The sequence below is a fragment of the Spirosoma luteolum genome, from assembly GCF_054778875.1.
The window spans coordinates 55,834-171,176 of the sequence record NZ_BAAGZE010000005.1; the positions used below are offsets into that span (position 1 = coordinate 55,834).

102 protein-coding genes, 3 tRNA genes and 1 pseudogene (2 of these 106 only partly in view) are annotated in these 115,343 nt (G+C 58.3%); 55 read left to right on the forward strand and 51 right to left on the reverse strand.

The features are described from left to right. The 4 genes from ACYVAC_RS07890 to ACYVAC_RS07905 all read right to left on the reverse strand — a co-directional run. A protein-coding gene (locus ACYVAC_RS07890; RefSeq protein WP_461097067.1) for a response regulator crosses the window boundary here: on the reverse strand, positions 1-83 show its 5' portion. The gene continues 367 nt to the left of window position 1, outside the view; the window shows 83 of its 450 coding nt (coding positions 1-83); it begins with the start codon at positions 81-83; its stop codon lies beyond the left edge, outside the window. A 69-nt stretch (positions 84-152) separates the two neighbouring features. After that, positions 153-578, reverse strand: a complete 426-nt coding sequence (locus ACYVAC_RS07895; RefSeq protein ID WP_461097068.1) for a response regulator — start codon at positions 576-578, stop codon at positions 153-155. A 247-nt stretch (positions 579-825) separates the two neighbouring features. Then, positions 826-1,299 carry a hypothetical protein gene (locus ACYVAC_RS07900; protein ID WP_461097069.1) on the reverse strand — a complete coding sequence of 158 codons (474 nt, stop codon included), beginning with the start codon at positions 1,297-1,299 and terminating at the stop codon, positions 826-828. 339 nt (positions 1,300-1,638) lie between these two features. After that, positions 1,639-2,202, reverse strand: a complete 564-nt coding sequence (locus ACYVAC_RS07905; RefSeq protein ID WP_461097070.1) for a GNAT family N-acetyltransferase — start codon at positions 2,200-2,202, stop codon at positions 1,639-1,641. Positions 2,203-2,481: 279 nt separating this feature from the next. Between ACYVAC_RS07905 and ACYVAC_RS07910 the strand changes: the two genes are divergently transcribed. From ACYVAC_RS07910 to ACYVAC_RS07920, 3 genes are all read left to right on the forward strand, one after another. Then, positions 2,482-3,303 carry a hypothetical protein gene (locus tag ACYVAC_RS07910; protein ID WP_461097071.1) on the forward strand — a complete coding sequence of 274 codons (822 nt, stop codon included), beginning with the start codon at positions 2,482-2,484 and terminating at the stop codon, positions 3,301-3,303. Between the two features lie 364 nt (positions 3,304-3,667). Next, on the forward strand, positions 3,668-4,081 hold the full coding sequence (locus ACYVAC_RS07915; RefSeq protein WP_461097072.1) for a response regulator: 414 nt from the start codon (positions 3,668-3,670) through the stop codon (positions 4,079-4,081). Positions 4,082-4,251: 170 nt separating this feature from the next. Beyond that, positions 4,252-4,491, forward strand: coding sequence for a hypothetical protein (locus ACYVAC_RS07920; RefSeq protein WP_461097073.1), 240 nt, complete (start codon positions 4,252-4,254; stop codon positions 4,489-4,491). A 968-nt stretch (positions 4,492-5,459) separates the two neighbouring features. Here ACYVAC_RS07920 and ACYVAC_RS07925 read toward each other — a convergent pair. Together ACYVAC_RS07925 and ACYVAC_RS07930 are read right to left on the reverse strand one after the other, a co-directional pair. Next, positions 5,460-5,533 (reverse strand) — tRNA-Pro (locus tag ACYVAC_RS07925). Between the two features lie 19 nt (positions 5,534-5,552). Beyond that, a tRNA-Ser gene (locus tag ACYVAC_RS07930) sits at positions 5,553-5,639 on the reverse strand. A 167-nt stretch (positions 5,640-5,806) separates the two neighbouring features. Between ACYVAC_RS07930 and ACYVAC_RS07935 the strand changes: the two genes are divergently transcribed. From ACYVAC_RS07935 to cdaA, 11 genes are all read left to right on the forward strand, one after another. Then, a complete protein-coding gene (locus tag ACYVAC_RS07935; protein WP_461097074.1) occupies positions 5,807-6,769 on the forward strand; it encodes a vWA domain-containing protein in 963 nt (320 codons plus the stop codon). Positions 6,770-6,820: 51 nt separating this feature from the next. Continuing rightward, entirely contained in the window at positions 6,821-7,501 is a 681-nt protein-coding gene (locus ACYVAC_RS07940) for a tetratricopeptide repeat protein (protein ID WP_461097075.1), read from the forward strand. Positions 7,502-7,512: 11 nt separating this feature from the next. Then, positions 7,513-8,688: an acetyl-CoA C-acyltransferase gene (locus ACYVAC_RS07945; RefSeq protein ID WP_461097076.1), complete on the forward strand. Its 1,176-nt coding sequence runs from the start codon at positions 7,513-7,515 to the stop codon at positions 8,686-8,688. A 12-nt stretch (positions 8,689-8,700) separates the two neighbouring features. Then, positions 8,701-9,636, forward strand: coding sequence for a phosphoribosylaminoimidazolesuccinocarboxamide synthase (locus ACYVAC_RS07950; protein ID WP_461097077.1), 936 nt, complete (start codon positions 8,701-8,703; stop codon positions 9,634-9,636). 62 nt (positions 9,637-9,698) lie between these two features. Continuing rightward, entirely contained in the window at positions 9,699-10,115 is a 417-nt protein-coding gene (locus ACYVAC_RS07955) for an STAS domain-containing protein (RefSeq protein WP_461097078.1), read from the forward strand. Next, a complete protein-coding gene (locus ACYVAC_RS07960) occupies positions 10,072-11,070 on the forward strand; it encodes a ribonuclease Z (protein WP_461097079.1) in 999 nt (332 codons plus the stop codon). Before ACYVAC_RS07955 ends, ACYVAC_RS07960 begins: the two co-directional genes overlap by 44 nt. Positions 11,071-11,364: 294 nt before the next feature. Beyond that, positions 11,365-11,970 (forward strand): RNA polymerase sigma factor, encoded by a 606-nt coding sequence (locus ACYVAC_RS07965; protein WP_461097080.1) that lies wholly within the window; start codon positions 11,365-11,367, stop codon positions 11,968-11,970. Positions 11,971-11,983: 13 nt separating this feature from the next. Beyond that, entirely contained in the window at positions 11,984-12,715 is a 732-nt protein-coding gene (locus tag ACYVAC_RS07970) for a tetratricopeptide repeat protein (protein ID WP_461097081.1), read from the forward strand. A gap of 13 nt (positions 12,716-12,728) precedes the next feature. Continuing rightward, positions 12,729-14,810 carry a caspase family protein gene (locus ACYVAC_RS07975; protein WP_461097082.1) on the forward strand — a complete coding sequence of 694 codons (2,082 nt, stop codon included), beginning with the start codon at positions 12,729-12,731 and terminating at the stop codon, positions 14,808-14,810. 3 nt (positions 14,811-14,813) lie between these two features. Continuing rightward, positions 14,814-18,335 carry a CHAT domain-containing tetratricopeptide repeat protein gene (locus tag ACYVAC_RS07980; protein ID WP_461097083.1) on the forward strand — a complete coding sequence of 1,174 codons (3,522 nt, stop codon included), beginning with the start codon at positions 14,814-14,816 and terminating at the stop codon, positions 18,333-18,335. A gap of 50 nt (positions 18,336-18,385) precedes the next feature. Beyond that, positions 18,386-19,204, forward strand: coding sequence for a diadenylate cyclase CdaA (gene cdaA / locus ACYVAC_RS07985; RefSeq protein ID WP_461097084.1), 819 nt, complete (start codon positions 18,386-18,388; stop codon positions 19,202-19,204). 78 nt (positions 19,205-19,282) lie between these two features. Here the strand turns inward: cdaA and ACYVAC_RS07990 are convergent, their stop codons facing one another. Both ACYVAC_RS07990 and ACYVAC_RS07995 read right to left on the reverse strand, forming a co-directional pair. Then, positions 19,283-19,690, reverse strand: a complete 408-nt coding sequence (locus ACYVAC_RS07990) for a DUF4332 domain-containing protein (RefSeq protein ID WP_461097085.1) — start codon at positions 19,688-19,690, stop codon at positions 19,283-19,285. A 50-nt stretch (positions 19,691-19,740) separates the two neighbouring features. Then, positions 19,741-19,926 (reverse strand): hypothetical protein, encoded by a 186-nt coding sequence (locus ACYVAC_RS07995; RefSeq protein WP_461097086.1) that lies wholly within the window; start codon positions 19,924-19,926, stop codon positions 19,741-19,743. A gap of 150 nt (positions 19,927-20,076) precedes the next feature. Between ACYVAC_RS07995 and ACYVAC_RS08000 the strand changes: the two genes are divergently transcribed. After that, entirely contained in the window at positions 20,077-20,673 is a 597-nt protein-coding gene (locus ACYVAC_RS08000; protein WP_461097087.1) for an outer membrane beta-barrel protein, read from the forward strand. Between the two features lie 81 nt (positions 20,674-20,754). Here ACYVAC_RS08000 and ACYVAC_RS08005 read toward each other — a convergent pair whose 3' ends face one another. From ACYVAC_RS08005 to ACYVAC_RS08015, 3 genes are read right to left on the reverse strand one after another with little or no spacing between them, the layout of a single operon-like run. Continuing rightward, a complete protein-coding gene (locus tag ACYVAC_RS08005; protein ID WP_461097088.1) occupies positions 20,755-23,493 on the reverse strand; it encodes a PQQ-dependent sugar dehydrogenase in 2,739 nt (912 codons plus the stop codon). 49 nt (positions 23,494-23,542) lie between these two features. Further along, positions 23,543-24,520 (reverse strand): DUF2279 domain-containing protein, encoded by a 978-nt coding sequence (locus ACYVAC_RS08010; protein WP_461097089.1) that lies wholly within the window; start codon positions 24,518-24,520, stop codon positions 23,543-23,545. Positions 24,521-24,561: 41 nt separating this feature from the next. Next, the gene (locus tag ACYVAC_RS08015; RefSeq protein ID WP_461097090.1) at positions 24,562-25,572 is read right to left on the reverse strand and encodes a DUF1028 domain-containing protein; all 1,011 of its coding nucleotides are present in this window, start codon (positions 25,570-25,572) and stop codon (positions 24,562-24,564) included. Between the two features lie 132 nt (positions 25,573-25,704). On the opposite strand from ACYVAC_RS08015, the gene ACYVAC_RS08020 reads away from it, so the two are divergent. Together ACYVAC_RS08020 and ACYVAC_RS08025 are read left to right on the forward strand one after the other, a co-directional pair. Next, positions 25,705-27,237 carry a malate:quinone oxidoreductase gene (locus ACYVAC_RS08020; RefSeq protein ID WP_461097091.1) on the forward strand — a complete coding sequence of 511 codons (1,533 nt, stop codon included), beginning with the start codon at positions 25,705-25,707 and terminating at the stop codon, positions 27,235-27,237. 363 nt (positions 27,238-27,600) lie between these two features. Continuing rightward, entirely contained in the window at positions 27,601-28,194 is a 594-nt protein-coding gene (locus tag ACYVAC_RS08025; RefSeq protein ID WP_461097092.1) for a hypothetical protein, read from the forward strand. Between the two features lie 266 nt (positions 28,195-28,460). Here ACYVAC_RS08025 and ACYVAC_RS08030 read toward each other — a convergent pair whose 3' ends face one another. Continuing rightward, a complete protein-coding gene (locus ACYVAC_RS08030) occupies positions 28,461-31,145 on the reverse strand; it encodes a M14 family zinc carboxypeptidase (protein WP_461097093.1) in 2,685 nt (894 codons plus the stop codon). A gap of 344 nt (positions 31,146-31,489) precedes the next feature. Here ACYVAC_RS08030 and ACYVAC_RS08035 point away from each other — a divergent pair, with 344 nt between their 5' ends. The 4 genes from ACYVAC_RS08035 (at position 31,490) to ACYVAC_RS08050 (ending at position 35,884) form a co-directional block, all read left to right on the forward strand. Next, the gene (locus tag ACYVAC_RS08035; protein WP_461097094.1) at positions 31,490-32,824 is read left to right on the forward strand and encodes a type IV secretory system conjugative DNA transfer family protein; all 1,335 of its coding nucleotides are present in this window, start codon (positions 31,490-31,492) and stop codon (positions 32,822-32,824) included. Positions 32,825-33,038: 214 nt separating this feature from the next. After that, positions 33,039-33,470, forward strand: a complete 432-nt coding sequence (locus ACYVAC_RS08040) for a response regulator (RefSeq protein WP_461097095.1) — start codon at positions 33,039-33,041, stop codon at positions 33,468-33,470. 247 nt (positions 33,471-33,717) lie between these two features. Further along, a complete protein-coding gene (locus ACYVAC_RS08045) occupies positions 33,718-35,265 on the forward strand; it encodes a DUF2271 domain-containing protein (RefSeq protein WP_461097096.1) in 1,548 nt (515 codons plus the stop codon). After that, a complete protein-coding gene (locus ACYVAC_RS08050) occupies positions 35,210-35,884 on the forward strand; it encodes a PepSY-associated TM helix domain-containing protein (RefSeq protein ID WP_461097097.1) in 675 nt (224 codons plus the stop codon). Before ACYVAC_RS08045 ends, ACYVAC_RS08050 begins: the two co-directional genes overlap by 56 nt. 42 nt (positions 35,885-35,926) lie before the next feature. Here ACYVAC_RS08050 and ACYVAC_RS08055 read toward each other — a convergent pair whose 3' ends face one another. Continuing rightward, the gene (locus tag ACYVAC_RS08055; RefSeq protein WP_461097098.1) at positions 35,927-36,553 is read right to left on the reverse strand and encodes a deoxynucleoside kinase; all 627 of its coding nucleotides are present in this window, start codon (positions 36,551-36,553) and stop codon (positions 35,927-35,929) included. Positions 36,554-36,657: 104 nt separating this feature from the next. Between ACYVAC_RS08055 and trhO the strand changes: the two genes are divergently transcribed. Continuing rightward, a complete protein-coding gene (gene trhO / locus ACYVAC_RS08060) occupies positions 36,658-37,626 on the forward strand; it encodes an oxygen-dependent tRNA uridine(34) hydroxylase TrhO (protein ID WP_461097099.1) in 969 nt (322 codons plus the stop codon). On the opposite strand, the gene ACYVAC_RS08065 is transcribed toward trhO, so the two are convergent. Both ACYVAC_RS08065 and ACYVAC_RS08070 read right to left on the reverse strand, forming a co-directional pair. Next, entirely contained in the window at positions 37,623-37,844 is a 222-nt protein-coding gene (locus ACYVAC_RS08065; protein WP_461097100.1) for a cysteine-rich CWC family protein, read from the reverse strand. The genes trhO and ACYVAC_RS08065 overlap by 4 nt on opposite strands. A gap of 3 nt (positions 37,845-37,847) precedes the next feature. Continuing rightward, a complete protein-coding gene (locus ACYVAC_RS08070; RefSeq protein WP_461097101.1) occupies positions 37,848-38,969 on the reverse strand; it encodes a glycosyltransferase family 2 protein in 1,122 nt (373 codons plus the stop codon). Between the two features lie 59 nt (positions 38,970-39,028). Between ACYVAC_RS08070 and surE the strand changes: the two genes are divergently transcribed. Continuing rightward, positions 39,029-39,805 (forward strand): 5'/3'-nucleotidase SurE, encoded by a 777-nt coding sequence (gene surE / locus ACYVAC_RS08075; protein ID WP_461097102.1) that lies wholly within the window; start codon positions 39,029-39,031, stop codon positions 39,803-39,805. A gap of 52 nt (positions 39,806-39,857) precedes the next feature. Beyond that, the gene (locus ACYVAC_RS08080) at positions 39,858-41,402 is read left to right on the forward strand and encodes a GH3 auxin-responsive promoter family protein (RefSeq protein WP_461097103.1); all 1,545 of its coding nucleotides are present in this window, start codon (positions 39,858-39,860) and stop codon (positions 41,400-41,402) included. Between the two features lie 75 nt (positions 41,403-41,477). Here ACYVAC_RS08080 and ACYVAC_RS08085 read toward each other — a convergent pair whose 3' ends face one another. Both ACYVAC_RS08085 and ACYVAC_RS08090 read right to left on the reverse strand, forming a co-directional pair. Then, the gene (locus tag ACYVAC_RS08085) at positions 41,478-42,113 is read right to left on the reverse strand and encodes a LysE family translocator (protein ID WP_461097104.1); all 636 of its coding nucleotides are present in this window, start codon (positions 42,111-42,113) and stop codon (positions 41,478-41,480) included. 94 nt (positions 42,114-42,207) lie between these two features. Next, positions 42,208-42,756, reverse strand: a complete 549-nt coding sequence (locus ACYVAC_RS08090) for an NUDIX domain-containing protein (RefSeq protein WP_461097105.1) — start codon at positions 42,754-42,756, stop codon at positions 42,208-42,210. A gap of 63 nt (positions 42,757-42,819) precedes the next feature. Here ACYVAC_RS08090 and ACYVAC_RS08095 point away from each other — a divergent pair, with 63 nt between their 5' ends. Beyond that, on the forward strand, positions 42,820-43,815 hold the full coding sequence (locus ACYVAC_RS08095; RefSeq protein ID WP_461097106.1) for a cation diffusion facilitator family transporter: 996 nt from the start codon (positions 42,820-42,822) through the stop codon (positions 43,813-43,815). Here the strand turns inward: ACYVAC_RS08095 and ACYVAC_RS08100 are convergent. Then, the gene (locus ACYVAC_RS08100; RefSeq protein WP_461097107.1) at positions 43,812-45,155 is read right to left on the reverse strand and encodes a DUF2254 domain-containing protein; all 1,344 of its coding nucleotides are present in this window, start codon (positions 45,153-45,155) and stop codon (positions 43,812-43,814) included. The genes ACYVAC_RS08095 and ACYVAC_RS08100 overlap by 4 nt on opposite strands. Positions 45,156-45,176: 21 nt before the next feature. Further along, on the reverse strand, positions 45,177-46,415 hold the full coding sequence (locus tag ACYVAC_RS08105) for a cation:proton antiporter (protein ID WP_461097108.1): 1,239 nt from the start codon (positions 46,413-46,415) through the stop codon (positions 45,177-45,179). 558 nt (positions 46,416-46,973) lie between these two features. Here ACYVAC_RS08105 and ACYVAC_RS08110 point away from each other — a divergent pair. The 4 genes from ACYVAC_RS08110 (at position 46,974) to ACYVAC_RS08125 (ending at position 53,542) form a co-directional block, all read left to right on the forward strand. After that, positions 46,974-47,576 (forward strand): hypothetical protein, encoded by a 603-nt coding sequence (locus tag ACYVAC_RS08110; protein ID WP_461097109.1) that lies wholly within the window; start codon positions 46,974-46,976, stop codon positions 47,574-47,576. Between the two features lie 171 nt (positions 47,577-47,747). After that, entirely contained in the window at positions 47,748-48,890 is a 1,143-nt protein-coding gene (locus tag ACYVAC_RS08115) for an efflux RND transporter periplasmic adaptor subunit (protein WP_461097110.1), read from the forward strand. A 19-nt stretch (positions 48,891-48,909) separates the two neighbouring features. Then, positions 48,910-52,107: an efflux RND transporter permease subunit gene (locus ACYVAC_RS08120; protein ID WP_461097111.1), complete on the forward strand. Its 3,198-nt coding sequence runs from the start codon at positions 48,910-48,912 to the stop codon at positions 52,105-52,107. Beyond that, positions 52,100-53,542 carry a TolC family protein gene (locus tag ACYVAC_RS08125; protein WP_461097113.1) on the forward strand — a complete coding sequence of 481 codons (1,443 nt, stop codon included), beginning with the start codon at positions 52,100-52,102 and terminating at the stop codon, positions 53,540-53,542. Before ACYVAC_RS08120 ends, ACYVAC_RS08125 begins: the two co-directional genes overlap by 8 nt. Before the next feature lie 97 nt (positions 53,543-53,639). Here ACYVAC_RS08125 and ACYVAC_RS08130 read toward each other — a convergent pair whose 3' ends face one another. From ACYVAC_RS08130 to ACYVAC_RS08155, 6 genes and pseudogenes are all read right to left on the reverse strand, one after another. Next, on the reverse strand, positions 53,640-54,005 hold the full coding sequence (locus tag ACYVAC_RS08130) for a hypothetical protein (protein ID WP_461097114.1): 366 nt from the start codon (positions 54,003-54,005) through the stop codon (positions 53,640-53,642). Positions 54,006-54,549: 544 nt separating this feature from the next. Beyond that, a pseudogene (locus ACYVAC_RS08135) lies at positions 54,550-54,726 on the reverse strand (hypothetical protein); the annotation flags it as partial. Then, entirely contained in the window at positions 54,702-55,097 is a 396-nt protein-coding gene (locus tag ACYVAC_RS08140) for a hypothetical protein (protein WP_461097116.1), read from the reverse strand. The gene ACYVAC_RS08140 and the pseudogene ACYVAC_RS08135, both read right to left, overlap by 25 nt. A gap of 269 nt (positions 55,098-55,366) precedes the next feature. Further along, positions 55,367-55,960, reverse strand: coding sequence for a Crp/Fnr family transcriptional regulator (locus ACYVAC_RS08145; protein ID WP_461097117.1), 594 nt, complete (start codon positions 55,958-55,960; stop codon positions 55,367-55,369). Positions 55,961-56,105: 145 nt separating this feature from the next. Continuing rightward, the gene (locus ACYVAC_RS08150) at positions 56,106-58,637 is read right to left on the reverse strand and encodes an ATP-dependent Clp protease ATP-binding subunit (RefSeq protein ID WP_461097118.1); all 2,532 of its coding nucleotides are present in this window, start codon (positions 58,635-58,637) and stop codon (positions 56,106-56,108) included. A 102-nt stretch (positions 58,638-58,739) separates the two neighbouring features. After that, a complete protein-coding gene (locus ACYVAC_RS08155; protein ID WP_461097119.1) occupies positions 58,740-59,387 on the reverse strand; it encodes a WbqC family protein in 648 nt (215 codons plus the stop codon). 179 nt (positions 59,388-59,566) lie between these two features. On the opposite strand from ACYVAC_RS08155, the gene ACYVAC_RS08160 reads away from it, so the two are divergent. Further along, positions 59,567-60,439 carry a lysophospholipid acyltransferase family protein gene (locus tag ACYVAC_RS08160; protein WP_461097120.1) on the forward strand — a complete coding sequence of 291 codons (873 nt, stop codon included), beginning with the start codon at positions 59,567-59,569 and terminating at the stop codon, positions 60,437-60,439. Between the two features lie 102 nt (positions 60,440-60,541). Here ACYVAC_RS08160 and ACYVAC_RS08165 read toward each other — a convergent pair whose 3' ends face one another. Beyond that, positions 60,542-60,907, reverse strand: coding sequence for a hypothetical protein (locus tag ACYVAC_RS08165; protein ID WP_461097121.1), 366 nt, complete (start codon positions 60,905-60,907; stop codon positions 60,542-60,544). Positions 60,908-61,158: 251 nt separating this feature from the next. Between ACYVAC_RS08165 and ispG the strand changes: the two genes are divergently transcribed. The 4 genes from ispG (at position 61,159) to ACYVAC_RS08185 (ending at position 64,470) form a co-directional block, all read left to right on the forward strand. Next, entirely contained in the window at positions 61,159-63,180 is a 2,022-nt protein-coding gene (ispG, locus tag ACYVAC_RS08170) for a (E)-4-hydroxy-3-methylbut-2-enyl-diphosphate synthase (RefSeq protein ID WP_461097122.1), read from the forward strand. 117 nt (positions 63,181-63,297) lie between these two features. Then, entirely contained in the window at positions 63,298-63,486 is a 189-nt protein-coding gene (locus tag ACYVAC_RS08175) for a DUF6728 family protein (RefSeq protein ID WP_461097123.1), read from the forward strand. Beyond that, complete coding sequence (locus tag ACYVAC_RS08180) at positions 63,483-63,839, forward strand: MmcQ/YjbR family DNA-binding protein (protein WP_461097124.1); 357 nt, start codon at positions 63,483-63,485, stop codon at positions 63,837-63,839. The genes ACYVAC_RS08175 and ACYVAC_RS08180 overlap by 4 nt, the downstream gene beginning before the upstream one ends. Before the next feature lie 76 nt (positions 63,840-63,915). Continuing rightward, on the forward strand, positions 63,916-64,470 hold the full coding sequence (locus tag ACYVAC_RS08185; RefSeq protein WP_461097125.1) for a tetratricopeptide repeat protein: 555 nt from the start codon (positions 63,916-63,918) through the stop codon (positions 64,468-64,470). A 208-nt stretch (positions 64,471-64,678) separates the two neighbouring features. Here ACYVAC_RS08185 and ACYVAC_RS08190 read toward each other — a convergent pair whose 3' ends face one another. Continuing rightward, complete coding sequence (locus tag ACYVAC_RS08190; RefSeq protein ID WP_461097126.1) at positions 64,679-65,884, reverse strand: thioredoxin family protein; 1,206 nt, start codon at positions 65,882-65,884, stop codon at positions 64,679-64,681. Between the two features lie 90 nt (positions 65,885-65,974). Then, the gene (gene gldC / locus ACYVAC_RS08195) at positions 65,975-66,322 is read right to left on the reverse strand and encodes a gliding motility protein GldC (RefSeq protein WP_461097127.1); all 348 of its coding nucleotides are present in this window, start codon (positions 66,320-66,322) and stop codon (positions 65,975-65,977) included. Positions 66,323-66,427: 105 nt separating this feature from the next. Between gldC and ACYVAC_RS08200 the strand changes: the two genes are divergently transcribed. Then, a complete protein-coding gene (locus tag ACYVAC_RS08200) occupies positions 66,428-66,775 on the forward strand; it encodes an arsenate reductase (protein WP_461097128.1) in 348 nt (115 codons plus the stop codon). 22 nt (positions 66,776-66,797) lie between these two features. Beyond that, positions 66,798-67,187, forward strand: coding sequence for a group III truncated hemoglobin (locus tag ACYVAC_RS08205; RefSeq protein ID WP_461097129.1), 390 nt, complete (start codon positions 66,798-66,800; stop codon positions 67,185-67,187). Between the two features lie 102 nt (positions 67,188-67,289). On the opposite strand, the gene ACYVAC_RS08210 is transcribed toward ACYVAC_RS08205, so the two are convergent. Beyond that, positions 67,290-68,063 (reverse strand): DUF4197 domain-containing protein, encoded by a 774-nt coding sequence (locus ACYVAC_RS08210; protein WP_461097130.1) that lies wholly within the window; start codon positions 68,061-68,063, stop codon positions 67,290-67,292. Positions 68,064-68,206: 143 nt separating this feature from the next. On the opposite strand from ACYVAC_RS08210, the gene ACYVAC_RS08215 reads away from it, so the two are divergent. The 3 genes from ACYVAC_RS08215 to ACYVAC_RS08225 are packed head-to-tail and all read left to right on the forward strand — an operon-like array spanning position 68,207 to position 71,535. After that, complete coding sequence (locus ACYVAC_RS08215; protein ID WP_461097131.1) at positions 68,207-69,463, forward strand: competence/damage-inducible protein A; 1,257 nt, start codon at positions 68,207-68,209, stop codon at positions 69,461-69,463. A 54-nt stretch (positions 69,464-69,517) separates the two neighbouring features. After that, complete coding sequence (locus ACYVAC_RS08220) at positions 69,518-70,972, forward strand: dihydrolipoamide acetyltransferase family protein (protein WP_461097132.1); 1,455 nt, start codon at positions 69,518-69,520, stop codon at positions 70,970-70,972. Between the two features lie 35 nt (positions 70,973-71,007). After that, positions 71,008-71,535, forward strand: coding sequence for a 5' nucleotidase, NT5C type (locus ACYVAC_RS08225; protein ID WP_461097133.1), 528 nt, complete (start codon positions 71,008-71,010; stop codon positions 71,533-71,535). 243 nt (positions 71,536-71,778) lie between these two features. Here the strand turns inward: ACYVAC_RS08225 and ACYVAC_RS08230 are convergent, their stop codons facing one another. From ACYVAC_RS08230 to ACYVAC_RS08270, 9 genes are all read right to left on the reverse strand, one after another. Continuing rightward, positions 71,779-72,585 (reverse strand): acyl-CoA desaturase, encoded by an 807-nt coding sequence (locus ACYVAC_RS08230; protein WP_461097599.1) that lies wholly within the window; start codon positions 72,583-72,585, stop codon positions 71,779-71,781. A gap of 115 nt (positions 72,586-72,700) precedes the next feature. Next, positions 72,701-73,360 (reverse strand): DUF4159 domain-containing protein, encoded by a 660-nt coding sequence (locus ACYVAC_RS08235; protein ID WP_461097134.1) that lies wholly within the window; start codon positions 73,358-73,360, stop codon positions 72,701-72,703. Beyond that, on the reverse strand, positions 73,357-74,055 hold the full coding sequence (locus ACYVAC_RS08240; RefSeq protein WP_461097135.1) for an RsmE family RNA methyltransferase: 699 nt from the start codon (positions 74,053-74,055) through the stop codon (positions 73,357-73,359). The genes ACYVAC_RS08235 and ACYVAC_RS08240 overlap by 4 nt, the downstream gene beginning before the upstream one ends. 30 nt (positions 74,056-74,085) lie before the next feature. Beyond that, positions 74,086-74,457 carry a hypothetical protein gene (locus ACYVAC_RS08245; RefSeq protein ID WP_461097136.1) on the reverse strand — a complete coding sequence of 124 codons (372 nt, stop codon included), beginning with the start codon at positions 74,455-74,457 and terminating at the stop codon, positions 74,086-74,088. A 40-nt stretch (positions 74,458-74,497) separates the two neighbouring features. Next, positions 74,498-75,685, reverse strand: coding sequence for a vWA domain-containing protein (locus ACYVAC_RS08250; RefSeq protein WP_461097137.1), 1,188 nt, complete (start codon positions 75,683-75,685; stop codon positions 74,498-74,500). An 81-nt stretch (positions 75,686-75,766) separates the two neighbouring features. Beyond that, positions 75,767-76,627, reverse strand: coding sequence for an AAA family ATPase (locus ACYVAC_RS08255; RefSeq protein WP_461097138.1), 861 nt, complete (start codon positions 76,625-76,627; stop codon positions 75,767-75,769). An 84-nt stretch (positions 76,628-76,711) separates the two neighbouring features. Beyond that, on the reverse strand, positions 76,712-77,275 hold the full coding sequence (locus ACYVAC_RS08260; protein WP_461097139.1) for a hypothetical protein: 564 nt from the start codon (positions 77,273-77,275) through the stop codon (positions 76,712-76,714). A gap of 82 nt (positions 77,276-77,357) precedes the next feature. Beyond that, complete coding sequence (locus ACYVAC_RS08265; protein WP_461097140.1) at positions 77,358-78,509, reverse strand: M28 family metallopeptidase; 1,152 nt, start codon at positions 78,507-78,509, stop codon at positions 77,358-77,360. A gap of 91 nt (positions 78,510-78,600) precedes the next feature. After that, positions 78,601-80,790 (reverse strand): glutamine synthetase III family protein, encoded by a 2,190-nt coding sequence (locus tag ACYVAC_RS08270; RefSeq protein ID WP_461097141.1) that lies wholly within the window; start codon positions 80,788-80,790, stop codon positions 78,601-78,603. A gap of 300 nt (positions 80,791-81,090) precedes the next feature. Here ACYVAC_RS08270 and ACYVAC_RS08275 point away from each other — a divergent pair, with 300 nt between their 5' ends. Beyond that, complete coding sequence (locus ACYVAC_RS08275; protein ID WP_461097600.1) at positions 81,091-82,161, forward strand: ATP-binding protein; 1,071 nt, start codon at positions 81,091-81,093, stop codon at positions 82,159-82,161. A 73-nt stretch (positions 82,162-82,234) separates the two neighbouring features. Here the strand turns inward: ACYVAC_RS08275 and ACYVAC_RS08280 are convergent, their stop codons facing one another. Further along, positions 82,235-83,272 (reverse strand): glutamine synthetase beta-grasp domain-containing protein, encoded by a 1,038-nt coding sequence (locus ACYVAC_RS08280; protein WP_461097142.1) that lies wholly within the window; start codon positions 83,270-83,272, stop codon positions 82,235-82,237. Positions 83,273-83,696: 424 nt separating this feature from the next. Here ACYVAC_RS08280 and mtaB point away from each other — a divergent pair, with 424 nt between their 5' ends. Next, positions 83,697-85,040 carry a tRNA (N(6)-L-threonylcarbamoyladenosine(37)-C(2))-methylthiotransferase MtaB gene (gene mtaB / locus ACYVAC_RS08285; protein WP_461097143.1) on the forward strand — a complete coding sequence of 448 codons (1,344 nt, stop codon included), beginning with the start codon at positions 83,697-83,699 and terminating at the stop codon, positions 85,038-85,040. A gap of 21 nt (positions 85,041-85,061) precedes the next feature. On the opposite strand, the gene ACYVAC_RS08290 is transcribed toward mtaB, so the two are convergent. From ACYVAC_RS08290 to ACYVAC_RS08300, 3 genes are all read right to left on the reverse strand, one after another. Then, positions 85,062-86,558 (reverse strand): flavin-containing monooxygenase, encoded by a 1,497-nt coding sequence (locus tag ACYVAC_RS08290; RefSeq protein WP_461097144.1) that lies wholly within the window; start codon positions 86,556-86,558, stop codon positions 85,062-85,064. 77 nt (positions 86,559-86,635) lie between these two features. Next, positions 86,636-89,272 carry an MGH1-like glycoside hydrolase domain-containing protein gene (locus tag ACYVAC_RS08295; protein WP_461097145.1) on the reverse strand — a complete coding sequence of 879 codons (2,637 nt, stop codon included), beginning with the start codon at positions 89,270-89,272 and terminating at the stop codon, positions 86,636-86,638. Positions 89,273-89,354: 82 nt separating this feature from the next. Then, the gene (locus ACYVAC_RS08300) at positions 89,355-90,164 is read right to left on the reverse strand and encodes a glucose 1-dehydrogenase (protein ID WP_461097146.1); all 810 of its coding nucleotides are present in this window, start codon (positions 90,162-90,164) and stop codon (positions 89,355-89,357) included. A gap of 185 nt (positions 90,165-90,349) precedes the next feature. Here ACYVAC_RS08300 and ACYVAC_RS08305 point away from each other — a divergent pair, with 185 nt between their 5' ends. Both ACYVAC_RS08305 and ACYVAC_RS08310 read left to right on the forward strand, forming a co-directional pair. Then, positions 90,350-91,240, forward strand: coding sequence for a hypothetical protein (locus ACYVAC_RS08305; protein ID WP_461097147.1), 891 nt, complete (start codon positions 90,350-90,352; stop codon positions 91,238-91,240). 502 nt (positions 91,241-91,742) lie between these two features. Beyond that, a complete protein-coding gene (locus ACYVAC_RS08310) occupies positions 91,743-92,195 on the forward strand; it encodes a T9SS type A sorting domain-containing protein (RefSeq protein WP_461097148.1) in 453 nt (150 codons plus the stop codon). A 123-nt stretch (positions 92,196-92,318) separates the two neighbouring features. Here ACYVAC_RS08310 and uvsE read toward each other — a convergent pair whose 3' ends face one another. Then, positions 92,319-93,227, reverse strand: coding sequence for a UV DNA damage repair endonuclease UvsE (uvsE, locus tag ACYVAC_RS08315; protein WP_461097149.1), 909 nt, complete (start codon positions 93,225-93,227; stop codon positions 92,319-92,321). A gap of 131 nt (positions 93,228-93,358) precedes the next feature. On the opposite strand from uvsE, the gene ACYVAC_RS08320 reads away from it, so the two are divergent. Further along, on the forward strand, positions 93,359-93,763 hold the full coding sequence (locus ACYVAC_RS08320; RefSeq protein WP_461097150.1) for a hypothetical protein: 405 nt from the start codon (positions 93,359-93,361) through the stop codon (positions 93,761-93,763). 81 nt (positions 93,764-93,844) lie between these two features. On the opposite strand, the gene ACYVAC_RS08325 is transcribed toward ACYVAC_RS08320, so the two are convergent. Next, on the reverse strand, positions 93,845-94,297 hold the full coding sequence (locus ACYVAC_RS08325; protein ID WP_461097151.1) for an FKBP-type peptidyl-prolyl cis-trans isomerase: 453 nt from the start codon (positions 94,295-94,297) through the stop codon (positions 93,845-93,847). Positions 94,298-94,524: 227 nt separating this feature from the next. Here ACYVAC_RS08325 and ACYVAC_RS08330 point away from each other — a divergent pair, with 227 nt between their 5' ends. Further along, positions 94,525-94,893: a PadR family transcriptional regulator gene (locus ACYVAC_RS08330; protein WP_461097152.1), complete on the forward strand. Its 369-nt coding sequence runs from the start codon at positions 94,525-94,527 to the stop codon at positions 94,891-94,893. A 30-nt stretch (positions 94,894-94,923) separates the two neighbouring features. Continuing rightward, positions 94,924-95,454: a hypothetical protein gene (locus tag ACYVAC_RS08335; protein WP_461097153.1), complete on the forward strand. Its 531-nt coding sequence runs from the start codon at positions 94,924-94,926 to the stop codon at positions 95,452-95,454. Positions 95,455-95,561: 107 nt separating this feature from the next. Here ACYVAC_RS08335 and proS read toward each other — a convergent pair whose 3' ends face one another. Further along, on the reverse strand, positions 95,562-97,034 hold the full coding sequence (gene proS, locus ACYVAC_RS08340) for a proline--tRNA ligase (protein ID WP_461097154.1): 1,473 nt from the start codon (positions 97,032-97,034) through the stop codon (positions 95,562-95,564). Between the two features lie 230 nt (positions 97,035-97,264). Between proS and ACYVAC_RS08345 the strand changes: the two genes are divergently transcribed. Together ACYVAC_RS08345 and ACYVAC_RS08350 are read left to right on the forward strand one after the other, a co-directional pair. Further along, a complete protein-coding gene (locus ACYVAC_RS08345) occupies positions 97,265-98,524 on the forward strand; it encodes a hypothetical protein (RefSeq protein WP_461097155.1) in 1,260 nt (419 codons plus the stop codon). 177 nt (positions 98,525-98,701) lie between these two features. Continuing rightward, positions 98,702-100,270 (forward strand): hypothetical protein, encoded by a 1,569-nt coding sequence (locus tag ACYVAC_RS08350; protein WP_461097156.1) that lies wholly within the window; start codon positions 98,702-98,704, stop codon positions 100,268-100,270. Positions 100,271-100,346: 76 nt separating this feature from the next. Here the strand turns inward: ACYVAC_RS08350 and ACYVAC_RS08355 are convergent, their stop codons facing one another. The 3 genes from ACYVAC_RS08355 to ACYVAC_RS08365 all read right to left on the reverse strand — a co-directional run bounded on the left by ACYVAC_RS08355 (position 100,347) and on the right by ACYVAC_RS08365 (position 102,881). Next, positions 100,347-100,853, reverse strand: a complete 507-nt coding sequence (locus tag ACYVAC_RS08355; RefSeq protein ID WP_461097157.1) for a shikimate kinase — start codon at positions 100,851-100,853, stop codon at positions 100,347-100,349. A 56-nt stretch (positions 100,854-100,909) separates the two neighbouring features. Further along, positions 100,910-102,055 carry a BT_3928 family protein gene (locus tag ACYVAC_RS08360; protein WP_461097158.1) on the reverse strand — a complete coding sequence of 382 codons (1,146 nt, stop codon included), beginning with the start codon at positions 102,053-102,055 and terminating at the stop codon, positions 100,910-100,912. Between the two features lie 271 nt (positions 102,056-102,326). Continuing rightward, positions 102,327-102,881 (reverse strand): DUF1599 domain-containing protein, encoded by a 555-nt coding sequence (locus tag ACYVAC_RS08365; RefSeq protein ID WP_461097159.1) that lies wholly within the window; start codon positions 102,879-102,881, stop codon positions 102,327-102,329. Positions 102,882-102,979: 98 nt separating this feature from the next. Here ACYVAC_RS08365 and folP point away from each other — a divergent pair, with 98 nt between their 5' ends. The 4 genes from folP to ACYVAC_RS08385 all read left to right on the forward strand — a co-directional run bounded on the left by folP (position 102,980) and on the right by ACYVAC_RS08385 (position 110,615). After that, positions 102,980-103,837 (forward strand): dihydropteroate synthase, encoded by an 858-nt coding sequence (gene folP / locus ACYVAC_RS08370; RefSeq protein WP_461097160.1) that lies wholly within the window; start codon positions 102,980-102,982, stop codon positions 103,835-103,837. A gap of 59 nt (positions 103,838-103,896) precedes the next feature. Next, a tRNA-Lys gene (locus ACYVAC_RS08375) sits at positions 103,897-103,969 on the forward strand. 437 nt (positions 103,970-104,406) lie between these two features. Next, positions 104,407-109,020, forward strand: a complete 4,614-nt coding sequence (gene gltB / locus ACYVAC_RS08380) for a glutamate synthase large subunit (RefSeq protein ID WP_461097161.1) — start codon at positions 104,407-104,409, stop codon at positions 109,018-109,020. Between the two features lie 104 nt (positions 109,021-109,124). Further along, the gene (locus ACYVAC_RS08385; protein ID WP_461097163.1) at positions 109,125-110,615 is read left to right on the forward strand and encodes a glutamate synthase subunit beta; all 1,491 of its coding nucleotides are present in this window, start codon (positions 109,125-109,127) and stop codon (positions 110,613-110,615) included. Positions 110,616-110,711: 96 nt separating this feature from the next. Here ACYVAC_RS08385 and ACYVAC_RS08390 read toward each other — a convergent pair whose 3' ends face one another. From ACYVAC_RS08390 to ACYVAC_RS08400, 3 genes are all read right to left on the reverse strand, one after another. Continuing rightward, entirely contained in the window at positions 110,712-111,167 is a 456-nt protein-coding gene (locus ACYVAC_RS08390; protein ID WP_461097164.1) for a RidA family protein, read from the reverse strand. Between the two features lie 25 nt (positions 111,168-111,192). Beyond that, positions 111,193-111,903: a DUF2461 domain-containing protein gene (locus ACYVAC_RS08395; RefSeq protein WP_461097165.1), complete on the reverse strand. Its 711-nt coding sequence runs from the start codon at positions 111,901-111,903 to the stop codon at positions 111,193-111,195. 99 nt (positions 111,904-112,002) lie between these two features. Further along, positions 112,003-113,055 (reverse strand): spore photoproduct lyase family protein, encoded by a 1,053-nt coding sequence (locus ACYVAC_RS08400; RefSeq protein WP_461097166.1) that lies wholly within the window; start codon positions 113,053-113,055, stop codon positions 112,003-112,005. Positions 113,056-113,277: 222 nt separating this feature from the next. Here ACYVAC_RS08400 and ACYVAC_RS08405 point away from each other — a divergent pair, with 222 nt between their 5' ends. The 3 genes from ACYVAC_RS08405 to ACYVAC_RS08415 all read left to right on the forward strand — a co-directional run. Then, positions 113,278-113,898 (forward strand): (2Fe-2S)-binding protein, encoded by a 621-nt coding sequence (locus ACYVAC_RS08405; RefSeq protein ID WP_461097168.1) that lies wholly within the window; start codon positions 113,278-113,280, stop codon positions 113,896-113,898. Beyond that, positions 113,895-114,887: an FAD binding domain-containing protein gene (locus tag ACYVAC_RS08410; protein WP_461097169.1), complete on the forward strand. Its 993-nt coding sequence runs from the start codon at positions 113,895-113,897 to the stop codon at positions 114,885-114,887. The genes ACYVAC_RS08405 and ACYVAC_RS08410 overlap by 4 nt, the downstream gene beginning before the upstream one ends. A gap of 74 nt (positions 114,888-114,961) precedes the next feature. After that, a protein-coding gene (locus ACYVAC_RS08415; RefSeq protein ID WP_461097170.1) for a xanthine dehydrogenase family protein molybdopterin-binding subunit crosses the window boundary here: on the forward strand, positions 114,962-115,343 show its 5' portion. The gene runs 1,853 nt beyond the window's last position; the window shows 382 of its 2,235 coding nt (coding positions 1-382); its start codon is at positions 114,962-114,964; the stop codon falls past the right edge of the window.

Sequence of the window (115,343 nt, forward strand, 5' to 3'; positions counted from 1 at the left end):
AAGCTGGACCTGGCGGCTCGCTCGGCAATTTGCTGGATTGATTGATCGTCGTCGACAAAGAGAATGACAAACTTCCGGGGCATACGGACATCTTTTTTTTGGGAGAGCCCGCCCAGCTAAACAGGCAGGTTGATCGAACCAGGATGGGTGTATTAGACCTTACCCGGCAAGATCGAAATGCGGAACCAGTAGTCTCTAAGCAGCGTCACATAGGTAACCCACTCTTTCAGCGCTTCCGGCTTCCGGGTGTAAGCAACCGCGCCGGCAGCATACGCGCGGGCTACATCCGGTTTCTTGTCCGACATGGTAAACATCACAACCGGGGTCAGGCCCTGGGTCTTGCTGCGTATGGTTGGCAGCAACTCCAACCCGTCGACCGAACTGTGCAGGTCGATATCGAGCAGAATCAAATGGGGCAACTCGTGGTTGGGGGTATCCAGATACGTAAGGGCTTCCTGGGGCGAATTGGCACTAATAAAGCGGGCCTCCGGAAAATGTTCCCGACCAACACGCTGTAACAGTTCGATGATGGGTGGTTCGTCATCGACAACCAGCACGAGGGGAGAATCCTGATCCATGTTCTGTAAACAACTCTAGTACAGCTATAAAACGATTTGATAAACCTTTGTTCGATTTGATCCAACGTTTTTTTTGATCTGAATACACGGTACTACGTTGTTTCTGCAGCCAATATAAGCCTTTTTGCGTTGCTCGGCCCACCAGGTGATGCTACGGTCATGCTCACCCTGCCATGGGTTAACGGTATGCCGGTCTGCCCACTATACCTGCCATCCGGGCATAATCGGCCCGTCGGACCGATGTCGCTTACCGTTTTTTCCGACTCAGTCGGCGCAACAGGTAGGTATACAGCAAACCGCCCAGCACAGCGCCGACCAGATAGAAGCCAATGATTCGCTCATCGAACCGGGTACCCGTCAGCCCGATACCGAAGCCCCGGGAATAGGCCTGGGGTAACAGACCCAGCACGATGGCATGGGCACTGATGCCGGCCAGTACGTTGACCGGGTAGGCCGCCCAGGTCCGGGGCCCGGCAACCCGGCTGCCCGCCCAGACGAGGGCCGCAAAAACAACGATGATGGCAATTTTCACGAGGGGTCCAACCTCGTCGGCAATGGCCCAGGTCGACTGGAGAAAATTCAGCAGCCTGTTCGGACTATAGACCGCAAAGGCGAGCGGCCTGACCAGCGCCATGAGGGCACTGGTTCCGAACACCATTGTTACCCAGGCATACAGGAGTGCCTGGAACTGGATACGGGGTGTTGTTGTGGGTAGGTTCATACGGGCAGACAGCTGGCGACAGCCGATCGGCGGGGTCGGCGACGAGCGGAAGCGGAGTCTAAAAGTGAGCAACCCGAAGCCAACCCGGCTGACATTCTTGATGAGCGGCTCCTGATGCCTGTGGTCGTGCGTTAACCCGATGTGGCGGTTGGTGCAGCATGCCAGAGCGATGCGCAACCCGCCGGTATGCAGTCAGGGCTGCGCAACGCCCTGGCGTTTTTCTTTAATAACGAATCCATCAAACGCCCGGACAGCTTTATAGGCTTACCCAGTCGGTTTACTCATCAGACGAAAGGCATGGCTGCCAACCGGTGGGCAGTTGTAGGCCGGGACAGCCGGTTAATCGTTTTTGTCGGTGCCGGCTGCGGCTTGGTGGGGTGCTGGCAGCAACGGCCGGCGCATCAGCACATCGGTCTGCTCATCCGTACCCAGTCGAAACAGGTGCGTTCCGAAAGCCGTAAACCCCTGTTTCCCGTAAAACCGGATGGCCCGCGCGTTCTTTTCCCATACGCCCAGCCAGATCGACGTTTTACCCAGCCCCCGCGCAGTGGCTACGGCCTGGTTGTACAGCAATGGTCCAACCTGCTGACCGTGGTAAGCGCGTTTGACATAGATACGCTCGATTTCGACCGAATCGGCCTCCTGTAGTTCGGTCTGGGCACGGCCAACGTTCAGTTTGAGGTAGCCGATTACCGCGTCGGCGGCCCGGGCCAGAAAAAACAGCGAGTCGGGATTGCCCAGCTCGGCGGCCACCCGTTCGGCCGACAGGTTCTGGGCGAGGTACTGCTGCATATCGGCCTCGGTGTTGATGGCGGCAAAAGTCTCGATAAAAGTGTCCCGGGCGATGGCTCGCACCGCATCCAGGTCTTTCGGGGTGGCACGAACCAGTTCGATGTCGCTCATAAACTGTTGGTTATTCAGGCAGCAATAGTACGACGTTTATGCGCTGCTTACCAGTCCGCTTACTTAGAACAGCTAGTCGGCTCAGACGGGGTTTACCGGCATCAGTTGGCTAGCCGTGCAGAGGCAGTCCGTAGCCCGGCTATTCTTTGCCAGTCCGGCTGCCCGGCCCCATTCAGCAAGGTCGTAAATAGCTACTGGAGAAGGGATAATGCGCACGTTTCAACCATTTAATTAATAAACCAACCATTGGTACTCACCTTTTCCAATGTTGGCCGATCTATGCAAAAAACTATTGTTATGAAATACTTTCACTTTCTGGGCATTGCCCTCACACTGTTTGTCAGTTTGTTCCTCTCGGGTTGCGAGGACCACCGACTAACTTCTCCCACACCGGCTCGCTTTCGACTGGCCAGTTACAGCTTCCGCCAAAACAGGTTTTTCTCCAATGCTGCATTTACGTACGGACCCACTGGCCAAGTGACCAGCTATACTGAAAACGTCTACAACACTAAGTACAATTCGACGCTTACTTATAATGAGAAGGGTCAATTGATACGCATCGATCGATTACCTGCTGAGGTCTCCCTTTCCATAGCTAGTAGTTACTTTGTTTATGAGTATAACCAAGCTGGCAACCTGATTAAACGAACAAAGTACCAAACCAAAGATATTTCCAACTCACCCAATACCCCCTACTCGGTCAATCAGGTTGTCACCTTTAATTATGACGGTACAGCACCGTATCCCAGCCGAATTAGCCAAACGCAATATCAAGAAATCGGTACCGTGGTTGACCTTGCCCAGACAGACCTCACCTACCAAGATGGTAATGTGGTTCGATCGGTGACTACCTATCCCACTAGCAGTAATTTAACACCGTCGGTGAACACCTATCAGTTCGACGATAAGCCGAATCCTTTCTATAACTTCATAGTACTTCCCGATGGTTTAGGAGCTTATCCTTACAACCGCAATAACATCACATCCAGCGTATCTATTCTGACTTACAACAGCAATGGGCTCATCACCAGGTCGATAGACAACAAGAACACAGATCCAGCTTTTCAGGCTGTCAGTGACTACACCTACGAGCAGTACTAGCGCTGAGCCAAGTCAGTCAAAAGGGCCCCTGCCGACTGGCAGGGGCCCTTTTTTCGTTCTACTCTACCCCCTGTCCAGCGACTTTCTTCGCTACTGGTAAACCACCTGTCGTATGCAGTTCAAGTGGGGAGCAGTTTTTACGCTAAAATTCAACGGTAAGCCGGAAGTCAACCAGCTGGGCGAACTGGGGCAGCGACTGGTAATTCACTTTTCACTTCGTCTTCTATGGCTACACCAGCTCAGTCATCATACAATAAATGATTATTGGTCAATTTGTTATTGTTATTAAAAAGGGTTGAACAACAGGAAAGAGGTTAGGTTTTACTAGGCAAATCGCTACACACTTATTTACCAGTACCCCGTTATGGACAAGACCATTATCCTGGTTGACCCTGATGATGACGATTACTACCTCCTTGAACAAGTTGTCAGGCAGACCGATGATTCACTGAACATAAACCACTTCACCACGGCCGATGCGGTCATCTCTCACCTGCAAAACAACACCGATCCGGTTTTCATGATTATTTGTGAAATTAATCTGCCAGGCATGAGTGGTGTGGAATTACGGGCTCAGCTCGATAATGACCCGACGCTTCGCGCCCGGTCGATACCATTCCTGTTTATGTCCGACCCTGTTCCGGCCGAAATCACCAACAAAGCGTATGACATGACGGTACAGGGCGTTTTTCAGAAGCCTAGTAATATGCCCGACTATATCCGGTTGATGAAAACAATTGTCGATTACTGGACTCACTGCCTACATCCGAATCGATAACCCCTCTCTGCCTGAGCCGTATTGTGCAAGCTGGCCCTTTCATCGACGGGTCTTGTTTTGATCGGTACCGGTTCATTGTCAGTATAAACCAGTCCCCGCCTTTGCCAGAACTTGTTACCGGTAGACAAGCGAACGAGGAACAAGCGTTTATTCATCGCGAGCCCCGTCGGATGCCGGCAATTAACCGCCTGACCGCAGCCACGCCCCAGGTTGCTATTCTGGAATGGGTGGACAGTCTGCCCAGCGCGCTGATTAAAGTACTGTCCTTTTCGCTGGTTGACTTAGTCCTGTTTTCCCACCGGAAGAAAGTTCACAGCAAGGGGGTAAACTACGTGGTAGGATCGTTGAAGGCACAGCTAACCAACCAGAGCCGGGTGATCCCGACCGAACGGCAACTCTGCCGGGCCTAGGTCCCTATCTTTAAAAAGTACAAAACACAAACGCCCCTCGAAATCGACCGATCATAGGACGATTCTGAGGGGCGCTGTGTAACTAATCTTATGTAAAGGCAATTAACTCACAATCAGCGAGTTTATCAATTAGGACAGTGATCTTGGAAACGTCTTATTACTTCTTCGAAATTGAGGCCAATTCTATCGACCAGAAATAGGCCACACCATTGGTAACACATGGTGGTCTAAGATTTCCACTAACCACATATTCGTACTCTCCTTCTTTTGACGTAGGGAGACCCAATAGCTTAGATGTATCGCAAGGTTTCAGCTCGCGATAGACAACTTTGCTATAGTCGATATCTTTCAAGAGCAGGGTTCTATTCTCAGTAATTCGGGCGGTCATATCCTTTACCACTGCCAACACTTTACCCTTACACTCGTCGCAGTTGTCGGTGGAGATAAATGGTTCTTCTATAGTCTCTTTGGTGCAACTGACCCAAACAAGTAGACTCGCGACAGCTATTATTCTTCTCATTTTATTAGCTTTTATAACAAGGTCTATTCCAGTCTGTAATGGTTCTAAAAGCTTGTTATATAAGTGACCTTACGTAATGTTAATCTCCTACAAACCCAGATCGCAAAAAAATTACTCATGTCCTGACCGTCAAAAACCAGGCCCGCTTTACGCAGATAGGTGTAGGTCTGATCGGGCGTACTGTGCCGGCAGTGCCGTTGCACTGGTAATATATCTCTAGTCGACCGATACAGTACAACTCGTTTTCTGACTCGCTTCTTCTTCTGGACGTGCCAGATATAGTACACCACATACGGCTCCGAATCTGACTCGACAAGCCGCGCTGGGGTACAGGAGAACTCGCTCTTGGTACCCTGCTTCACTTGCTTTTTTGCTGCCAATAATTGCCAATAAACCGGGTAGCAAAAGAAAAACCCGCAAATCAGGCAGATTTGCGGGTTTTTTCAAGTCGGGGTGGCAGGATTCGAACCTACGACCTCCTGCTCCCAAAGCAGGCGCGATACCGGGCTACGCTACACCCCGAGAGCTACTCGGATTCCGGCGGAGAGAGAGGGATTCGAACCCTCGGTACCGTTACCAGTACGACAGTTTAGCAAACTGTTCCTTTCGGCCTCTCAGGCATCTCTCCGTGACCAACCAACCGTTTCCGATTGATTAGGGCACAAAGATAGGGGTATTTCTCGTTCACACCAAGCGGCAGTCACGAAAATCTTTGTGCTTTCACTACTTTCGTTCTCCCGAAAACCGGGCCAAATCCGCTAAAACCGGTCAGGCTCAGTTACATTACCGCCCCGCATGAACTGGCTGTACGACCTCACAAAAACCGATTTTTTTTTCATTGGCGCCTTTATCGCCCTCTACGGGCTGTATATTTTTCGCACATTTTGGCTCGCACGGCATCTGAACACCTCCGCCTGGGGGGTCATTCCAAAGTTTTTTCTGCGCGGTTGGTATTTTGCCTTGCTCATGATTGCCCTGATGGGCCCCTCGTTCGGCGATCTCGAACGTGATCTGGCGGCCACCGGCCACGATGTGTACCTGGTGGTCGATGTGTCGCGGTCGATGGGGGCAGCCGATGTGATACCCACCCGGCTCGAACGGGTCAAGTTCGATATCCAGCACCTGGCCGATACGCTCCGGGCCGACCGGTTTGGGCTCATTCTGGCTGCGTCGCGCTCGCTCGTGCTGTCGCCCCTGACCACCGATCACGATGCCTTTAACCAACTCGTGCGCACCATCCGGCCCAACTCTTCGGCGGGGGGCGGCACCGACCTCTGCGCAGCCCTCGAACTGGCCCGCCAGAAATTCCTGACCGACTCCTCTACCCGGCAGAGTGCCCGGGCGCTCGTTCTGTTCAGCGATGGCGAGAACTTCAGCACCTGCGAAACGGCCACCATGGCCCGGCTGCGGGCGGCTGGTCTGTCGCTGACCACCGTGGGGGTCGGCACCGAGGCCGGCTCGTCGATTCGGGAAGGCACCGATTTCGTGCGCGACGAAGGGCGGCAGATTGTGCGTAGTCAGCTGAACCGGTCGTTTATGCAAACGCTCGCCCGCGACGGCCGGGGGCAATACATCGAAGTCGACCGGACGGGCCAATACGTTAATGTGCTGGCCGACTGGCTGCGGTCGCAGCGGGGGCGCACCATCGATCAGAACCGCATTGCCGTGTCGGCCAACAAGTACACCTATTTCCTGCTGGCTGCCCTGGGCCTCATTGCCCTCGACCTGCTCATCACGTTCCGAACGTTTCGGCTGTAAGCGCTTCTCAAACTTTCGCCTTACTTTTGGCAGTCGGTACGTTGTTTAAGTATGCTCTATCTGTTGCTGACAGCCTGGCTCTGGTGGACCAGCCTGCCAACGCTGAACCAGATTTCACGGAACAATCAGATTCGGCGGGAGGCTGAGTCGGCCTACCGGCTGCGGCAGTATGCGCAGGCGGCCCGGCTCTACGCCGAACTGACACGTGTGGCGGGAACCACCGATCCAGCCGTGCGGCTTAACCTGGGGCACGCGTATTTCCAACTCGGGCAATACCGGCGGGCCCGGCCCCAGTATCAGGCCCTGTTACAGGCCGATCAGGCCAGTTTGCGCACCCAGGCCGCCACCCAGCTCGGCATCATGGCCTGCGCCAGCCGCGATAGTGCCCAGGCCCTGGCCCTGTTTGAACGGGCCCTGCGCGAAGACCCCGCCAACGAGTCGGCCCGGTATGATTACGAGATGATCCGAACCACCTACTCGGGCAAACCACCGGTGCAGCCGCCCCGCGCGCGGGCGCCCAAACCGATGCCTAAACCGAAACCGGCCGGTGGCCAGGAGGTTGAGCGATCGTCGCGGCAGGATGAACTCCTGCGTCGGTTCGAGCGGCTCAACCTGAGCGAAGAGCAGGCCCGGCAGCTGCTCGACGCCCTGCAGGCCGACGACCTGCCCTACGCGCTGACCCAGTCGGCGCGCAAACCCGAAACAAATGCATCAACAACCAGTCGCTGGTAACTAAAAACCCTATGAACGAAGTCGTAATTATCTCCGCCGTCCGCACGCCCATTGGTAGTTTTGGGGGTGCCCTGTCGCCTTTGTCGGCCACCGAACTGGGCGCTGCTGCCATCCGGGGTGCCCTTGCCCGGGCCGGTGTAGCACCCGAGCTGGTGCAGGAAGTCTATATGGGCAACGTGGTGTCGGCCAATCTGGGCCAGGCACCTGCCCGGCAGGCTGCCCTCAAAGCGGGTCTGCCCGCTACCGTGCCCTGTACCACCATCAATAAAGTGTGTGCGTCGGGCACCAAAGCCATTATGCTGGCGGCTCAGGCTATTCAGCTGGGGCAGGCCGACGTGATTGTGGCGGGTGGCATGGAAAGCATGTCCAACGCGCCTTACTACGTACCCAAAGCCCGGTTTGGGTACAAATACGGCAATGCCGAACTCGTCGACGGACTGGCTAAAGACGGCCTGGTCGATGTCTACGATCAGTGCGCGATGGGCGTATTTGCCGATAAAACCGCCGAGCAGTACACCATCAGCCGGGCGGCTCAGGACGATTTTACGGTACAGTCGTACCGGCGCTCCGAAGCCAGTACCCAGTCGGGCGCGTTTGCCGGCGAGATTATCCCGGTCGAGGTACCCGGCCGGAAGGGCAGCGTTCTGGTGAGCGAAGACGAGGAGTACAAAAATGTTATGTACGACAAGATTCCGACCCTGAAAGCGGCCTTCACCCCCACCGGCACCGTGACACCCGCCAGTTCGTCGCCCATCAGCGATGGTGCGTCGGCGCTGGTGGTGATGAGCCGCCGGAAAGCCGATGAGCTGGGCCTCAAACCTCTGGCCCGCCTTGTGGCCTACGCCGATGCCGAGCAGGAGCCGCAGTGGTTCACCACCGCCCCCACCAAAGCCGTGCCGCTGGCGCTCGAACGGGCCGGGCTCACCATTGCCGATATCGACTACTTCGAAATCAACGAAGCCTTTGCCGTGGTGCCACTCGTTTTCAGTCAGGTGCTGGGCGTTCCGCAGGATAAACTCAACGTACTGGGTGGTGCCGTTTCCATCGGGCATCCGCTGGGAGCGTCGGGCGCCCGCATCGTAACCACCCTCACCAGCGTGCTGCAGCAGCATAACGGCCGCTATGGCGTGGCCGGCATCTGCAACGGCGGAGGGGGCGCATCGGCCCTTATTCTCGAAAAACTTTAATCCTTCTTAGTCGTGCCCATTCAAGAGACCACCTACCAGTTTCCGGATCAGACCGGCTTTTACCGCGGTAAAGTGCGGGATGTGTATTCGTTTCCGGATCAGCTCGTGATGATCGCGTCGGACCGCATTTCGGCCTTCGATGTGGTGCTGCCCCGCCCCATTCCCTACAAAGGGCAGGTGTTGAACCAGACGGCGGCTTACTTTCTGCGGGCCACCGCCGATCTGGTGCCGAACTGGCTGCTGTCGGTGCCCGATCCCAATGTCAGCATTGGCCTGCGGTGCGAACCCTACGCGGTAGAAATGGTGGTACGCGGCTACCTGGCCGGCCACGCCTGGCGGCAGTATCGCGATGGGCACCGGACGCTCTGCGGGGTAGCCCTGCCCGACGGGCTCCGCGAAAACGACCGCTTGCCCGAGCCCATCATTACGCCCAGCACCAAGGCCCATGAGGGGCACGACGAAGACATCAGCCGGGAGCAGATTCTGGCGCAGGGCATTGTTCCCGAAGCCGAATACGTGCAGCTGGAACAGTATGCGCTGGCGCTTTTTGCCCGCGGCACCGAAATGGCCGCCGGCCGTGGCCTGATTCTTGTCGACACCAAATACGAGTTTGGCAAACACGATGGCCGGGTTATTCTGATCGACGAAGTGCACACGCCCGATTCGTCGCGCTACTTCTACGCCGATACGTACGCGGAGAACCAGCGCCTTGGTCAGGCCCAGAAACAATTGTCGAAAGAATTCGTTAGAGAATGGCTTATCGCCAATGGATTTCAGGGAAAAACGGGCCAGACCGTACCGGATATGTCGGACGAGTGGGTAAGCCAGATTTCCCGGCGCTACATCGAACTGTTCGAAACCGTAACGGGTCAGGCCTTCGTGCCAGCCGACGATACCGACACGGCAACCCGCATCGAAACCGCCATTCGCCAGGCCCTGCAGGGCTGAGGCAGGCAACGGGGCCTCTGACGGGCCCCGTTCTTATCCATTGATCGATTAACCTGCGCGTTATGACTTATTCCATCGAAAAAAACGAACAGTACGCCCTGATCCGGCTGGCCGAAAGCGAGTTGAGCGAGACCATGGCCCCCGATTTCGAAACGCTGAACAAAGGCTTCTTCCGGGAAGGCTATACCAACGTTATTGCCGACTTATCAACGGTCCAGACCATTTCGCCCGAAGGGATGATGGCCATCCGTAAGATCAACCGGCACTGCACCAACGAAGAAGGGCTGCTGGTGCTCGTTACGAAAAATGAACCGCTGATCGAGTTTCTCGATAAGGCCGGGGGCAACGACCTGACGATTCTGCCCACCGTAGAGGAAGCCGTCGACGCGGTGTTTATGAATGAATTGGAGAACGATTTTCGGAGCGAGGACGACGATGAGTATAACGCAGGAGGGGGTTTCGGGATCAGCGCCGAATGACGAACAGGAACATCAGGACGGTCCGGCCGGGCGAACCGGATCGCCAGCCTTTACGCTGACGGTGCTGGGTGCCGGGTCGGCAACACCCACGCTGCGGCTACACCCAACGGCGCAGTTGCTCGCCATTGGCAGCGACTACATGCTCATCGATTGTGGCGAAGGCACCCAGCTGCGCCTGATCGAGCAGAAAATCAGGCCCGGCCGGCTGCGTTACATTTTTATCAGTCACCTCCACGGCGACCATTATTTTGGCCTGCCCCCCCTCCTGTCGACACTCAACCTGGGCGGCCGTACGGAAGAGCTGTTTCTGTTTGGCCCGCGCGGGCTCGACGATGTGCTGACCACCATGTTCCGGGTGTCGAACACGCGGCTTGGCTACCCACTCCACTTCGAGGCTGTCGACCCCGACGTTCCGACGCTGGTGCTCGACCATCCGCTGCTCACCGTTACGTCGATTCCGCTGCAACACCGCATCGACTGCACCGGCTACCTCTTTCGGGAGAAGCCACACAAGCCGCACCTGCTGCGCGACCGGCTGCCGGCCGACATACCGGTAGCGTATCTGAAGCAGCTGAAAGACGGACAGGATGTGCGCGACGAAACCGGTGCGGTGCTGTATGCCGCAGCCGATGTAACCGAGCCGGGTCCGGCGCCCCGCGCCTACGCTTTCTGCTCCGACACCCGCTACGTGCCCGAGCTGGTTCCGCAGCTGCAGGGTGTCGATCTGCTTTATCACGAGGCTACCTTCCTCGACGACAATGCCCAGCGGGCGGCCGAGGTCTATCATTCAACCGCCAGTCAGGCGGCCACAATTGCGGCCTCGGCGGGCGTAGGGCGGCTGCTGATCGGCCATTTCTCGTCCCGCTACAAGCAGTTCGAGCCCTTTCTGGACGAAGCCCGACTTGTTTTTCCTGAAACCTACCTGGCCACCGAAGGCCAGACCCTGCCCATCTGATATCCCTCAAAAAGGCGTCGGCCAGCCAGCAGAAACCTGCCAGCTGACCGACGGTAAGGTTGATTGTGTGGATATTGGCAGAAAGCCCTTTTTAGAGCGGCTACCTGTATATCCCTGAATCCGCGTAAAGGTGACTCCCTTTACGCGGATTTTTTTCATAGGACTACCTGACCCTACTACGGAGCGTCCGTAATCTTTTGCGTATCAGCCTAAAAAGTGGGGATAATCGAGCGGGGTAGCAGACAGAATCTTTATTTTTGACACTGTTCACACCCATACGATTATTGCCCGCTCATGAAACGACTCGTTCAGGAAATCCAGGGCTACTTCCGGGACTGGTCGAAAGCCAGTACGCCAGAGCTGTTCCGGGCCATACAGCGGGGCGATCAGAAAGCCATCGACTGGCTGTACTGCCACAACTACGGCCCGGTCATACGTCAGCTTGGGAGCCGGGGCGCTACCCCCGAACAGGCGCAGGACGTGTATCAGGATGCCTTTACCGACTGCTGGCTCAACGTGACCAACAACCGGTTTACCCCCCAGGAAAACGCAACCATCCACGCTTACCTGCGCGCCATTGCCCTGCGCCACTGGCTGAAGGCGCTTCGCCAGACACAGCCGGTCACTTTTTCGGAAACTGGGTATATGGATGCAGACCTGTCGGACGACGACTATGCGGGCGATGTCTTCGAACTGCGGATGCAGGAACTGGATGCCGCCCTGACCCACCTCAGCCCCAGACAGCGACAGCTGCTCGATCTGTTTTATATCCGGCAGCTGAGCATGGATGCCATTGCCCGTGAGCTGGGCCTGTTGAACGCCGGCATGGCAAAAAAAACAAAATATCAGGCCATGCAGACCCTGCGGGATCTGATGAACCGCACGCCTGACGACCTTTAGCCTTTTTCTCCCTATGGACGGTTCGACCGACCCGTTTGACCAACTCGACGAGTACCTCGACGGACAGCTTGACCGGCCCAGCCGGGAGCGGTTCGACGCGCAGCTCGGTACCGACCCGGCACTGGCCCGGGCGCTGGCCCAGCAGCAGGAACTTCGACTCTTGCTGCAGCGCCCCGCCACCCGCGATGCAGTCAGCGCCATGCACAGCCGCCTGCGGGCCGCCGGCCGGCTCGACAAACCGGCGCGCCTGCCCGGCTGGCGCTACCCGGCGGGGGGCATGCTGCTGGTGCTGCTGGCGTTGTTCGGCTGGTGGTGGTATCAGGCGCCGGCAACCGGCGACGAAGCCCTGTACCACGCCTTTTATGCGCCTGAACGGGTATCGATGGGTGCATCGGATTGTCCGGCTACCTTCGACCCGGGCGTGGCACAGTACCGCGCCGGCCACTACGCCGACGCCCTCAAAACGCTCCCCAGCGATACCAGTGGCTGCTCGGCCTATTACCGGGGCCTTACGCTGCTGGCGCTCGACAAGGCCGACGAGGCCGAACCGCTGTTGCGCCGGGCGCGGCAGTTGGCCCCGCCCCTACTGCGCCCCCGCGCCGACTGGTACGAGGCTCTGGCCCTGACCCGGCTGGGACAGCACAGTGCCGCCCAGGCCCTGCTTCGGCCCATGGCCAGCCAGTACGAACACCCGCACCAGGCCGATGCCCAACGGCTCCTGCAGCGGTTCGACACCTTACCCTAGTCGCTTCCCGGCCATGATGCTTCCCCGCTTTCCTTCACCAGACACCCGCTTTGCGCTGCCGCCACCGGGCTGGCGGGCGGGCCTATGGGCTGGTTTGCTGGGAGTGGGGCTGCTGGCCTGCGGACGAACCGGGCCGGCAGGCCGCGCCGAAGAACCCGCGCTGACACCCCGGTTTGCGGACGATAGCCGGCTCCTGACCGGTACGCCGGTGTATACAGACCGGCATGCGCTGCTCATTGGCATCGCGCACTACCGCGACCCGGGCTGGGAGCCCCTCCACGCGTATCGTAACCTTGAACTGATGCGGGCTACGCTGCTGCGCCAGGGCTTTCGGCCCGATCACATCCATACACTGCGCGATGAACAGGCCACCCATGCGGGCATTCGGCAGGCTTTCGAAAACCTGCGCGGGCAACTGCAGCCGGGCCAGAAAGCGCTGGTTTATTTTACCGGTCACGGCGATCAGCTACCCGACGACAACGGCGACGAACTGGACGGGCAGGATGAGGCCCTGGTCCCCTACGACGCCCCCGTACGCCACCGGCAACCCGGCTACGCCGGCGCACAACACCTGCGCGACGACGAACTCAACGCACTGGTGGGCGGCCTGCGCAATCGCACCGGCACGACTGGCCACGTGCTGCTGCTGTTCGAATCGTGCCACGCCGGCACCGCCGTTCGGGGTATGTGGGGGCGGGCCCAGCGCAGCCGCGGCACGGTCGGTCGGCCCCGGCGGGCAGGCCAACCGCATGATGGCTATGACGTGGTGGCCGGTACGGGCAGCTACGTGCTGCTGGCCTCTACCACTGCCGATCAGACGGGTGAGGAAATACTCGACGAGGAGGGTCTGCCGATCGGCCCCCTGACGCAGGCCTTCTGCCGTACCCTGGCCGGTCTCCGGCCCGCCGAATCGTACCAGTCTTTTTTTGAACGAATCTACGCCATCATGGCCCGCACGGCCCCACGGCAAAAACCCGCCATGGAAGGCCAGACCCAGCAGGCCGTGCTGGGCGGAACAACCGCGCCGGCCATGCCCAGCTTCCGGGTGTTCGACGAAGGAGCGCTGGTACTGAACGGCGGGCTCCTGCATGGGCTTACCCCCGGTAGCCGGGTCGGGTTCTACCCCGACACGACGCAACAACCGCGGCCGGCCGCCCGGCTCGCAAGCGGGATGCTGAGCGACGTCGGCACACTCCGCTCACTGGTTACCGTGCCAGCGGGCACCAGTCGGGCGGCCCTGCTGTCGGCGCGGGTGTTTGTCGAGGCCCTGCAACCCGGCGCGACCACCACCCGGCTGCTGGTCGGCCAGCTCGATCCGACCCATCGGGCGCAGGTGGCCCAGTGGCCCGCCGTGGTGCTGACGGACGCCCTGAACGCAGCCGAACGCGGCCCGACCGATCCACGTTTGGGCGAACTACGGCTCGATCAGCGGGGGGGCTTTCTGGAGCTGCGCACCCAGCCCGACGGGAGGTTGCTCTGCCGGAGTCGCGACCTGGATGCCTGTCGGGTGGCCCTGCGGCAGTACCGGCACCGTCAGCAACTGCTGAACCTCGACCTGTCTGACCCCGACTATGCCGTGGCGCTATCGATGCAGCGGGTGGCGGTGCGGCAGCGCCGGGGTCAGACCCTGGTAACCGATACGCTGCCATCCCCGCTGCCGGGCCGGGTACCAGTACTGCGGGCATCGGCCCGCGAACGGGCCCTGCTGACGCTCCGTAACACCGGCCAGCGCGTATTCTACCTAACCGTGGTTGACCTGCAGCCCGACGGCCAGCTGCGCGTATTGCTGCCCGAAGCCGACCAGTCGGCGGTAGAATACAGACTGCGACCGGGTCAGCAGCTCACTCGTCGGCTGCGCGTGTCGGCCCCCTACGGTACCGAACTGTACAAGGTTTTTCTGACCCCTGAGCCCATCGACCTGCGGCCGTACCTGCTGGCCTACCGAAGCCAGCCGCCGGCCGGCCACCGCCATCCGTTCGAACAACTGGTCAGTCAGCTAACCGACAGCAACCGGGGCGTAACCGACAGCCGGCCGCCCCTGGTACCCCTCCGCAGCGGAGCTACGCTTACCTACGCGTTCACCATCAGTCCCTGACCCATGATCGATGCGTTTGTGTTGCGATGCTGGCTGCTGCCTGTACTCCTGCTGGTTGGCGGCTACGGGGCCAGCGGCCAGCCGGGCGGGGCGCTGGTCTATCTTCCGATCCTCTACCAGCACCCCGCCGAGAGCAACGCAACCGTGACTGCCCTGCAGCAGGCCCGGCAGCAATCCGGCAGCGACTCCGTTCGTCACCGGGTACTAACCGCATTGCTGGCCAGCGCGCACGATCTGCGCGGGCAGCCCCACCGGGCCGACAGTCTGCTGTGGGTATTCGGCGAAACAGCCGCGCCGGCCAGCGGACAGGCACGCGCGCTGGTGGCCCTGTGCCGGGGTAATTACTGGCAACGGCGCGATCAGTATCGGCGCGCCGACACGGCCTACCAGCAGGCGAGTCTGGCGCTTACCGATGCGCCCGCCGATCGGGCCCTGCGGGCGTTGCTGCTGAGTCGTCAGGCAGCCCTCACCAGCCGGCTCCAGACCACCGCTCTGGCCCGTCGGCGTTACCACGAATCGGTCGTGCTGGCCCGCCGGGCATCGGCCGACAGTGCCCTGCCAGCCGCCATCGTCTACCAGTGGGCCGAGTTTGAACGGCGACAGCAGCAGCCTGCCCGCGCCGATTCGCTGTTCACGATTGCCCTGCGGCTGAAACAGCGGGCGGTGGGAAGCGACCACCCGGCAACGGCCCTCTACCACAATCGACTGGGGCTGGCCTGCGAACGGCGGGGACAGCTGGACCGGGCCCTGCGGCATTACCGACTGGGGCTGGCGCTGCTGACTCCGCAGCGCCCGGCCTCGCCCGATACCCCTACCGATACAACCGGCAACATTTTTTACCTGCCCGATCTGATCAGCACGCAGGAGCGGCTCAACAGCCAGCTGGGCACGCCCATCGCTTACGAGGAAGCCATTGCCGGCTGGCAGCGCCGGGCCGATTCGGAGAACCTGAACCTGCTTACGCTGCTGCAGGGAGCGGCTTTCTGGTACCGGTCGCACACCCGCTACGGCCGCGCCGAGCAGCTCTACCGCGATTTGCTGACCCGCCAGACCCGCCTGCTTGGCCCCATGCACTCCGATCTGGTGTCGACCCTGAACGGACTGGCCATTACCTGCGAGGGTATGGGCCAGTTTGCCGAGGTTGAAGCGCTCTACCGACGCTGTATTTTCCTTGACACCGCCAACGAACGGGCCGGGGGCAATACGTTCTGGCTGTCGACCTACGAAAACAACCTGATCCAGTTTTACATCCGCACCGGCAACTGGCTCCAGGCCGAACGGCAACTCACCGACCTACGCCATCGCTTTGAGCGACAGGCCGATACCGGATCGCTTCCCTATGCCCGCACCCTGCAGTCGCTGGCCCAGCTGCAGCTCCAGACCGGCCAGTACACCCGGGCCATTGCCGGGCTGACGGAGGCCGTCCGGATTCAGGAACAGGTACGGGGACCGGCTCATTTCGACGTGCTGATGCAGCAGCAACAGCTCGGTACGGCGTATGCCCGGGCGGGACGGGTGGCTGCGGCCGAGCAGCTGCTGCTCCACACGATCCGGCCCGACTACCAGACCCCCTTGCCCGAATACCTGTTGCGACTCGATCCGGTGGCCCGCTTTTTTGTGAGCCGGGGTGCCTATGCCCAGGCCGACTCACTGTTTGAGCGATCGCTGCGGCTGCGCCGGCAGCTTACCGATACGCTGGGGCTCGAAGCGGCCAGCACGCTCAGCCTGTGGGCCGACGCCCTGGCCCGGCGCGGCCAGTACGACCGGGCCGACTCGCTGGCCAGCCGGGCCCTTACCATTCGCCGGCAACGCTTGCCGCCTACCCATCCCGACCTTGCCCAGTCGCTTATCCTGACAACCCGCATCCGGGTAGCGAACCGACGGCCCGACGCGGCTCTCCGCCCCGCCCTGGAAGCCCACACGCTGACACAGCGGGCCACCCGCGAGCGGCTACTGGTTCTCAATGAACCCGAGAAAGAATCGTTTGTGGCGCAGCAGACATCGCTCCTGCCCGTTTATCTGGCCCTGTTACAGCAAACCGGCGGGTCGGGCCAGGCCGACCTGCTGGGGCGGGCCTTCGAGTCGGTGGCTTTTGCCAAGCAGCTGCTGGTGTCGGACGTACGCAGTCGACAGCAGGCGATATACCAGCGTAGCGATACGCTGCTGCGTGCCCGCTACGATCTGTTCCGGGCCGAACGCGAACAGCTCACGGCCGAACGCAGCCGGGCCATACCCGACCCCGCCCAGCTCGCCCGCCTGACCCACCGCACCGATTCGCTCGAGCAGCTGATCAGCCTGGCATCGGCCGATTTCCGGTTGCTGCAAACCCGCCAGCAGGCCCCCGGCTGGCAACAGATTCAGGCCGCGCTGGGCCCCGGCGAAGCTGCCGTCGAATTTGTCCGGTACCCGTATCTGGACGGATATCAGCCCACCGACAGCCTGCTCTACGGCGCCTTTGTGCTGCGTCCGGGCGCGGCATCTCCGCGCTTTGTGTTTCTCGGTGCCGAAGCCGACCTGCTGCCGCTTCTGCCTGTTCCGCGCCGGGCGGCACCGTCCGACCGGCTGGTGTACCGGGGCACCGATGTCGATGAACTACCCAACGGGGCGCGGCAGGCGCTTTACCGGCGGCTCTGGCAACCCCTCGACGCGCTGCTGACGGGGATTCAGCGCATCTACACCGCGCCCGATGGCCTGCTTCATCAGTTCTCTCTGGCGACCGTGAGCCCGCCGGGGCGGGGCCGCCGGCCGACCTACCTGATCGACCGCTATGACCTGCGCTTGCTGGGCAGCACCGCCCAGCTGATTGGCAGGGCCAACGCCCCTGTTTCGTTTCGACAGGCAACCCGAACGGCGGTGCTGTTTGGGGGTATCGACTATGGCCCGGTGCAGCCCGACACGGGACAGACGATTCTGACCAACTGGCCCTACCTGATCGGTACCCGCGATGAGGTGGTACGCATTGGCCGGCTGCTGGGTTCGGCTACGGAGATCAGGCAGGGCGCTCAGGCGACCGAAACCTCGTTCAAGGCCCTGTCGGGGCGGGCGCCCGGCCTGCTGCATGTGGCCACGCATGGCTTCTTCACCCCGCTGACGGCCGACAGTGCCACCCCCGACCATCCGCTGCTGCGGTCGGGCCTCATTCTGGCCAACCGCAACCGCCTGGCACAGGCCCCGGATTCAATCCGCCCGGCCGACGATGGCGTGCTGACGGCCCTCGAAGTAAGCAGCCTGCAGCTCGATCAGACCCAGCTGGTAGTCCTGTCGGCCTGCGAAACCGGGCTGGGCGATGTGCAGGGTACCGAGGGGGTGTATGGCCTGCAGCGCTCCTTCCGCATGGCGGGTGTCCGCGCCCTGCTGATTACGCTGCGCGCCGTTCCTGACCGGCAAACGCGGCAGCTCATGACGGCCTTTTATCGCCACTGGAAACGGGGTGCCCCGCTGCCCACCGCGTTCCGACGGGCGCAGCTGCAGATGAAACGGCGGTGGCGCAGCCTGTGGTGGGATGCTTTTGTCCTGACCGAGTAAGGCGGCATGTCCATTCTGCCTATATTTATCCCCAACCTTGTTTTGTGCGTATGCTTGCTTTTCGTCTGGGCTTTCTGGATGTCGGCTGGCTCGATTTGCTCGATGTCCTGCTGGTAGCCCTGCTGATCTATCAGATTTATAACCTGGTGCGCGGCTCGGTAGCCAGCCGGGTGTTTGTTGGCTATCTGCTGGTCTACCTGGCTTACCTGCTCGTCAAGGCCTTGGGGCTCAACCTGCTGACCACCATCCTTGAGTACTTCATCAGTGTAGGAGCCCTGGCGCTGATCATTATTTTTCAGCACGAAATCCGGCGGTTTCTGCTGCTGATCGGCAAGTCGACCAACGTGGCCAACAGTCGGCTCTTTCGGCGCTGGTTCATGCGGCAGCACGACGATACCGATGCCGAAACGCCCCTCAAGCCCATCATGGAAGCCTGCAAAAGCCTGAGTGCCGAGTTTTCGGGGGGGCTGATAGCGATCCGCAAAAATGACGATCTGACCAAGTTTGCCCAGTCGGGCGAATATATCGATGCAACGGTATCGAAGGTGCTGCTGCTGGCTATCTTCAGCCAGTATAGCCCTTTGCACGATGGAGCGGTGCTGATCGGTGATGGCCGTATTATGGCAGCCCGCTGCATACTGCCCGTTTCCGACGACGATGAACTGCCGCCGTCGCTGGGCTTTCGGCACCGGGCCGCGCTGGGGATGAGCGAGGCTACCGATGCGGCTGTCATTGCCGTTTCGGAAGAGAGCGGCCGGCTGGCCCTGGCCCTCAACGGCGAGCTGCATACCAACCTGAGCCTGGCCGAACTGACCGAGCGACTCGAAAAATACCTCGCCGAACCGGCCCTGCTGCACCGCCCGCACTAACGCGCTCAACGCAGAAACCGCCCTGGCGCCACCCTGTATTCGGGTAGCGCCAGGGCGGTTTTCCTGTATACGTATCGATTAATACTCCAGGCCGGCGGGCAAACCTTTGGCCTGCTCCACAAAATCGGCAACCTGCTCGGCCGAGGGCGGCCGCTGGGTGAGCTGTTTGGTACTGTTTATTTCCATCAGTTTGGCATGCAGGTTTTCGGGCGACCGCCGGGCCAGTTCTTTGACCGTGTCGACACCGGCTTCTTCCAGCAGATCGCTGTAAACGCGGCCGATACCTTTCACGCGGGCCAGATCGGCGCGGTTGGCCAGTTCAAGAATAACCCCCGTGTCAACGCCGGCTGCCTGGGCCAGTTCTTTGCGACCTTTGGGCGTTTTCGCTTTTTCGAGCAGCGCATCGCTGTCGGCTAACCCCTGCCCTTTCAATGCTGCGGCTACAGCCTCGGTAATTCCTTTCAGTTCTGCCAGCGTCACGCTCATGGCTCAGTCGATTAAGGTTCGGACCAACGAGCTGACCATCAGCCCGTTTTTTAGTTACTTAGACGAACAAGGTACCGTCTTCGTATCGCGTTTATGAGAAATTTTTTCTGAGCGGTAAAGCTGTCGGGGTGCATCTGAGCGAACAGGGCCGCCCACTCCCTGTACAGGTCGGGTTCGGCCTGCCGAAACTGGTCGGCATCGATCTTTTTGGTAGTCAGGTACGCGTCGAATTCCATGGCAAAAAGGGGTAATGGCGGGCGCTGCCGGCCTGCAAACCTACGAATCTAAACGGGATTGGCGGGTTCGTTATCCAAAAGCAGCCCGGCCGGGCGTTAGTAGAGCAGCAGGCCGGCCGGGCTGCTCCATTCACAACCGGATTGTACCGTATGAAACACCTTATTGCCGCCGGCTGCTGCCTGCTTGCCCTGACTGCCCACGCGCAGGACGATCGCCTGTTCAAACCCGTAAAGGTCAACACCGCCATCGGTTACGCCACGCCCCTGACGCCCGGCGCCATTGCCGGCGTTGGTCTCAGTCTGGAGCCCAAATACGCTTTTTCTGATCAGATCGACCTGGGCCTACGGCTCGAACTGGCGCTTACAGCCGGTGCCGTCACCAACAATGGCCAGACCAGTTCGGTCAGTGTCAAAGGCCTCACCTCCTACCTGCTGACGGGCAATTACCTATTCACTACCAACCGTTTCCGGGCCTTTGCGGGGGGCGGTGTCGGGCTGTTCAACGTGGCGGGGGGTACCGTGCCGTTTGGCTCCAGCCAGAACCGTACCGACTTCACGGTGGTGGGCGGCACCAAATTCGGGGGTATGCTCCGGACCGGTTTTGCCTATGGGCATCTTACCCTGGCGGCCGAGTACAACCTTATCCCGTCGTCGACGGCTATTTTCTCGACGACCTCCCTTCGCAGTACGAACCGGTACCTGGCTATCAAACTGGGTTTCGACATCGGTGGTGGGCGTTACGAATAGGCCACCCATCGACCAAACAGCAAGGGGGCCCCAGCCACATTGGCTGGAGCCCCCTTACGTTGACTGGCCTGCCCGGTTTGTTTACCGGCCCGCGGGAGCGGGTGCCGGGGCACCGGCTTTGGCTACGGCAGCGGGCTGAAACAGCACGTAGTCGAGCGAGATCAGGTGCGCGCCGGGCGCATCGGGCTTACGAAACACGAAATACAGATCATGCTGCCCGGCCGTGCGCTGCAACGGTGCCCGCTGATCGGCAAACGTTTTCCAGTCGCCGGTAGCTGCGTAGGCGACCGAGCTGATCACCGGCCCCGTGGGCGAGTCGAGCCGGACTTCGATGGTAGCACCCTGGTCTTTGGCCGAGTAGTGATAGGTAAGCTGATCGATACCCGTCAGGTCGATTCCTTTGAGTACGAAATACGAGTTATCGTGTACGTTGCCGAGCCGTTTGCCCTGCCGATCCATGTTGTGGATCTCGGCGGCTTCGGCCCCCATTACGCGGGCGGGCCGCAGCACCAGCAGGTCGGAACGGGTAAGCGGTGTGCTGCTCCCCCCGCCGTCGGTATAGGCCGCCGACAGCATGTAGCGCCCCTGCTGATCGGCCCCTGTGTGCTGCGTCAGCGTCAGTTTGCCTTGCTGGGGCAGGCGCACGGGTTTGGTTTCGGTGCCCAGCGACAGAATGTATTTCACCATCTCGGTGGCTTCTTCGCGGGCCAGCTGCGGGTGGGCACTCATGGCGTGTTCGCCCCAGACGCCCCCCCCGCCAATAATGATTTTGTTGGCTAGTTTAGCCGGCGCGGTCTTATCGTCGCGGTAGCGTTTGGCCACCTCCGTAAACGCCGGCCCAACCGATTTGGCGGCCAGCTGGTGACAGGCTTTGCAGTCGCTGCCGGCAATGAGCGTTTTGCCCAGGCTGGTGGTCAGTTGCTGGTGTCCCTGCTGCGGGCCACTGTCGGCCACTTTCGGAATGTAGTTGAGCTGAACCGTGAGTTTCTTCCTGTCGATCAGCCGGTCTTCCCGGTCTTTCACCGACACCGTATAGGGCAGCGTCTGCTGGTTGGGGAAAAAGAACGTGCGGTTACCCGTGGTGGCAATGGCGACCTGCGGGGGCGTGTTGCCCACTTTGATCGTCATGGTATCCGAGTGGCTGCGGCCGGCGGGGTCGGTCACGGTCAGGATGGTTTTGTACACGCCATTTTTGCGAAACGTGTGCGTCGGTGTGGCTTCGGTCGAGCCGGGGGTACCGGTTTCGAAGCGCCAGCGGTAGCTCAGCTTGTCGTCCTTGTCGTAATCGGAACTGGCGTTGCCGAACCGAACCGTCAGCGGAGCCAGCCCCACGGTGTCGGCTGCGGTGATGCGGGCGATGGGAGCGCGGTTGCCGGGGTTGTAGTCGATCCGCACCAGCCGGGCATCTTCGTTGTCGATACCGTAGACCGAGCCGTATTCGAGCATGTAGAACGAGCCATCGGGCCCAACTTCCAGATCAACGGGCCGCCGGAAATCGCCTGAGGTGGGCATAAACGGTTCCATCGATTCGTAGCTTCCCTGTGCGTCGAGCCGCACGGCGTAGACCCAGTTGCGCATCCAGTCGTACACAAACAGCGCCTTGTCGTAGTAGGCCGGCAGTTTGGTGGTCGAGGCCAGACTGGCCTGGTAGTGGTACACGGGCCCGCCCATGGCGCACCGCCCCCCTACGCCCAGCGCCGGAAACTCGGTCGACTTGTTGTAGGGATACCAGATCATGGCTTTCTGTACGGGTGGCAGCTGCCGGATACCGGTATTATTGGGCGAGTTATTGACGGGACCGGCCGTATCGAACAGGGGCCCAACCCCCTTCGTCGCGAAATCATACTGGTGGTAGGGTTTGCTGTCGCCCACGAAATAAGGCCAGCCGTAGTTACCAGCCTGCCGGGCCTGGTTGAACTCGTCGTAGCCCCGGGGGCCCTGCGGCCCGTCGGTGCCCGAGTCGGGACCGATTTCGCCCCAGTATACGGTCGAGGTGGCCGGATCGACCGAAATGCGGTAGGGGTTGCGGCACCCCATTACGAAAATTTCGGGCCGGGTGTTGGGGGTTCCTTTCGGAAACAGGTTGCCGTCGGGCACGGTATAGGTCCCATCGGGGTTCGGGTGAATTCGCAGAATCTTACCCCGCAGATCATTGGCGTTACCGGCCGACCGCTGCGCATCGTAGACCAGCCGGTTGGGGCGGGCATCGATCGGTGCGAAACCTTCCGACTCAAACGGCACGGTGTTGTCGCCGGTCGAAATAAACAGATTGCCGTGGGCATCCCAGGCCATCGATCCGCCCGTGTGGGCACTTACCTCCAGATCGATCGGAAACTCGATAATGGCCTTTTCGCTGGCTACGTCGAGCGTATTGTCGTCGTTCATAACGAAGCGACCAATCCGCTGCCGGGTCTGCCCACCTACCTCAACGGTGTAGAAAAAATAAAGGAAGTGGTTCTGACTGAAGTTCGGGTCGATGGTCATCCCGAGCAGCCCGTTGAGGTATTTATCGACCGCTTTGACGGGAAAATCGTAGAGCAGACGGGTTTTGCGGGCTTTCGGATCGTAGAGATAGAACTTCCCGGCCCGTTCGCAGAAAAAAACCCGCCCATCGGGAGCAACGGCCAGTTCCATCGGCTCGTTGAGGTCGTTAGACAGCACGGTTTTGGTAAACCGGTTTTCGTCGGGGCGCTGTGTGGTGTCGATACGCGGAGCGAGGGCCGCCTGGGCCGCCGGATGCACCGGTGCCGGCTGCACCACGGTCAGCAGCCCCACCAGCCCGCCCAGCAGCGTGGCATAATTGAGTACAGGATTGAGCATATATTGGCTTAACTGAGGAATAGAATCCGCAAGTACGGCAAAAAGCCGCCTAGTTGGATTCGGCGCGAACCGATTCGTCGCGGGGCAACAGCAGCGGGAAGAATCGGACACCACGGGGCCGGCTGATTTCCAGTTTGGGGGCGGGCACCTTGAAAAACTGCGCCGTTCCGACAAAACGCTGAAGCGCCGGACTGAACGTACCAATGCGCGAGAGGTCGGCCCCGGGCGAAAGGTAGAACTGCCGAAAGCGGGCAAACCGGATTTCGCGCCCGTCGGCGTCGTAGGCTTTGGGGTTGTCGTGCCCGCCCGTCATGCCGCTGGCACTGTAGCCCAGATCGAGGTTGAGCCAGCGCGGAAACGACGGCCCGACCGGCAGCACCGACGCCAGATTGACCGATAGCCAGTACTGCTGACCGTTGTAATCTTTCAGCAGCTGCTGTCCCGGGGTCTTACCGAGCAGGTTGGGCCGGAAAGGCGGAAAGATGGTCTGACGGTAGCCGTACTTGAGCGACACGACCTGCTGGCCCGCCCCAAACTGCTGGCCCATAAACAGAGCCGTGCCGGCTACGTTGGCCACCATATCGCCCCGGGAAAAGCCCCAGCCTTCGGCGTGCCCGTCGTAGACTTCGAGGGTAGTCTGGAACAGCAGCGCCAGCAGGCCACCCGTAAGAATACTGGCCCGCTCGTCGACACCGCTCCAGCGCATCAGCTCGTAACCGCCCCGGCTCATGCAGTAAGCCGTGGCCGCGTGGCCCACCTTGTCCATCTGGAGCCACTCGCGGTTGTCGTTGAAGGTATGGAACGGTACTTTTTTCTTGTACCACTGCTTGCGGAGCATCAGCAGCGTCAGGGTGTAAAAAGCGGCTGTACCGGCCACCACGCCGATAAACCGCCCGGTCCGGATGCCGGCCGGATCGGTGGGCGAAGCGGGCGCCAACGTCAGGGGTGGCCCCTGCGCCTGCACCGACTGATTCAGCCAACAAACGCATACCCACATGCCCAACCACCGCCACACTGCCTGTTTCATGGGCCAAAAGTACCGAAAAACCCGCACGCGACCGGCCTGCGCTACCGCAGCAGCTGCGCCAGCTCGACCGGCGACACCGTCAGCAGGCCTACTTTGGGCAGGCGCCGGGTCAGCTCGCGCCAGTTGGCGTCTTTGGCGTAAATCCGCTGGAGCATGGGAGTGGCTTTGGCCATCTGGTGGCTGTTGGCCAGGGCAATGGCTGTCCAGTACTGCATTTCGAGGTTCTGGGGAAAGAGTTTCATGGCCGCCCCGTATTCGCGCATGGCACCGGCCATATCGTTTTTCTCGGTGGCCAGATCACCCTGATTCATGTGTTCATAGGCCCGGTGTGTTTTGAGCAGCCGGCTCAGTTCGGTCAGCGGCTGAGCGGCATCGTCGACCCGCAGATCGACTACGTGGTTATCGTCCCAGGGTGCCCCGGTTGCTTTGCCCCGCACCACCAGCAGCGCGGCCGACTGACGGCCCCGGATGTCGCCCCCGGCGGCCTGCCCCGCCTGCAGCGCCGACAGGACCCGCTCGGCGAGCGGCAGGCGGGCGTGGGCGGCATAATCGGCAGCCATGGCTGCCGGTACCTTGTCGTTGAGCATCATGTTGGCCTGCACCGATACCATCTTACCAGTGCGGTGACCGGCAAAGTCGATGCACTTTTTACCCGTATGAACGGCTACATTGCCTTTGGCGTCGGCAATGGCCACCTGCCGCACGTCGCGTCCGGCATCGGTACGGAGCAGTTCGTCGAGGGCCTGCTGCGCTGTTTTGCCGCTTCGAAGCAGCGCCAGGCCCCGCATACCAAACGATTTGTTGGTAAACGACTGCGTAGCCACAACGCCCACCCCTGCTTCGCCCCACGACACCGAGGTGCCTACCGAAAACCAGTGGCTTTGTACACCCACGGCCAGCTCGCCGGTTTTCTCGTCGCGGGCCACAATCGAGAAGGTATGGGCAAAGGGATCGCCAGCCTGGGTGTGCTGGGCGGTGGCAGCCAGTGGCAGTAGCAGCAGGCCCAACAGGGAGCGCGACCGCATCAGTCGGGTCAGTAGCGGTTGTTTCATGCCTAAATATGCCCCCCAACAGCGGTATCTACAACTAATCGGTGGGTGAGTACAAGTTCGGGCGGGCCAATGAAACAAGGAGGGCCTTAATTTTGTCTTTTCTGCGGGAGGTAATCTCCTATCATTCTCGACATGGCAAAACGCAACCAACCTGAACAGAAAGGACCGGACGTACTTCTTATCGGCGCCGGTATCATGAGTGCTACCCTCGGGGTGATGCTCAAAGAAATGCAACCCGACATTACGATTGCCATTTACGAGCGGCTCGACAGTGCAGCCGCCGAAAGCTCCGATGCCTGGAACAATGCCGGTACCGGCCACTCGGCCTTCTGCGAACTGAACTACACGCCCGAGCAACCCGACGGCAGCATCAACCCCGGCAAGGCCATCAAGATTGCCGAATCGTTCGAACAATCGAAGCAGTTCTGGGCCTACCTCGTTCAGAAAGGGTTTCTGAACGATGCCCCCGGCTTTATCCGGTCGATTCCGCACATGAGTTTCGTGTGGGGTACCGACAATGTGCAGTACCTCCACAAACGGTACGACGCGCTGCAGCAGAACTACCTGTTCCACGGCATGCAGTATTCGGAAGACCCGGTACAGCTGGCCGAGTGGATGCCGCTGGTGATGGAAGGCCGCGACCCGGCCCAGCCCGTAGCCGCCACCCGCATGGATATCGGCACCGACGTAAACTTCGGCGCGCTGACCCGGGCCATGTTTAAACGGCTTCAGGAAATGGAGGGCGTGGAGCTTCACTTTGGTTACGATGTACGTGATCTGTGGCGGTCGAAAAGCCTGGGTGGCTGGAAGGTACGCGTTGAAAACCTGAGCACCGGCGACACGACCGACGTGCAGAGTGATTTTGTCTTTATCGGCGCCGGGGGCGGTTCGCTGCGCCTGCTCGAAAAATCGGATATTCCCGAAAGCCGGGGCTACGGCGGCTTTCCCGTAAGCGGCCAGTGGCTCAAATGCACCAACCGCGCCATCATTGAGCAGCATCACGCCAAAGTGTATGGCAAAGCATCGGTGGGTGCCCCCCCCATGTCGGTACCGCATCTCGATACGCGCATGATCGACGGCAAGCAGGAGCTGCTGTTTGGCCCTTATGCCGGCTTCTCAACCAAATTCCTCAAAAGCGGGTCGTATCTCGATCTGCCCAAGTCGATCCAGCTGAGCAACATGGCCCCCATGCTGATGGCGGGGCTGCACAACATTCCGCTCACCAAATACCTGATTCAGCAGGTGCTGCAATCGCCCGAAGATCGGCTCGCAGCGCTGCGGGAATACTTTCCCGACGCCCAGATGGACGACTGGGAACTTGAAATTGCCGGGCAGCGGGTACAGGTGATCAAGAAAGACGAAGAAGAAGGGGGAGTACTCGAATTCGGAACCGAGGTTGTCAGTGCGGCCGATGGCAGCATTTCGGCGCTGCTGGGTGCCTCGCCGGGTGCCTCCACGGCTGTGTCGATCATGCTCGACCTGCTGCAGCGCTGTTTTCCCGGGCAGCTGCAGTCAGATGCCTGGCAGTCTAAACTCAAAGCCATGATTCCATCGTACGGCACCGTACTGGCCAACGACCCCGAGCTGGGGCACAAGCTGCGGCAGCACACGAGTGAGGTGCTGGGCCTGACCACCGACGAGCAGACACCAGAGGTGACACGCTAGGGATCCGTTCAGCCAGGATAGCATCGCAGGGGGGAGTCGGCCGCAGGCGGGCTCCCCCCTGCTGTTGTGCGCCCTGCTCATTGCCTGTCGGTACGCCAGGGAATCCTGTCCGGGCTTCGGTAACGCCACGCCTGCTTACCGCTCCCAGCCGGTTTATACCCCGCCCACGGCATCCAAGGCCGCTTCTGGCTGCTACCGGCAGGGGTCGTGCAGATTTTTTTACCAAAATTCTACCGCTAAAAATCAATCACTTACGAGCATTCGCCGGGCGCTACCTACCGAATAATAAAACAACTCGAAAGCAGCCCCGGTTATGTTTCCATTTTGTCACCAATTCATTTATCCATTCAATCACTCACAGTTATGAAAAAATTCCTTGCAGCCGGAATGCTTATGCTGGGCGCCCTGTCGGCCAGCGCTCAGGAGTACAAGCCTTTCAAAGTAAACGTATCGGTTGGTTACGCCCAGCCTATCAACGCCGGTAACTCAGGCGGTGTCCTGTTTGCCGTTGAGCCTAAATATGGCCTCTCGGATCGCGTCGACGTTGGTCTGCGTCTGGAAGCCGCTTCGGTAGCCCGGGGCATTCAGTACAACGGCAACACCACAACGGGTGATGTGGGCACGTTCGGTTCGTATCTCGTAACGGCCAATTACCTCTTTGGCAACAATAAAGTTCGGCCTTTCCTGGGCGCCGGTCTGGGTGCCTACACCATCGGTGCCGGTGGTACGGTAGTTATTGCTAGTAACGGTCAGCCTAACCAGAACATCAACTTGGTACAGGACACCAAATTTGGTGGCATGCTGCGGGGCGGTGTTAAAGTGGGTCACTTCGTAGCGGCCGTTGAATACAACGCCGTTCCGACAACCAATAACCAGTTCACCAACACGACCATCACCAGCGAAAACCAGTACATCGGTTTCAAAGTGGGTGCTGATATCGGCGGTGGCCGTCGGTAGTCTGGTATATGAACCATGCAGCACGCCTGCTCAGCCAACGCTGGGCAGGCGTGCTGCGTTATGCGCCACTGACACCATGCTGTTCCGCTATATATACCCTGCGTCGGATCGTACCTGTCATGTACGTCGATAGTACAGCAGGGTCCACCCTGGCGGAGTCGACGGCCGCTGGCATGGCGGTCCCTGTACGGCTATAGGTATAGAATTAATAAGGGTCTCCCGCCACAGCAGGAGACCCTTGTTGGTTCTGTAAGCAGACCGGGTATTTATGGCCGACGCAGCTGCAACACCCGCCGTTTGCCGTCGCGGACCACTTCGAGGAAATAGGCCCCGGCCTGCAGGGTGCTGACGCCAATCTGGCGCTGGGTTTCGCCGGCAGGCAGCACATCCTGACGCTGGGTGCGGCCCATCAGGTCGATCAGGCGCAGGCTGGCATCCTGGTCGGCGGGCGCCAGTTCAACGGTCAGGGTATGCTCCATCGGGTTTGGATACGCCAGCACCGACAGGGCTTCGGGTGTTTCGTCGATAAACTCGGCCACCGCCTGGCGAGCACCCGACGCCCCGGTGCAGGGGCTGCTGACGGCCGCTCCCGTTCCCGAGGGCGTATAGCTGGCACTCGTCGTCAGTATAAACTTGTCGACAATGGTACCATCTTCGCGCATCCAGAGATTAAAGGTGTGCTCACCCACCGTGTTGACAACGACTTTGAACGCCGTACTGCCGGCGGCTTTGATCCACGAGTACGTACGGCTGCCGTTGTTGTAATTGCTCGTGGCCGGGTTGAGCGTCGTGGCAGTTCCGTCGAGCCCGATGTGGAACGAATCGTCATTGGTAGTGCTGCTGCCAGCCGCCATGCGTACCCACACGTAATACGTCCCCGTCGTGGCAAAATTAATTGTGTAGTCGAGTCGGGGGCCGGTCAGGCTGTTGGCCAGGTTCAGGCCCGTACCGCTGACAGTCATGGCCGTACCCGACGAGGCCGAAGTAGTTACCACTGGCGACCAGACGCGCCCGGCCGCCGTGCTGGTACCAGCCGTACTGGTCTTGAACTGTTCGGCTTCGAAGATCACCAGGCCACCCGTTTCGCGGAAGCAGGTCTGGGTTTTGGTTTTGAAGGTGCCGGTGGCAAACGATCCGCAGGTTGGTTTTACCCGCCAGTCGTAACTGGTATTGGGCGTCAGCCCCGTCTGCACGAAGCTTGTAGCGCTCACCGCAACCTCCGCCGACCAGGCGGTGCTGCTGCTGGGTTTAGTCGACAGGGCGTAGGTGGTGGCACCCGCCACGGCGCCCCAGTTCAGCGTGCTGCTGGTCTGGCCGGTAACGGCGGCCAGACCAGCGGGCGTGCCACAGTTCTGCGTGTAGGTCAGCGTAAGGGTATCTTTGATGGGCGACAGGCCATTGTCGACTGTAACCTCAAACGCAATCGGCGTACCCACAGGTGTAGAGTCGGCTACGGAAAAGACCAGCGAGTCGGGAACGGTCTGCAACAGTCCCAGGTTGGCGTAGGTTTTAGGACCACCCATGCCGGTCACGTACGGGCTCAGGGGCCGGGCCGACAGGGTCAGGGTGCCGGGCTTGATGCCGAAATTCTGGAAATTGTAGCGCAGGGCGCTTGTTTTTGTCGAGAACGACGACGATCCGCTGGCCGTTGCCCGCCCGTAGATGGTCGACATGCGGAGGTTTTTCCGGTTCAGTTCGAGCGTGAGCTGGCTAAGGGGCTGTATGCGCGACGATGCGGGCCAGAACCCGTCGGCCGATGTGCCGATTTCGACGATGTAGGCATAGGTTTTGGGTTTAGCGGTTTGCTCCCCGTAATGCCAGTCTTCAGCACCACCATTAGTCATATAACCCAATGTTTCATACGCGTTTCCAATCTTGAAGCCGCTCTCAGCGTTCATGTACGTGGCAGCCGCTCTAAACGTGCTCATCTCCGGATTAACGTTCGGGTTCAGCGAGCCGAACGGATAAAGACATGCGTTGCTGTAGGTGTGGAAATTAATAACCGTCGAGAACGAATACTGAAGCGACAGATCGCGCATTGCCTGCGTTTCCTTTTCTGAAAAAGCGCCCGTTCCGCGGTAGGTATCTGAAGAAGGTGTCGGCGACGAACCGGTATTGTCTTTGGCGTAGTTATAACTGTAGTTCCGGTTTGGGTCGACACCGTAAGTGCCGTCTGTATTGAGCTGGCGGTTTTTGCGCCACATTCCCCCCCCGTTCGGATTGGTCGTCTGGTTGTAAACGTATCCGTCGGGATTCACGCAGGGCACAATGTACATTTCGGTACTGTTGACGAGCGTCCGGATTTCTTTATCCGTCGCGTAGTTTTCCAGTACGTGCCACATAAAATAGATCAGCTGGGTCATGCTCAGCGGTTCGCGGGCGTGATGAACCGCGTTGAGAAACATCTTGGGCTCGTTCTCGAGGGCGTCAGGATTGTCGCTGATCTTTACCAGAAACAGTGGTCTTCCTTCACGGCTCGTACCGATCGACGACTTGGCCGAAATCAGGTTGGGATAGAGCGCCCGCATCCGGTCGAGAATCGCCTGCATCTCGGCAAACGTGTAATAACCAGCATACGACCCCAGGCTGAAATTGGTGGGCGTTGTGGCGGCAGCCGCCCGGGCTCCGCGGTTGGTGCGGGCAGCTTCGCGATCGATGGCGTCGTTGATCAGGTGATAGTTCTTCTCCAGGTCTTTGATCAGATACGTTACCTTGACCCCGTTGCGCTTCATGACAGCCACATCGGCATCCGATACTTCAGCGGTGAAGTTCTGTTTGTTTTCGTAGCTGAAGTGATCGACCGACAGGCCATGGTTGAACAGATATTCCAGTCGCTCGGGACTAACGTTGGCGCTGATCCGGTGGTAGACAACGCGCTGCGCCCACACGTTTCCTCCCGGTAGCAGGCTCAGGTATAGCAGTGTAAAGAGGGTAGCGTATAATTTTTTCATAGTTCTTGGAGTCCTTATGTTACTTTTTGTAATTATAGTAAACTTAAAGTAAATTATACCTAGGCATCATAAAATATTTTTACTTACTGCTCCCTGCAGAAATGGCTATATACTCGCTTGAGTAGCTATTTTTTGCCAGGACCAGCTACAGCAACAGGGCTGATTCGGCCGAAACTGCTACTCGAAATATACTTATTGTACCATACTGTAAATCAATAAGTTATCATATAAATTTTAGTAACAAAAGCATCGAAAATTAATCCGCTGCGGAGGAAAGGAACCTGCCTATAAATGGTATTTTTGACCATCAACCCGGCGTAATCACGTCGCTTCCCCAACCCATTATGGCGCTCAACTCCACACCCCTGCTGGTCGGTTATCAGACCGATACAGCCTCTTCGTTGCTTCAGCCCGTAGAAATTCAGGGGTTTCACCGCAGCAACCAGTCAACCGTAGCGTCGTCCGGCAACCTGACATCCCTGCATTACGACGGGTCGGCGCACCTGATGACGGTGGCCCCAACCGGCACAGGCAAAGGCCGCAGTGTAGTTATCCCAACGCTCCTCACCTACCCGGGCGCGGTTGTGGTGCTCGATCCGAAGGGCGAAAACTACCAGGTCACGGCCCGCGCCCGGCGCGAAATGGGTCAGCAGGTCATCCGGCTCGATCCGTTCAGCACCTGTGGCCCGGGGGGCGATTCGCTCAATCTGATGGACGTGTTCGATCTGCCCAATGTGAACCTCGAAACCGAGGCTCAACTAATGGCCGAACTGTTTTCGCAGGGTAACAAAGGATTTAAGGAGCCATTCTGGGACCTGATGGCGCAGATGCTGCTGGCCGGCGTTATCGGAACGGTGGCCGCCACCCGCCCTGCCCACGAACGTACACTGGCCACCGTACGCGATCTGCTGTTCGACCACGACACGGTCTATAACATGGCGGTCATTCTCGACACAGTTGGCAAACAAATACCGAAAGCCAGCTACCACCAGATTGCCGCCTTTCTGTCGATGCCCGACCAGAACACGCGACCCAGTGTGCTGGCTACGGCCAACGCCTATCTGGCTCCCCTGCTGAGCGAAGATGTAAACCGGGCCACCAGCCAGTCGTCGTTTGCGCTCAGCGATTTTCGAGACGGCAAACCGCTGTCGATCTACATCATTATCCCCCCCGACAAGCTTATCTCGCACCGTGCCCTGATCAAGCTCTGGACGGGAGTACTCCTGAAAACCATTACCAGCCGCGATACCATTCCCGACTGCCCAACGCTGTTCATGCTCGACGAAGCCGGTCAGCTGGGCCATTTTCAATATCTCTACAGCATTATAACCCTCTGCCGGGGCTACGGGCTCAAATGCTGGACTATCTGGCAGGATTTTCAGCAGCTCGAATCGAACTACCCCGGCGACTGGCAAACCCTGATGAATAACTGCGGGGCGCTTCAGTTCTTTGGCTGCAAAAACATACAGATGGCTCGCCGGATCGAGACAATAACGGGTATACCACTGGCGCAGATCCAGAAGCTGCGCCCCGACCAGCAGGTGCTTGTGCTGGACGGAGAACCGATGTTTTCGCGCAAGGTCGATTACCTCTCCGATCCGGCCTATGAGTCCCGGTTCGATCCGAATCCGTTTTACCGACGGCAGGGCAACGCGCCAACCGGACCGGGGCTGGGCTAGGTTCGACCTGCCCACCAATAGCGGGCACTACCCAATTCGCTATCAGCTCATTAAGCAATTATTAATTTACCCATCCGATCCCAAACGGCTTGATTTTCTGCAACTATTCAAACACCTTTGTTCACCATCCCGATTCTATTCAGTCGATGGAGAAAAGGGATATGGTACAGGCTGCCCAACCGTATATACTTCATCTTTAATCAGGCTACCAGTTATGGGTACCTTCCATCAAGCCAGCCAGCACCAGCCGGGCAATCCGCCGGTCTGGATTGTCGACGACGACGATGATGACCAGGTCTTTATCCAGTCGGCATTCGAAGAAAACACCCCGTCGATACAGGTACTGCCGCTGACCGACGGTTACCAGTTGCTGACCCGGCTGCAAAAAACCGACCGGCTGCCCCGACTGATCATTCTGGACGTAAACATGCCCGGTCTGAGCGGCTTCGAGACGCTTTTAAAACTGCGCAGCACGCCGGCCTATGCCGACCTGCCTGTTGTGCTGATGACGACCTCGTCGGACCCCGCCGATCAGGCGCGCGGGCTGGCGCTGGGTGCCAACCAGTTTCTGACCAAGCCCAACACCTACCAGCAGTTGTCATCGATAACCCAGCTATTGACCCGACAATGGGTCGCCACCGATTAACTTGTAGCAACGGCCCGTGGCGGGCCGTTTTTTTTGGCCGATGGTTTCCCCAATTGCCCATCAGCCACTGGGCCTGTAAACGGGCCAGTCAGCGGCTGGAATCGGGCATTCGGCCGGTTTTTATTGGCCATAAATCCCGCTCCCTGCAGTTTTACGATTAGATCGCCGGTAGAGGCCGCCCCGACGGATTGATTGCAGAACGGTGTGGCGGCTGCGCCGGTGCCTGCTCACCCAACTGTATAGCACCATGAACACGTCACTGCTAGGCCTGGCCGGCTACACCCTACTGGCGCCCGGCCTTTCGGCCCCATCGCTCGCCCCCTCGGTGGGTTTGTACATCAGTCAGTTCGACGCCGTACTCGGCACGTCGCTGACGCTTAAAGCCGTCGCCCGATCGCTGGCGGCCGCCCGACAGGCCGAACAGGCCGCCCTGGCCGAAATCGATCGGCTCAAAGCCAGCCTGAACAGCTACGATTCGAACAGTGAGTTTAGCCGCTGGCTGACGACCCAGGGCGAAGCCACGCCTGTATCGGCCGATCTTTTCGCGGTACTGGCCCATTTCGACCACTGGTCGGCGCAGACTCAGGGCGTACTTAATGCCGGCACCGAACTACTGAGTCAGCTCTGGCAGCAGGCCGCCCACCGGCAAGGCCTTCCCGACGCGGCTGCGCTGGAGCATGCCCAGCGGGCGGTAAGCCAGCCCCACTGGCAACTGAACGCCACCGACCAGACGGCCACCCGCCTGACGGCCACCCCACTACGACTGCACTCGTTTGCCAAAAACTATGTGCTGCAGCGCGCGGCCGAGGCCGCCCTGGCGGTAACCGGTGTCGATGGCATTGTGCTCAACGGCGGGGGCGACCTGGTGGTGCGCGGCCACTGGACGGAGCCTGTTGGCATTGCCCGGCCCGACGCGGCCGCCGACAATGCCGCCCCACTCGCTCAGCTGGCCGTACGAGACCGGGCCGTCGCGACCAGTGGTACCTACCGCCGGGGCATCTGGATCGGCGACCAGTGGTTTTCGCACCTGATCGACCCCCGTACGGGCCAGCCTGCCCAGGCCATCGCCAGTGCGACCGTGGTTCACCCCGATGCCGTTACGGCCGGCGCCCTGGCCACAGCGTTCACGCTGCTGTCGCCCGCCGACAGCCGGCAGCTGGCCAGCCACCTGCCCGGTACCGATTACCTGCTCATCACCGCAGCGGGCGAACAGCACACCAGTGCCGGCTGGAACGAGCTGACACGGGAAACAGCCTCGGCTGAGCCCGTCATGGTCGAATCCACGGGGGCCGAATCCACGGTGGCCCGGCTGACCAGTCTGGCTACGGCTAAAGACAAATACTGGAACCCGAATCAGGAACTGCTGATCAACTTCCGCCTGCCTCAGTTCGAGGGACGCTCACACCGGCCGTTTGTATCGGTCTGGATCGAAGACGAGAAAGGCGTTCCGGTCCGGAATCTGGCCCTCTGGTACAACAAACCCCGCTGGCTGCCCGAACTCAGCGACTGGTATGCCTCGCAGCGGCAATCGGATTTCGACGCCCGGTCGATCAGCAGCGCCACCCGGTCGGCGGGCGATTACGCGCTGCAGTGGGACGGAAAAGATAATGCCGGGCAGTTGGTGAAACAGGGCAAATACACGATCTGCCTCGAAGCAGCCCGCGAACATGGCACCCATCAGCTCATCCGGCAGGTGATGGATTTTAACGGAAAAACCAAACAGCTAACCGTACCCGGCAATGTCGAAATCGCAACCGCAGCCCTGGATTACCGCCAGAAACCCGGCGTCCGCTAGTCCGGCCGGCAGCCGGTCGGGTCAGCCCCCGGCCTGGCGCCGGCAGCTGGCCGCCACCAGCCGCTGGCTGCACATCTACCTGTCGATGGTGAGTTTCGTGATTGTCCTGTTTTTCGCGCTTACGGGGCTTACCCTCAACCATGCCGACTGGTTCGACGATCAGTTTGTCACCACCGACCAGACGGGCACGGTGCCGGCTGCGTGGGTCAACCCGACCGACACCGCTGCCATCAACAAGCTGGCACTGGTGGAGCAGCTGCGAACCGCCCATGGCGTCCGGGGGGCGGTGCAGGAATTTCGCATCGACCCCGACCAGTGTGCTGTTTCGTTTCAGGGCCCGGGCTACACGGCCGACGCCATCGTTAATCGCCAGACCGGCGGCTACCAGCTGACCGAGACCCGGATGGGGCTGGTGGCAGTATTGAACGATCTGCACAAAGGCCGCGACACCGGTAAAGCCTGGGGCTGGGTTATCGACGGCTCGGCCTTGTTTATGACCCTGATTTCGGTGACGGGGCTGGTGCTGCTGCTGTTTCTGCGCAAACGGCGGGTAGCAGGACTGGTGCTGCTCGGCATCGGACTGGCGGTGGTGTATGCCCTCTACCGGCTTAGTGTATAGTCAGGCCCGGTGCTGCCCGTCTGGTTGGCACCGGGTTTATTGTTACCCGTTCAGCCGCTGGGTTACGGCGGTTACGATCTGGGCAAAATCGGCCGGGTTGTGTACGTAGTCGAGTCCATCGACCTCGATCACCAGCATGGGCCCCACGCGGTAATTGGCCGCAAAGGCATCGTAGAGGTCGTTCAGGCTGGCCAGGTAGTCTTCGCTGATCGACTGTTCGAAGGCACGCCCCCGCTTCCGGATCTGCTGCTGCAGCCGGGGCATGCTGGCTTTCAGGTAAATCATCAGGTCGGGCGGCCGAACGTCCTGCATCATCTCGTCGAAGAGCGCCTGATAGGTCTGGTAGTCGCGTTCGCTGAGCGTGCCATCCAGAAACAGGTTGCGGGCAAAAATGGCCGAATCCTCATAGATCGTACGGTCCTGAATGAGCAGCGGGGCCGGCTGGCTGGTCTGGTGAAGGCTGTTGATCCGGCGCATCTGTCCGAACCGGCTGGTCAGAAAATAAACCTGCAGGCTGAAGGCCCAGCGCGGCATATCGGCGTAGAAATCGGCCAGGTAAGGATTCTCGGCGACCGATTCGTAGAGTACTTCGCCCCCCAGTTGAGCCGCCAGTTTTTCGGCCAGCGTTGTTTTGCCGGCGCCAATGTTTCCCGTAATCGCAAGGTGCATAGTCCATTCGACGCGGGACTCCTGCCCGCCTGCCTCAGCCGGCGGCCGGGCAGACGCGTCTGTATCAGGAACGATCTTTGGCTAAATGGGTTTATTTTTGTGCTATGAAATCGTACCGCGTTCTTCTCTACTACATCTACTCGCCCATCGAAAACCCCGAACAGTACCGCGATGAGCACCATCGGCTCTGTCTGGAGCTTAACCTGTTGGGGCGGGTAATCGTAGCGGCAGAAGGCCTCAATGGCACCGTATCGGGCCTGACCGCCGATTGCGACGCCTATATGGCCGCGCTGCACGCCGACCCCCGCTTTGCCGCCATCGACTTCAAGGTCGACGAATCTGACCGGCATACGTTCCAGAAGCTGCACGTCCGGACCAAGAAGGAAATTGTTCACTCCGACCTGCCCGTCGACCCGCGCCGGCAGACCGGTATTCACCTCGAACCAGCCGACTTTCAGCGCATGAAAAACGATCCCGATGTGGTGCTGGTCGATATGCGCTCGAACTACGAGCATGCGGTGGGCAAGTTCAGCGGGGCCGTAACGTTCGATATGGAAAACCTGCGCGACCTGCCCGACCATATCCACGAGATCGAGCACCTGCGCGACAAAAAGATCATTACCTACTGCACGGGGGGTATCAAATGCGAGAAAGCATCGGCTTATCTGCTGGCGCAGGGTTTCGAAAACGTATACCAGCTCCACGGCGGCATCATTAAATACGGTATGGAAGCCGGGGGCGAAGGCTTCGACGGGGAGTGCTACGTGTTCGACAACCGTCTGGCGGTACCCGTCAACCAGGTCGACCCAACCATTATCTCGACCTGCTACCGCTGCGGTACGCCTACCACCCGGCTCATCAACTGCGCCAGCCCGGCCTGCAACAACCACGTTACGCTGTGCGAAGGCTGTGGCGATGCCCACGAAGGCACCTGCACCGACGCCTGCAAAGCCGATCCGCAGCGCCGACCCTACGACGGCACCGGCTACTACGGCAAGAAAACGCAGAGTTATTCGCCCCTGCAGGGCTACAAGAGCCGGCAGGGTCAGGGCATTACGCTTTCGATCGCCTAGCGCCCCAACAGCCGGGCGGCAAACTCGGCCTTCAGGGCTGTCAGGCAGGCCAGGCACAGACACTGATCGCCGTAGTCGATAGTCGTCTGCTCGCGGATATACTGGGTTTCGTCGCGCGACAGCTGGATGTACTGACACTGGCACTGCCCGATGGCATTGGCCTTACAGGTAAACAGCGCGCCACACCGGGGGCAACTGTCGAGGGCATGTTTTGACATGGCTTATTGGTCGGCTACGTGCTGCCTGATACCCACGCCCGGCGCCCGGGTTTCCGGGGCGGCAAAACCGGACGCTGATGATACGGAACCGCTGGTGCCCCAGCCATTTCCGACCGGATCGGCCGGCTCATGGACCGATTGGTGGTTTACTGCCGGGCCGGTCTCTACCGAACGGAGTCGATAGGGCGGCTGCGGAGCCGGTTCGTGAGCCTGCCGCATCTGCATTTCGGCCAGCATGCCCATGCCCAGCAGGTTGAGTCCGCCCACACTCAGGGCTACGGCGGCTGCCCCCAGCCAGCCCAGTCCGGCCGCGAGCGCCCAGACACCACTGCCCAGTCCCGCCAGCAGCAGCCCCGCCCCCACCGGACCAAACAGCCGCATGGGCCGGTGCGCGTAGCGGAGCAGGTACAGCACCGTGGTCAGGTCGGTAAGTACGGGGCCGATGCGCCCCAGCCCATAGTTCGACTGCCCGTGCAGCCGGGGGTGGTGCCGCACATCGACCTGGGTCATGCGGGCTCCCTGCCGGTGGGCCAGGGGCGGAATAAAGCGGTGCAGCTGCCCGTAAAGCCCCAGGTGCGGGACCAGTTCGCGCCGAAAAACTTTCAGCGTACAGCCATAATCATCGAGGTAAACGCCCGTCAGCCGCCGAATCAGGGCATTGGCCGCGCGGCTCGGCACCTTGCGCAGCAGCAGCCCATCCTGGCGGTTGGCCCGCCGGCCCGCCACCACGTCCCACCCTTCCCGTTCGGCCCGTTCGACCATAGCCGGAATATCGGCGGGGTCATTCTGCAAATCGCCGTCGAGCGTAGCCACGAAGTTGCCGGTTGCGGCCGCCATGCCGGCAGCCATGGCGCTGGTCTGCCCGTAGTTACGGGCCAGCACCAGCAAGGTCGTGCGGTCGTCGAGCAGTTGCCGCGCGGTCGCGACGGTAGCATCGCGGGAGCCATCGTCGACCAGAATCAGTTCGTACGACCAGCCCGTCAGGGCCGCCCGGATGCGGGTCAGCAGGGGCGGCAGATTGGCGGCTTCGTTGTACAGCGGCACCACCACCGACAGGCGGGGCTGGGGCCTCAGGGGCGTTTCGGGGGCCGATTGCCCGTGGGGATTCAGTGAAGTTTGGACCACACGTTCGGACGCATTTGCGTAGGTTTGCACCAGCGAAAGTACACATCAACCGCCAATTCATGACCGATACCAAACCGCTTATTCTGGTAACAAACGACGATGGCATTACGGCCGATGGAATCCGTACCCTGGTCGAACTGATGCAGCAGCTGGGCACCGTGGTCGTAGTAGCCCCCAACAGCCCGCAGTCGGGCATGGGTCATGCCATCACCATTGCCAACCCCATTCGACTTTATCCGTCCGAAATTTTCGATGGCGTGGCCGCCTACGAATGCTCGGGCACCCCGGCCGACTGCGTGAAACTGGCCAAACACCACGTATTGAAAGACCGCGCCCCCGATCTGGTGGTGAGCGGAATCAACCACGGCAGCAATACATCCATCAGCGTATTGTATTCGGGCACCATGTCGGCGGCCATCGAAGCCGCCCTCGAAGGCATCCCGGCCATTGGGTTCTCGCTGGCCGATTACACCCGCAAGGCTGATTTTTCGCATACCCATGAGCATATCCTGACCCTGGCCCGTACGGTGCTCGAGCGGGGCCTGAGAAAAGGTACGGCCCTGAACGTCAACTTCCCGGCCCGGTCGGCCGAGCCGCTCAAAGGCATCCGGATTTGCCGGCAGGCCAACGCCAAGTGGCAGGAAACCTTCGACGAGCGCCGGGATCCGCAGGGTCGGCGCTACTTCTGGCTGGCCGGCGAGTTTGTCAACTTCGACCCGCACGCCGAAGATACCGATGAATATGCCGTGGCCCACAATTACACCTCGGTAGTGCCCTGTCAGTACGATCTGACGGCTTACCCCATGCTCGACGAACTCACCAACTGGCAACTCTAGGCCCGGCGCCCGTGTTGTCTGTTACACACGTACACTTCAACCCATTATCTCTGTGGCACTACTAGGCAGTATGCTCAAAAACGGAATCCGGCTGACAAACGCAGTGCGTCGACGTCGGATCAACACGTTCCGGCAGCAGCGGAAAGTCTTTCGGAAGCTCATGGGCAAAGCCCGATACACCGAATTTGGTCAGCAATACGGGTTCGATGCATTGCTCAATGCGGTCGAATTCGGGTCGGGGCGCGATTTTTACGAGCAGTTCAAAGCCCGGGTGCCGATCCACGACTACAACCGGATGTTCGAGGGGTGGTGGAAACGGGCTCTCGCTGGCGAGCGCGACATCGCGTGGCCGGGCCGGGTCAAGTATTTTGCGCTTAGCTCGGGCACCTCCGAAGCTGCGTCGAAATACATCCCCGTCACGAAAGCCATGTCGAAGGCCATCCAGCGAACCAGCATCCGGCAGATTCTGACGCTGGGCCGCTACCAGAACCTACCCTCGACGCTCTACGAAAAAGGGTATCTGATGCTGGGGGGCAGCACCGACCTCAACGCCCGCGAGGGCCATTTCGAAGGCGACCTGAGCGGCATTACGGCCAGCCAGATTCCGTTCTGGTTTCAGCGGTTCTACAAGCCGGGCCGGGAGATTGCGCAGGAGCGCGACTGGGCCCACAAGCTTGATGAGATCACCGAGCAGGCCGGCAGCTGGGATATTGGCTATGTGGTGGGGGTGCCTGCCTGGATTCAGCTCCTGATGGAAAAGATCATTGCCCGCTACAATGTCAAAACCATCCACGACGTATGGCCTAACCTGATGGTCTTTTGCCACGGCGGGGTTTCGTTTGAGCCGTATAAGGCTGGTTTCGAGAAGCTGCTGGCCCACCCGATTACCTATATCGAAACCTACCTGGCTTCGGAGGGCTTCATTGCCTACCAGACCCACCCCAACGCCGAGGGGATGCAGCTGGTGCTCAACAACGGACTGTTCTTCGAGTTTATCCCCTTCAACGACGCCAACTTCACCGCCGACGGCGATCTGGTCGACCAGCCCGAAACGCTGATGATCGACGAAGTTGAGGAAGGCAAGGAGTATGCGCTGCTGCTGTCGACCTGCTCGGGTGCCTGGCGCTACCTCATCGGCGATACGATTCGGTTTGTGAACCGCCACCGCGCCGAAATCGTGATTACGGGCCGCACCAAGCATTTTCTGAGTTTGTGTGGCGAACACCTCTCGGTCGACAACATGAATAAAGCGATTGAGATGGTCGCCGATGAACTGGGCATTTCGGTGCGGGAATTCACGGTAGCGGGCGTCAGGCACGATACGCTGTTTGCCCACCACTGGTACATCGGCACCGACGACGCCGTCGACGCCGTTGACCTGAGCCACCGCATCGACGAGAAACTCAAGCAACTCAACGACGACTACGCCGTGGAGCGCCGGCACGCCCTTAAAGACGTGACGGTAACGGTATTGCCCGCCAGCACCTTCTATAACTGGATGGAATCGCGCGGCAAGATGGGGGGGCAGCACAAATTTCCCCGCGTACTGAAAAAAGGGCTGATTACCGAGTGGGAAGGCTTTTTAGAAACTCGTTGAGTGAATGTGTGATTTGCGATTGAGTGCCTGATGGACAGCATCACTCAATCGCAAACCACGCATTCACTCAATAACTTACCAATGCAACAGCCGGGCGGCTGGTTCGAACAGGCGGTTGTAGGCGATGTTGGCCGCGCCGATCAGAAAGACAACCCCCGTAACGCGGTTGAAAATGGTGACGACCCGGGGTGTGAAAAAACGCTTCAGGCGGTTGGCGTAGTAGGCCAGCGCCGTTTCGGTAGCAAAAACACCCACCAGACTCGACGCCATGAACAGGTATTGCTGCCCGACGCTGTAGTGCATGTGGGCCCGGATGTAGGCCACGATAGCCACCCACGATACGAAATTGACCGGGTTCAGCGCATTCAGGAAAAAGCCCGTGGTGAAATAATAGACAAAATTACCAAGCCGGGTCTGGGGATACGCCAGCCGGGGCGTTCCCTTGAAGATATTGACCAGCCCCATGGCCAGCAGAAACACCACGCCAACCAGTGCCATCATTGTTTCGAAGCCGTCGATTTTAGGGATAAATGCGGTGCCGAACAGAGCCGCCAGCACAAACAGCGTATCGCCCACGATCACGCCAAAGACAATTTTCATTCCCGACCGGAAGCCGTTGTCGACGCTGTTCTGGATGAGGGCAAAAAAGACGGTTCCGAAGGTCAGGCACAGGGCTGCGCCCAACAGTAAACCATAAAGTACAGGTAGCAAATTCGTTTTGTTTTGTGGTGTGCGGTTCGACCATGGCTCACCGGGCTTCGTCCGGAGACCCCTGCCTCCTAGAAACCCAAACCTCCGGCCAATGTTAGATTCCCCGCAGCCGGGCCACCATCAGCAGACCGCTCATGCTGATCGCATCGGTAATTTCGCTGCGCATCACCATGGCCACGGCCTCGGCCAGCGGCAGCCGGCGCACGTGGAGCTGCTCGGTTTCTTCTGGCTCGTAATCGCCCTGTTCGAGCTCTTCGGCAATGTACAGAAAGCCTTCTTCGTCGGTGGCCGAGTTAGACGTATGAATGCGGCCCAGGGGTGTCCAGCGGTGCGCCGTCAGCCCCGTTTCTTCTTTCAGTTCGCGCCGGGCCGATTCGAGCGGGTCTGTCCCGACGGGGCTGCCGCCTTCGGGAATCTCCCACGAATATTCGTTGAGTGGATACCGATACTGACCGACCAGGTACGTGTAGCCTTCGGCATCGATCGGAATGACGCCGATCGCCTTGTTTTTGAAACTGACAACACCATAAATGCCCGGCGTTCCGGCCGGGGTAAGCACCTCTTCGTGGCGGATCGTCAGCCAGGGATTATCGTAGGTAACCGTCGAGTTAAGCGTCTGCCAGGGGTTTTCGGTCGTGTTCATGCCGGCGAAAGTACGAACTTTTACCGCCCAAATGGCTACCTTTACCAATTGGTATCCCAACGCATGCTTGCTTCACAACGACTAAAATACCGGTGGATGGGCATTTCGCTCGCCCTCAGTATTGTGCTGCTGGGAGTCAAATTCACCGCCTATTTCCTGACTTATTCGACCGCTATCCTGAGCGATGCCGTTGAATCGATCGTCAACGTCATAGCCAGCGGATTTGCCTTCTACAGCATTTATCTGGCGGGTCTGCCGCGCGACAAAAACCACCCTTACGGGCACGGAAAGGTTGAATTCCTATCGTCGGGCTTCGAGGGCGCCATGATTCTGTCGGCCGGGCTGGTCATTATCTGGCAGGCTATTCTAAGCTTTTTCGAGCCCCGCCCCCTCAGCAACCTCGACTGGGGGGTAGCCCTGGTGGGCCTGACGGCGCTGGCCAATGGCTTTGTCGGCTGGCGCCTGATCGAATCGGGCCGACAAACCGATTCACTGGCCCTCACGGCCGACGGCCGACACCTGCTGACCGACACCTTCAGCAGTATTGTGGTTATGATTGGCGTGGCCCTGGTGTGGGCTACGGGCCTGACCTGGCTCGACAGTGTGCTGTCGCTCGGTCTTTCGCTTATTATTATCTACAATGGCTTTCTGCTGGCCAGACAGTCGGTGGCCCGGCTTATGGATGAAACCGACGCGCCCACCCTCGACCGCGTGGTCACGCTGCTCAACGTGCACAAAGACGATAACTGGATCGATGTGCACAACCTGCGGGTGCAGAAATACGGTGCCGACCTCCACGTCGACTGTCACCTGACCCTGCCTTATTACTGGTCGCTCAGCCGTGTTCACGACGAAGTGCACCATTTCGAAGATACCATCAAGGCGGGTTTCCAGGTCGAGGTAGAGATTTTTGTGCATACCGATCCCTGCATCAAACCCTGCTGCACGTACTGCCGCGTGGCCGACTGTCCGGTACGGGCACATGCCTTTGCGGGCGACGTGGCCTGGACGGCGGCCAACCTGCCGCTCAATCAGAAACACTTTACGCCGGTCGGTTAGGCATCGCCACGAACGGCCCGGTAACGCTGCTCCACAAGCTCCTGTTCGTAGGGACTGGCCAGTGTCTGGGCGGCCGCCTGCCGCACGGCGCTGAGCTGACTCAGCAGTTCGGCCCGCCGGCCTGTATCCTGCGTCTGATTGGCTGCCGATGCCAGCACATCGAGGAGCCGCATGTACAGCGCGTGATTCCCCTGGCTGTTGATCCGGACCAGGTCGAACGCCTGCCGGGCCAAGGTCTCGAACGAAGCCGATCGGGTAATTACCCGCAGCTGCTCACCGTCGCTGCGCCAGGGCTCAGGAAAGGGCCGTCTCGTCAGTTCGCCCATCACAACGCCCAAGTAGTCGAGCGCCATTATGGCCGTGGTTGTATCGTTGGTGCTGGGCGACAGTGCCCGTAGTATAATATCGACCAGTTGTTGAATACCGAAACCCACGTCCTGTTTGATAGTTCGGTAGCGCCCGATGGCCACACATCCCTGCAACGCATCGGTCAGTGACTCCCGGTCGGCCCTATCCGGACTGGACTCGTGACTGCTCCGAAAGGCCAGCATGGGTACGTTCTGCCCGACGAAATCGCCGATGTTGTAATCGAGCCGGACAAGCAGCTGGTGTTCGGTAGCCAGCTTCAGGAGCCGGTCCGTATCGATATGCTGCAGATAGCCCGACGCATTGATCCGCACGAATGTCCAGCCCGCTGGCTCACGCAGCCAGTCGTCGATTTGCTGCTGTTGCCGGGCCCGATGCGGTACTGGCTCGCCCAGCTTCGCCGGAAAAAGCCGGTCGATGGTTTTCAGCGTGTCCTGCGTCAGGTCATGCACAATCGTACCTACCTGCATCGACTGGGCAATGTGGTGGATGAAAAAGATCAGCGCCATAACGCCACCCAGGGCCAGCAGCAGGCCGACAACCACTGCGATCGACGGCACAAACCGGATTTCATCGGAACCCCGAATGGTGCGCAGCACAATCAGGCAGTAGGCAAACGCCCCCATGAAATACCCCATTACCACCTGATTGACCCGGTCGCTCATGTAGTTGCGCAGCAAGCGGGGCGAATACTGACTGCTGACCTGCGAGATGGCCGAGAGGGTCAGGGTGAATGTCAGCCCCGCCACCGTCAGCATGGAGCCGGCAATGGCCGACAGCATACCGCGCGAGCCATCGGCCCCGGCCCCGAATATGAGCGGGTAGTCCTGCTCGCCCTGCCACGGGTAATAGACTTCCAGTTCAACCAGCAGCAGGCCCAGCCCCATGGCGCTGAAGATGAGCAGCCCGGGAATAAACCAGAGCGAATCGAGGAGAACTTGCCAGAACTGGCGGATACGGGCAGGTAACAGCATTGCCAGAGACGGGGTTGAACGTTAGGGATAAAGTCGCCGGATAAGCCGCTCCATGGTCAGGCCCTGCCCGATAACCGAAAACAGCACCACGGCGTAGGTGATGGTCACGATCAGGTCTTTGTAAGGTACCTGACTGTCGATCGACAGGGCCATGGCTATCGACAGTCCCCCGCGCAGCCCACCCCAAGTAAGCATCATGGGCGCTTCGGGGCCCAGATCGAGCCAGCGCCGGGCCAGCGAAAACGGAATCAGGATCGACAGGTAACGGGCCAGTAGTACAATCAGTACCGCCAGCAGACACAGTGTCAGGTAGGCCCGTTCGAACGGAATGACCAGCAGTTCGAGCCCGATCAGGACAAACAGCAGGGCGTTCAGAATACCGTCGACAAGCTCCCAGAACTTGTCCAGGTAATCTTCGGTGGTTTGGCTCATGGCATGCTCGCGGGCGCGGTAGCCGACCAGCAGCCCCGCCACCACCATGGCCAGTGGGCCCGACACGTGCAGCCAGCGGGCCAGCAGATACCCGCCCATTACGCCGGCGATGGTAATGAGCACCTCGGTCTGGTACTGATTGACAGTACGCAGCAGACCATACATGCCATAGCCCAGGGCCAGGCCCAGCAGCACCCCACCCCCGGCTTCTTCCAGAAAAAACAGCGCCGTCTGTCCCGGATCGACCGTGGTGGCCCCCGTTTCGACGAGTTGGTAGATGGTGGCAAACACTACCACCCCAACACCATCGTTGAACAGCGATTCGCCCACAATGTTGGTTTTGATTTGTTCGGGCAGGTCGAAACGCGCCAGAATGCCGAGCACGGCAATCGGGTCGGTGGGTGAGATCAGCGCGCCAAACAACAGGCAGAGTGTATAGGGCAATGCGTAGCCCAGTCCACCCGCTGCGTAATACAGGCCCGTACCGACCAGCACCGTGCTGATGAGCACCCCCACAAACGCAAACAGCATGACCGACCGCCGTTCGACCTTCAGGTTGGCCGCATCGGTATGGAACGCGCCGGCAAACAGGAGCAGACTGAGCATTACGTTGAACAGCAGCTTGTAGAAATCGATACCGGCCACGGCCGTCCGAACCCGCTCGAACGGGGCCGGAAACACAGAGTTAAAACCGATCAGCAGCAGCGAAAACACCAGCGACACCACCATAATGCCGATGGCGTCGGGTAGCTTTAAAAACCGGGTATTCAGATACGCAAAAGCCGCTGACATAACCAGAAGCACCGTGAACAGGTCGAAAAAATCCATAGACAGGCAGTGTTGAGTGGTTAGCGATTCACAAGTATAACCCCCTAACCGACCAAAACAGTTTAGGCTCCGCCCGTTGTGCTACCCTGGCCAGCCGATCCGGCGACCCTGTCCGCTACGCCTTGGGGTAGCCGCCAGAGCATGCGGGTCGCAATTACTCTAGTTAATTAGTCGGTTTAGTGTCAGCTTGACCAGCCTGGGCCACTCACAAGTAATTTATGCGAATAGTTGTATAATTTCTTTTTTTTCAACAATTTTGACCCGTTAGCCATCGGTTGCCAGACAACCGTCGGAAACGAGATTTTTCAATTCAGGTTGTATTCATATCGGAAAAGCTGGTCGCCCTACGACCAGCTTTTTTTATGCCCTGCCCGGCGGCTCCTGACCGACTGCCTGGTCAGGTAATACAAACGTCAGGTCCTGGCCAGGGCTGAGACGGTATAGACGATCCATCTGACACGATCAGCAGCCTGTTTTCCGTTAGCGTATAGGTTTAGTTGCCAGCCATCGGTATCGTTTGGCTGGCGCGCGGTCTATCCATGCTCAGACCTACCTGTTATGCGCTTCCCCAATGCCCTGCTCGGCTATCTGGCCATTCTATTCTGTATCGTTTTCTTCATGACCTGGGGCATGGGGTCGATTATCGACCCGGCCGACCTTGTGCACCAGCCCGATTACTGCACCCTGTATTGTGAATACTATGGCTGCACGCACCCCCGCCATTTGACCGGTTTGTTTCAGGGCACCCAGCTACAGGTAAAAGGCCTGAAGGCCCTGCCAATCGACTACGAACTGGTTAACGTACTGGTTTATGTGGTGGGCTATTCCATGCTGGCGTTTTGGTTGTTCATCCGGCTTTTCGACAAACCAAACGAACAACCAAAACGCCAGACCTGGCTTGGCTTTATCTGGCGAGCCATCATGGCGCTGCTGCTGCTGGCGCTTGTGTTGCTGCACATCGTCGGCAAAATGTACCAGTCGTTGTTCCAGGGCTGTGCTAAGTTCTGCGTTATCTGGGCCAATGGGTTGGGTATGTCCCTCTACGACTTTTATTCGCTGACTTTTGTCGTACTCATGCCGGGGTTGCTGCTGTTGCTGATACTGGCCAACGCAGTCCGGTACACCTACAAAGCCCTGCGCGCGGCTCCGCTTCGTTCCTGAAATGGGTTTTCAATCGCCCGGCTCAGCACACAGGTACGGTTCTCTAAGCGAATTCTAATATTTTTTTAAGCCCATCCTTAGTCGCTACAGGCTATTTGCCGAGGCTACCCACCCCTGCCACCCGGCCGGGGTGCCGCAAACGCCTTTGTACAGGTAGTATTTCGCAACGCTATGGATAATGCAACGGGTTTTATGACGCTGGCCCTGGTGGCCATGCTGGCTGGCTGCTCGCCAAAACAGGACGACAAGCAGGACGAGGTGGTCGATGCGCCGGCCATTCCCGTACTCAAGCTCCAGAATCAGGACGCTACCCTCGATCACGACTACGCCAGCAATCTGGAGGCCGTGCAGAACGTCGAGATCCGGGCGCGGGTATCGGGTTATCTCGACCGGATTCTGGTCGATGAGGGTAAACCCGTCCGGAAAGGCCAGCTCCTGTTTCAGCTCAACGCAGCGGAGTACCAGGTCGAGGTAGCGCAGGCGCAGGCCAGTCTGCAAAGCGCAATCGCCCAGTCCAAATCGGCACAGGTCGAGATGGAGCGGGTCGCGTTGCTGGTCAATAAAAACATTGTTTCCAAATCAGAACTGCAGCTGGCCAAAGCCAAGATGGATGCTGCCAGGGCCGCTATCGATGTCGCTAAAGCCAGTTTGCAGCGCGCTCAGCTGCAGGTATCGCTGGCCAGCATCCGGGCGCCGTTCGACGGTGTTATCAACCGAATCCCGTTCAAGCGGGGCAGTCTGATCGAAGAGGGAGCCCTGCTCACAACCGTATCAGATCTGGGTCAGATCTACGCCTACTTCAACGTGTCGGAAAAAGAGTACCTGTCTTTTATCAAGAAACGGCGCAACCCGAGCGAAACCACCGTACAGGAAGTCGACCTGCTGCTGGCCGACGACACGCCCTACCCCTACCCGGGTAAGATCGAAACCAACGAAACGGTATTTGAGGGCAATTCGGGAACGCTGGCGTTCCGGGCCCGCTTTCCGAACCCCAAGGGCCTGCTGCGCCACGGGGCTACGGGCAAGGTCCGGCTGTCGACCGACGTAGCCGACGCGCTGCTGGTGCCCCAGAAATCGGTATTCGAAGTGCAGGATAAAAACTTTGTCTATGTCGTCGATGCCAGCAATCAGATTCGTACCCGCAGCTTCGTGCCCGGCAGCCGCTTCGACCAGTTCTACATCGTTAAATCGGGCCTCAAACCTGGCGAACGCATTGTTTACGAAGGCGTTCAGAACCTCAAAGATGGCATGACCATCAGTCCCCGGGCCCTGCCCGGCAATCAGCTGCGCGCCCTCTTTACCGCAGCTCAGTAACCGAAACCCCGCTTACCGTATGTTTACAACCTTCATTAAACGCCCGTTACTGTCGGCCGTTATTTCGGTGCTGATCGTACTGCTGGGTGTGCTGGCGCTGACCGGACTCCCCGTCACCCAGTTTCCCGAAATTGTTCCACCGTCGGTTACCGTCACTACCAAATACACCGGCGCTAACGCCGAGGTCTGCGCCAACGCCGTGGCTACTCCCCTCGAACGGGCCATCAACGGGGTGCCGGGCATGACGTACATGAACTCCATCTCAGGCAACGATGGCACCACGCTGATCCAGGTCTTTTTCGAGGTCGGCACCGATCCCGAACTGGCGGCTGTGAACGTGCAGAACCGCGTCAACACGGTTGTCGATGAATTGCCGGAGGAAGTTATCAAAGCCGGGGTCATGACCGAGAAAGAGGTGAACAGTATGCTGCTCTACCTCAACATCATGAGCGACGACCCCACGGTCGACGAAAAGTTTATCTACAACTTCGCCGATATCAATATCCTGGCCGAGCTCAAACGCATCGACGGCGTGGGCCTGGCCGTGATCATGGGCTCGCGCGATTACTCGATGCGGGTCTGGCTCAAACCCGACCGCATGACGGTCTACGAAATTTCGGCCGACGATGTCATTGCCGGTATCCGGAAACAGAACGTGGAAGCCGCCCCCGGTAAAGCGGGCGAAAGCGCCAACCGCGATCCGCAGGTGCTGCAGTACGTGCTGCGCTACACGGGCAAACTGTTTGAGCCGGCCCAGTACGAGAATATCGTGCTGCGGGTGAACCCCGATGGGTCGCTGCTGCGGCTCAAAGACGTGGCCGACGTCGAATTTGGCTCTCTCGACTACGGCGTTCTGTCGAAAACCGACGGTAAACCCTCGGCGGCTATCATGCTCAAACAGCGGCCGGGCTCCAACGCCAGCGACGTTATTGCCAACGTGAAAAAGCGCATGGCCGAACTAAAGAAAACATCGTTTCCGGCCGGTATTACCTACAACTACGCCTACGATGTATCGCGTTTTCTCGATGCCTCGATTCATGAGGTGATCAAGACCCTGATCGAAGCCTTCGTACTGGTGTTTCTGATCGTGTTCCTGTTTCTGCAGGACTGGCGGTCGACCCTGATCTGCGCCCTGGCGGTGCCGGTGGCGCTGGTCGGTACGTTTGCGTTTATGAGCATGATCGGTTTCTCGATTAACCTGCTCACGCTGTTCGCACTGGTGCTGGCTATCGGTATCGTCGTCGACAACGCCATTGTCGTTGTAGAGGCCGTACACGCCAAAATGGCCGAGGAACACCTCTCGGCCCGGGCGGCTACCTTTGGGGCCCTCAGCGACATTGCCGGTGCCATTGTGGCCATCACCCTCGTTATGTCGGCTGTGTTTATTCCGGTGGCGTTCATGTCGGGCCCGGTTGGCATTTTCTACCGGCAGTTCTCGCTGACACTGGCCATTGCCATTGTGATTTCGGGGGTCAACGCCCTCACGCTCACGCCCGCCCTCTGCGCCATTCTGCTGCGCCCTGCCCACGGCGATCAGCCCGGACCGCTGGGCCGGTTCTTTGCCGCTTTCAACCGGAACTACGAACGCCTGGCGCGCTGGTACGGCCGGCTGCTCGAGCGCATCCTGCGCCGGGGCGTCGTAACGGTAGGGCTGCTACTGCTGTTTATACTGGGCGCCTGGGGCGTCAACACCATACTGCCGGCCGGCTTTATCCCGACCGAAGATCAGGGTATGATCTACGTCAACGTGACCATGCCCGTAGGCGCCACCGTCGATCGTACCGAGAAAGCACTCGACGAAATTCAGGCCATTGCGGCCAAACTCCCCGGCGTCGAAAACATTTCGACCCTGGCCGGCTTCAGCCTGCTCACCGATGGCGCCGGTGCTTCGTTTGGCATGGGCATGATCAACCTGGCTCCCTGGGAAGAACGCTCCGAATCGATGCAGGAACTGATTCGGATGCTGGAAGACAAAACTAAAGGCGTTACGGATGCCAGTATTCAGTTTTTTCCGCCCCCTACGGTACCTGGCTTCGGTAACTCCAGCGGGTTTGAGCTGCGGCTGCTCGACCGCGGCCGCAGTGGCGACCTGCAGCAAACGGCCACCGTGGCCGACCAGTTTATTGCGGCCCTGAAAAAACGCCCCGAAATCGGTAGTGCCTTCACAAGCTTCGACGCCAGTTTCCCGCAGTACCTGCTGCATGTCGATCAGGAGAAAGCCGCCCAGAAAGGCGTTTCGGTTGATAATGCCATGAGTACCCTGCAAACGCTGATGGGCAGTTTCTACGCGTCGAACTTTATCCGGTTCGGGCAGATGTACAAGGTAATGGTGCAGGCAGCTCCGCAGTACCGCACTAAGCCCGAAGATGTGCTGAACATGCGGGTCAAAAATGACCAGGGCGAAATGGTGCCCTACAGCAACTTTGTGCGGCTGGAACGCGTGTACGGCCCCGAGCAGCTGACCCGCTACAACATGTACACATCGGCGATGGTCAATGGCGATGCGGCCCCGGGCTACAGCAGTGGCGATGCTATTCGGGCCGTGCAGGAGGTAGCCGCCAAAACGCTTCCCAAAGGATATAGCTACGAATGGTCGGGTATGACGCGCGAAGAAATCCTGTCGGGCGATCAGGCGCTGTATATCTTCGGTATCTGTCTGATCTTCGTATACCTGCTGCTGGTGGCCCAGTACGAAAGTCTGGTGCTGCCCCTGCCGGTACTGCTCTCGCTGCCGCCCGGCATTTTCGGATCGTTTGCCTTTCTGCAACTGGCCGGTCTGCAGAACAATATTTACGCCCAGGTGGCGCTGGTTATGCTGATCGGACTGCTCGGCAAAAACGCCATTCTGATTGTAGAGTTTGCCAGCCTGCGGCAACGGCAGGGGCTGTCGATTGTAGCGGCAGCCATCGAGGCTTCGGTGTCCCGGCTGCGCCCCATCCTGATGACTTCGTTTGCCTTCATTGCCGGCCTGATTCCGCTCTGTGTGGCCTCGGGCGCCGGGGCGCTCGGCAACCGCTCCATCGGGACGGCGGCCGCCGGGGGTATGTTTACCGGTACGGTGTTTGGCTTGTTGCTCGTGCCGGGCCTCTACGTACTCTTCGCTACCCTCGCCAGCCGGTTTGGCGCGGGCAACACGCCCCCCAGCGATTCCGATCATAAACCGGCATCGACCGACGCTGTTTCGGCCGACGCCAACGACGCCATTCTTCATGCCTGATTCACGCATTCCATACCGCTGGCTACCCTTGCTCGTATTGGGCCTGAGTAGCTGCCAGAAGACATACCAGCCCATCCGGCAGGTCGACACCCGGCCTACCCCGGCTACCTTTGCCAGGACTACCGACTCGGCCAGCATTGGTGCCCAGCCCTGGCAAACCTTTTTTGCCGACTCCAGCCTGGTAGCCCTGATCGACACCGCCCTGGCGCAGAACCTCGATCTGCAGGTGGCTACGCAGCGCATCGAGCAGGCCCGGGCCGCCTACGCCTACAGCCGGGGGTTTCTGGCTCCGCAGGTAAACCTGGCCGCATCGGCCGGTGTCGACCGCTACGGCGCCAATACGCTCAACGGTGTCGGAAACTTCGACACCAACCTGTCGCCCAACATCGATGGCAATCAGCGCATTCCAAACCCTACCCCCGATTATTTTCTGGGTGCCCGAAGCAGCTGGGAAGTCGACATCTGGGGCAAGCTGAAGAACCGGCGCCGGGCGGCCTATACGCGGCTGCTGGCGTCGGAAGAAGGGCGGCATGCGCTGCAAACATCGCTGGTAGCCGAAGTAGCCCGCTACTATTACACGCTGCTGGCCCTCGATGGTGAGCTGGCCATTCTGCGCCGAAACATTGCCCTGCAACAGAATGCGCTCGAATTGGTGAAGGTGCAGAAAGAAGCCGGCCGGGTAACCCAGCTGGCCGTGCAGCAGTTTGCGGCCCAGTTGCTGAACACCCAGGGCCGCCGGAATCTGATCCGCCAGCAGATTGTCGAAGCCGAAATAAACCTGAACCGGCTGCTGGGGCGGTATCCGCAACCGGTGGTGCGGGGACGTTCGCTCGAAGAGCGCAACCTGCCAACCACGGTACAGGTGGGCCTGCCCGCCCGTATGCTGGTACGCCGGCCCGACATTCGCCAGGCCGAGCGCGAACTCGAAGCCGCCAATGTTGATATCGAGGTGGCCCGGGCCGAGTTTCTGCCCAGCCTCAACCTGACTGCTTATGTGGGCCTCAACGCTTTCCGGACAGCAACGCTGTTCAATCCGGCGTCGATTGCCGCCGGACTCCTGGGCGGGCTGACAGGGCCTGTCTTTAACCGCCGGTTTCTGAAAGCCAACCTGCAGCTTTCCGAAGCACAGAGCCGCGAAGCGTTTCTGCGCTACCGGCAAACCGTGCTGACGGGGTTTGGCGAAGTGATGACCAATCTACAGGGTGTGAGTAACTACCGGGGTATAGCCGATTTGCAGGCGCAGGAAGTCGATGTACTCAATCAGGCCGTGGCTACCTCCAACGATCTTTTTGCGAGTGGCTACGCTACCTACCTCGAGGTCATTACTGCCCAGCGCAGTGTGCTCGAAGCCGAGCTGGCACTTATCAATACCAAACGGGCGCAGTATCTGGCCATGACTGATCTGTATCGTGCGCTTGGGGGCGGCTGGGACTAGTCCTAGCCCGGTTCCACTTCGCCCTTGACATGCAAAAACCCGGTCTGATCAGACCGGGTTTTTGCATGTATGCTGGTACAGTAGGGGCTGAACCGACCTAGTCGAGCCGGATCAGTTCGACAATGATCTGGTTTTCCTGGGCTACATCACGGGCAAACTGGAAATGGCCTTTGGGTGCCATCAGGTACAGCTTGCCACCCCGCCGGGCGGCCAGCACACTGATTAGCTTGAGCTTCGAGATGAGGTGATTCATGGGGTCGGTTTTCATAACGACCTCGAAGTAAGACATGCCGTGCACCGATTCACCCGTTACGTCTGGCACAAAGGCTTCCTCGCCGTCTTTACGACCGTAGGCAATCGGCGGTACGCAGGTTTCGTCTTCCGGAATGTTCGCTTTTATGTCGTCGAAGCCGTGGGCTCTTGCCCAGGCCATAGTTTTGCGGATGTGCGCTTGCTTACTCATTGGTGATTGTGTCTGGTTTGTGGGGTACTCCGCCAGGCGATCCATCTGAGACATACAGATGGGTCAGCGCGGTAATGACCGATCGACCGGGGAAGCTAAGTCGTGAAAACGCAACCTGACAAGTGGGTCAGCAGGCGCCGTCCGTTTAGAAATTCAGCGGCAAACAGGATACTATTGGGTAGGTACGGACCAACTGGCTGGTTGAAGCAACGAACGCTTCGTCCGGTTAAAACCGCCTGGTCGGTATAAACCGCCGACCGTACGACTGGCACATTGGGGTATCAGCCTGCAAGTTCTCCTTTTTTTCGCGCTAAACCGAAATCTTCCCGCGATCTGTACCGTCTATTTCGGTTTCCGGCTAATTATCCATCCCGGGCGGCACCCACTTGCGGTAGGGCAATTCGATTAAAAAGAGGCCCTGGCAGTGTTTCAGCCCCGATAATCATTCATCCACCCCAGCTCCGCTGGCGCATTTTTCGTTTCAATACGCACAAAAAAAACCCCGGCGTCACCACCGGGGTTTTGCAATCATACGAGGGCTGGCTTACTCAACCACCGCTTCGGGCTTGCGCACCGTAATGGTCAGCGCGTCGCCTTCGCCACTGTAGTCGGCCGCAATTACATCGCCTTCTTTAAGCTCCCCTTTCAGAATCTCTTCGGCAACGGGATCTTCCAGATAGCGCTGGATGGCGCGGCTTAGCGGGCGGGTAGCGTACGGCGGTACGCTTCACGCTGTAAACTGTCTCTTAAAGCCGGATTAGGCACGTACTGACGATAGGGTAATTTGTAGCGTGGATGAAATAAATAATCATACCAATGCCAGAACGCTAGGGGATTCATTTTGAAAGCACGGTAAAGCACTGTATCATGTCGATTTGGGAATAAACGCTTGTGTTCTTCAAAACCACGCTCAACGGCCTCATAATGACCGCCAAATCCCGGCATTTCTTCAAGGACAGTTCCACCATCTTGAGTAAAATAGATGTTGTCCATCTGGAATTTAACCAGCCATCGAAATGGTGGGCAGTTTGTTACAATAACAAGTAACAACAACCCACTTACCCATTTCACCAGTTGTCGGCGATCATTCATGTTTTTAGTTGCATTCTCGCCTTTACTTGGTGTCGTATACTGAGTGATTGAATTGAAAGTTATTCCATTTTCTCAAATCGCAAATTGACCGGGTGAATAAATCACGCTTACATCTTTTTGTTCACAGGCACAGAACAAAACAGTCAGTATCAGACAGCGTACTACCTGGGTCAGGGTAACTTTCATGCGTTTGGAATTGGTGTGATTTACACGCCAAAAGTATGTTGACATGTCGGGAATCTTCTTGACATTTATCAAGAAATACTTATCTATCGTTTTGCCCGCATTCGACTTAGCGTTTCGGGGGTTATACCAAGGTACGAAGCGATTTGTTTAAGCGACGCCCGTTGAAAAATCGTTGGGTGCTTACTCAACAGGGTGTCATAACGATTCTGTGCGGTATTCATACGTAGTTGAAATAAGCGTTCTTCACTTTGGGTGTAATACTGCTCGGTCAGTATGCGGCCTACACGGTTGAATTCTGGATATGTATTATATAGTTGCTGTAAACAAATGTAGTCGATTGACAATAGCTCTGACGGCTCCAGCACTTCAATGTATTCATAACTGGGTTGCCGTCCGAAAAAGCTTCGCACCGAAATAATGAAGTCGTTTTCCATCATAAACCATGACGTCACTTCCTTATCTTCCTTGAAGTAATAGGCCCTTGCAGAACCATTGCCGATAAACCACACTCGGTTACAAACCTGTCCTGGCTGAAGTAGATGTGCTTTTTTAGCGTACGTTCGACTCAAAACTGACGCGTAGAGCGCCTGGCGTAAATTTTCTGACACCGGCTGGATAAACGATATTGCCTGAATCAAATTTTCCATGTTATTGGCTGAAGCCTGTGTTTCTTGCATAAAATTATATTGTGTTCTCAGGCATTTGTACATTGACTCCAGAATATACTTCAATGCATTTTATGTTATATGTGCACTAAAAATCATAAACGAAAAAAGACCGAACGTTGCCGCTCGGTCTTTTTTCGTTTTACGTCTTGTTATCTTACTCAACCACGGCTTCGGGCTTGCGCACCGTGATGGTCAGCGCGTCGCCTTCGCCACTGTAGTCGGCCGCAATTACATCGCCTTCTTTGAGCTCCCCTTTCAGAATCTCTTCGGCAACGGGATCTTCCAGATAGCGCTGGATCGCGCGGCTTAGCGGACGGGCACCATACTGCGGATCGTACCCTTTGTCAGACAGGAAGTCTTTCGCCTTCTCGGTCAGCTCAACGGTGTAACCCAGGTTGGTAACCCGGCCGAGCAGTTTGCCCAGCATCAGGTCGATGATCTTATGGATGTCTTCGCGTTGCAGCGAGTTGAACACAATCACGTCGTCGAGACGGTTGAGGAACTCCGGCGAGAACGCTTTCCGCAGCGCACTCTGAATAGTGTTCTTCATCAGCTCGTCCTGCGTTTCGGCCGATTTCTTGGTAGCGAAACCAATACCGGCACCGAAATCTTTCAGGTCACGCACCCCGATGTTGGAGGTCATGATGATGATCGTGTTCCGGAAGTCGACCCGGCGACCCAGACCGTCGGTCAGGATACCATCGTCGAGCACCTGCAGCAGGATGTTGAACACATCCGGGTGGGCTTTCTCGATTTCGTCGAGCAGCACGACGCTATAGGGTTTCCGACGAATTTTCTCGGTCAGCTGACCGCCTTCTTCATAACCAACGTAGCCCGGAGGGGCGCCAACCAGCCGGCTAACGCTGAACTTCTCCATGTACTCCGACATATCGATCCGCACCAGCGCATCGTCTTTGTCGAACAGGTAGCTTGCCAGCACTTTCGCCAGCTCCGTTTTACCAACACCGGTTGGGCCGAGGAAGATAAACGAACCGATTGGCTTCTTCGGATCTTTCAGACCAACGCGGGTCCGCTGAATGGCTTTCACCAGTTTGTCGATGGCCGACTGCTGACCAATGACGCGGCCTTTCAGCTCTTCGCCCATGTTCACCAGTTTCTTGCCTTCGTCGTTCGACACGCTCGTGACAGGAATACCGGTCATCATCGCCACCACTTCGGCAACGTTTTCTTCCGATACTGTATACCGACGCTTCTTGGTGTCTTCTTCCCACGCCTGTTTGGCGCGGTCGAGCTGATCGATCAGGCGCTTCTCCTTGTCGCGGAGCTGGGCAGCCTCTTCGTATTTCTGGCTCTTGACAACCTGGTTCTTCTCCTTCTTGATGTTCTCGATCTGCTCTTCGAGCTTTAGAATATCTTCGGGAACCGTGATGTTCGAGATGTGCACGCGGGCGCCCACTTCGTCGAGTACGTCGATGGCTTTGTCCGGCAGGAACCGGTCCGAGATGTACCGCTCCGACAGCTTCACAGCAGCCTCAATAGCTTCCTGTGTGTAGTTGACGTGGTGGTGTTCTTCGTACTTGTCCTTGATGTTGTTCAGGATCTCGATGGTTTCATCGATCGACGTAGCATCGACCATCACCATCTGGAACCGGCGGGCCAGGGCACCATCTTTCTCGATGTACTGACGGTACTCATCGAGCGTGGTGGCGCCAATGCATTGAATGTCGCCACGGGCCAGGGCGGGCTTGAACATGTTGGAGGCATCGAGCGAACCCGAGGCACCGCCCGCACCCACGATCGTGTGCAGCTCATCGATGAACAGAATCACTTCGGGCGATTTTTCCAGCTCGTTCATCACGGCCTTCATGCGCTCTTCAAACTGACCCCGGTATTTGGTACCCGCCACGAGCGAAGCCAGGTCGAGCGTAACGACGCGTTTGCCAAACAGCACCCGCGACACTTTTTTCTGCACGATCCGCAGGGCCAGTCCTTCGGCAATAGCCGTTTTACCAACGCCCGGCTCACCAATCAGAATCGGGTTGTTTTTCTTCCGGCGGCTCAGAATCTGGGCCACGCGCTCAATTTCTTTTTCCCGACCAACGATGGGATCGAGTTTACCGACTTCGGCCAACTTGGTCAGGTCACGACCGAAATTATCGAGAACGGGTGTCCGCGATTTTTCCGAGCCTTTGGGATCTTTGCCTGAGCCAGCGCTACCGCCCCCGCTAAACATGCCTCGATCATTATCATCGTCGTCGGTTTCAGGGCCCATCACTGGACGGCTTCCCGACGATTGATATTCGAGCATTTCCTTGATGACTTCGTAGTTGACGTTAAACTTGTTCAAAATCTGCGTAGCAACGTGATCTTCGTCGCGCAGAATTGACAGCAACAGGTGCTCGGTTCCGATGAGCGGACTCTTGAAAATTTTAGCTTCCAGATACGTGATCTTGAGCGTTTTTTCCGACTGACGGGTCAGCGGAATATTCGCCAGATTTTTTACGTTGTTGGTGGCCGTTCCTTTCGTTGCCTGTTCGATCGTTACCCGGAGTTCGTCGAGCGAGATGCCGAGTTTCTTCAGCAGTCCCACTGCCACACCTTCGCCTTCACGGATCATACCCAGCAACAGGTGCTCTGTGCCGATATAATCGTGGCCTAAACGCAAGGCTTCTTCCCGACTTAGCGAGATAACTTCCTTAACGCGGTTTGAGAATTTTGCTTCCATTCGCTTTGCGGGTCTCCTTAGGTAAGCGTAATACTGGCTTAACGTAGAGTTTTAAGGATTTGTTCACTCTTTTGCAGGGCTCGGCCTGCGGTACCGGCGGGGTCAGCTGGCCACGGCAATGACCTTGCTTTCCTTAGACTGCTCACGCCCGTTGGGGTTACCAGCCAAATAATCTACTGCCCCCGGCCCCTGACAAAACAGAAGATCCAGTATGCTCAGATTAGGTGCAAAATCAGGACCAAAATTTTGCGGGTATGCGTTTGGCACTCCGAATACATACGTTTGCCCCCGCTGAACCGGATTCAGCAGCGACCGGGCGTCAAACTGGCCCGCCGGGGCGGCTTTTTGGTACCATTCTGTCAGACTCACCGGTGTTTTGATACCCGTCAGACCCAGACAAATTGTCAGCAGTTCCAGATTCAGGTCGAACAGAAAGGCCCAGCTTCGGTGGTAAACAGGGGCCAGCCGGGGGGCATATTCGTCGAAGAAAGGAGCCCGGCCGTAAGCCGCCGTGAGGGTCCGCCAGTGCTGCTGCTGCCACGCCTGCCCGTTGTCGATACGTAACTCCCGAATGGGCTGGTGATGTGTGCCGCGCAACACCGGCACGGTCAGTGCCTCAATCTTGTTGGCTGTCCGAACGTAGCACCGATTTCGGTAACTTTGCTTCTGGTAGTGTTCATGGGCCTCGATCCAGACACGCTGGTGTTGCCGTATGCCCGCTATATAGTCCAGACAGGGCAGGTAATGCAAGTCAATGAGCAGGGCAGCCGATGTTGACTGTAATTGGTATTTTTCCAATACGAATGACGGTATCAGCTGACAAATAAAGTAAAAATTCGATACGACCAGTCTTATTCACCCAATTTTAATTTCCGGCTGCTTTCCACCCAAATCCATGGTCTGGCGGACAACAGCAGCTGGGTTTGCCGATGTTTTTTTTTCGCTTTCTGGCCTGGCTTCCCCTGTGGGCGCTCTATGGTCTTGCCGACTTTCTGTACGTGGTTCTGTTCTACCTGGTTCGCTACCGGCGGGCCGTGGTGGAGGAGAACATTCGACTCTCCTTTCCTGAGAAAAGCCCGGCTGAACGCCAGGCTATTACCCGTGGTTTCTACCGCAACCTGACCGATCTGCTCGTCGAGACGCTGAAGCTGCCGGGCCTGTCGGCCGATGAACTGCGCCGTCGGGTCGAATTTACCGGTATGGATATGGTGCGGCAACTGATTGCCGACGGCCACGTTATCATTGCCATGACCTCGCACTCCAGCAACTGGGAGTGGATACCCTCGGCCATTGTGCTGGCGGGTGTGCCGATCGATAGTGTGTACAAAACGTTGACGAGTCCGTTTTCGGAAGAACTGGTGCGGGGCATTCGGGGCCATTTTGGAGCGGTGCCGGTACCCATGAATACGCTGCCCCGCCGGATGGTGCAGGCCAAGAACATACCCCGCCTGATTGGTATGGTGGCCGACCAGGTGCCCGACGTGCCCGAACACGCGCACTGGATGCCTTTCCTGCACCGCGATACCCCGTTTTACCCCGGTTCAGAACGCCTGGCCCGAAGCCGGAACCTGCCCGTTGTGTATGTCGACGTGGTGCGGGTCCGACGCGGGCATTACCACGTTACGTTCAGCAAGCTGGCCGAACCGCCTTACACGGAACTGCCCCACGCGGCCATTCTGGAACGCTACCGCGACCGTATCGAACAAACCATTCGCGAACACCCTTCGGACTGGCTCTGGTCGCACAAGCGCTGGAAACACTGGCGCGGCAAATACGCTAAGGTGGGGGCCAAATTTGATTGATTCCCCGCCGGAACGGCTCATGCCGCCCGGCAACATAAACGAAGGCCGGCTCCAGAACTGGGGCCGGCCTTTGCTGTATAGAACTACCGAAAGGGGGATCGCCTACAGCGAATCGCGACGGGCTTTTTCGGCCCGGGTCGAATCGCGCTTGGCCTTCAGCTTGTCGGCTTCACTCTGAATGGCATTACCCGCCTTATCGACGCCTTTATCGATGGCTTCACCCGTTTTGTCGACGCCGGTGGCCACTGCTTCAGCCGCTACTTTGGCTTTGCGCTTGGCTCCTTTGCCGGCTTCCTTAGCCGCATCACCCAGGTTCTGGCCGGCTTCTTTCATGTCTGCTTTCAGACGGGCTTTACGTTCGGCTTTAGCCGCTTTACGCTCCGCCTTGGTCATGGTCGAGTCCTGCGCGTAGGCACCGATGGTCAGGCCCATCACGAGGAGCATTGTGTTGATTACGTTGAGTTTCATAGCGTTGTTGGGGAACAACCGATCATTTTACAAACAGCCATCAGACTGTACTGATCAGGTTCATAATCTATAAACATCCGTAGTTACAGATTGTTTGTCCGGTCGGATTCTACCTAGTAAAGACACCGTTACCAGTTCGGCCGACGAACCATCGTGCCAACTGCAATGTTTTCGAAACAGGTACCCGGCCCAACGCCAATACTCTTTTGCGTACCTTTGCTGGCCTAAAACCGGCTCCTACAGGACTCTGTATGTCTGACACGCTTATTGCCCTCACCAACGATTCGCCAACGGCCCGTCCGGCGGTTCTCTACACCCCCTCGCTAACGCAATACGTTCGGCGAAAAACCACGACCGTTACCATTGGAGAGGTGCCGATGGGCTCTGATTATCCGATCCGGGTGCAGTCGATGACCACCATCGACACCATGGATACAGCCGGTTCCATCGAACAGACCATCCGAATGATCGAAGCTGGCTGTGAATACGTGCGGATCACGGCGCCCAGCGTGAAGGAAGCGCAGAATCTCGAAAATATCCGCAACGGCCTGCGCGCCCGGGGCTACACCACCCCCCTCGTGGCCGACATTCACTTCACGCCCAATGCGGCCGAACTGGCCGCCCGCATCGTGGAGAAAGTGCGGATCAACCCCGGCAACTACGCCGACCGCAAGCGCTTCGAATTCATCGACTACACCGATGCCGCCTATGCCGCCGAGCTCGAGCGAATTCGGGCCAAATTTCTGCCGTTGGTGCGTATCTGTAAGGAATACGGCACCGCCATGCGCATCGGCACCAACCACGGCTCGCTGTCGGACCGGATTCTGAGCCGCTACGGCGACACCCCGGCCGGTATGGTGGAGTCGGCGCTGGAGTTTCTGCGCATCTGCGAAGACGAGCAGTATTTCAATATTGTGCTGTCGATGAAGTCGAGCAACCCGCAGGTAATGGTACAGGCCTACCGGCTGCTGGTGCAGCGGCTCGACGAAGAGGGTCTGAAACCTTACCCCCTTCACCTGGGTGTTACAGAAGCCGGGGAGGCCGAAGACGGGCGTATCAAATCGGCGCTCGGTATCGGCACCCTGCTCGAAGATGGTATTGGCGATACTGTTCGGGTATCCCTGACCGAAGAGCCCGAGCGCGAAGCCCCCGTAGCAAAAGCCCTCATCGACCGCTACACCAACCGCGCCACGGCCAGTCAGCCTATTCCGGCTATCGAACAGTACCCCATCAACCCCTTCCAGTACACCCGCCGGGCCACGCAGGAAACCGGCCCGTTTGGCGGGCAGAACGTACCCCGCGTCATCGCCGACTTTAGCCACGTACCCGTCGATCAGACCGAGGTGCTGCAGGCGGTGGGCCATTTCTACCTGCCCCTTCCCGACAAGTGGCGAATGAATGACCTGGGGGCCGACTTTATCTACACCGGTCAGACACCGGCGGGCTTCATGCTGCCCAACGGCCTGAAGGAACTCGTCGATTACCCGGTCTGGCAGACGATAACCGACCCTATCAACGCGCATCCGCTGTTGACTGTGGCCGAGTACCTGACCGCCCGGCAGACCGGCACGGCCCTGCACAGCCGGCTGTCGATGGTTCGGGTGCAGCTCGCCGACCTGTCGGCCGATCTGCTGGCCCAGCTCCGCACCGATCCGACGGTGGTGCTGCTGGCCTCCACCCAGAATGCCCACGCCATGCCCGAGCTTCGGCGGCTGTTTGTAACGCTGATGAACGAGGGCCTGACCACCCCGGTGGTAATTCAGCGGCAGTACACCGATGTGCCCGACAGCGATGTATCGCTGTTTGCGGCTACCGATGTGGGCGGTTTGCTGATAGACGGGCTGGGCGATGGCCTCATACTCTCACCCGGTACCACCAGTACGGCCGCCGATCGGAAACGCCTGAACGAGCTGGCCTTTGGCATTCTGCAGGCCGCCCGCACCCGCATCACCAAAACCGAATACATCTCCTGCCCATCCTGCGGCCGTACGCTGTTCGACCTGCAGGAAACCACGGCTATGATTCGCCAGCGTACCGACCACCTCAAAGGCGTCAAGATCGGCATTATGGGCTGCATCGTGAACGGACCGGGCGAAATGGCCGATGCCGATTATGGCTATGTGGGCATCGGACGCGATAAGATTGCGCTCTACCGGGGGCAGGAAGTAATCAAAAAATCGGTGCCGGCCGACCGGGCTGTCGATGAACTGATCGAACTGATCCGCGAAGACAGCCGCTGGATTGAGCCCGATCTGGCCACGACGGGACAATAAGCCGGAACAATTTGCTTCAACCTTTTTTTAGTGGGGTATCGGAGGCCGCTGCCCCCACCCCATCAGCTCGGCTGTCGGTAGCATATGGCTGCTGACAGCCGCAAACATCAACCTACTGTGAACAGACTAGCCGATTACTTCAAGCTTGGACCCGTATTTCAGTACTTTCTGCGGGTATTCCGGAAGCCGGACCCGTCCAGACCAACGAGTGTCAACCTGCGCATGATGCACGGCATCAACCGCATCTCGATTCTGATGTTCCTGTTTGCACTGATTGTTTACACGGTCCGGCACTGCGTACGATGAATACCGAAGCCATTCGGCAGCATTGCATTGCCAAGCCCGGTGTAACGGAGTCGTTTCCGTTTGATGAGGCCACGCTGGTGTTTAAGGTGGGTGGAAAAATCTTTGCCCTCCTCGATACCGAAAGTCGTCCCACCACGATCAACCTGAAATGTGACCCCGAACGAGCTGTTCAGTTGCGGGAAGAACACGAAGCGGTGGCACCCGGCTATCACATGAACAAGACCCACTGGAACACCATCACGATCAGTGGCGCCCTGCGCTCCAGCGACCTCGTCGACTGGATCGACCACTCCTATGAGCTGGTGTTTCGGGCACTTCCCAAGTCGGTCCGGCAGTCGCTCGAAGGCCATTAAAATTACCGTTTCGGCTTGTTGTCGGGCCAGACCGGCCGTAAATTCGCATACTACAACCTATTCTTATTGTTGCGTCATGGAAGTTGCTCTGATTGGTGTGTTCTTCGTGCTGTACCTGATCATCCGGTATTACCTGATGGATCATGACACGCCGGCGGACAAAGACCGGTTGCGCTTTCAGAAGGGTATTCAGCTGTTGCAGGAACGGGATGTTGTGGCCGCTCACCGCTACTTCGACGAAGCGATTCGCCAGCACCCCAAGTCAGCCCTAGCCTACGCCTGCCGGGGTCGGTGCCAGTTGCTGCAGGGAAACCTGCACTCGGCTATTTATGACCTCACCCAGGCCCTGAGCCGCGACAATACGCTGGCCGACTGTTACCTCGACCGGGGTATTGCCCATTACCAGCTCGAGCAGTACACGGAAGCGTTCCGCGAGTTCGACAAAGCGGTCTGGCATTTCCGCGACGACAAGCCCGATGCCTATCGCTGGCGGGCGCTGGCCCGTATTCAGGTGCGGCAGCTGCCCCAGGCCGAAAACGACCTGCGCCGGGCCGTTGCGCTGGGCGACGAAAATTCGGTTCATCTGCTGCTGCAGCCTCCCTTCACCCGCCCGCTGTACCAGCGCAGGTAAGGGCTCAGTATCCCGATTTCGGTTTTCGGGTTGTACCAGCCACCGCCCTGCTGCCGGGACGAAAGAGCCTGACTACGGGCCGTTTCCATCCCGTTCAGATAGCTTATTGACTGTCGACACCTTACAGCAGGTCTACGCACATAAAAAAACGGGGTTAGTCCGATCTATATCCGGCTAACCCCGTTTCTGTCTGACTCTGTAAGACCGGTTATTTCAGCCGGCCCAGCTGCTGCGTGTTGCGGCTGGTGCTGAGGCCGGCACTCCGGGCCGTATCCATCGATTTCTGGGCCGCTGCGCGCGCATCGGCCACTTTACCCGCCCGGCGGTAGGCGTCGGCCAGTTCGAAGTACAGATCGGCCTGCTCGCCGGCACCGGGTTTCAGGGCAAGTCCTTTATTCACCCATTTCACCACCGTCGGTACGTCGCTGGCGTCGGGGCTGGCCCGGTTGAACAACCGGCTGATGTAGATATATTCCGGCACGGTCAGCTGATTGCTGGCCACCTGATTATCCATCCGCTCGGTGGCTTTACCCGTCTGTCGGGCCCGGAAATACGCATTTACCTCGGGCAGCAGCGTCCGGTTGGCCGCCACCTTGGGGTCGATACCGATTTTGACCAGATCCTGCCGAATCTGCAGAATCTTGGCAATCGGATACTGTGCCCCGCGCCCGCTGAACAGCGACGACATCAGAATATTTTCGGCCACGTCGCGCGCCCGTACATTTTCGTTGTCGAACTGCCGATACTTGTCGAGGTGGTTAACCATGTACTGCGCCATCGGATTCTCAAAGTCGAGTACGAGCTTCTGCAGCGCCAGGAAGTTCGTCTGGTTCGCATAAGTGGCCGGCGACTGCTGTTTGGCATAATCGCTCATGGCGGCAATGCCCGCCAGGGTATCTTTCGTCACCCGGCTCAGCATGGCGTAGTCGATCAGGAAGTTATTGGCCCGTTCGCCCTGCTGGTACCGCGATTTCATGGTCTGGCTGCGGGTCTGGGGGTTCAGTGCCAGCGTTCCCTGCCGGATCACCTCATCGACCGAGTTGTTGCTCATGGCGAAGTGAATCAGGTTCTGCTGCGGATCGAAGTATAGAAACAACGGCAGTGAGGGCACAAACAGCCGGCGGCTGTCGAGAAATTTGCGCGTCGACGGCAGGGCAATGTCGAGTTTGGTGCTCAGGTACTTGTCGTTGTAGAAACGACCCACGCGGCTGTCGGCCAGGGTGGGCATGAAGCTTTGGCAGACATGACAGGTGGGCGAATAAATCTCGACAAACACCGGCTTGTTCGTGCGTCGGGCTTCGGCGAAGAGCGCGTCGACCGAACCGGCCCGAAACTGGATACCGCCTGATTTAGACGCTGTTTTCTGCCCAAAGGCCAGTTGGGTTAGCAGCAGCAACAAGGCAATTTTTCTCATGGAAAGGGCTTTGCGTTAAAAAAGAAGTCGTTGGTGAATCAGCCTACGGCAAAAACCGTACTGCCCTCACCAACGACCCATGGCGTACACTTATTTTTTATTCAGTTGCTTGATCTCTTCGTCGAGCCGCTTGCTCAACACCCGGCAGGTGTTCTCAATGTCGGTGGCCATCTGTTTATCGTTGGTGGCGTTGACGGCTGTGTCGGCCAGCCCGCTCATGATCTCGATCAGGAACCGCTTCATGTCGATCACCTCCATGTCTTTGGTCCAGAGGTCGATTTTCAGCGTACCCGTCTTGTAGTGATCCCACAGCGAAATGGCAATGGCCCGGGTATCGCTCAGCCCCTCGTTCGGGTTATCGGTAGCATCCCAATAAATTTTATCAGGAATATTCTGGTTGTCGAGTTCGACGGTGAAATGAATATCAGACTTTTTCATACCCACAAATTTACAAAGCGCCCCCGGAAACCGGCACGGAAGTTTTTGATCCTGCCGGTTTCCTGCCTATTTCGCAACCGGATTCACCAACGTTTTTGTCTGTTTATGTACACGCTGTACGCCATTCCCAACTGCGACACGGTCAAAAAAGCCCGCACCTGGCTCGCCCAGCACGGTATCGACTATACCTTCTACGACTATAAAAAACAGGGCATCGACCGGCTCACGCTGGAGCGGTGGCTGACCCAGCAACCGTGGGACAAACTGGTAAACCGCGCCGGGCAGACCTGGAAGAAGCTCCCCGAAGCCGAGCGCCCCACCGATGCTGAGGGAGCCATTGCGCTGATGCTGGCAAAGCCCTCGGTGATTCGACGGCCCCTGATCGAACAAAACGGGTCGATTGTGGCGTTGGGCTATTCAGACGATCTGTATGCCGGCACCTTTGCCCGCTAACCGATTGCTCGTTTCAACCCCTATGGCAATGACCCGGATAGCGCTCGATTCGCCGGCAGCGATCCGTTTGCTGGTCGACTCGTTTTACGAGAAAGTACAGGAAGACCCCCTGCTGGGGCCCATTTTTACCGATGTGGCTCAGGTCGACTGGTCGCATCACCTGCCCAAAATGTACGCATTCTGGGAAAACATTATTCTGGGCAACAACGCCTACCAGGGGCACCCGTTTCGGCCCCACCTGCTCATCAATCAGCAGCACACGCTCACGATCGATCATTTCGAGCGCTGGCTCCAGCTCTTTACGCTGACACTGGCCGAACGTTTCGAAGGGCAAACCGCCGAGGATGTTCGGATGCGCGCAACCCAGATCGCCCTCGTCTGGAACAACAAGCTGACGTATCTGAACAGTTAAGTGGTTCGTAGTTTGTGCCGGGCCGCCGGGCGGTTCCTTTGGCGATGGTGAACGACAAACCGCCTAACGACCCGGCACGAACCGCAAACCATGAACCCAGGCTTACTTCCCGCCCCCGAAAACGCGCTTGAGCAGGTCAGTGACCCGGGCGGCCGGGTTTTCGCGAATCTTCTGCTCTTCCTGCGCCACCAGCACGAACAGGCCATCGACAGCTTTATTGGTCGCGTATTCGGTCAGATTGGGGTTTACCTTCTGCACAAACGGCAGCTTGTTATAGCGCGTAACGAGATCGCCGTAGTAACGGGTAGCGTTGTTTGTCTTCAGGGTGCTGTCGATGATGGGCGTAAATTCCGTGACGAGCTGTTGCCCCGATGTCCGGCGGAGGTACTGGGTAGCCGCATCGTTGGAACCCCGCAGAATACCGACGGCATCCTGAATAGTCATGGAGGTGATGGCTTTAAAAAAAACGGGTTTCGCTTTCTTCGACGCATCTTCGGCCGCCCGGTTAAGCGACAGTTCAAACTTATCGACCTGAGCGCCCAGCCCAATCTGCCGCAGGGTCGACGCTACTTTCTGAGCCTCGGGCGGAAACGCAATTTTGATTAATGAGTTCTTAAAAAATCCGTCCGTCAGCGAGGCTTTGTCGGCGCCGTTGCTGATCCCGATCCGCAGCGCTTCTTTTAGCCCGGCGGCAATATCGCCACTGGTCAGCGCACTTCCCCCGGCGCCGGTAGCTGCGCCCAGCACCTGCTCCAGAAACTTCCCAACTTTGTTTTGTTTTGGCGGTTGTGTCTGCGCCGAGTCGGTGGTTTGGGCCAGGGCCGGCTGCATCAGAAATGGGGCGACACACATCGCCAGTATAAGCTTACGTTTCATGCCATTGCGTTTAATTCCGTACTTTTGACCACGCTCAGGGCCGAATGTAAAAAGGCGTAGCGCGTTTTTTTCGCAGGCTGCGGAACAAGCTGCAGTACCCACACTAAACGGTACGCTCCTTACAGGACCCGCGTTTCATTCTTATGACCAACACCATACGGGCCGAAGTGGTTACGATCGGCGACGAAATACTGTTCGGACAAATCACCGATACCAATACCCAGTGGATTAGCACCGAGCTGACCAATATCGGCATTCGCACCGTCCGCAAATCCTCCGTGGGCGATCAGGCCGATGCCATTCTGGACATCCTGCACGAAGCCCATCAGCGGGCCGATGTCATTATCATCACGGGCGGACTGGGCCCCACCAAAGATGATATCACCAAGAAAACCCTCTGCACCTACTTTGGCGTGGGCATGGTCCGCAACGAAACGGCCCTGGCCCTGGTGACGGGTTTCTTCGAGAAGCGGGGTCGCGAAATGACCGACCTCAATCGCGGCCAGGCCGATTTGCCCGCCAATGCCGTGTATATGCAGAACGACTGGGGCACCGCGCCGGGCATGTGGTTTGAGCACGAAGGTCGGGTCTACGTGTCGCTGCCGGGCGTACCGTTCGAGATGAAGCACCTGATGACCAATCGGATTCTGCCCAAGCTGGCGGGTCATTTCCAGACGCCCATTATCCGGCATAAAATGATCCGGACGATTGGCATCGGCGAGTCGTTTCTGGCCGAGCGTATCGAAGCCTGGGAAGATGCCTTGCCGGCTCACATCAAGCTGGCCTACCTCCCCCACTTCGGGCAGGTTCGGCTCCGGCTGACGGCCACCGGCACCGACAACGAACTGCTGGGCCGCCAACTCGACGAGCAGGTACAGGCCGTGCTGCCACTGATCCAGCACCATGTGTTTGGTTTCGACGACGATGAACTCGAAACGGTGATTGGGAAGCTGCTGCTGGATCGGGGGCTGACGCTGAGCGCTGCCGAAAGCTGCACGGGGGGCTACGTATCGGCCCAGCTCACCAAAGTACCCGGCGCATCGGCTTATTTCCAGGGCAGTGTAGTCAGCTACAGCAATGCGCTCAAAACCGATTTGCTGGGTGTATCGCCCGACACGCTGGCCACCCACGGAGCCGTCAGCGAAGAAACCATCCGGCAGATGGCCGAGGGGGTTCGGCAGCGGCTCAAAACCGATGTAGGCATTGCCACGAGCGGCATTGCCGGCCCCGGCGGTGGTACACCCGACAAACCCGTCGGTACGGTCTGGATCGCCGTGGCAACGGCCAACCAAACCAAAACCCGGCGGCTTACCCTGGGGCAATACCGCGACCAGAACATCCAGCTTACGACAACCTACGTACTGAACCTGCTCCGCGAGCAGTTGCTGGCCGACGCCTGAATTCTAATGCACTTCATGAACAAATCCTGATAAACCTTCACCACCGAATTCATCATGCTTACCGACATGGTTATGCCCAAAATGGGCGAAAGTATCATGGAATGCACGGTTATCTCGTGGCTCAAACAGCCCGGCGACCGAATCGATATCGACGAGTCGGTACTGGAAGTAGCGACTGACAAGGTCGATACCGAAGTGCCCTCGCTCTATAACGGCATCCTGCGCGAACGCCTGGTCAACGATGGCGACGTTGTGGCCGTGGGCGCCCCCATTGCCCGCATCGAAGTCGATACACCCGCCGATGGCAGTACCGCCCCCGCGGGAGAGCTAACCCCGGCCGCGCAAACGCCGGTGGGTATTGGCGACGTTGCCAACGTGCCGGCCGAACCCGAACAGACCGAGATACTGGAATCGGCGCGGGAACTGGAAACGAGTATTGCCGCCATGAGCACCCGATCGGCTACCCCCCTGCCCGACAAAGCGGTGGCCGTATCGCCCACGGCCCTGGCCGGCGATAAACCCGTTTTTGCCGACCGGTTCTACTCGCCCCTGGTGTTGAACATTGCCCGGGAAGAAAACGTATCGCGCGATGAACTCGACCGCATTCCGGGGTCGGGCGCTGAAAACCGGGTAACCAAGAAAGATATTCTGGCCTACGTCCTCGAACGTGCCGAAGGACCCCAATCGGCTGCTCCCGCAGCCGTATCGGCCCCCGCCCAGCCGACGGCTCCCAAAGCAGCACCGGCAGCACCCAGCTCCGCACCGGCAGCCGTTATGCCAGTTACGGGCTCGCTCAACGGCGAGTCGGATCTGGTGCAGATGGACCGGATGCGCAAGATGATTGCGCAGCGCATGGTCGAATCGAAGCAGACCTCGCCCCACGTCAGTTCGTTTGTGGAGGCCGATATGACCCCGGTGGTCGAGTGGCGAACCCGCGTCAAAGACTTGTTTAAGAAACAGACCGGCGAAAACCTGACCTACACGCCCATTCTGATCGAAGCGGTGGCCAAGGCCATCCGCGACTTCCCGATGATCAACGTATCGGTAGAAGGCGACAGCATCCGGGTCCGGAAGTCGATCAACATCGGTATGGCCGTAGCGCTGCCCTCAGGCAACCTGATCGTACCGGTCATTCACAATGCCGATCAGTACAACCTGGTAGGCCTGACCAAAAAAGTCAACGACCTGACCAAACGGGCGCGCGAGAACAAGCTGACGGCCGACGATCTGGCCGGTGGCACCTACACCATCTCGAACATCGGCACGTTTGGTAACCTCATGGGCACGCCCATCATCATGCAGCCGCAGGTGGCCATTATGGCGTTTGGCGCCATCGTGAAGAAACCCGCCGTGATCGAAACCCCCCAGGGCGACTTTATCGGCATCCGGCAGCTGATGTTCCTCTCCCACTCCTACGATCACCGCGTGGTCGATGGATCGCTGGGGGGTCAGTTTGTCCGGCGCGTGGCCGATTACCTGGAGAAGTTCGACGGCTCAACCACCCTCTAATTCGCTTTTTTACAACCTGAAACCGCAGTACCTGCATGAAACAACGCATTGCCATCGACATGGACGATGTCATGGCCGACACCCACGCCAAGTTTATCCGGCTTTACCTGGAGGGCGAAACGCCCCGCTATACGCTGGACGAGCTGAAGGAGAAGTCGTTTCATGAACTCTTCGATGAGCACGAATACAAGGCCATTTCGGATCGCGTTTACGAGCCGGGCTTTTTCCGCGACATCCCCGTGATGGAAGGCGCCCAGGAGGTCATTGCCAGCCTGATGGATCGTTACGAGGTGTTTGTAGCCACAGCCGCGCAGGAATTCCCGAACTCGCTCCGCGAAAAGTGGGACTGGCTGCAGGAGCATTTTCCGGCCATCACCTGGCACCACTACGTGTTTCTGGGCGACAAAAGCGTGCTGAATACCGATTTTCTGATCGACGATCTGCCCCGCAACCTGCGCACCTTTCAGGGCGAGGGGCTACTGTTCGACGCGCTGCACAACCGCCACGACACCGAGTTCCGGCGGGTTCGCTCGTGGGACGACGTAGCCCGCGCGCTACTGTAGCCACGGGTCTTATTATGAACCGAGGGGGGGCTGATTGGTGTCGACGATGATACCATTTAGCCCCCCCTCGTTTTGGCAGGCCATAGTAAGCATCGCACCCTGAGATCAGTACCGATACATAAACTGATCGGGGCGGGGGCGCTACGTGGTCTTACTATTGCCTTATTCAATCGTCCGGACACAAAAAAAGTGGTGCCTGCCGAAGCAAACACCACCTTCTAATTGGGAGAATCAGTCTGTCGACTAGGCCTCAACTTCTTTGTCGACCAGCCGGTCGTGACCCACTTCCAACTGTGCTTTTTTGGCTTCTGCCGAGGGCCGCAACCGCACGATATGCAGCTTGTGGAGCAGGGTAATAACGGGATAGGTCGGGTCGAATTCAAACCACTTGGCACCGAAGTTGGCCGAGTTAGGCCGCTTGTGGTGGTTGTTCTGGAACAGCTCGCCCATCATAACCACATCCAGAATAAGCGAGTTTTTCGACTGATCCTGGTTATCAAAGTTGGCATAGCCGTATTTGTGGCCACTCCAGTTGACGATAGCACCGTGTACGGGTCCCATCACGAAGTGTACGGGCAGTAGGAAGAAGAACGCCCAGTGCATATCGAGGTACAGGAACGCGAAGATGTAAAACACGCTGTAGAGAATGGCCCAACCCGCGCGCGAAATCCAGGAGTCGCCTACTTTCTCGATAAAATTCCACTCGGGATAGTTGCGATCGAACTGCCGCTCAACGGTTTGTTTGCGGTGCAAAACGGCGTTATAAATATCTTTCGTCTTCCACATCATCGTAAATACGTTTTTGGTGTGGTGGGGCGAGTGAGGATCTTTAGGCGTATCGCTGAAGGCGTGGTGCATCCGGTGCAGCACAGCGTAGGCGCGTGGACTCAGGTACGACGACCCCTGCGAGATATAGGTCAGGGCGTAGAAAAAGCGCTCCCAGAATTTGTTCATCGAGAACATTTTATGCGCCGAATAGCGGTGCAGGAAAAACGTTTGGCAGAACAGAGACAGGTACCAGTGGCCCAGAAAGGCGATAATGACAACGATCACAGTAACGGTTGGTTATAAGTAATGACAGGCGCAGGGGGCGACTTTAAATACTCCTACAAAACTAACGTAATTCTTAGCTGTTTGGGTTGCATTCTTGAAATAATACCGTCACTTAATTTACGGTTGTGGCATACTGCAGCAGATTGGCGCCCATGCGCAGCGCCTGCTGCCGCACGGGTTCGGGGTCGTTGTACACGCTCTGATCTTCCCAGCCGTTGCCCAGATCGCACTCATAGCTGTAGAAACAAACCAGTCGGCCCTGGTAGATCAGGCCGAAGCCCTGCGGAGCCTTGCCATCGTGTTCGTGCACTTTGGGCAGGCCCGTCGCGAATTTGAAGCGCTGCTGGTAGATGGGGTGGTTAAAGGGCAGCTCCACGAAATTCAGTTCGGGAAATACTTTCTTCATCTCGCGCCGGATAAACTTGTCCATCCCGTAGTTATCGTCGACGTGCAGAAAGCCGCCCGACATCAGATACCGACGCATGTTCTGCACGTCGGCCTCGGTAAATGTTACGTTGCCGTGGCCGGTCATGTGCACAAACGGATAGCCAAACAGGTCGGGGCTGCCGGGCTCCACAATGTCTTCTTCGGGGAAGATGTTCATGCGGAGGTTGGCGTTGGCAAATTTGATCAGGTTGGGCAACGACGTTTTATTGGCGTACCAGTCGCCCCCGCCACCGTATTTCAGCTTGGCAATCTTATAAGCATATTGCCCCATCGACACAGTCAGAGTCGCCTGGCACAGAAACAGCGTGAGCAGGATTTTTTTCATCCGTTTATAAACGTTAAGAGCTGACAGGCCGTCAGGGCGGCCGTTTCGGTACGAAGCCGGGTATGCCCCAGCGTTACCTGTTGAAAGCCAGCGGCCATCGCCTGCTGCAGTTCAGCCGCACTGAAATCGCCCTCCGGCCCAATCAATACGGCGTAAGAGAGGCCCGGCGTTGCCCGCTGCTGCAAGCCCACGGGGGGCGCATCGTCGGGTAGATGGGCAATGAAGCGTTCCGACGCGTCGATGCCGGCAATCAGGTCACTAAACGAGACGGCTTCGTCGAGCTGCGGCAGGTGATCCTGCAGCGACTGCTTCATGGCCGCCACCGCAATTTTCGTGAGCCGGTCGAGCTTCAGGTGCCGCCGTTCGGAGTGCTGGCCAAAAAAGAAACTGATCCGCTCGATGCCAATCTCCACTGCCTTTTCCACAAACCATTCGATACGATCCGGACTTTTGGTGGGCGCCACGCAGATCCGCACCGAAAACGGACGCGGAGGAGTGGCTTGCACGCCTGAAATCCGGAACGCACACCGACGCGGATCAGTCGACGTTATAACGGCAGCGTAGCGGTTTCCGTGTCCGTCAGTCACGGCAATTGCGTCGCCGGTACCCAGCCGGAGCGTTTTCACGGCATGGCGCGATTCATCCTCAGGCAAGTAAAGGGCAGTAGGTAGCCCAGGCTGGTAAAACAGATGCATAGATAGCAAAGATAACACCCAGCCCCATTTCTAGCGCCGGCGACTGCGGTTGGTCAGTACGACCAGCAGGCCGCCTTTCAGGCTATCGAGCAGCAGGTTGTCGGGTTTGCCGAAAGCCAGATAGATGCCAATGCCGATGCCTACCCACCAGATACCCAGCCCGTAACAGAGGGTAGCGTAGTCGGGCGTGTTGTGCCACACCTGGTAGAGCGCCAGCGCACACACCAGCGATACAAACAGCAACAGCCAGGCCACAATATACCCCAGGAAGGAGGTGTCGGAGGAGAGCGCTACGCCGAATTGCTGGAGTGTAGCCTCACGGGCGAAAAAAGCGCCCCCGGTCAGGGCCAGTTCCAGCAGCAGGGCCAGGCCCAGCAGCCCCAGCAGAAGTGTACGCGCCATACCAATCGGTGGGTTTAGGAGTAATGCAGCAACCTACGCTTTATCCGGTAAAAACCACCTTGGGGTTCACCAAACTTTTCATGGCCTGCTCGAGCCCGCTGAGCGTGAGCGGAAACATGCGGTTGCCCGACCAGTCGCGCACGAGCTGAATACTGGGCGTGTACTGCCAGTAGCCCGCCGTAAACGGATTCAGCCAGACCAGCCGGGGAAAATGCTGCCGGAACCGGTCGAGCCAGACCAGCCCGGCCTCTTCGTTGTAATGCTCAACGCTTCCCTGCGGCATGGTCAGTTCGTAGGGCGACATGCTGGCATCGCCCACAAAAATCACGTTGTAATCGCGGCCGTACTTATGCAGCACCTCGAATGTCGATACCTGCTCGCGCCGACGGCTGTTGTCGCGCCAGAGCCGGTCATACACGCAGTTATGGAAATACAGAAAGTCAAGCTGTTTGAACTGGTAGCGGGCCGCCGAAAATAACTGCGCGCACAGGTCGATGTGATCGTCCATAGACCCCCCCACGTCGAACAGCATCAGCACCTTGACGCGGTTGTGGCGGGGCGGGCGCATCCGGATATCGAGCAGGCCGGCGTTGCGGGTTGTCTGTTCGATGGTACTGGCCAGATCGAGTTCGGTAGCGGGGCCTTCACGGGTCAGCATCCGGAGCCGGCGCAGGGCCATCTTCAGGTTGCGGGTGTTCAGTTCCAGCGTGTCGTCATAATTGCGGTAGGCCCGGCTCTCCCAGAGCTTACCCTCCTGCTGCCGCCCCCCCGTCGAATCGACCGGCTCAGCGGTGTCGCCCCGCATCGCATCCAGTAACGACGTACCGGCTCCGGGACGATTGCCTTCTCCAGCCGACTCCGGCCCTGATTCGTCGAGCAACTGCCGAAGATCGGCCCACAGTCGGTCTAGGCCGCCCTGAGCCGCAATGTCGGTCCACTCGGGCGTGCCGGCTTCCTGCTCGAAGGCCGCGCGCAGCCAGTTGGGCGGCAATTCGGGCAGCAGGCTCAGAGGGGTCGTTGGCTGCTCACGCACAAACTGCTCGAACAAACGGTCGAACAGGTCGAGGTGCTGTTCGTGTTTGATCAGAATGGTTTTGCTGAGGGCGTAGAAATCATCGATGCGGCTAACCGTTACCCGGCTGCGCAGCGCAGCCAGCATGGTAAGGTATTCCGGAATGGATACAGGGAGCGCATGCTGCCGGAGCAGCAGGAAAAAAGAAAGAAACATTACCGGTTCAGGTTAGCCAATGATCAGCCACGGGGTATGGCTGTCAGGGCAAAAACCCGCAAAACACTTGCCAGAATTTGGTCAGTAAGGCCGGTTCCCTTTTTGGCGGAGCGCGGTGATCAGATTCGTATCCTGCTCATTCTTAAGGAGTGCCCCCAGGTAGGGCGGCATTTCGTTCAGCGCTTCCAGATCGGTCAGATCTTCGTCGGTAACGCCCGCAGCCAGCAGCAGTCGCAACCAGTCGATAAACTCGCTGGTCGATGGCTTTTTACGCAGTGCCTTGGCATCGCGGATGCTGTAAAAGACAGCCATCGCCTTCACCATCAGTTCGTGGGGCAAGGCCGGAAAATGCACCATCACAATCTGCTGCATGGTGGCCCGGTCGGGGAAACGAATAAAATGAAAGAAGCACCGGCGCAGAAACGCGTCGGGCAGCTCTTTTTCGTTGTTAGACGTGATGATGACAATGGGCCGGTGCCGCGCCCGAATGGTCTGTTGCAGCTCATAGCAGTAGAACTCCATCCGGTCGAGTTCCTGCAGGAGGTCGTTGGGAAACTCGATATCGGCCTTATCGATTTCATCGATCAGCAACACCGCCGGCTCATCGGCGGCAAAAGCTTCCCATATCTTTCCCTTGCGGAGGTAATGGCTGAGGTCGCTGATACGGCTATTGCCATCGGGGCCGGCCAGCAGCTGGGAGTCGCGCAGCCGGGCCACGGCGTCGAACTCATAGAGGCCCTGCTGGGCCGTCGTCGTCGATTTGATATGCCAGGTGTAGAGGGGCTTCTGAAGGGCCTGGGCAATCTCGTAAGCCAGGAGCGTTTTGCCGGTGCCGGGCTCGCCTTTGATCAGGAGTGGTTTTTCTAATTCGATCGCTGCGTTTACCGCAATGCTCAATTCGTGTGTGGCAACGTACGTATCAGTCCCCGAAAACGTCGGCATGGCGGTTAAACGCTTATAGTTTGTAGTTTTTGAGATAGCCCCGAAAACTACAAACTATAAACCAAAAACAATAAACTGCACAGGCTATTCGTCGTCCTCTTCGCTCGTAAACGAATACAACGTGTTGTCGAGCGACAGTGAATTGGCTTTGAACTGCCGGATAAAGTTCTCGATAACCTCGTCGGTTATTTCTTCGGCGTTCAGGCAGGCGTCGAGCGCAATACCATAATCCGACTCGGTATCGATTTCGATGTGCTCCTGTACCTTGATGGTTTCCGATTCTTCGATTTCCTCGATGATCTCGGTCAGCGCCGTTTCGGCTTCTTCTTCACGCTCGGCCGAGATGGTATAACCAGCCTCGCGCTCTTCGGGTGGCGTGTAGTCGGGATAGGTTTTCTGCACCTGCTCAACCGCCATCTCGTATACCAGGCTGCTGTGGTGCAACCGAAGCGTGTAGACCAGCGCGTCGTAAATCACTTCCTCACCCATGTAGGCGCCCGGAAACTGAATATGAACGCATTCGCCCGTTTCGAGCACGTCCAGATCATCGTCTTCTACATAGATAAACGACTTGCCGGCTGCGCGACACTCTTCTTTCAGGGCGTTGATTTCCTCGGGGTCGAACCCTTCGTTTTTGTAGTTTGCCATAGCGCAAAAGTAATGAAAAGGGTGGTCTCCACGAATGAATCCGAAAAAGTCGCCCGGCATTCGCTACAGCGGGCAGCCGAAGCTACCGACCCGCCAGCCACTGCCAGACTACGGCTTCGGCCAGGTCGACCGCATCCTGCGCCGGGGTCAGGTCGACGGCATCGGCCCGATCGTTGGGCCGGTGGATGCGCGGCATTCGCCCGGCGGGATCGAGCGCGCACAGCGCCAGTATCGGAATACCCGCCCGCACAAACCACACACTGTCGAAGTCGGCGGTATGCCAGCGGCCCACCTGCGCCCGGCTTTTGAAAGCCGCCGTATCGACCAGGGCGCGGGCCAGCCGGGTTGGTTCGTTATTGTACCGGATCACCTCCACGGTACCGGTCTGCTCCACGACGGTCAGCTTGCCGGCACCCAGCGTATCGAAATTGATCGCCATCGTCTGGCCAGCGGGCCACGTCGCTTTGTGGGCCTTTACGTAGTGCTGAGCACCAATCATGCCGGCTTCTTCGGCACTGGTCAGGGCCACCTCCACTGTCACGCCCGACAGCGCCCGCAGCCGCTCGGCCGTTGCCAGGGCGGCTGCCACCCCCGTCGCATTGTCGCTCGCGCCGTTGGTGTAGCCGTGCTGCCAGTACCCGGCCGTTCCCAGCATGGCCTGCCCCAGAAAATAGGCGATGAGGCCGTAGCGCACCCACGGCAGCCACGGCAGCCCTGCCCCCATGATGGCTTCGACCGTGACCGCTATACCCGCCAGTAGCATGAGCGACAGCGACAGAATCAGCGAGGCCCGGAACGAAGTCTGTTGCCTGGGCCCGTACAGCAGCGACACGGGGGCCGTATCGTAGTGCGCCATCAGCACGATGTGCGGAGCCGGCGCATCGCCCGTGGCTGCCCACCGGCCAATCACGTTGTGCCCCGTGCTGAGGGGCGGAAAGGTCGTAACCGGTGAACTGCGCCAGTTGAAATAAAGCCATGCCAGCACCACATAAATCCAGACGAACAGGGCCACCCAGAGCGACGGCCTGGAAAACGACAGCCCAAATACGATACCACCCAGCAGCCAGTACACCAGCGACACGTAGGTTTTGGGCGTCCGGAAAGGCTCGATCCGCACATCGGCTCCCATCTCGGTCAGGTAGGTCTCGAGCAGGCGCGCGGCTTCGGCTTCGTTGGGCGTAGCCGCTCCCCGGTGCGGCAGGCGGCTTAATTCGGCAACAATGGTTCTGAGCATGGCAATGCGTACGGAAAAGAGGGAGGGGCTGCCGATGGGTGCAGCCCACCGCTACACGCCCTCGACAGCCCCCGTCTGGCCAGGGTATCTTCTACTTCACGAACAGCAACTCCCGGTATTTCACCAGCGGCCAGTCTTCGTCGTCGACGATCTGCTCCAGCTTGTCGACCTCGTAGCGGATGGGGTCGAAATGGTCTTTCACGTCGGTGGCGTAGAGCCGGGCGCGCTCCACGGTGTCGCCCACGTTGTTGGCCCGTTTGCGGGCTTCTACCATCGACTCCACATTGCGTTTGATGGCCGTTACGCGCGCCGAAATATCGCGCAGCAGGTCTTTGATAGGCTGTGCTTCCTCCGTCATGCCCAGTTCAACCAGGTTACGGGCAGTTTCGGCCAGTTTATTCTGGTACTTGAACGCCGTCGAAACTACGTGATTCATGGCCAGATCACCCATTACCCGCGACTCGATCTGCACGTTTTTAACGTACTTCTCCAGCTCGATTTCGTAGCGCGACTCCACTTCGGCGTGGTTCATGACCCCCGTGCGTTCGAAAAGTGACAGCGACTCGGGCGATACAAATACGCTCAGCGCTTCGGGCGACGACTTGATGTTCGACAGCCCCCGCTCGGCCGCTTCGGCTACCCATTCCTCCGAATAGCCATTGCCTTCGAACAGAATCCGTTTGCTGTTGGCATAATACTCTTTCAGAATATCGACAATGGCCAGCTCTTTCTTTTCGCCCCGGGCCAGCCGCCCGTCGAGGTCCGACTTGAATTTGTTGAGCTGATCGGCCACGATGGCGTTGAGCACGGTCATGGTCGAGGCCGAGTTGGCTGAGCTGCCCACCGCCCTGAACTCGAACTTATTGCCGGTGAAGGCAAACGGTGAAGTGCGGTTGCGGTCAGTATTGTCGCGCATCAGACTCGGTATCCGATTCAGGCCCAGCTTATAATACACGTTGTCGCCTTTATTGACCGTGACTTCCGACTTGGTTTCGAGGTCGTTGAGTGCCTGCGTCAGCGACTCACCCAGAAACACCGACACGATAGCCGGTGGCGCTTCGTTGGCCCCCAGCCGGTGCTCGTTGCCCGCCGACGCGATGCTGGCCCGCAGCAGATCGGCGTTGTCGTGCACGGCTTTTACCACGTTGACCAGGAAAGTCAGAAACCGCAGGCTTTCTTTCGGCCTGGTACTGGGCGCCAGCAGGTTGACACCCGTATTGGTACCCAGCGACCAGTTATTGTGTTTACCGCTGCCGTTGATGCCCGCAAAGGGCTTCTCATGAAACAGCACTTTCAGGTTATGCTTCTCGGCAATGCGCTGCATCAGATCCATGAGCAGGGCATTGTGATCGACGGCCAGGTTGACCTCCTCAAAGGTGGGGGCCACTTCGAACTGGCCCGGTGCCACTTCGTTATGGCGCGTCCGGACGGGCATGCCGAGCTTCATCGACTCAAACTCGAAGTCGACCATAAACGCATTGATGCGGGGGGGGATGGAGCCAAAGTAATGATCGTCGAGTTGCTGACCGCGGGCGGGCTGGTGGCCAAACACCGTGCGCCCGGTCAGTACCAGATCGGGCCGGGCATAAAACAACGCCCGGTCGACCACGAAATACTCCTGTTCCGGGCCGAGGGTGGGCGTTACTTTGGCGATATTCCGGTCGAAATACTGGCAAACGGCCGTGGCGGCTTTGTCGATGGCGTTGAGCGCCTTGAGGAGGGGGGTTTTATAGTCGAGGGCTTCGCCGGTATAGGCAATGAAGACCGACGGAATGCAGAGCGTTTTGCCCCCGGCTCCGTTTTCCATCAGAAACGCCGGCGACGAAGGGTCCCAGCCGGTATAGCCGCGGGCTTCGAAGGTATTGCGCAGGCCCCCGTTCGGAAACGATGACGCATCGGGCTCCTGCTGCACCAGTGCCCCGCCCTTAAACTTCTCGATGGCTTTACCGTCGACGGTGATGTCGAAAAAAGCGTCGTGCTTCTCGGCCGTCTCGCCCGTCAGCGGCTGAAACCAGTGGGTATAGTGGGTAGCGCCCCGCGCCGTGGCCCAGGCCTTCATGGCGCCGGCTACCTCGTCGGCGATGGCCCGGTCTATCTGTCCGTTGGTCTGGATGGCTTCGGTTACTTTCAGGTACGCTTCGGGCGAGAGCAGGCTGCGCATCACCTCGTTGTTGAAGGTGTTGCTGCCGAAAAAATCAGCGACCCGCTCGGCGGGAGCTGCTACGGCCATGGCCTGCCGGTTCTGGGCTATTTCGAGGGCTTTAAAGCGAAAATTTGACATAGGTCCGGCACACGGGGTGGTTAAGGAAACATTCTTGTTTCCAAACATACACGGCGTCCGGCCCCTATGCAACGACGCCCAAAAAAAAGCCCGGCTCCTTACGGAACCGGGCTTTGAAAAGTGTGTTGGCTGATCAGCTTAGGCCGTCTGCAGCACGTCAACGGTAATGCGCTTTACAATACGTCATATTTGCGTTAATTTGGCGAATAGATTAGCCAAATTAACGCAAATGCGATGATAGTCTTTCCACGCTTACTCACTGATACCATTCGGCAGCGCCTTCTGAAGTGATCGAAAATTATTATTCTCTATGGTCCCCGGCAGGTCGGCAAAACAACGCTTATCCGGTCACTGCTGCGCGATTTACCGTATAAGTCATTGCTGATCAACGCCGATGAACTGGTTTGTCAAACCATATTGGCGAGTCGGGATCTGACGCAGATGAAGCTGCTGACCGAAGGTTACGACCTGCTGTTTATCGATGAGGCTCAACGAATTGCCGACATCGGTATCAACCTGAAGATACTGCATGATGGATTGCCCAACCTGAAAATTATTGCAACCGGTTCCTCGTCATTCGAACTGGCCAACCGGACCCGAGAGCCATTGACTGGGCGAACCTGGACGTATGAGTTGTGGCCGGTTGCCGTATGCGAGCTACGGCAGCAGCACAATGCCTTCGAACTGCAACAACGCCTGCCCGAACTCCTTCGGTTTGGGTCTTATCCCGATACCCTGCAACTCCCCAACGTAGCCGACAAGCGACACTATCTGCACGAGCTGGCGTCGGCTTACCTCTATAAAGACATTCTGGAAATGGGCTCGATCCGTTATGCAGATAAGTTGCGCCGACTATTGCAACTACTGGCGTTTCAGATAGGGAGTGAAGTATCGACCAACGAATTGGGTAACGCACTGGGAATGAGCAAAGATACAGTCAACACCTACATTGATCTTCTGGAAAAAGCGTTCGTCGTATTTCGTCTGTCGGGCTTCAGCCGAAACCTGCGCAAAGAAGTGACCAAGATGGATAAGATTTACTTTGTCGACCTGGGTATCCGCAATATGTTGATCGATAATTTTCAGCCACTCGATCTGCGCAATGACGTAGGCGCCCTCTGGGAGAACTTTCTGGTGGCCGAACGGCACAAACGAAACGCCTACACAGGTCACTTGGCCACGAGTTATTTCTGGCGAACGTACACCGGTGCCGAACTGGATTATGTCGAAGATGCGCATGGGCAGTTGAGTGGCTTCGAGTTTAAATTCGGCAATAAGCAGGCAGGCCCACCCGCTTCCTGGCAGACGAACTACCCGGAAGCCAGCTTCAACCTAATTAATCAGACAAATTTTCAGTCATTTGTGGTTTAGACAGACGCGTATACAACGCCAAAGCCCGGCTCCTTGCGGAACCGGGCTTTGAAAAGTGTGTTGGCTGATCAGCTTAGGCCGTCTGCAGCACGTCGGCCGACTTAACGGTCTTGATGATCACCGCGGCTACTTTGTATGGATCGGCAGCCGAGTTGGGCCGGCGATCTTCGAGCCAGCCTTTCCAGCCGCGCTCTACCGTAGCGATGGGGATACGGATCGACGCACCGCGGTCCGATACACCATACGAGAACTGATCGATCGACTGCGTTTCGTGCTTGCCGGTCAGACGCATGTGGTTGTCGGCGCCGTATACGTCGATGTGCTCCTTGATCACCTCGGGCGTACGACCGAACGCCTGGCAGATCGTGTCGTAGGTGGCTTTGTTGCCAGCCGTACGGAGTGCCGTGTTCGAGAAGTTGGCGTGCATACCCGAGCCGTTCCAGTCGGTGTCGCCCAGGGGCTTGCAATGCCAGTTGATCGAAACATTATATTTTTCGCCGATGCGCTCCAGGAGGTAGCGGGCCACCCAGATTTCGTCGCCGGCAGCCTGCGCGCCTTTGGCAAAGATCTGGAACTCCCACTGACCCGTCGCTACTTCGGCATTGATGCCTTCTACGTTCAGACCTGCTTCGAGGCAGGCATCAAGGTGCTCTTCAACAATGTACCGGCCGTAGGCGTTCTGAGCGCCAACCGAGCAGTAGTACGGGCCCTGCCCCCGGGTTGGGAACCCTTCGGCGGGAAAGCCCAGCGGCTTGTTGATCGACATATCCCACAGGAAGTACTCCTGCTCGAAGCCAAACCAGAAATCATTGTCGTCATCCTGAATGGTAGCCCGGCCGTTCGTCTCGTGGGGGGTGCCATCGGCGTTCAGCACTTCGCACATGACGAGGTAACCATTCTTACGCTGTGGATCAGGGCAGATGAAAACCGGCTTCAGCAGACAGTCGGACGAGCCGCCCGGTGCCTGTTCGGTCGACGAGCCGTCGAACGACCACATGGGGCAATCTTCGAGTTTACCGGAGAAATCACCTTCGATTTTCGTCTTCGAACGCAGGCTTTGGGTTGGCTTGTAACCGTCCAGCCAAATGTATTCTAACTTCGACTTTACCATGAGTACAGGTGGATTTAATCAGATTTGGGCTTCGTTGCAATACGTTCGGCAAATATACACGCCAATCACAAAATTAATAAAGGGCGATTTTGAAAAAGACCCTATTTAATACTGATTTTGTAGAAAAATTATACTTTTAATTCGTAATATGCACAAAAAGACCGTATTTACTACTAAATTCTCATAACATTCACTCAACACGGCAGTTACCCAATTGGCGCCGTTTCTCGGCCCGCACGGCCTTATTTTCAAACTGTTGACTGCATTGACGGTACTTTTCTAACCACTTAGGCCGTCGCTTCCAGCTGGTTACCGCCGATCTGGAGATTTGTGGGTGATACGACCAGGCCGACTTTCTGTTCTGCCACCTGCCCGGAACCCACCCCGGCTATTTTTTGTACTTTTGCTGGATAGATAACCGATCGTGAAAAAAGTAGCTTTCTATACGCTTGGCTGCAAGCTTAACTTCTCCGAAACATCGACCCTGGCCCGCCTGATGGAGCAGGAAGGATACCAGCGGGTGGAGTTCAATCAGCAGCCCGACATTTTTATTATCAATACGTGCTCCGTTACCGACCACGCCGACCGCAAGTGCCGGAAAATCGTGCGGGAAGCACAAAAGATAAACCCCGATGGCTACGTGGCTATTGTGGGTTGCTACGCTCAGCTGAAGCCGAAAGAAATTTCGGAAATCCCGGGTGTCGATGCCGTGCTGGGCGCTGCCGAAAAGTTCCGGCTCCACGAACTGATGCCAACCTTCACGAAAGTTGGCGCGGGCCAGCCCGGTCAGGTGTTTAACTCCCCCATCGAGCACGCCATCGACTATCACGCCAGTTATTCGCTCAACGACCGCACCCGTACTTTCCTAAAGGTGCAGGATGGCTGCGACTACCCCTGCGCCTACTGCACCATTCCGCTGGCCCGGGGCAAAAGCCGCTCCGATACGGTTGCCAACGTGGTAAAAGCCGCCGGGGAAATTGCCGGCCGCGACCGGGCCACGGGCACCGTCCGGGAGATTGTGCTGACGGGGGTTAACATCGGCGATTTTGGACTGATCGACGGGGAGCGGCAGGCCACCTTCCTCGATCTGATCAACGCGCTCGATGCGGTCGAGGGTATCGACCGGTTCCGGATTTCGAGCATCGAGCCCAACCTCCTCACCGACGAGATCATCCAGTTTGTGGCCGGCTCGAAACGGTTTGTTCCCCACTTTCATATTCCCTTGCAGTCGGGCTCCAATACCGTACTGGGTCTGATGCGCCGGCGCTACAAACGCGAGCTTTACGCCGACCGCGTGGCCCGCATCAAAGCCCTGATGCCCGATGCCTGCATTGGCGTCGATGTGATTGTGGGGCACCCCGGCGAAACCGAAGCCGCTTTCCGCGAGACGTACGAATTTCTGACCGAACTGCCCATTTCGTACCTCCACGTCTTTACCTACTCGGAGCGCCCCAACACCACCGCGCTGGGTATCAAGCCCGTGGTGCCGGGCCATGTGCGGGCCGAGCGGTCTAAAATGCTGCACATCCTGTCGGATAAAAAACGGCGGGCGTTCTACGAATCGCAACTGGGCAAAACGGCCACCGTGCTGTTTGAGGAAGACATTGCCGATGGGCAGATGCAGGGCTTTACTGAGAACTACGTGCGCGTAGTGGCCACCTACGACCCGCTGCTGATTAACGAACTCAAAACCGTACAACTCGTTGACATTACGCCCGAGGGGCCCGTTTCCGTCGCAGAGGTCGATTCACTAGTGCTGACGCACTAGGCCCCGCCCCTACTGCCCGACTCAGGCGGGTTCGGGCTGTAGCGGTTGGGCAGCGGCACCGACCCGGACATACTCCTGCGGGTCGATCCGACGGGTTTCGCGCCGGAAGCGGACGGTCAGGCCCGGATACAGCGTGGTGTTGCGCCCCCGAGCGTTCTGATACCAGCTCTGGCAACCCGATGTCCAGACGGTTTTTTCCAGCGCTTTGTGCAGGTCGGCGTTGTAGGCCTGCTGAACGGCCGGCTTCAGATCCAGGTAGGCCGGGGCGGGTGCCTGCTGCAGCAAGTTCAGGTATCCGTTGATGTAGTTCATCTGCGACTCCATCATGTGTACGACCGACGTGTGGCCCAGCCCTGTATTGGGGCCCAGCACCAGACACAGGTTTGGAAAACCGGCCACTGTTGTGCCACGGTAAGCCTCGGCCCCCGTCTCGCGCCACTCGTCGACCAGACTCTGGCCTTCATGCCCGATAATGCGGGTGTAAAAATCGATATCGGCCGCCACGAAGCCGGTGCTCAGAATCAGCACGTCGGTGGGGTGTTCCTGCCCATCGGCCGTAACGATTCCGGTTGGCGTGATGCGCGTGATCGACCCGGTTTCGAGGTGCACGTTGGGCCGGTTAAACGTGGGCAGGTACTCGTCGGAAACCAGAATCCGTTTGCAGCCCAGCTTGTAATCAGGCGTCAGTTTTCGGCGTGTTTCGGGGTCGTGCACTTCCTGATCGAGTTTCTGCAACGCCTGCCGGGTGGCCAGCCGGTGAATGGTATCGTTGCCCAGAAACGACAGCCCGATCAGTTCACGCAGCCAGTAGATTCCTTCCCGCCACAACCGCTGCGCCAGCGGCACGCGCCGGAAAAGCTGCCGCTCGAGGCTGGTGATGGCCCGGCTGTTGCGGGGCGTCACCCAGGCCGCCGAGCGCTGATAAACCGTCAGCTGGCCCACTACGGATGCGATGCTCGGAACGATCTGAATGGCACTGGCGCCCGTGCCGACTACGGCTACCCGCTTGCCGCTCAGATCGTAAGTCGTATCCCAGCGCGACGAGTGAAACACCTTGCCGGCAAACGAATCGAGGCCCGGAAAGGTCGGGATATTGGGTCGGTTGAGTGGCCCCATGGCCAGCAGCAGCAGCCGTACCGTGGTTTGTCGGCCGTTGCGGTCGGTTACGCGCCAGCAACCGGCCGCCGGCAGAAAAACGGCCTCAACGATATCGCTGTTGTAACGAATGTGTTCGGCCAGGCCGCGCTGCTGCACCAGCTTTTCCAGATACGCCAGAATCTCGGGCTGCCGGGCATACGAGTGGTTCCAGTTGGGGTTGGGTACGGCCGCTACCGAGTACAGGTGCGACGGCACATCGCAGGCGCAGCCGGGGTACACGTTTTCGCGCCAGGTACCGCCCACGCCGGCCGCCCGTTCGAACAGTATAAACGAGCGCTGCCCGGCCTCCTGCAGGTGAACAGCGGCTACCAGCCCGCCGAAACCGGCGCCCACAATCCCTACTTCCGCATCTACGGTCATAACTGCTGTGTTGATCTGAATGAACAGGGGAATGTAGCAAAAAAAACACCCCGTTGCGCTGCCGGCTTTCCTACCGGTCAGGATCGGTATTTGCGACTGATCAGTTCGGCGACCAGGCCCGTCCAGCCGGTCTGGTGACTGGCGCCCACACCCCGGCCCGTGTCGCCGTCGAAGTACTCGTAGAACAGCACATAGTCGCGAAAATGCGGGTCCTGAAACTTGGGATGGGTATGCAGCACCGGCCGGTTGCCGGCTGCATCGGCGGTGAAGAGACTGATGAGCCGCTCCGTCAGCTCGCGGGCAATGGTGCGCAGGGTCTGCTGCTGCCCCGACCCAACGGGGTATTCTACCGTAAAATCATCGCCGAAATACTGGTAGAATTTCTCCAGGCTCAGCACCATCAGGTAGTTAGTCGGCATCCAGACCGGGCCACGCCAGTTACTGTTGCCGCCAAACAGCGCACTGTCGCTTTCGGCCGGGGTGTAGCGCAGTTCGAAGGTCGTGTTTTCGAGTGTGAAGGTGTAGGGCGTATCGCGGTACACTTTCGACACGGCCCGCACGCCATGAGGACTCAGAAACTCGGTTTCGTCGAGCATCCGGCAGAGCAGCGATTTAAGCCGAAAGCCCCGCAGCAGACTCAGCAGGCGCGTTTCGTCGGCCCCTTTTTCGCTGTAGCGCGACACCTGGTTATACAGGTCCGGGCGGTGCGACCGGAACCACTCCATCCGCTCCAGAAAGGCCGGTTCGGCCCGGAGCAGGTCGTTTTCGAGCACTTCTACGGCAAAAATCGGAATCAGGCCGACCAGTGTCCGGACCCGCATTTTCTCGACACTCCCGTCCGACAGCCGGAGCTGATCGTAGAAGAACCCTTCGGCTTCGTCCCACAGCCCAATGTTGTCGTGCCCGATGCGCGTCATGGCATCGGCGATGTACAGGAAATGATCGAAGAACTTGGTCGCCAGCTCGCCATACACCGCATCGTGGCGGTTGAGTTCGAGGGCAATCCGCATCATATTCAACGCATACATGGCCATCCAGCTGGTGCCGTCGGCCTGTTCGAGGTGGCTGCCGTTGGGCAGTACGGCGTTGCGATCGAACACCCCAATGTTGTCGAGCCCCAGAAAGCCGCCTTCAAAGATGTTGTTGCCGGTATCGTCCTTGCGGTTTACCCACCACGTGAAGTTGAGCAGCAGCTTATGAAAGATGGCCCGCAGAAACGCCAGATCGGCGGGTTTGCCCACGCTTTCGGCCCGGGCCTTGTCAGTCAGGTAAACCTGCCAGGCCGCCCAGGCCTGCACGGGCGGATTCACATCCGAGAAATTCCACTCGTAGGCAGGCAACTGCCCATTGGGGTGCATGTACCACTCATTGGTCAGGAGCATCAGCTGCTGCTTGGCCAGACCGGGGTCGACCATCGCCAGCGTAACGCAGTGAAACGACCAGTCCCAGGCAGCATACCAGGGGTACTCCCACTTGTCTGGCATCGAGATAACCCCCGCGTTGATGAGCTGTGGCCAGGTGTGGTTGCGCCCCCGGGCTCGCTCGGGGGGCGGAGGTGGCTGATTGGGGTCGCCGGCCAGCCAGCGCGACACATCGTAGTAATAATACTGCTTGCTCCAGAGCATGCCCGCCAGCGCCTGCCGCTGCACCCGTTTTTCATCGTCGGTAGCCAGCGCCGGCTGAATGGTGGCGTAAAACAGGTCGGCCTCGGCCTGCCGCTCCGCTCGGATCGTGTCGAAGTCGGCGAACGGATCGGCTGGCGCCAGCCCCGCCGACAGTCGCAGGCGGATGGTGGCTTGCCCGCCCGCGTCGATCGTGAGCATATAGTGGGCAGCCGCCCGGGTGCCGCGCTGGGCCGGGTTCACGGTGGGGCGTCCGGCCACCACGTAGTCGTTGATACCATCCTTGGGGTAGCGTGCCCCCAGGTGCGTATCGTAGAGCCGGGCCAGATTGGTTTCGTTATCGCAGAACAGCCAGGCCGGATTTCCCTCGGCCCGGATCGAATAGGTTCCCAGCTGAGTATGCTGAATCAGCACCGATCCATCGGCCTGGTGCGCCAGCGCGGGCTCTGTACTCGGTACCCCGTCGGAGTCGTCGCCCCAGCGCCACGTATTCCGAAACCAGACTGTAGGCAGCAGCTGGAGCGTAGCCGCTTCGGGACCCCGGTTATGGGCCGTAATGGTCATCAGGATATCCTGCGGCCCGGCTTTGGCGTAGTCGATAAACACGTCGAAGTATCGATCGTCGTCGAACAAACCCGTATCGAGGAGTTCAAACTCCGGGTCCTGCCGGGTCCGGCGCCGGTTTTCGTCGAGCAGCCGTTCGTACGGATAACGACCCTGGGGGTATTTATAGAGCATTCGTTGCCAGGCGTGGCTTGGCACGTTATCGAGGTAGTAATACAGCTCCTTAACATCCTCGCCGTGGTTACCCTCGCCGTTGGACAAACCGAAATAACGCTCTTTCAGGATGGGATCGTTGCCGTTCCAGAGCGCCAGACTCAGGCACAACTGCTGTTTATCGTCGCAGAAGCCACCGATTCCTTCTTCGCCCCAGCGGTAGGTGTAGCTGCGAGCCATGTCGTGGGTGGTGTAGTGCCAGGCATCGCCGTTGGCACTGTAGTCTTCCCGCACGGTGCCCCACTGCCGGTCGGCGACAAACGGCCCCCACTGGCGCCAGGCCGGGTCTTCCAGTCGTTGTTGTTCTACGGTCATTGCTTAATCGAAACGCAGGTTTTAGAAGCGGGTAGCCCCCACCTGGCTACCCGACTACGGTGACATGGCCGGCGGACCTGGCTCAGCCGCCCGTTGCAAACCCTTCGAAAACGGTCATGCCGCCGTCGATGAACAGGCTGGCCCCGGTAATGTAATCAGACAGGTCGGAGGCCAGAAAAACGGCGAGGTTGCCGATATCGGCGGGCTGCCCGATCCGGTTGTACGGAATCAGGGTCATCAGACTGTTCAGCGCCTGTGGCGTTTCCCAGGCCCCCCGGTTGATGGGCGTCTGAATGGCCCCGGGACAGATGCTGTTGACCCGAATTTTGCGATCACCATACTCCTGCGCCAGCGATTGCATCAGCATTTTGATTGCCCCCTTCGACGACGCGTAGTTGACGTGGCCGGCCCAGGGAATCAGCTCGTGTACCGAACTCATGCAGATAATTTTGCCCGTTGCTGCCGACACCTCAGGACGCGGGCCCCGGCGCAGAAACTCACGGATAGCCGACCGGGCGCACAGAAACTGCCCCGTCAGGTTGACGTTGATAACCGTGTTCCACTGTTCGAGGGTCATCTCGTCGAATTTGGCGTCGCGCTGCAAACCGGCGTTGTTGACCAGAATATCGACGGTTCCGTAGGCATCGACGATCTGCGCGAACATACTGACCACGTCATCTTCCTGGCTGACATCAGCCTGCACAACCATGCCTTTGCCACCGGCCGCCGTGATGTCGGCCAGTACAGCGTCGGCCGCAGCCTGCGTAGCGGCAACGGGGTGGTTGATGATCACCGTGGCTCCGGCTTCGGCCATCGATTTGGCTACGCCGGCCCCAATGCCACTGCTGGATCCGGTAATGAGGGCAATCTGCCCGTCGAGTACGTTCGTCATGTGTTGCAAATGGTTTATTATTCCTAAAGCCATTTCCGGGCGCTTTGTTCAGGCGGGCCGACCGCTGAACGGCCGGCCCGCAAACAGCCGGTAACCGGTTTTAACCAATGCTTAATTCCGTTATTTACTAAGTGGCAGGTTACGCTATCGGGCAGGAGTTTATTTTTCTGATTAATTCCTTAGTTATGAAAACGCTGCTGATTGGTCTGCTGGCCTGCCCCCTGTTCTGCCTTGCGCAATCCGAATCCCTCATTCCGGGGCTCCGCCTGCCCCCACCCGCCAGCGACACGTTGAAGCCGATCGCGTTCCGGGAGATACCGTACACCTACACAACCAGTTCGACTACTACGGATCGAGGGCGTAGCCATACCTACTACACAACTCATGAAGGTATCCGCCGAATCTACAGCTACGACGGGATCGATGTCGACAACCCCCAGCAGGCGTTGTGGCGTTACATGCTGGCCCTCAATGATCCAGACGTAAACCAGCAACACAGGCAGTTTAACGCCATTGTGGCACAACGGCAAAGCCGGGCTACCATAGGGGCTGTGCTGTTTATACCGGGGCTACTGATGTTTATCGCTGGTGCTGTGCAGGCCGGTGACTACAAAAAAGCAGTGGAACGACAACGATCTTCGACCACCCCGACCTATACGCTCCCAACCGTTCCTACCCCAGCGCCGGCCACCGGTCCTACTCTGTTCAACTGCGGCAGCTGGATTGGATACAACGGCTCCTGGACCTGCTACAGTGGCCCGTATAGCGGACAGACCGTTCATACCGATCCATTCGCCCCCACTACCACCACCCAGCCGGCCACACCCGCCACCCCGGTACCCGTTAGTCAGTCCGCCACAATTACCCAGTCTAACGGCGTGGCACTGGGCGTCACTGGTTGCGTGGCCATGCTGACCGGATTACTGGTTGGCATGAGTGGGCCGGGAAACCAGGATGGAACGTTTCTGCGGGCTGTTCAATATTACAACCGCGCTCTGAAGCGGACCGTATCGTGGGAGATGGCCCCCTACTCTAGCTATAGCCATGCAGGCCTATCGGTAATCGGCCGGTTTTGATCTCGCCTATACGGCTGTCAGACTCATTCGATGCGCTATCCTGACAGCCGTACAGCCGGGCTAGTAACTGCCTGTTAATATAACTTTTTCGGGCAAATTGGACTTTACCGTGGTTAACTAGGCGTACCATTTGGTTCCGTCCTAAAAGTTAAGAATATTAGAAAAATACAATACATGCGCTATTCTAAGGGACTTATTGACTTTTTTTAATAAATGCCCTATTTTCTCAATATCGAATAGTACGAAAGAATGAATATTTCCTAAAAGCCTGACTTACAGCACCAAGGCTATTGCATTGATCCTCGGCTACCGCACACCTTTGTCACGGTAAAACAAAATTCTCAGACCAATGAAAACTATCCGAGTTTCAATCGCAGTATTACTTTCTGTATGGGGTCTGGCTGGCATGGGAGATGCTAAAGCCGACAATGGTTCGGTCGTAGGTGGGGTGAAAATCACGAAGGCGGACCAGAAAAAAGTCCGTGTATATACAGAGCCAGGCGTGCCCGTTGACGTAGCCATCATCGATGCCGACGGTAACGTGCTGTACCAGGGAGCCATTGCTAAAGGAAAAGCCCGGTCGACTTCGTTCGATCTGAACAGCCTGCCCGACGGTCAGTACACAATGACTGCCGGCAACAGCAACTGGTGGATGTCGCAGCCGATCAACATCCAGAACAACGCGCTGGTTGTCAACGGCACCAACGCCATGCAACTGGTACACCCTACGGTAACGGCCTACGAAAAAGGTAAAGTGGAAGTGGTAATGCCCGCCACCAACGTGACCGACGCCAGTGTGTCGATCTACGATATGCAGAATGTGCTGGTGCACAACGGTACCCTGCAGGGTTCGGTTGGCCGCTTCGATCTGTCGGCGCTGCCAAGTGGTGCCTACACCTTCGTGGTCGGTCCTAACCAGAAGCAGTTCACCACCCGGGTCGACGTTCGGAACTAGATTTCAGTCCGATCCTGCACACATTGCCCCATCGGGGCTATTCACTACGCACGTAATCAGGCCAGCATCGACTGGCCCAGCCCGCAGGCCCACGCACTCCCGGTGCGCTGGGCCTGCGGGCGTTCAGGCGGGTTCGGTAGCCAGACGCTCACGCAACCGCAATACAGACAGTTCTTTCATCTTCGACTCAAACACGATATCGACCGGCCGGCCATAGGTGTTGACCAGTTCGTATATCCAGTCGGCGTGGGCTTCACGCCGGGCAGTGGGATCTTCGTACTGCTGCCGGGAGTTAGAGTAATGAAACACGGGACGTACATCCCAGGTAGCATAGGCAGCCAGGAACGCTTCTTCTTCGGTCTGACTGCCCGGGTTGAGCTGGTGATGGAAATAGTCGAACACGATCGGAATACCCGTTTGTTCATGCAGGGGTACCAGATCGGCTACGGTGTAGAGGGTGGCCCGATCATCGTTTTCAACGGTCAGGCGGGCGCGTAGCCCGGCCGACAGGCGCGTATTGAAGCGTTCGGCAAAACGAGCCAGCGTAGCCGGCTTGTCGCCGTAGGCGGCTCCCACGTGGATATTTATTTTGTTCCAATGCGACGGCACCAGCCCCATCAGATCAAACAGTTCCGACTGGTATTCCAGATCGTTGATGGTATTAAGCAGCACATGCTCCTGCCCGGCCAGCTGATTGAACGGGCCGGGGTGAACCGTGAGCCGGATGGGTCGGCGGCCGATATCTTCGAGCGTCGCCCGGATTTCGGGGTAGTCGGGCAGTTCGCGCAATCGGTACTCCGACGCCCACGGAAAAATCTCGGACGAAAGCCGGAACAGCCCGAAGCCGTGCGCTACGTTCCAGTCGACAACCCGCAACAGATCGTGTACATTCTGCAGGGCTAAGGCCGATGCGTAGGCAACCCCGCGCTCAGTAAACGTTTTCCGGATCATGCCCCGGTTGGTGGTGATCTTGTCGGCCTGCAAACTCAGGTTTATACAGGCATAACCAAACTGATTGGGAGTACTGTCCATACACAATCAACCGGTTGTCTACACGGTTGGTTTGCCCATGTCTACCGTTCCGTCAAAAGTGAAGCCTTCGCAGCACCAATTTTTCAGGAAACGGTCTATATTACCTACTCCACTCCCCTCCTGGCGTTTCGATGAATGATTTAACCAACGATCAGGCTAACTGCATTGCCGATACATACCGGCAAATGGCGCGGACCTTGACGGAATTCCAGCTCCGTCGTTGGTCGGAGTTTACGCATGAGCAACAGCTGGACCTCAACGCGTACCAGAGTAGTTTGCTCAACCGGGCCCACGACATGCAGTCGCGGGCGGTCAACCCGTCGGTCGACCAGCCACGCGTGCTCACCCTGACTGTTCAGGAAGCCGTGCGGGACGCCTGTGCGGGCCTGCCCGAGTTACACAACCTGACCCTGGCCCTTAATGTAGGGGCACTGATCGTGGCGTTGGCCTCGTACGTAGCCCGCGCCAACAAACGTGGTATCCAGACCGCCGTCGACGAACTGCACCACCTGCTGGCGCACAACATCGGCCACTAAAAAAAAGCCTGCAGGCCAGCGCGCCGGTATCACCGACTGCACTGTACCTACAGGCTTTTTTTAACAAGGTTGACTACCGGTCTATTGCACCAGACCAGCCGTTGGCTTTACGCCAACCAGTTCTACTTCGAACACCAGATCCTGGCCCGCCAGGGGATGGTTGGCATCGAGCGTCACGTTGGTATCGGTCAAATCCCGAACGATCACCGGAATGGCGCGGGGGTTGCCATCTTCGTGCATATTGAGCGTCATCCCTTTTTCGAGCGGAATATCGTCGGGAATATCGCTCCGGTTAAGGGTAAAAATCATTTCTTCATTGGCCGGGCCGTAGGCATCTTCCACCGGAATGTTGATGGTTTTTTTCTCGCCTTCGCTCATGCCTTCGACGCCATCATCGAACCCTTTGATGACCTGGCCGCTGCCGACGATAAATTCGAGTGGGGTGCGGCCCGCCGACGAATCGAACACGGTGCCGTCGGTCAGGGTGCCGGTATAATGCACCTGAACGGTGTCGCCGGATTTTGCTTGTGCCATACGCGTATGTTGGTTTGATGAACGCTGTTCCGCCCGGCCCGGTTGCCCGGCTCCTGTTTTTTCCGACGGCGCGCTAACCCTACACCAACTCACTACCCGGGTCAAAAGTTCACAAAAACAGCCAAACCACTACCCCTACGCTACCGTCCGATAACTAAACACCCGGGTACTTGCATATATCGGAAAACTATATATGTTTGCTGTCAGCTATTTATATTCAGATCTGTATGGATGCCACAGGCAACGAATTTTTGCGGGGAACGCTGAAAACCATCGTGCTGAATCTGCTGGCCGATACCGGCGCCGATGGTCCCCGCCGGATGTATGGCTACGAAATTACCCAGGCCGTTTCGGAGCGCACGCAGGGCCAGATTACCCTGACATTCGGGGCGCTTTACCCCGTGCTGCACAAACTGGAGCAGGATGGCCTGCTCACCACCGAATCGGAAGCCGTCGACGGGCGGCTCCGCAAATACTACCGCCTGACCCCCCAGGGCAGTCGGGCAGCCATTCAGAAAACAACGGAGTTTGAACGGTTCGTCGAATCCGTCCGGTTGCTGCTGCAGCCACCCGCCCACCGCCTTAGTCACTCCTGATCGTGCATGTCCTAAAACCGATACATACTCATGGAACCACTCAGCGCTGCGCAGGTACAACTGCTTCGGCATCACCTGCTGACAAAGGGCTCATCGGATGCCCTGATCGACGAACTAATCGACCACCTGGCCTGCGAAACGGAACGGTACATGTGGCTGGGGCTCCCCTTCGACAAAGCCCTCGAGGCCGTGGTCGAACAAGCCAACACCACGGCTGTCCGGCACCTGCAGACGGTTTATCAGGTTGAGTTAACGCTGAGCGATGAACAACTGCAGCGCGCCAGCCTCGACGACATTGTGTTTCAGTTCCGCAATAAAGCCTACGGGGCCTATGATCTGCGCCAGTCGTACCGCCTGACCATGCGTAACGCCTTTGTTATGGCCATTAGCCTGTGTCTGATGCTGGTGGCCATGCTCGACGGCTTTAACCGCGGGCAGTGGTCGTACCTGAGCTTGACCGGACTGGTCTGGATTGTGGGCGTAGCCGGGCTTACCTTCGGGGGACTGAGCTGGTACCTCGAACACGTTCGGCATCAGCCCACCGCTATCCCAGGCGCCTAGCCAACAGCCCGCTCTCAAACCGCATCGGCGCTGTCGATTCAGCCAGGAGCTAAACCGGCAGCGCCGATGCGGTTACGTATAGGGGTAGCGGTCAGTCTGAGGCTGGCCTAGTAAGCCCGGGCAAACAGCACCCGCCCTTTTGACGGCTTGCCCGAGAACGGATCAACGCCTTCTTCGGCCTCCTGATCGAATGGAATACAGCGGATCGTGGCCTTGGTAGCTTCCTTGATGGCTTCTTCAGTTTCGGCTGTACCGTCCCAGTGCGCCAGCAGAAAACCACCGGTTTCGAGTTTGGCTTCAAACTCGGCCCGCGTGTCGACGGTAAACGTGTTGGCCGTCCGAAAATCACGCGCCCGTTCGTAGATCGTCCGCTGAATATCGTCGAGCAGGGCCTTGATCCGCTCGGTCAGGCCATCGAACGATACCGTTTCCTTGGTTTTGAGATCGCGTCGGGCAATCTCGACGGTGTTGTTTTCGAGGTCGCGCCCGCCCATGGCCAGCCGAACCGGTACGCCCCGCAGTTCATACTCGGCAAACTTCCAGCCGGGCTTATTGGCGTCCGAATCATCGAATTTCACCGAAATGCCGGCTTTGCGCAACTCCTGCACGAGCGGCTTGATTTTGTCGGACAGGGCCGCCAGCTGCTCTTCCGACCGGTAGATCGGCACGATAACCACCTGAATGGGCGCCAGTTTGGGCGGCAGCACCAGCCCGTCGTCGTCGGAGTGGGCCATGATGAGAGCGCCCATCAGCCGGGTCGATACGCCCCACGAGGTACCCCAGACGTGCTCGAGCTGGTTTTGCTTGTTGAGAAACTGCACGTCGAACGCTTTGGCAAAATTCTGCCCCAGGAAGTGCGACGTACCGGCCTGCAGGGCTTTGCCGTCCTGCATCATGGCTTCGATACACAATGTATCGTCGGCGCCGGCAAACCGCTCCGACGGCGTTTTGGCGCCCCGTACCACGGGCATGGCCATCCACTCCTCGGCAAAGGTGGCATAGATCTCGAGCATCTGCCGGGTTTCAGCGTAGGCTTCGTCGGCGGTGGCGTGGGCCGTGTGGCCCTCCTGCCAGAGAAATTCGGCCGTGCGCAGAAAAATCCGGGTACGCATTTCCCAGCGCACCACGTTGGCCCACTGGTTGATCAGCAGCGGCAGGTCGCGGTACGACTGAATCCAGTTTTTGTAGGTGCTCCAGATAACTGTTTCAGACGTTGGCCGAACGATCAGTTCTTCTTCCAGCTTGGCGTCGGGATCGACAATGACGCCCGAGCCATCTTCGGCGTTCTTAAGCCGGTAGTGCGTTACAACGGCACACTCCTTGGCAAAGCCCTCTACGTGTGAGGCTTCTTTGCTGAGGTATGATTTGGGAATAAAGAGCGGAAAGTAAGCGTTCTGGTGGCCGGTTTCCTTGAACATATCGTCGAGGGCCCGCTGCATTTTTTCCCAGATCGAGAAGCCATAGGGTTTGATGACCATGCAGCCCCGGACGGCTGAATTTTCGGCCAGGTCGGCCCGCTTGATTAACTCATTGTACCATTCGGAGTAGTTCTCGCTCCGCGACGGAATTGCTTTTGCCATGCGCACGTATGCCGACACAGCCGGACACGAATTTTCCGGGTGTGACCAACTTTATTTTAAACTGGATTAAACCCTGCCACCTGAATCGGAATCTAACAAGCAGGGAACTTGCAAAGATAGGTTTTAATCCTATTTTTGTAATCAATCTCGCGGTTCCTGTGTTATCTATCAACAGGCGTTTAGTGACCATTTTCAATGAGTTCACCGCATCTTTTAAAATCCCTTGCCAAATGAAAACGCAACCTTTATATCGCTACCTGACGATGGCTGCGCTGCTGGGTATCTGGAGTTGTAGCTCCACCCGGCAAACAGCTCAGAACGTCGGAGAAGTCGACGACCTGTACGGCACGTCGGGCAACGCGCAGGTCTATGCCAGCACGACCAACGACGCGTCGGCGGTGCAGCGGCCGGCCCGGCAGCGGAACCAGCAGGGTCGTAATGCCAACCCCGACTATAACGACGAACAGCAGGGCTACAGCACCAACGCCGACGAGTACTATTCGGAGCTGAGCACCCGCAAGCTCAACCGGGGCATCTCGCCCGATCCGGGCTGGGGCGACAACGCAACGAATGCCTATAATTCGGGCTTTGTCAACGGCTACAATGCCGCGTCGACATCGGCCTACAGCTGGAACCGCTGGGGCTTCAACAACCTGGGCTTCTACTCCGGACTGGGCATCGGCCTGGGCTATGGTGGTTTCGGTGGCTTCAACCGATTTGGCTACGGCGGTTTCGGCGGCTACCCCTACTACGATACGTTTGCCTACAGCCCCTACGGCTATGGATTCGGCGGTGGCTTCAGTCCGTTTTACTCGCCTTTCTATTCGCCATTTGGCTACAGTACGTTCGCCTACAGTCCGTTTGGCTATCCCTATGGCGGTGGGTATGGAGGGTACTATGGTGGTGGTTACTACGGAGGCTACACGAACAATGTGGTTGTCGTGGGTGCCGATCCGTACCGGAACCGTACCTACATCCGCAGTAACAATGGCTCGGCCCGTACGTACGGCAGTGACTTCGAAAATTCGCCCCGGGCCTATACCAATTCGGGCGGCCGTCGCGGGAGCAGCAGCACCTATAACAACGGTTATTCGAACAGCGGCTCGACCAACAGTGGTTATTATTCGCGGCCTGCCACAAGCAGCCGGGGCTCGTACTACTACGATAACAGCGCCAGCAGCAATGGCCGCACGAGCGGGTCGGCACCGGCCTACAGCAGTGGCAGCAGCTCGTCGAACAGCCAGTATTATGCCCGGCCCCGCGAAAGCAGCCGCGGTAGCTACACCCCCTCCGACTACAACAGTGGCGGCCGGAGCAGCTATCAGCAGCAGCCTGCCTACCAGCAGCAGCAGCGCACCTATCAGCAGCAACCGGCTTACCAGAGCCAGAGCCGCGGTAGCTACAGTGCCCCCAGCTACAGCGCACCCAGTGGTGGTGGTTCCTCAGGCGGTGGTGCTCCCGCCGGTGGTGGTGGCCGTGGCCCACGCTAGGCACTACTGATTAGATTTTCATAAAAAATCCCCGCCCGTTAGGACAATTGGCGGGGATTTTCGTTTTCTCTTTGCTGGGGAAGCATCCCGATTCGGGAAGTCGATTAAACGATCTGATTCGTTCCGACTCTAACCGCAAACAGTCGCTACTTCCTCCACGAATCACTGCCTACGACTATGACAAAATCACTGCTTTTAACGACTGGACTGCTCCTGTCGACAACGCTGCTGTTCGGACAGGGGGCAGCCTCCGATTATGCCGACGATGCGTTTCGCTTCTCCGACGCCAGCCTGAATGGCACCGCCCGCTTTCGGGGCCTGGGCGGAAACCACGCGGCATTGGGGGGCGACGCCAGCAATCTGTTTGGCAATCCGGCCGGGCTGGGTTTCTACAACCGCTCGGAACTAAGCATCAGCCCCTCGCTCAACCTGGTCAGCAACCAGAACAATTTTCTGGGTGCGCAGACCGTAGGAAGTAACAGTAAAGCCAGTATCGGCCAGTTCAGCCTGGTGCTGGCCGGGGGCGATAAGAACAATAACCAGCGCTGGCGCCGGAGTTCGTTCGGCATCTCGTATGCCCAGACGGCCAATTTTTACGATTACATTGATGCGCGGGGTACTAACAACAACCAGAACTCGTCGATTGTCCAGAGCTACATCAACGCGGCCAATGACGCCAAGTACAGTGAGGCTCAGCTGAGCGATGGCTTCATACCTGGCGAACGGCGAGCCGACTTCCGCGAAGCTGCCGCGTATGGCCTGTTTCTGATCAACCCGACTGTATACAACGCCAACAGTGCCGGGCCGCCTTATACCCGCTTCGATGCCAATACGCCTAAAGATCAGCGTGCCACGCTGACCCGTTCGGGGGCCCAATCGCAGTGGTCGCTGGCCTACGCCGGTAACCTCGACGACAAGCTTTACATTGGGGGCTCGGTATCGTTTACGCGGCTCCGCTACGCGTCGGAATTTAACTTTGTGGAAACCCCGCTGGGTGGCCGAACCTTCAACAATTACGGCCAGATCAACCGCTTCAACGTGGCGGGCAACGGTATCAGCGCGTCGCTGGGTATCATCTACAAACTGAGTCCCGAACTGCAGGTAGGCGCCACCATTATTTCGCCCACCATCAGCAGCGCCCGCGAAACGTTTACGCAGACGCTGACAGCTTCGGCCAAAGACCCCAATCTGCAGCTGAAAGCCAATGCGGTGGATGTGATTACCCCGTACGACAACTTCGATTACACGCTGCAGACACCCCTGCGCGCATCGGGTGGCGCTACGTTCTTTATCGGGAAAGCGGGTTTCCTGACCGCTACGGCCGAGTATGTAGGCTATAGCGGCATGCGCGTCCGGACGAGTTATTTTAACACCACGCAGGACAATACCGACTTTAAAAACGACGTGAAGCAGTCGGTTATGTCGAGCTATCAGAACGTGGTTAACCTGCGGCTTGGTGGCGAAGTACGGGCCGGTCTGCTGCGCCTGCGCGCCGGCGTAGGCTACCTGCCCAGCGCTTATAAACTCGACCTCGATCGGGTGGCCAAAGCTGATCGCGACAAGCTGCTGCTGTCGGCTGGTGTCGGTGTGCGTAACCAGCGATTCTTCGCCGATCTGTCGGGGTCGTACCTGACTACCAAATCGGGTATCTCGCCCTATCAGCTCCCCAACGATGCCGATACGCCAACCGTGCTGACCAACAACCGCAATACGAATCTGACGCTGTCTATCGGTACGTTCTTTTAAGGGTTTTCAACGGTCAGTAGATAAACAAGGCGGGCCCGGATCGATCCGGGCCCGCCTTGTTTATTATCGCTATGCGTTACAGCCACTGACCCAGCAGCCGCAGAATGTCATCGACCTGCGTTTCGCCCGATACCACCACATGGGCCTGGGTGTAGAACGGGGCGCGGTCGGTGCAGCGTTGGCGCAGGTTGGCGGTCAGCGCCGGATCGTCGGTGCTGTAGTGCGGCCGATCGGCCTGTCCGTGGGCCTGTATGCGTTTGGCCAGCACGTCTACCGGTACATCCAGAAACACCGATACGCCCGTAGCGTTGATGTAAGCCATGTTATCGTAGAAGCAGGGCATGCCGCCCCCCGTCGATACCACCAGGCTACGGCCAGGCTGAATGGTGCGCAGCACGCGCCGTTCGGCTTCCCGAAAATAAGCTTCCCCCGACTCGGCAAAGATTTCCGGAATCGACCGGTTCTCCTCGCGGGTAATCATCCGATCGGTATCGACAAAATGGTAATGAAGGGCATCGGCAAGACGCTTGCCCAGGGTACTCTTCCCGGACGAGGGCATTCCGATCAGGAATATATTCTTCATGGAGTAGTAGGTAACCAAAAAAACGGCAGCAGAACGCGGTTCCGTCGGTTACGCCGTCAGTCAGTAACCAGTTTCTGTACGTCGGCCGCGTCGGGTGTGGTATTGTAGTGCCACTTCCCCCGTACCACGCCGTCTTTAAGCAGCCATGTGCCGGGATTCGACCGCATGATGGTTTTCAGCACCGTTGCATCGACCTTGTAGTAGGGCACTTCGGTTAGCTGGAATTCTTTCTGGAACGCCCGAATCTGCTCATCGCTTACCGACGTCAGAATGTAAGGCTTTACCGTCGAGTCCTTCAGGCCTTCGACCAGTGCCCGAATGGCGGGCAGGCTTCCGGCGTCGATATCCGAAACCGATTTCACAATCACGAACAGCTTGTTGCCCTCGAAGGTCTGCTGCGTGAAATTGCCCGAATCGTCCCAGACGCGGTAGTCCGTGATTTTGGGCTTGGCATTTTCGTTCACCAGCGTCATCTCTTTAAACTTGTAGGTGGTATCGCTGGGGTACTGGCTGAACGTTTCGGTCTTGCCGTTTTTCTCCATCACATAGCTGTAGCGCAGCGGCTCGGAGGGTTTCATCTGCGCCGGGATGCTTTTGCCAACTGCGTAAGGCAGCAGATCGAGCGGGGGTAGAAAGGCAATGGCGTAGATGCCCAGGCCGAGTGTCAGCACCGTGGTCAGCGCCACCAGCCAACCCGTTTTGCGGGGGGTAATGCGGTTGCGGTGACCGATAATGAACAGAATAAGCATGGTCAGCACCACGTCTTTGCCGAACGAAGTCCAGGGCTTCAGTTTAATAGCATCGCCAAAACAGCCGCAGTCGGTTACGCGGTTGAAATAAGCCGAATAAAACGTGAGGAACGTAAAAAACGCGATCAGGAAGAAGAGCAGCCAGGTGGTCACCTTGGGCTTGTAAGACACGAGCAGCGCTACGCCCAGCACAATCTCAGCCGCACAGAACAACACCGACATAGCCAGTGTGAAGGGCACCAGCGCCAAAAAAAAGCCGCTGAACACCGGCAGATCGTGGGCGAAAACCTCGAAGTATTCTTCAAACTTGATCTGGGTGCCAACGGGGTCGTTGAGTTTGATCAGACCGGAGAAGATGAAGACGAAACCCACCAGAAAGCGGGCAATGCGGGCTGCCCACAGCATGGGGGGCGTGCCGGTCTTTAGTTTAGGCTGAGAAATAGCAGGGTTCATGTAGCTCGTCGATAAGCAAAAGGACAGGACTGCAGATTTTCTGGATTGATTTTTTCAGTTCATCCGGTAATCCTGTCAAACGCGAATAAGAAAACAATGACTGGACAGGATTACCGGATTATTTGGATTACGATCTAAGCTGGATTATCTAAAACCCTGTCCATCCGGAAATCCTGTCAAACACAGGTACGCAACCGATACCTGGACAGGATTACAGGATTGGTGCGTCAACCGGGTCGATAGAAATCCTGTCCAACACTAATTAATCCTGTTAAACACCCGTCAGTTTGATCAAACAGAAAACGGCGTAATTGATCATATCCATATAATTGGCATCGACGCCCTCCGACACCAGCGTACTGCCCTGGTTATCTTCAATCTGTTTGGTACGCAGTAGCTTCATCAGGATAATATCCGTCATCGAACTGACGCGCATATCGCGCCAGGCTTCGCCATAATCGTGATTCTTGGCAAACAGCAAATGCATCACCTGATTGATCTGCGCGTCGTAGAGCGACTCCAGCACGTCGGAGGGAATATCCAGGGGGGCCGGCTGATCGGCTGGGCGCTGCTGAACGTCGAGTTGGATAAGCGCCATCACGCAGTAATTGATGATACCCACAAACTCGGGTTCGATGCCCTCCCCTACTTTGCTGACCCCCGTTTCCTGCAGCGTCCGGATGCGCTGGGCCTTGATATACAGTTGATCGGTAATGCTGGGCAGTCGCAGAATGCGCCAGGCAGTACCATAGTCTTTATTCTTTTTCAGGAACAGGCTTTTGCACCGCTCGATTACCTGCCGATATTCGGCTTCCGTTTTTGTCATAGTGTACCCGTCGGGACGGTGTGGTTCGCAGTTCATCGTTTACCAGCCTGGCTATGCTCAAAACCGCAACCGTCAGACCACAAACTACCACCTGATTGATGCCCAAAGGTACGAAAAAAACCCTGAACTGCCGGGGACGACTGGTGTCGCTCGACACCCCCGCGGTGATGGGTATCCTCAACGTAACCCCCGATTCGTTTTATGCCGGCAGCCGCGTTTCGGGGCAGCCCGATAGCCTGAGCGCGGTGATCGACCGCGCGGGGCAGATGCTGACCGACGGCGCCACCTTCATCGATCTGGGTGGGTATTCGACCCGGCCCGGTGCTACCGACATTAGCCCGGCCGACGAAGCCGACCGCATCCTGCCGGTGATCGAAGCGCTCCTGAGCGCTTTCCCGGATGCCCTGCTATCAATCGATACCTTTCGGGCGTCGGTCGCGCGGCAGGCCGTATCCGCCGGAGCGGCCCTCATCAACGACATCGGGGGCGGCACCCTCGATCCAGCCATGTTTGAAACCGTGGCCCGGCTGGGTGTGCCTTACGTGCTCATGCACCTGCGGGGCACCCCACAGACCATGCAGCAGCATACCCACTATACCGACCTGATCACGGAGGTCATCGATGAACTCAGCACGCAACTGGCCAGCCTGCGGGCGCTGGGGGCCACCGACGTCATACTGGACCCCGGATTCGGGTTTGCGAAGACCCCCGCGCAAAATTTTTTACTGATGCGCCACCTCGATGCCTTCGGGCTGTTTGAGGAGCCCCTGCTGGTGGGCATTTCGCGCAAGTCGACGATCTGGAAAACCCTGAATGTCACGGCCGATCAGGCGCTCAATGGCACCACCGTGCTGAACACGGCCGCGCTGCTCAAAGGAGCCTCGATTCTGCGGGTACATGACGTCAGGGAGGCTGTAGAGGCCGTTTTGCTCACGCAGCAGCTAACTTTTTTTTAAGTCAGGTATTGCGTTAAATCATTTCAACGCCTACTTTTGCAGTCCCAAATCGGGGAAACGATCTGGTAGCTCAGCTGGTAGAGCAATACACTTTTAATGTATGGGTCCTGGGTTCGAATCCCAGCCGGATCACACCGAAGCCGCTCAATTGAGCGGCTTTTTTGTTTTATCCCCCTCGCTGGTCAGCCCTGCAAACGGGCGGCTCCGTTCCCACAGCCTCTCCCTCCAGATGGGCTCCAGGCCCAAATCACGCTATTCCGACCGGCCAAAACGCCTGCGTAAACTGTCAGAGCCCCCATCATCTATTCACTTTCCAAGAACAAGTAGTATCAAAATGATAATTGGTATGGGTTGCCAGTATATTCTGGTTTGGGTCGTTTTTGCCAAATTTTTTTATTAGTATATTGCATGACTTTATCGCAAACGTTCGCCGGTCCGGCCTGAAAACGCTGATTTGACTCCCTGACCAATCAGCCAATAATTTCGAATTTCCTAATAAAAGCGCCGTAATAGTACCAATTCCGTAACTGGACTACCTTTCGACGCCCAAACCCAACACTGTTACGACCATGTCCGATCAGGTTGACCAAGTGACCGCGCAGTCCCTCAGCGGAGCGCAGAACCCCTCCGGCACCGGCCTTTACCGCCCGGAATTTGAACACGATAACTGCGGTATTGGCTTTGTCGCCCACATCAGGGGCCGCAAGTCGCACCAGATCGTTTCCGACGCCCTTCAGATGCTCCGCCGGATGGAACACCGCGGTGCCGTGGGTGCCGAAGCCAACTCCGGCGACGGCGCCGGGCTGCTGATTCAGATTCCGCACGAATTCTTCGTCGATGAAACCCGCAAGCTGGGCGTTCACCTGCCCCCCGCCTTCGAATACGGCGTCGGGATGGTGTATTTCCCCAAAGATGTGTGGCTGCGCGAAGAGTGCCGGGCCATTCTGAACCGGAACATGAAAAAGCTGGGCCTCGAACTGCTCTGCTACCGCGTGGTGCCGGTCAACAACAGCGATCTCGGACAGGGCTCCCGCTCGGCCGAACCACAAATGGAACAGGTGTTTATCAAACGCCCGTCCGACATTACCAACCCCGAGGACTTTGAACGGAAGCTTTACATTCTGCGGAACTACAGCACCCGCATTATCAACGAAACGGTAAACGGCGTCGATCACTTTTACTTCTCGTCGCTGTCGTGCCGTACCATTACTTACAAAGGCCAGCTGACCACGCTGCAGCTGGAGCCGTACTTCCCCGACCTGATGCACGACGATGTGGTATCGGCGCTGGGCGTGGTGCACTCCCGCTTCTCGACCAATACCTTCCCGTCGTGGAAACTGGCCCAGCCGTTCCGCTACATTGCCCACAACGGCGAAATCAACACCGTGCGCGGCAACGTCAACTGGATGAAAGCCGCCGAAGGGCTGCTGCAGTCGTCGAAGTTCACGCAGGATGAGATGGACATGCTGCTGCCCATCTGCGACCCCAAGCAGTCGGACTCGGCCAACCTCGACAACGCCATCGAACTGCTCGTGATGAGCGGCCGCTCGCTACCCCACGTGATGATGATGCTGATCCCGGAAGCCTGGGATGGTAACGAGCACATGGACCCCGTCCGGAAAGCGTTCTACGAATTCCACGCCGGTCTGATCGAACCCTGGGACGGCCCGGCTTCGATTTCGTTTACCGATGGCCGCATGGTCGGCGCCACCCTCGACCGTAACGGCCTGCGTCCGTCGCGTTTCTGGGTGACCAATGAAGACATTGTCATTATGGCCTCCGAGGTGGGCGTGCTGGATATCGACCCCGCCAAGGTGGTGTCGAAAGGCCGTCTGCAGCCGGGCAAAATGTTCCTGGTCGATATGGAGCAGGGACGCATCGTGGCCGACGAGGAAATCAAGCAGCAGATCAGCACCCGCCAGCCCTACGGCGACTGGCTCGCGCAGAACAAGATCAAGATTCAGGACCTCGAAGCCCCCATCCGCTCGTATAATCCCTACGATCCGGCCAAACTGCTGCGCATGCAGCAGGCGTTCGGCTTCACGTCGGAAGACCTGCGGATGATTCTGGCGCCGATGGTCGAGACGGGTAAGGAAGCCCTGGGCTCGATGGGTACCGACGTGCCCCTGGCCGTGCTCTCCGAGCAGAGCCAGCACATGAGCCACTACTTCAAGCAGCTTTTCGCGCAGGTGACCAACCCCCCTATCGACTCGATTCGGGAACGGTCGATCATGTCGCTCATTTCGTTTGTGGGCGCTACCTATAACCTGCTCAGCGAATCGCCCGAACACTGCCGGCAGGTCGAGCTCGACCAGCCCGTGCTGACGACGCAGGAGTTCGACAAGCTGCGGTTTATCGACAAGCCCAAGTTCCAGGCCAAAACCATCAACTGCCTGTTTACGGCCGATGGCGACGGCAAATCGCTGGAGCGCGCCCTCGACCGGATCTGCCGCTACGCGGCCGATGCCATTCAGGATGGCTACTCGATTCTGGTGCTGTCGGACCGGGCTATCGACTCGAGCCATGCGCCCATTCCGTCGCTGCTGTCGACTTCGGCTATTCACCACTACCTCATCCGGCAGGGCCTGCGGGGCAAAGTCGGTATCGTGGTCGAAGCGGGCGATGTCTGGGAAACCCACCACGTGGCTACCCTCATCGGCTACGGCGCATCGGGGGTGAACCCCTACATGGCGTTCGAGACCATTGCCAGCATGAAAGAAAAAGGGCTTCTGCAGGTCGATTATGACCTCGACAAGCTCTACAAGAATTACATCAAAGCCGTGAACGGCGAGCTGCTGAAGATTTTCTCGAAAATGGGAATCTCGACGCTACAGTCGTATCAGGGTGCCATGATTTTCGAATGTCTGGGCCTGAACGAAGATGTAGTGAGCCGCTACTTCACCGGCACGGTCTCACGCATTGGCGGCATGGGGCTCAACGAAATCGCCCGCGAAATTCTGATTCGCCACTGCATTGCCTTCCCCGAGGGGCCGGTTATGCCGGCGCGGCTTGAAGTGGGCGGTATTTACCAATGGAAACAGCGGGGCGAAAAACATATTTTCAACCCCGACACCATCCACCTGCTCCAGCAGTCGACCCAGAAAAACGATTACTCGATTTTCAAGAAATACTCGAAACTGATCGACGATCAGACCCAGAAAGCCATTACGCTGCGGGGGCTGCTGCGCTTCAAGAAGGGCGCTTCGGTTCCCATCGATGAAGTCGAACCCATCGAAGCCATCTTCAAGCGGTTCGCAACGGGTGCCATGTCGTTCGGCTCGATCTCGTGGGAAGCGCACACCACCCTGGCTATTGCCATGAACCGCATCGGCGGCAAGAGCAACTCAGGCGAAGGCGGTGAAGATGAACTGCGCTACACCCCGATGGCCAACGGCGACAGCATGAACTCGGGTATCAAGCAGGTGGCATCGGGCCGTTTCGGCGTCACGAGCTACTACCTGACCAACGCCCGTGAGCTGCAGATCAAAATGGCCCAGGGCGCCAAACCCGGCGAAGGCGGTCAGCTGCCCGGCTTTAAAGTCGACGACTGGATTGGCCGGACGCGCCACTCGACGCCCGGCGTGGGGCTGATTTCGCCCCCGCCCCACCACGACATTTACTCGATCGAGGATCTGGCCCAGCTGATCTCCGACCTGAAAAACGCCAACCGGGCCGCCCGGATCAGCGTGAAGCTGGTATCGGAAGCCGGCGTCGGCACCATTGCCGCCGGGGTAGCCAAAGCCCACGCCGATCACATACTGATTTCGGGTCACGATGGCGGTACGGGTGCCTCGCCCCTCTCGTCGATCCGCCACGCGGGTCTGCCGTGGGAGCTGGGTCTGGCCGAAGCGCACCAGACCCTGGTGCGCAACAAACTGCGCGGCCGGGTTACGGTACAGGCCGACGGGCAGATGCGGACGGGGCGCGACCTGGCCATTGCTGCCCTGCTCGGTGCCGAAGAATTTGGCGTGGCCACGGCCGCGCTGGTCGCTACGGGTTGTATCATGATGCGCAAGTGTCATCTGAACACTTGCCCGGTGGGGGTGGCTACGCAGAACAAAGAGCTGCGCGCCCTCTTTACCGGCAAGCCCGAGCACGTGGTAAACATGTTTACCTTCCTGGCCATGGAACTGCGCGAGATCATGGCTGAGCTGGGCTTCCGTACCATCAACGAGATGGTGGGTCAGGCCCAGATGCTGGAACTGCGGCAGAACCTGCCCCACTGGAAATACAAGAACGTGAACCTCGATGCACTGCTTTACAAAGAGCCCACCAACCTCGACGTGGCCCTATACAAGCAGGAAGAACAGAATCACTACCTCGACGATGTGCTCGACCGGAAACTGATGGAACTGGCGCAGCCTGCGCTGACTTCGGCCGAAACCGTTTACGGGGAGTTTACGGTGCAGAACATCGACCGGAGCATCGGTACCATGCTGTCGAACGAGATTTCGAAAGCGTACGGTGGCCCCGGCCTGCCCGAGGGTACGATCCACATTAAACTGCGCGGTACGGCCGGCCAGAGCTTTGGTGCCTTTGCTACCAACGGTATCAAACTGGAGCTCGAAGGCGACGCTAACGACTACTTCGGCAAGGGCCTTTGCGGCACGCAGCTGATTGTTTACCCCGACCGGACGGCGCAGTTCAAACCCGAAGAAAACAGCATTGTCGGTAACGTGTCGTTCTACGGCGCTACCTCGGGCGAAGCCTTTATCCGGGGTATGGCCGGCGAGCGGTTCTGCGTACGGAATTCAGGCGCCAAGGTTGTAGTCGAAGGGATCGGCGACCACGGACTCGAATACATGACCGGTGGTCTGGCCATCATTCTGGGCCGCACCGGCCGCAACTTTGCCGCCGGTATGTCGGGCGGGGTGGCGTATGTGTTCGATCAGGACGGTACGTTTGCCTCGAAGGTCAACCGCGAAATGGTCAGCCTCGAACCCCTCAACGACGAAGACCAGGCCATTCTGCGGGAGTACGTGGAGAAGCACTTCCAGTACACCACCAGCAACGTGGCGCTCAACCTGCTCCAGCACTGGGAGCAGCAGATTGGTCAGTTCGTGAAGGTGATGCCCGATGATTTCCGCAAAGCCCTGGCGGGTCGCAACATTGCGCTGGCCGAGCAGATTCGCGACAAGAACGTTGTGTATCAGGACATCACCGTCGACGTGACGCACGGGTAACCGGCGAAGCCTGCGCTTCCTGTTACGCGGATGGCCGCCAGGCTACTGAATAGTTGTTAGCTGTATTAAGCAGACCACGCCGGCAACGGCGTCCTCAGCCTACCATGGGAAAACCTACCGGATTTTTAGAATTTACGCGCGAACTGCCTAAAAAGCGCGACCCGCAGCAGCGGATCAACGATTACAAAGAAATCGAGATGCCGTTTTCGGAGCAGGACTCCCAACGGCAGGCGGCCCGCTGCATGGACTGTGGCACCCCGTTTTGCCACAGTGGCTGTCCGCTGGGCAACATCATCCCCGAGTTCAACGACGCGGTGTATGAGCAGAACTGGGCCTACGCCTACGATATTCTGGCGACGACCAACAATTTCCCGGAGTTTACGGGCCGCATCTGCCCCGCTCCCTGCGAAGCGTCGTGTGTACTGGGTATCAACAAGCCGCCCGTTGCCATAGAGTTTATCGAAAAATCGATTGCCGAGGTAGCCTTCGAACGTGGTTACGTAGTGCCCAGGCCACCCAAAGTCCGGACTGGCAAACAGATTGCCGTGGTAGGCTCGGGGCCGGCCGGTCTGGCCGCTGCGGCTCAGCTCAACAAAGCGGGCCATACAGTCACGGTTTTCGAACGGGCCGATCAGATTGGCGGGCTGCTGCGCTATGGTATCCCCGACTTCAAACTCGAGAAGTGGACCATCGACCGCCGGCTGGCCGTGATGGAAGCAGAAGGCATCCAGTTTAAAACCGGCGTCAATGTCGGTGTCGATGTAAAGGCCAACGATCTGCTCGAGCAGTTCGACCTGGTGATGCTGACGGGTGGATCGACCGTACCGCGGGATCTGCCCATTCCGGGCCGCGACCTGAAGGGTGTTTATCCGGCTATGGAGTTCCTGAGTCAGCAAAACAAGCGCAATGCTGAGCGGCCCGTCGAGGTCGACCACCGGGGTATGCCTTATGCCGATGGCGAACTGCTGGCTACGGGTAAAAACGTGGTGGTGATTGGCGGGGGCGATACCGGCTCCGACTGCGTTGGTACATCGAACCGGCACGGTGCCACCAGCATCACCCAGATCGAGCTGATGCCGATGCCGCCTAAAGAGCGGGCTACCAACACCCCCTGGCCCAACTGGCCCATGATGCTCCGTACATCGACCTCACACGAGGAAGGCTGCGAGCGCCACTGGTCGATCAACACCAAAGCCTTTATCGGCGACGAAAACGGCAACCTGAAGGCCCTCCGACTCGTTGATCTGGCCTGGAAAAACGAGAACGGCCGCATGCAGATGGTGGAGATGCCGGGTACCGAGCGTGATGTGCCCTGCGAACTGGCGCTGCTGGCGGCTGGCTTCCTGCACCCGCAGCACGAAGGCCTGCTCGACGAGCTGGGCGTTGAATACGATGAACGCGGCAACGTGAAAGCCACCAACTACCAGGCTACCACCAATCCGCGCGTTTTTGTAGCAGGCGATATGCGCCGGGGCCAGTCGCTGGTGGTGTGGGCCATCTCGGAAGGCCGTGAGGCTGCCCGCGCTGCCGACTGCTACCTGATGGGCGAAACGATGCTCGAAGCCAAAGCCGTTTCGATGATCGAAGTAGCCTGATAGCCGGCATGGTGCGGCACCCTGTATACCCTTAGAACGAAATCGGCCCCGGTAGCGCTACCGGGGCCGATTTCGTTGCGTGCCGTGTGGGTTGCTCTACTTGGCGGCAATCACTTCGACCTCGATGAGCACGTCGTTGCTGATGATTTGCGGAATTACTTTGGTGGCTTCGATACGCGCGGTTGACCGGGGCAGATACAAGCCGCTGACGTTGCTGACCCGCTGCTCCGCGACGGCATCACGCTGCCCGGTTACGCCTTTAAGGTGGTACGTGACCTGCTTGATGTTGCTGAATGTCATACCAAACTCGGCCAGCGCCGTTTGCAGGTTCTGAAACACCTGCTGGGTCTGGGCTACAATATCGCCGGGTCCGACCAGATTGCCGTTGGCATCGAACGGGCGCTGCCCGCTCACGTAGACCTCCGTGTTGGGAATGGCCGTTTCGACCTTGTAGGTATAGCCGGGCCGGTACGGCACAGGGGTCTGCGCCTGGGTGGTCAGGGCCATCAACAGGGCCGGTGCGAGCAGTAGGAGGTGGCGGTTGCGCATCATGGGAGGATAAAGAAACAGAGTCAGCTTATAAACGCACAGGTTCTTCTTTTTCGTCGAAGAACAGGTAATTCAGCAGGTCGCAGTAAGGCTTCAGAATAAGCGCCCCCCGAACCAGTTCGTCGGCGAAGCCCGGCTTCACCACCTCGCGGTCGGTGAAGCGGTGGATAAAAAACAGTTCTTTCCGGCGAAGCAAGTCGATGTCGGGATGATCGGCGGAGTAGCCTTTGGGTGTGGTCTTCATCACCTCGCCCGACACCTCGGGGTAATAGGCCCGGAAGGCCTCGGCTTCGATTATGTCTTTCAGCTCCTGGGCGTTGTAATCGACTTCCTGCCGGTAGATAGCCAGCTGGGCCGGTGTTGGCTGCCACATGCCACCCCCGATAAACGACTGGTTGCCGGGCTGAATGTGCACGTAGTAGTCGATGCGGCCCGAATGTCGTCCACCCGGCCCGATGGCAAACGCCAGATTTGATTTATACGGAGCCTTGTCTTTCGAAAATCGGATGTCGCGGTTAATGCGGAAAATACACTCTTTAGCCGTGGTGTTGGCCAGCGGCTCGAACGCACTCATCTTGACCAGAACCTGCTCGACCAGCCCGATCAACTCCTGCTTGGCAGCATCATAACGGGCCCGGTTCACCTGAAACCACTCGCGGTTGTTATTTTTCACGAGGTCGCTCATAAACGTGAGCGTGGCGGTCGTCAGCACCGCTTTAGGTTCTTTTTTTGTTGGCATAGCAATCAAAGTTACATAAAATCCCCCGGTGGTTGGCGAGCCGGCGGGCCCCTTCACCGGTTTTTCGCGAGAGCGGTCCCGATCCAACCGGGGCGGGGTTTAGAAGCAGTAGCGCACCGTGCACCACGGAATCTCGTCGGCCAGTAGTTTACTGAAGATAGCCACCATCTTACTTTTCAGCTGGTGCTGATAGCGGATATTCCAGCCCCCAAACTGACTTACTTTACTCTCCTGCCACTCCGGTACCCACAGCAGTTCTTCGGCCTTCGGGTTGATGGCCAGGTTGGCCTGGTGCTGCTGCTGGTTGTGCGTCAGAAAAATTACTTCGCTCTGGAGCTGGGCTTTCACGGCGGGCAACAGCGCCCCGTCGAGCTGGCGGAACAGCGCCCGGTAGTCGTCGCGCCACTGCTGCGGATTGCCGGTTTTGCTGCCGTAGACGATGACGGGCGAAAAATTGACGTGTACCTCATAGCCCGCTTCGTAAAACTGGTTGATAGCCGCAATCCGCTTCTCGATGCTATCGGTCCGCACATCGACCAGGCGGCTGATCTCGGGCGGCATCAGACTGAACCGAATCCGGACCTTGCGCTGCGGGTCGAACGCCAGCATGTCGGGGTTTACAAACTTGGTAGCGAAGGTGGCCTTGGCGCGGGGATGATCGCGATAGAACGAAAAGGCCTGCTGCACACCATCGCTCAACCCGTAGTCGATCGAGATATCGGAGTTACAGCCAATATCGTAGGTGTAAACGTGCGGGTCGGTCTGGTTGGCGGGGCGGGGCCACGGCTGACTCATCACATGCTCGTCGACCGCCTGCAGCAGGGCGTCGGTATTGGTGTAGAGCGTGATGGGGTTGACGGTCTTATGCCGGTCGACGTAACAGTAAGCGCAGGCTCCGAAACAGCCATTGGCCAGGCTGGGCGCAATGAAATCGGCGCTGCGGCCACTCCAGCGAATGGTCTGCGACTTCAGCGTACCCAGCACCAGCAGATCGGATTTAGCCTTGTAGTGGCTGAGCCCCAGATCGGGCAGGCGGTTATGCTGCCGCACCTGCATCGTCTGCGCGTCGGGAAAACGGTCGAGAATGGCCGTTCCCTGCGCATTGAGCGCATCGGCCGTATACAGGATCAGACTGGGTTTGAAATCGGGCATTCAGACGTGGGTAAGGTGCTGTTTACTAAACAGAAATACAGCAGCAAGGGTTCAGATCGAGATAATACTAACTAGCTGACTGTCTGATTATTACAAACAAAAAACCGACAATTTAGCCTACTGTCGGGTCGCAGAAACAACCGCACGGCCGGGTCGTTGTGTCATTTTTTTAGAACCCCGGGCAAACAGGCGGTTTAGGTAGGTATAGACTTACGTATTCTCATGGCGCAACACGAAAAGTACCTCATCGACGGGGCCGGACGCCGGTGGTTTCTGAAGCAGTCGTCAGCCCTGGCCGGCCTAGTTATGCTACCGCCCCTGGCCACTCAGGCCGAATCTGTTCCGACCGCTATGCCCGACACTACCGCAACCACGCAGCCCATCAGCCTGCGCATCAACAAAAAAACCTACAAACTAGCCGTTGAACCCCGCGAAACGCTGCTCGATCTGATGCGTGAGCGGCTGAACCTCACCGGCAGCAAAAAAGGCTGCGACCACGGCCAGTGTGGGGCCTGTACGGTACACATCGACGGGCGACGGGCCAATGCCTGCCTGACGCTGGCCATTATGCAGCAGGGCCGCGACATCACCACCATCGAAGGCCTCGGCACCCCCGATAAGCTCCATCCGCTGCAGGCCGCCTTCATCGAGCACGACGGCTTCCAGTGCGGTTTCTGCACACCGGGCCAGCTTATGTCGGGCGCAGCGCTGTTGCGCGAAGGCCACGCCGGTTCGCCCGACGAGATTCGGGAATGGATGAGCGGAAACATTTGCCGCTGCGGGGCCTATCCGGGCATCGTGGCCGCCATACAATCGGTACAGAAAGGAGGAACCACCAAATGAAAAACTTCGGGTATGCCGAGGCCAGCCAGCCGGCACAGGCCATTCAGTTGCTGGGGGCACAGCCCAACAGCCAGTTTATTGCGGGCGGCACCAACCTGGTCGATCTGATCAAGTACGACGTGATGCAGCCCGATCGCGTGGTCGACATCAGCCGACTGCCCCTCACCACCATCGAAAAAACCGCCACGGGCCTTCGCATCGGCGCCCTCGCCCGCAACAGCGACATGGCCGAGCACCCGCTGGTGAAACAGCACGCGCCCCTGCTGGCCGAGGCCCTGCTGGCCGGTGCCTCGCCCCAGCTGCGCAACATGGCCACGCTGGGCGGCAACCTCATGCAGCGCACCCGGTGCTATTATTTCTACGACCCCAGCCAGCCCTGCAACAAACGCAATCCCGGCAGCGGCTGCGGAGCACTGGAAGGGTACAACCGCATTCATGCCATTCTGGGTCTCGACACGGGCGACCTCAACAAATCGTGTATAGCCACCAACCCCAGCGATATGAACGTGGCTCTGGCTGCGCTCGAAGCGGTGGTAAACGTGAGCGGGCCGGCCGGTGAGCGCAGCATCCCCATCGCCGAGTTTCACCGGCTGGCGGGCACCACGCCCCAGCAGGATACGAACCTCAAACCGGATGAGTTGATTCTGTCGGTCGATATCCCGACGGCTAAACAGGCGGGCAAAAGCCATTACCTGAAAGTGCGCGACCGGGCCTCCTATGCCTTTGCACTGGTATCGGTAGCGGCCCGGCTTTCGGTTGAGAACGGCACCATCCGCGAGGCCCGGCTGGCGCTGGGTGGGGTGGCCCATAAACCCTGGCGGGTGACGGCCGTGGAGCAGACGCTCGTGGGTAAGCCCGCAACCGAAGCGACCTTCCGCCAGGCGGCCACCACCCTGCTGACCGGCGCCCGGGGCTTTGCCCACAACGCATTCAAGGTAAGTCTGGCCCAGTCGGCCATTGTTCAGGCGCTGCAGGAAGCAGCCGTATAAATCCATCGGCACCGATCGGCGTCGGGATGGCTTCGGCCCGCCCGCCTGATTGGCGCTATTGATCCTTTTTTCCCATGGCGACGAAACCCATTGGCGACCCGATCGACCGGATCGACGGCAAGCAGAAAGTAACCGGCCAGGCCCGGTACTCGGCCGATATGCACCAGCCCAACATGGCCTATGCCGTGCTGGTCATGAGTACCATTGCCAACGGCAGCATCAGCGATATCGACACAACAGCTGCTTCGAAACTACCGGGCGTACTGGGCATCATGACCCACAAAAACACGCCGAAACCCGCCGGCATTGCCAACAACACCCCTGGCGAAACGGCGCTCGAGCGGGTGCTGCATCTGCTCGACAGCCCCACCATCTATTACAACAACCAGCCCATTGCGGTAGCCATTGCCGATACGTTCGAGCACGCGACCGAAGCCGCCCGGCTGGTGAAGGTGA

Excerpts from the sequence above, each read along its gene's own strand:
- ACYVAC_RS07895 (WP_461097068.1), bottom strand. The coding sequence starts at position 578 with ATGGATCAGGATTCTCCCCTCGTGCTGGTTGTCGATGACGAACCACCC.
- ACYVAC_RS07900 (WP_461097069.1), bottom strand. The coding sequence starts at position 1,299 with ATGAACCTACCCACAACAACACCCCGTATCCAGTTCCAGGCACTCCTG.
- ACYVAC_RS07905 (WP_461097070.1), bottom strand. The coding sequence starts at position 2,202 with ATGAGCGACATCGAACTGGTTCGTGCCACCCCGAAAGACCTGGATGCG.
- ACYVAC_RS07910 (WP_461097071.1), top strand. The coding sequence starts at position 2,482 with ATGCAAAAAACTATTGTTATGAAATACTTTCACTTTCTGGGCATTGCC.
- ACYVAC_RS07915 (WP_461097072.1), top strand. The coding sequence starts at position 3,668 with ATGGACAAGACCATTATCCTGGTTGACCCTGATGATGACGATTACTAC.
- ACYVAC_RS07920 (WP_461097073.1), top strand. The coding sequence starts at position 4,252 with ATGCCGGCAATTAACCGCCTGACCGCAGCCACGCCCCAGGTTGCTATT.
- ACYVAC_RS07935 (WP_461097074.1), top strand. The coding sequence starts at position 5,807 with ATGAACTGGCTGTACGACCTCACAAAAACCGATTTTTTTTTCATTGGC.
- ACYVAC_RS07940 (WP_461097075.1), top strand. The coding sequence starts at position 6,821 with ATGCTCTATCTGTTGCTGACAGCCTGGCTCTGGTGGACCAGCCTGCCA.
- ACYVAC_RS07945 (WP_461097076.1), top strand. The coding sequence starts at position 7,513 with ATGAACGAAGTCGTAATTATCTCCGCCGTCCGCACGCCCATTGGTAGT.
- ACYVAC_RS07955 (WP_461097078.1), top strand. The coding sequence starts at position 9,699 with ATGACTTATTCCATCGAAAAAAACGAACAGTACGCCCTGATCCGGCTG.
- ACYVAC_RS07960 (WP_461097079.1), top strand. The coding sequence starts at position 10,072 with ATGAGTATAACGCAGGAGGGGGTTTCGGGATCAGCGCCGAATGACGAA.
- ACYVAC_RS07965 (WP_461097080.1), top strand. The coding sequence starts at position 11,365 with ATGAAACGACTCGTTCAGGAAATCCAGGGCTACTTCCGGGACTGGTCG.
- ACYVAC_RS07970 (WP_461097081.1), top strand. The coding sequence starts at position 11,984 with ATGGACGGTTCGACCGACCCGTTTGACCAACTCGACGAGTACCTCGAC.
- ACYVAC_RS07975 (WP_461097082.1), top strand. The coding sequence starts at position 12,729 with ATGATGCTTCCCCGCTTTCCTTCACCAGACACCCGCTTTGCGCTGCCG.
- ACYVAC_RS07980 (WP_461097083.1), top strand. The coding sequence starts at position 14,814 with ATGATCGATGCGTTTGTGTTGCGATGCTGGCTGCTGCCTGTACTCCTG.
- cdaA (WP_461097084.1), top strand. The coding sequence starts at position 18,386 with ATGCTTGCTTTTCGTCTGGGCTTTCTGGATGTCGGCTGGCTCGATTTG.
- ACYVAC_RS07990 (WP_461097085.1), bottom strand. The coding sequence starts at position 19,690 with ATGAGCGTGACGCTGGCAGAACTGAAAGGAATTACCGAGGCTGTAGCC.
- ACYVAC_RS07995 (WP_461097086.1), bottom strand. The coding sequence starts at position 19,926 with ATGGAATTCGACGCGTACCTGACTACCAAAAAGATCGATGCCGACCAG.
- ACYVAC_RS08000 (WP_461097087.1), top strand. The coding sequence starts at position 20,077 with ATGAAACACCTTATTGCCGCCGGCTGCTGCCTGCTTGCCCTGACTGCC.
- ACYVAC_RS08005 (WP_461097088.1), bottom strand. The coding sequence starts at position 23,493 with ATGCTCAATCCTGTACTCAATTATGCCACGCTGCTGGGCGGGCTGGTG.
- ACYVAC_RS08010 (WP_461097089.1), bottom strand. The coding sequence starts at position 24,520 with ATGAAACAGGCAGTGTGGCGGTGGTTGGGCATGTGGGTATGCGTTTGT.
- ACYVAC_RS08015 (WP_461097090.1), bottom strand. The coding sequence starts at position 25,572 with ATGAAACAACCGCTACTGACCCGACTGATGCGGTCGCGCTCCCTGTTG.
- ACYVAC_RS08020 (WP_461097091.1), top strand. The coding sequence starts at position 25,705 with ATGGCAAAACGCAACCAACCTGAACAGAAAGGACCGGACGTACTTCTT.
- ACYVAC_RS08025 (WP_461097092.1), top strand. The coding sequence starts at position 27,601 with ATGAAAAAATTCCTTGCAGCCGGAATGCTTATGCTGGGCGCCCTGTCG.
- ACYVAC_RS08030 (WP_461097093.1), bottom strand. The coding sequence starts at position 31,145 with ATGAAAAAATTATACGCTACCCTCTTTACACTGCTATACCTGAGCCTG.
- ACYVAC_RS08035 (WP_461097094.1), top strand. The coding sequence starts at position 31,490 with ATGGCGCTCAACTCCACACCCCTGCTGGTCGGTTATCAGACCGATACA.
- ACYVAC_RS08040 (WP_461097095.1), top strand. The coding sequence starts at position 33,039 with ATGGGTACCTTCCATCAAGCCAGCCAGCACCAGCCGGGCAATCCGCCG.
- ACYVAC_RS08045 (WP_461097096.1), top strand. The coding sequence starts at position 33,718 with ATGAACACGTCACTGCTAGGCCTGGCCGGCTACACCCTACTGGCGCCC.
- ACYVAC_RS08050 (WP_461097097.1), top strand. The coding sequence starts at position 35,210 with ATGTCGAAATCGCAACCGCAGCCCTGGATTACCGCCAGAAACCCGGCG.
- ACYVAC_RS08055 (WP_461097098.1), bottom strand. The coding sequence starts at position 36,553 with ATGCACCTTGCGATTACGGGAAACATTGGCGCCGGCAAAACAACGCTG.
- trhO (WP_461097099.1), top strand. The coding sequence starts at position 36,658 with ATGAAATCGTACCGCGTTCTTCTCTACTACATCTACTCGCCCATCGAA.
- ACYVAC_RS08065 (WP_461097100.1), bottom strand. The coding sequence starts at position 37,844 with ATGTCAAAACATGCCCTCGACAGTTGCCCCCGGTGTGGCGCGCTGTTT.
- surE (WP_461097102.1), top strand. The coding sequence starts at position 39,029 with ATGACCGATACCAAACCGCTTATTCTGGTAACAAACGACGATGGCATT.
- ACYVAC_RS08090 (WP_461097105.1), bottom strand. The coding sequence starts at position 42,756 with ATGAACACGACCGAAAACCCCTGGCAGACGCTTAACTCGACGGTTACC.
- ACYVAC_RS08095 (WP_461097106.1), top strand. The coding sequence starts at position 42,820 with ATGCTTGCTTCACAACGACTAAAATACCGGTGGATGGGCATTTCGCTC.
- ACYVAC_RS08100 (WP_461097107.1), bottom strand. The coding sequence starts at position 45,155 with ATGCTGTTACCTGCCCGTATCCGCCAGTTCTGGCAAGTTCTCCTCGAT.
- ACYVAC_RS08105 (WP_461097108.1), bottom strand. The coding sequence starts at position 46,415 with ATGGATTTTTTCGACCTGTTCACGGTGCTTCTGGTTATGTCAGCGGCT.
- ACYVAC_RS08110 (WP_461097109.1), top strand. The coding sequence starts at position 46,974 with ATGCGCTTCCCCAATGCCCTGCTCGGCTATCTGGCCATTCTATTCTGT.
- ACYVAC_RS08115 (WP_461097110.1), top strand. The coding sequence starts at position 47,748 with ATGGATAATGCAACGGGTTTTATGACGCTGGCCCTGGTGGCCATGCTG.
- ACYVAC_RS08120 (WP_461097111.1), top strand. The coding sequence starts at position 48,910 with ATGTTTACAACCTTCATTAAACGCCCGTTACTGTCGGCCGTTATTTCG.
- ACYVAC_RS08125 (WP_461097113.1), top strand. The coding sequence starts at position 52,100 with ATGCCTGATTCACGCATTCCATACCGCTGGCTACCCTTGCTCGTATTG.
- ACYVAC_RS08130 (WP_461097114.1), bottom strand. The coding sequence starts at position 54,005 with ATGAGTAAGCAAGCGCACATCCGCAAAACTATGGCCTGGGCAAGAGCC.
- ACYVAC_RS08140 (WP_461097116.1), bottom strand. The coding sequence starts at position 55,097 with ATGAATGATCGCCGACAACTGGTGAAATGGGTAAGTGGGTTGTTGTTA.
- ACYVAC_RS08145 (WP_461097117.1), bottom strand. The coding sequence starts at position 55,960 with ATGCAAGAAACACAGGCTTCAGCCAATAACATGGAAAATTTGATTCAG.
- ACYVAC_RS08150 (WP_461097118.1), bottom strand. The coding sequence starts at position 58,637 with ATGGAAGCAAAATTCTCAAACCGCGTTAAGGAAGTTATCTCGCTAAGT.
- ACYVAC_RS08160 (WP_461097120.1), top strand. The coding sequence starts at position 59,567 with ATGTTTTTTTTTCGCTTTCTGGCCTGGCTTCCCCTGTGGGCGCTCTAT.
- ACYVAC_RS08165 (WP_461097121.1), bottom strand. The coding sequence starts at position 60,907 with ATGAAACTCAACGTAATCAACACAATGCTCCTCGTGATGGGCCTGACC.
- ispG (WP_461097122.1), top strand. The coding sequence starts at position 61,159 with ATGTCTGACACGCTTATTGCCCTCACCAACGATTCGCCAACGGCCCGT.
- ACYVAC_RS08180 (WP_461097124.1), top strand. The coding sequence starts at position 63,483 with ATGAATACCGAAGCCATTCGGCAGCATTGCATTGCCAAGCCCGGTGTA.
- ACYVAC_RS08185 (WP_461097125.1), top strand. The coding sequence starts at position 63,916 with ATGGAAGTTGCTCTGATTGGTGTGTTCTTCGTGCTGTACCTGATCATC.
- ACYVAC_RS08190 (WP_461097126.1), bottom strand. The coding sequence starts at position 65,884 with ATGAGAAAAATTGCCTTGTTGCTGCTGCTAACCCAACTGGCCTTTGGG.
- gldC (WP_461097127.1), bottom strand. The coding sequence starts at position 66,322 with ATGAAAAAGTCTGATATTCATTTCACCGTCGAACTCGACAACCAGAAT.
- ACYVAC_RS08200 (WP_461097128.1), top strand. The coding sequence starts at position 66,428 with ATGTACACGCTGTACGCCATTCCCAACTGCGACACGGTCAAAAAAGCC.
- ACYVAC_RS08205 (WP_461097129.1), top strand. The coding sequence starts at position 66,798 with ATGGCAATGACCCGGATAGCGCTCGATTCGCCGGCAGCGATCCGTTTG.
- ACYVAC_RS08210 (WP_461097130.1), bottom strand. The coding sequence starts at position 68,063 with ATGAAACGTAAGCTTATACTGGCGATGTGTGTCGCCCCATTTCTGATG.
- ACYVAC_RS08215 (WP_461097131.1), top strand. The coding sequence starts at position 68,207 with ATGACCAACACCATACGGGCCGAAGTGGTTACGATCGGCGACGAAATA.
- ACYVAC_RS08220 (WP_461097132.1), top strand. The coding sequence starts at position 69,518 with ATGCTTACCGACATGGTTATGCCCAAAATGGGCGAAAGTATCATGGAA.
- ACYVAC_RS08225 (WP_461097133.1), top strand. The coding sequence starts at position 71,008 with ATGAAACAACGCATTGCCATCGACATGGACGATGTCATGGCCGACACC.
- ACYVAC_RS08235 (WP_461097134.1), bottom strand. The coding sequence starts at position 73,360 with ATGAAAAAAATCCTGCTCACGCTGTTTCTGTGCCAGGCGACTCTGACT.
- ACYVAC_RS08240 (WP_461097135.1), bottom strand. The coding sequence starts at position 74,055 with ATGCATCTGTTTTACCAGCCTGGGCTACCTACTGCCCTTTACTTGCCT.
- ACYVAC_RS08245 (WP_461097136.1), bottom strand. The coding sequence starts at position 74,457 with ATGGCGCGTACACTTCTGCTGGGGCTGCTGGGCCTGGCCCTGCTGCTG.
- ACYVAC_RS08250 (WP_461097137.1), bottom strand. The coding sequence starts at position 75,685 with ATGTTTCTTTCTTTTTTCCTGCTGCTCCGGCAGCATGCGCTCCCTGTA.
- ACYVAC_RS08255 (WP_461097138.1), bottom strand. The coding sequence starts at position 76,627 with ATGCCGACGTTTTCGGGGACTGATACGTACGTTGCCACACACGAATTG.
- ACYVAC_RS08260 (WP_461097139.1), bottom strand. The coding sequence starts at position 77,275 with ATGGCAAACTACAAAAACGAAGGGTTCGACCCCGAGGAAATCAACGCC.
- ACYVAC_RS08265 (WP_461097140.1), bottom strand. The coding sequence starts at position 78,509 with ATGCTCAGAACCATTGTTGCCGAATTAAGCCGCCTGCCGCACCGGGGA.
- ACYVAC_RS08270 (WP_461097141.1), bottom strand. The coding sequence starts at position 80,790 with ATGTCAAATTTTCGCTTTAAAGCCCTCGAAATAGCCCAGAACCGGCAG.
- ACYVAC_RS08280 (WP_461097142.1), bottom strand. The coding sequence starts at position 83,272 with ATGGTAAAGTCGAAGTTAGAATACATTTGGCTGGACGGTTACAAGCCA.
- ACYVAC_RS08290 (WP_461097144.1), bottom strand. The coding sequence starts at position 86,558 with ATGACCGTAGATGCGGAAGTAGGGATTGTGGGCGCCGGTTTCGGCGGG.
- ACYVAC_RS08295 (WP_461097145.1), bottom strand. The coding sequence starts at position 89,272 with ATGACCGTAGAACAACAACGACTGGAAGACCCGGCCTGGCGCCAGTGG.
- ACYVAC_RS08300 (WP_461097146.1), bottom strand. The coding sequence starts at position 90,164 with ATGACGAACGTACTCGACGGGCAGATTGCCCTCATTACCGGATCCAGC.
- ACYVAC_RS08305 (WP_461097147.1), top strand. The coding sequence starts at position 90,350 with ATGAAAACGCTGCTGATTGGTCTGCTGGCCTGCCCCCTGTTCTGCCTT.
- uvsE (WP_461097149.1), bottom strand. The coding sequence starts at position 93,227 with ATGGACAGTACTCCCAATCAGTTTGGTTATGCCTGTATAAACCTGAGT.
- ACYVAC_RS08320 (WP_461097150.1), top strand. The coding sequence starts at position 93,359 with ATGAATGATTTAACCAACGATCAGGCTAACTGCATTGCCGATACATAC.
- ACYVAC_RS08325 (WP_461097151.1), bottom strand. The coding sequence starts at position 94,297 with ATGGCACAAGCAAAATCCGGCGACACCGTTCAGGTGCATTATACCGGC.
- ACYVAC_RS08330 (WP_461097152.1), top strand. The coding sequence starts at position 94,525 with ATGGATGCCACAGGCAACGAATTTTTGCGGGGAACGCTGAAAACCATC.
- ACYVAC_RS08335 (WP_461097153.1), top strand. The coding sequence starts at position 94,924 with ATGGAACCACTCAGCGCTGCGCAGGTACAACTGCTTCGGCATCACCTG.
- proS (WP_461097154.1), bottom strand. The coding sequence starts at position 97,034 with ATGGCAAAAGCAATTCCGTCGCGGAGCGAGAACTACTCCGAATGGTAC.
- ACYVAC_RS08345 (WP_461097155.1), top strand. The coding sequence starts at position 97,265 with ATGAAAACGCAACCTTTATATCGCTACCTGACGATGGCTGCGCTGCTG.
- ACYVAC_RS08350 (WP_461097156.1), top strand. The coding sequence starts at position 98,702 with ATGACAAAATCACTGCTTTTAACGACTGGACTGCTCCTGTCGACAACG.
- ACYVAC_RS08355 (WP_461097157.1), bottom strand. The coding sequence starts at position 100,853 with ATGAAGAATATATTCCTGATCGGAATGCCCTCGTCCGGGAAGAGTACC.
- ACYVAC_RS08360 (WP_461097158.1), bottom strand. The coding sequence starts at position 102,055 with ATGAACCCTGCTATTTCTCAGCCTAAACTAAAGACCGGCACGCCCCCC.
- ACYVAC_RS08365 (WP_461097159.1), bottom strand. The coding sequence starts at position 102,881 with ATGACAAAAACGGAAGCCGAATATCGGCAGGTAATCGAGCGGTGCAAA.
- folP (WP_461097160.1), top strand. The coding sequence starts at position 102,980 with ATGCCCAAAGGTACGAAAAAAACCCTGAACTGCCGGGGACGACTGGTG.
- gltB (WP_461097161.1), top strand. The coding sequence starts at position 104,407 with ATGTCCGATCAGGTTGACCAAGTGACCGCGCAGTCCCTCAGCGGAGCG.
- ACYVAC_RS08385 (WP_461097163.1), top strand. The coding sequence starts at position 109,125 with ATGGGAAAACCTACCGGATTTTTAGAATTTACGCGCGAACTGCCTAAA.
- ACYVAC_RS08390 (WP_461097164.1), bottom strand. The coding sequence starts at position 111,167 with ATGATGCGCAACCGCCACCTCCTACTGCTCGCACCGGCCCTGTTGATG.
- ACYVAC_RS08395 (WP_461097165.1), bottom strand. The coding sequence starts at position 111,903 with ATGCCAACAAAAAAAGAACCTAAAGCGGTGCTGACGACCGCCACGCTC.
- ACYVAC_RS08400 (WP_461097166.1), bottom strand. The coding sequence starts at position 113,055 with ATGCCCGATTTCAAACCCAGTCTGATCCTGTATACGGCCGATGCGCTC.
- ACYVAC_RS08405 (WP_461097168.1), top strand. The coding sequence starts at position 113,278 with ATGGCGCAACACGAAAAGTACCTCATCGACGGGGCCGGACGCCGGTGG.
- ACYVAC_RS08410 (WP_461097169.1), top strand. The coding sequence starts at position 113,895 with ATGAAAAACTTCGGGTATGCCGAGGCCAGCCAGCCGGCACAGGCCATT.